This is a genomic window from Ramlibacter paludis (assembly GCF_022012305.1).
Taxonomy (GTDB): domain Bacteria; phylum Pseudomonadota; class Gammaproteobacteria; order Burkholderiales; family Burkholderiaceae_C; genus Ramlibacter; species Ramlibacter paludis.
On sequence record NZ_JAKLTM010000003.1, the window covers coordinates 111,699 to 227,041 of the forward strand.

Annotated in this window: 87 protein-coding genes and 1 tRNA gene (2 of these 88 cut by a window edge); 32 read left to right on the forward strand and 56 right to left on the reverse strand. The window is 68.9% G+C overall.

What is annotated here, in order from left to right:
* The 10 genes from LZ009_RS11185 to LZ009_RS11230 all read left to right on the forward strand — a co-directional run.
* Positions 1-24,824, forward strand: partial view of an LEPR-XLL domain-containing protein gene (locus tag LZ009_RS11185; protein ID WP_275698006.1) — the 3' portion only. It extends 16,918 nt beyond the left edge of the window; only the last 24,824 of its 41,742 coding nucleotides appear in the window; its start codon lies beyond the left edge, outside the window; its stop codon occupies positions 24,822-24,824.
* A gap of 2 nt (positions 24,825-24,826) precedes the next feature.
* Positions 24,827-25,606, forward strand: coding sequence for a SapC family protein (locus tag LZ009_RS11190; protein ID WP_275698467.1), 780 nt, complete (start codon positions 24,827-24,829; stop codon positions 25,604-25,606).
* An 88-nt stretch (positions 25,607-25,694) separates the two neighbouring features.
* Positions 25,695-26,486: a SapC family protein gene (locus LZ009_RS11195; protein WP_275698007.1), complete on the forward strand. Its 792-nt coding sequence runs from the start codon at positions 25,695-25,697 to the stop codon at positions 26,484-26,486.
* 66 nt (positions 26,487-26,552) lie between these two features.
* The gene (locus LZ009_RS11200; RefSeq protein WP_275698008.1) at positions 26,553-28,409 is read left to right on the forward strand and encodes a GAF domain-containing protein; all 1,857 of its coding nucleotides are present in this window, start codon (positions 26,553-26,555) and stop codon (positions 28,407-28,409) included.
* A gap of 13 nt (positions 28,410-28,422) precedes the next feature.
* Positions 28,423-30,576 (forward strand): efflux RND transporter periplasmic adaptor subunit, encoded by a 2,154-nt coding sequence (locus tag LZ009_RS11205; RefSeq protein ID WP_275698009.1) that lies wholly within the window; start codon positions 28,423-28,425, stop codon positions 30,574-30,576.
* Positions 30,569-32,584, forward strand: coding sequence for a preprotein translocase subunit SecA (locus tag LZ009_RS11210; protein WP_275698010.1), 2,016 nt, complete (start codon positions 30,569-30,571; stop codon positions 32,582-32,584). The genes LZ009_RS11205 and LZ009_RS11210 overlap by 8 nt, the downstream gene beginning before the upstream one ends.
* A complete protein-coding gene (locus LZ009_RS11215) occupies positions 32,581-33,441 on the forward strand; it encodes an efflux RND transporter periplasmic adaptor subunit (protein WP_275698011.1) in 861 nt (286 codons plus the stop codon). Before LZ009_RS11210 ends, LZ009_RS11215 begins: the two co-directional genes overlap by 4 nt.
* A gap of 58 nt (positions 33,442-33,499) precedes the next feature.
* Positions 33,500-33,576 (forward strand) — tRNA-Arg (locus tag LZ009_RS11220).
* 106 nt (positions 33,577-33,682) lie between these two features.
* On the forward strand, positions 33,683-34,408 hold the full coding sequence (locus LZ009_RS11225; protein WP_275698012.1) for a hypothetical protein: 726 nt from the start codon (positions 33,683-33,685) through the stop codon (positions 34,406-34,408).
* Between the two features lie 35 nt (positions 34,409-34,443).
* Positions 34,444-34,857, forward strand: coding sequence for a hypothetical protein (locus LZ009_RS11230; protein WP_275698013.1), 414 nt, complete (start codon positions 34,444-34,446; stop codon positions 34,855-34,857).
* Between the two features lie 76 nt (positions 34,858-34,933).
* On the opposite strand, the gene LZ009_RS11235 is transcribed toward LZ009_RS11230, so the two are convergent.
* From LZ009_RS11235 to LZ009_RS11285, 11 genes are all read right to left on the reverse strand, one after another.
* Positions 34,934-35,308: a hypothetical protein gene (locus tag LZ009_RS11235; protein WP_275698014.1), complete on the reverse strand. Its 375-nt coding sequence runs from the start codon at positions 35,306-35,308 to the stop codon at positions 34,934-34,936.
* Complete coding sequence (gene arcC / locus LZ009_RS11240; protein WP_275698015.1) at positions 35,301-36,236, reverse strand: carbamate kinase; 936 nt, start codon at positions 36,234-36,236, stop codon at positions 35,301-35,303. Before arcC ends, LZ009_RS11235 begins: the two co-directional genes overlap by 8 nt.
* 1 nt (position 36,237) lies before the next feature.
* Entirely contained in the window at positions 36,238-37,242 is a 1,005-nt protein-coding gene (locus LZ009_RS11245; protein ID WP_275698016.1) for an ornithine carbamoyltransferase, read from the reverse strand.
* Between the two features lie 18 nt (positions 37,243-37,260).
* Positions 37,261-38,496: an arginine deiminase gene (locus LZ009_RS11250; RefSeq protein WP_275698468.1), complete on the reverse strand. Its 1,236-nt coding sequence runs from the start codon at positions 38,494-38,496 to the stop codon at positions 37,261-37,263.
* A gap of 9 nt (positions 38,497-38,505) precedes the next feature.
* Positions 38,506-39,390, reverse strand: a complete 885-nt coding sequence (locus LZ009_RS11255) for an amino acid ABC transporter substrate-binding protein (protein WP_275698017.1) — start codon at positions 39,388-39,390, stop codon at positions 38,506-38,508.
* Between the two features lie 18 nt (positions 39,391-39,408).
* Positions 39,409-40,779, reverse strand: a complete 1,371-nt coding sequence (potE, locus tag LZ009_RS11260) for a putrescine-ornithine antiporter (RefSeq protein ID WP_275698018.1) — start codon at positions 40,777-40,779, stop codon at positions 39,409-39,411.
* 13 nt (positions 40,780-40,792) lie between these two features.
* The gene (speC, locus tag LZ009_RS11265) at positions 40,793-43,153 is read right to left on the reverse strand and encodes an ornithine decarboxylase (protein WP_275698019.1); all 2,361 of its coding nucleotides are present in this window, start codon (positions 43,151-43,153) and stop codon (positions 40,793-40,795) included.
* 4 nt (positions 43,154-43,157) lie between these two features.
* Complete coding sequence (locus LZ009_RS11270; RefSeq protein WP_275698020.1) at positions 43,158-45,413, reverse strand: arginine/lysine/ornithine decarboxylase; 2,256 nt, start codon at positions 45,411-45,413, stop codon at positions 43,158-43,160.
* A 22-nt stretch (positions 45,414-45,435) separates the two neighbouring features.
* Positions 45,436-46,773 (reverse strand): DcaP family trimeric outer membrane transporter, encoded by a 1,338-nt coding sequence (locus LZ009_RS11275; RefSeq protein ID WP_275698021.1) that lies wholly within the window; start codon positions 46,771-46,773, stop codon positions 45,436-45,438.
* Positions 46,774-46,870: 97 nt separating this feature from the next.
* Positions 46,871-47,533, reverse strand: a complete 663-nt coding sequence (locus LZ009_RS11280) for a DUF3313 family protein (RefSeq protein ID WP_275698022.1) — start codon at positions 47,531-47,533, stop codon at positions 46,871-46,873.
* A 60-nt stretch (positions 47,534-47,593) separates the two neighbouring features.
* Positions 47,594-48,538 (reverse strand): recombination-associated protein RdgC, encoded by a 945-nt coding sequence (locus tag LZ009_RS11285; RefSeq protein WP_275698023.1) that lies wholly within the window; start codon positions 48,536-48,538, stop codon positions 47,594-47,596.
* Positions 48,539-48,681: 143 nt separating this feature from the next.
* Between LZ009_RS11285 and LZ009_RS11290 the strand changes: the two genes are divergently transcribed.
* Positions 48,682-50,013 carry an MFS transporter gene (locus LZ009_RS11290; RefSeq protein WP_275698469.1) on the forward strand — a complete coding sequence of 444 codons (1,332 nt, stop codon included), beginning with the start codon at positions 48,682-48,684 and terminating at the stop codon, positions 50,011-50,013.
* Here LZ009_RS11290 and LZ009_RS11295 read toward each other — a convergent pair whose 3' ends face one another.
* Positions 50,014-50,733, reverse strand: coding sequence for a glutathione binding-like protein (locus tag LZ009_RS11295; protein ID WP_430300276.1), 720 nt, complete (start codon positions 50,731-50,733; stop codon positions 50,014-50,016).
* A gap of 35 nt (positions 50,734-50,768) precedes the next feature.
* On the opposite strand from LZ009_RS11295, the gene LZ009_RS11300 reads away from it, so the two are divergent.
* Positions 50,769-51,452: a hypothetical protein gene (locus LZ009_RS11300; protein ID WP_275698025.1), complete on the forward strand. Its 684-nt coding sequence runs from the start codon at positions 50,769-50,771 to the stop codon at positions 51,450-51,452.
* Between the two features lie 47 nt (positions 51,453-51,499).
* Here LZ009_RS11300 and LZ009_RS11305 read toward each other — a convergent pair whose 3' ends face one another.
* The 5 genes from LZ009_RS11305 to LZ009_RS11325 form a co-directional block, all read right to left on the reverse strand.
* Positions 51,500-52,774, reverse strand: coding sequence for an acyl-CoA dehydrogenase family protein (locus LZ009_RS11305; RefSeq protein WP_275698026.1), 1,275 nt, complete (start codon positions 52,772-52,774; stop codon positions 51,500-51,502).
* Positions 52,775-52,792: 18 nt separating this feature from the next.
* A complete protein-coding gene (locus LZ009_RS11310; RefSeq protein ID WP_275698027.1) occupies positions 52,793-53,902 on the reverse strand; it encodes a phosphotransferase in 1,110 nt (369 codons plus the stop codon).
* Positions 53,899-54,636: a Crp/Fnr family transcriptional regulator gene (locus tag LZ009_RS11315; RefSeq protein WP_275698028.1), complete on the reverse strand. Its 738-nt coding sequence runs from the start codon at positions 54,634-54,636 to the stop codon at positions 53,899-53,901. Before LZ009_RS11315 ends, LZ009_RS11310 begins: the two co-directional genes overlap by 4 nt.
* A 72-nt stretch (positions 54,637-54,708) precedes the next feature.
* Positions 54,709-55,488, reverse strand: a complete 780-nt coding sequence (locus LZ009_RS11320) for an oxepin-CoA hydrolase, alternative type (protein WP_275698029.1) — start codon at positions 55,486-55,488, stop codon at positions 54,709-54,711.
* Between the two features lie 4 nt (positions 55,489-55,492).
* Positions 55,493-57,013: a 3-hydroxyacyl-CoA dehydrogenase gene (locus tag LZ009_RS11325; protein ID WP_275698030.1), complete on the reverse strand. Its 1,521-nt coding sequence runs from the start codon at positions 57,011-57,013 to the stop codon at positions 55,493-55,495.
* Positions 57,014-57,195: 182 nt separating this feature from the next.
* Here LZ009_RS11325 and LZ009_RS11330 point away from each other — a divergent pair, with 182 nt between their 5' ends.
* Positions 57,196-59,157: a type IV pilus assembly protein FimV gene (locus LZ009_RS11330; protein ID WP_275698031.1), complete on the forward strand. Its 1,962-nt coding sequence runs from the start codon at positions 57,196-57,198 to the stop codon at positions 59,155-59,157.
* A gap of 17 nt (positions 59,158-59,174) precedes the next feature.
* On the opposite strand, the gene LZ009_RS11335 is transcribed toward LZ009_RS11330, so the two are convergent.
* Together LZ009_RS11335 and LZ009_RS11340 are read right to left on the reverse strand one after the other, a co-directional pair.
* The gene (locus LZ009_RS11335) at positions 59,175-60,368 is read right to left on the reverse strand and encodes an MFS transporter (protein ID WP_275698032.1); all 1,194 of its coding nucleotides are present in this window, start codon (positions 60,366-60,368) and stop codon (positions 59,175-59,177) included.
* A gap of 3 nt (positions 60,369-60,371) precedes the next feature.
* Positions 60,372-61,379, reverse strand: a complete 1,008-nt coding sequence (locus tag LZ009_RS11340; protein ID WP_275698033.1) for a D-2-hydroxyacid dehydrogenase family protein — start codon at positions 61,377-61,379, stop codon at positions 60,372-60,374.
* A gap of 94 nt (positions 61,380-61,473) precedes the next feature.
* On the opposite strand from LZ009_RS11340, the gene LZ009_RS11345 reads away from it, so the two are divergent.
* Positions 61,474-61,989, forward strand: a complete 516-nt coding sequence (locus LZ009_RS11345; RefSeq protein ID WP_275698034.1) for a DUF1993 domain-containing protein — start codon at positions 61,474-61,476, stop codon at positions 61,987-61,989.
* Between the two features lie 100 nt (positions 61,990-62,089).
* On the opposite strand, the gene LZ009_RS11350 is transcribed toward LZ009_RS11345, so the two are convergent.
* Together LZ009_RS11350 and lexA are read right to left on the reverse strand one after the other, a co-directional pair.
* Positions 62,090-62,377, reverse strand: a complete 288-nt coding sequence (locus tag LZ009_RS11350) for a hypothetical protein (RefSeq protein WP_275698035.1) — start codon at positions 62,375-62,377, stop codon at positions 62,090-62,092.
* Between the two features lie 111 nt (positions 62,378-62,488).
* Positions 62,489-63,166: a transcriptional repressor LexA gene (gene lexA, locus LZ009_RS11355; protein ID WP_275698036.1), complete on the reverse strand. Its 678-nt coding sequence runs from the start codon at positions 63,164-63,166 to the stop codon at positions 62,489-62,491.
* 89 nt (positions 63,167-63,255) lie between these two features.
* Between lexA and LZ009_RS11360 the strand changes: the two genes are divergently transcribed.
* Positions 63,256-64,176, forward strand: coding sequence for an asparaginase (locus LZ009_RS11360; protein WP_275698037.1), 921 nt, complete (start codon positions 63,256-63,258; stop codon positions 64,174-64,176).
* Between the two features lie 9 nt (positions 64,177-64,185).
* On the opposite strand, the gene adk is transcribed toward LZ009_RS11360, so the two are convergent.
* The 6 genes from adk to LZ009_RS11390 form a co-directional block, all read right to left on the reverse strand.
* Positions 64,186-64,848, reverse strand: coding sequence for an adenylate kinase (adk, locus tag LZ009_RS11365; protein ID WP_275698038.1), 663 nt, complete (start codon positions 64,846-64,848; stop codon positions 64,186-64,188).
* Between the two features lie 109 nt (positions 64,849-64,957).
* Entirely contained in the window at positions 64,958-65,728 is a 771-nt protein-coding gene (gene kdsB, locus LZ009_RS11370) for a 3-deoxy-manno-octulosonate cytidylyltransferase (RefSeq protein ID WP_275698039.1), read from the reverse strand.
* A gap of 7 nt (positions 65,729-65,735) precedes the next feature.
* Entirely contained in the window at positions 65,736-65,942 is a 207-nt protein-coding gene (locus LZ009_RS11375) for a Trm112 family protein (protein ID WP_275698040.1), read from the reverse strand.
* On the reverse strand, positions 65,923-66,915 hold the full coding sequence (lpxK, locus tag LZ009_RS11380; RefSeq protein WP_275698041.1) for a tetraacyldisaccharide 4'-kinase: 993 nt from the start codon (positions 66,913-66,915) through the stop codon (positions 65,923-65,925). Before lpxK ends, LZ009_RS11375 begins: the two co-directional genes overlap by 20 nt.
* A 4-nt stretch (positions 66,916-66,919) precedes the next feature.
* Positions 66,920-67,348, reverse strand: a complete 429-nt coding sequence (locus tag LZ009_RS11385) for an ExbD/TolR family protein (protein WP_275698042.1) — start codon at positions 67,346-67,348, stop codon at positions 66,920-66,922.
* 7 nt (positions 67,349-67,355) lie between these two features.
* Positions 67,356-67,985, reverse strand: coding sequence for a MotA/TolQ/ExbB proton channel family protein (locus LZ009_RS11390; RefSeq protein WP_275698043.1), 630 nt, complete (start codon positions 67,983-67,985; stop codon positions 67,356-67,358).
* A gap of 376 nt (positions 67,986-68,361) precedes the next feature.
* Here LZ009_RS11390 and xseA point away from each other — a divergent pair, with 376 nt between their 5' ends.
* A complete protein-coding gene (gene xseA / locus LZ009_RS11395; RefSeq protein WP_275698044.1) occupies positions 68,362-69,639 on the forward strand; it encodes an exodeoxyribonuclease VII large subunit in 1,278 nt (425 codons plus the stop codon).
* 44 nt (positions 69,640-69,683) lie between these two features.
* Entirely contained in the window at positions 69,684-70,265 is a 582-nt protein-coding gene (locus tag LZ009_RS11400; RefSeq protein WP_275698045.1) for a superoxide dismutase, read from the forward strand.
* Positions 70,266-70,341: 76 nt separating this feature from the next.
* On the opposite strand, the gene LZ009_RS11405 is transcribed toward LZ009_RS11400, so the two are convergent.
* The 3 genes from LZ009_RS11405 to LZ009_RS11415 all read right to left on the reverse strand — a co-directional run bounded on the left by LZ009_RS11405 (position 70,342) and on the right by LZ009_RS11415 (position 71,564).
* Complete coding sequence (locus tag LZ009_RS11405; RefSeq protein WP_275698046.1) at positions 70,342-70,779, reverse strand: DUF192 domain-containing protein; 438 nt, start codon at positions 70,777-70,779, stop codon at positions 70,342-70,344.
* 73 nt (positions 70,780-70,852) lie between these two features.
* On the reverse strand, positions 70,853-71,059 hold the full coding sequence (locus tag LZ009_RS11410; RefSeq protein WP_275698047.1) for a hypothetical protein: 207 nt from the start codon (positions 71,057-71,059) through the stop codon (positions 70,853-70,855).
* Positions 71,060-71,213: 154 nt separating this feature from the next.
* Positions 71,214-71,564, reverse strand: a complete 351-nt coding sequence (locus LZ009_RS11415) for a hypothetical protein (protein ID WP_275698048.1) — start codon at positions 71,562-71,564, stop codon at positions 71,214-71,216.
* 123 nt (positions 71,565-71,687) lie between these two features.
* On the opposite strand from LZ009_RS11415, the gene icd reads away from it, so the two are divergent.
* From icd to LZ009_RS11430, 3 genes are all read left to right on the forward strand, one after another.
* A complete protein-coding gene (gene icd, locus LZ009_RS11420) occupies positions 71,688-72,947 on the forward strand; it encodes an NADP-dependent isocitrate dehydrogenase (protein ID WP_275698049.1) in 1,260 nt (419 codons plus the stop codon).
* Between the two features lie 126 nt (positions 72,948-73,073).
* Complete coding sequence (locus LZ009_RS11425; protein ID WP_275698050.1) at positions 73,074-75,305, forward strand: NADP-dependent isocitrate dehydrogenase; 2,232 nt, start codon at positions 73,074-73,076, stop codon at positions 75,303-75,305.
* Between the two features lie 135 nt (positions 75,306-75,440).
* Positions 75,441-76,157 carry an RT0821/Lpp0805 family surface protein gene (locus tag LZ009_RS11430; RefSeq protein WP_275698051.1) on the forward strand — a complete coding sequence of 239 codons (717 nt, stop codon included), beginning with the start codon at positions 75,441-75,443 and terminating at the stop codon, positions 76,155-76,157.
* A 37-nt stretch (positions 76,158-76,194) separates the two neighbouring features.
* Here LZ009_RS11430 and LZ009_RS11435 read toward each other — a convergent pair whose 3' ends face one another.
* Positions 76,195-76,515 (reverse strand): cold-shock protein, encoded by a 321-nt coding sequence (locus tag LZ009_RS11435; RefSeq protein WP_275698052.1) that lies wholly within the window; start codon positions 76,513-76,515, stop codon positions 76,195-76,197.
* A gap of 239 nt (positions 76,516-76,754) precedes the next feature.
* On the opposite strand from LZ009_RS11435, the gene clpS reads away from it, so the two are divergent.
* Complete coding sequence (gene clpS, locus LZ009_RS11440) at positions 76,755-77,114, forward strand: ATP-dependent Clp protease adapter ClpS (protein ID WP_275698053.1); 360 nt, start codon at positions 76,755-76,757, stop codon at positions 77,112-77,114.
* A 54-nt stretch (positions 77,115-77,168) separates the two neighbouring features.
* Positions 77,169-79,514, forward strand: coding sequence for an ATP-dependent Clp protease ATP-binding subunit ClpA (clpA, locus tag LZ009_RS11445; protein WP_275698054.1), 2,346 nt, complete (start codon positions 77,169-77,171; stop codon positions 79,512-79,514).
* 226 nt (positions 79,515-79,740) lie between these two features.
* On the opposite strand, the gene LZ009_RS11450 is transcribed toward clpA, so the two are convergent.
* The 6 genes from LZ009_RS11450 to LZ009_RS11475 all read right to left on the reverse strand — a co-directional run bounded on the left by LZ009_RS11450 (position 79,741) and on the right by LZ009_RS11475 (position 86,154).
* Positions 79,741-81,447, reverse strand: coding sequence for an MFS transporter (locus LZ009_RS11450; protein WP_275698055.1), 1,707 nt, complete (start codon positions 81,445-81,447; stop codon positions 79,741-79,743).
* A 9-nt stretch (positions 81,448-81,456) separates the two neighbouring features.
* A complete protein-coding gene (locus LZ009_RS11455) occupies positions 81,457-82,221 on the reverse strand; it encodes a TSUP family transporter (protein WP_275698056.1) in 765 nt (254 codons plus the stop codon).
* On the reverse strand, positions 82,218-82,709 hold the full coding sequence (locus tag LZ009_RS11460) for an EVE domain-containing protein (protein ID WP_275698057.1): 492 nt from the start codon (positions 82,707-82,709) through the stop codon (positions 82,218-82,220). The genes LZ009_RS11455 and LZ009_RS11460 overlap by 4 nt, the downstream gene beginning before the upstream one ends.
* Entirely contained in the window at positions 82,706-84,748 is a 2,043-nt protein-coding gene (locus LZ009_RS11465; protein WP_275698058.1) for a M3 family metallopeptidase, read from the reverse strand. Before LZ009_RS11465 ends, LZ009_RS11460 begins: the two co-directional genes overlap by 4 nt.
* 48 nt (positions 84,749-84,796) lie before the next feature.
* Positions 84,797-85,531: a LytR/AlgR family response regulator transcription factor gene (locus tag LZ009_RS11470; protein ID WP_275698059.1), complete on the reverse strand. Its 735-nt coding sequence runs from the start codon at positions 85,529-85,531 to the stop codon at positions 84,797-84,799.
* A 122-nt stretch (positions 85,532-85,653) separates the two neighbouring features.
* The gene (locus tag LZ009_RS11475; RefSeq protein WP_275698060.1) at positions 85,654-86,154 is read right to left on the reverse strand and encodes a hypothetical protein; all 501 of its coding nucleotides are present in this window, start codon (positions 86,152-86,154) and stop codon (positions 85,654-85,656) included.
* Between the two features lie 151 nt (positions 86,155-86,305).
* On the opposite strand from LZ009_RS11475, the gene LZ009_RS11480 reads away from it, so the two are divergent.
* The gene (locus LZ009_RS11480) at positions 86,306-87,211 is read left to right on the forward strand and encodes a ketopantoate reductase family protein (RefSeq protein WP_275698061.1); all 906 of its coding nucleotides are present in this window, start codon (positions 86,306-86,308) and stop codon (positions 87,209-87,211) included.
* Positions 87,212-87,218: 7 nt separating this feature from the next.
* On the opposite strand, the gene LZ009_RS11485 is transcribed toward LZ009_RS11480, so the two are convergent.
* Complete coding sequence (locus LZ009_RS11485) at positions 87,219-87,932, reverse strand: YebC/PmpR family DNA-binding transcriptional regulator (RefSeq protein WP_275698062.1); 714 nt, start codon at positions 87,930-87,932, stop codon at positions 87,219-87,221.
* 63 nt (positions 87,933-87,995) lie between these two features.
* On the opposite strand from LZ009_RS11485, the gene LZ009_RS11490 reads away from it, so the two are divergent.
* Positions 87,996-88,466 carry a hypothetical protein gene (locus tag LZ009_RS11490; RefSeq protein ID WP_275698063.1) on the forward strand — a complete coding sequence of 157 codons (471 nt, stop codon included), beginning with the start codon at positions 87,996-87,998 and terminating at the stop codon, positions 88,464-88,466.
* Here LZ009_RS11490 and LZ009_RS11495 read toward each other — a convergent pair.
* The 17 genes from LZ009_RS11495 to LZ009_RS11575 all read right to left on the reverse strand — a co-directional run bounded on the left by LZ009_RS11495 (position 88,463) and on the right by LZ009_RS11575 (position 107,139).
* Positions 88,463-89,233 (reverse strand): HAD family hydrolase, encoded by a 771-nt coding sequence (locus LZ009_RS11495; protein ID WP_275698064.1) that lies wholly within the window; start codon positions 89,231-89,233, stop codon positions 88,463-88,465. The two genes, LZ009_RS11490 and LZ009_RS11495, sit on opposite strands and share 4 nt — an antisense overlap.
* 51 nt (positions 89,234-89,284) lie before the next feature.
* A complete protein-coding gene (locus LZ009_RS11500; protein ID WP_275698065.1) occupies positions 89,285-90,457 on the reverse strand; it encodes a serine hydrolase domain-containing protein in 1,173 nt (390 codons plus the stop codon).
* Positions 90,458-90,500: 43 nt separating this feature from the next.
* Positions 90,501-90,953, reverse strand: a complete 453-nt coding sequence (locus LZ009_RS11505; protein WP_275698066.1) for a tetratricopeptide repeat protein — start codon at positions 90,951-90,953, stop codon at positions 90,501-90,503.
* Positions 90,954-90,955: 2 nt separating this feature from the next.
* On the reverse strand, positions 90,956-92,551 hold the full coding sequence (locus LZ009_RS11510) for a tetratricopeptide repeat protein (RefSeq protein ID WP_275698067.1): 1,596 nt from the start codon (positions 92,549-92,551) through the stop codon (positions 90,956-90,958).
* A 111-nt stretch (positions 92,552-92,662) separates the two neighbouring features.
* Positions 92,663-93,949, reverse strand: coding sequence for an amidohydrolase family protein (locus tag LZ009_RS11515; protein ID WP_275698068.1), 1,287 nt, complete (start codon positions 93,947-93,949; stop codon positions 92,663-92,665).
* The gene (locus tag LZ009_RS11520) at positions 93,949-94,872 is read right to left on the reverse strand and encodes an ABC transporter permease (protein ID WP_275698069.1); all 924 of its coding nucleotides are present in this window, start codon (positions 94,870-94,872) and stop codon (positions 93,949-93,951) included. The genes LZ009_RS11515 and LZ009_RS11520 overlap by 1 nt, the downstream gene beginning before the upstream one ends.
* Positions 94,869-95,930, reverse strand: coding sequence for an ABC transporter permease (locus tag LZ009_RS11525; protein ID WP_275698070.1), 1,062 nt, complete (start codon positions 95,928-95,930; stop codon positions 94,869-94,871). The genes LZ009_RS11520 and LZ009_RS11525 overlap by 4 nt, the downstream gene beginning before the upstream one ends.
* Entirely contained in the window at positions 95,927-97,414 is a 1,488-nt protein-coding gene (locus LZ009_RS11530; RefSeq protein ID WP_275698071.1) for an ABC transporter ATP-binding protein, read from the reverse strand. The genes LZ009_RS11525 and LZ009_RS11530 overlap by 4 nt, the downstream gene beginning before the upstream one ends.
* Positions 97,405-98,328 carry a 5'-methylthioadenosine/S-adenosylhomocysteine nucleosidase gene (locus tag LZ009_RS11535; RefSeq protein WP_275698072.1) on the reverse strand — a complete coding sequence of 308 codons (924 nt, stop codon included), beginning with the start codon at positions 98,326-98,328 and terminating at the stop codon, positions 97,405-97,407. The genes LZ009_RS11530 and LZ009_RS11535 overlap by 10 nt, the downstream gene beginning before the upstream one ends.
* 3 nt (positions 98,329-98,331) lie before the next feature.
* On the reverse strand, positions 98,332-99,324 hold the full coding sequence (locus tag LZ009_RS11540; RefSeq protein WP_275698073.1) for a BMP family protein: 993 nt from the start codon (positions 99,322-99,324) through the stop codon (positions 98,332-98,334).
* A 97-nt stretch (positions 99,325-99,421) separates the two neighbouring features.
* Complete coding sequence (locus LZ009_RS11545) at positions 99,422-100,546, reverse strand: HupE/UreJ family protein (RefSeq protein WP_275698074.1); 1,125 nt, start codon at positions 100,544-100,546, stop codon at positions 99,422-99,424.
* Complete coding sequence (locus tag LZ009_RS11550) at positions 100,543-101,706, reverse strand: tetratricopeptide repeat protein (protein ID WP_275698075.1); 1,164 nt, start codon at positions 101,704-101,706, stop codon at positions 100,543-100,545. The genes LZ009_RS11545 and LZ009_RS11550 overlap by 4 nt, the downstream gene beginning before the upstream one ends.
* A gap of 11 nt (positions 101,707-101,717) precedes the next feature.
* The gene (gene upp / locus LZ009_RS11555; protein ID WP_430300338.1) at positions 101,718-102,329 is read right to left on the reverse strand and encodes a uracil phosphoribosyltransferase; all 612 of its coding nucleotides are present in this window, start codon (positions 102,327-102,329) and stop codon (positions 101,718-101,720) included.
* A gap of 38 nt (positions 102,330-102,367) precedes the next feature.
* Positions 102,368-103,627, reverse strand: a complete 1,260-nt coding sequence (locus LZ009_RS11560) for a URC4/urg3 family protein (RefSeq protein WP_275698077.1) — start codon at positions 103,625-103,627, stop codon at positions 102,368-102,370.
* Positions 103,624-104,871, reverse strand: coding sequence for a GTP cyclohydrolase II (locus LZ009_RS11565; RefSeq protein WP_275698078.1), 1,248 nt, complete (start codon positions 104,869-104,871; stop codon positions 103,624-103,626). Before LZ009_RS11565 ends, LZ009_RS11560 begins: the two co-directional genes overlap by 4 nt.
* Before the next feature lie 139 nt (positions 104,872-105,010).
* Entirely contained in the window at positions 105,011-105,538 is a 528-nt protein-coding gene (locus LZ009_RS11570; protein ID WP_275698079.1) for an REP-associated tyrosine transposase, read from the reverse strand.
* A gap of 83 nt (positions 105,539-105,621) precedes the next feature.
* Positions 105,622-107,139 carry a helicase HerA-like C-terminal domain-containing protein gene (locus tag LZ009_RS11575; protein WP_275698080.1) on the reverse strand — a complete coding sequence of 506 codons (1,518 nt, stop codon included), beginning with the start codon at positions 107,137-107,139 and terminating at the stop codon, positions 105,622-105,624.
* 65 nt (positions 107,140-107,204) lie between these two features.
* Between LZ009_RS11575 and LZ009_RS11580 the strand changes: the two genes are divergently transcribed.
* Genes LZ009_RS11580 through LZ009_RS11610 form a run of 7 tightly spaced genes read left to right on the forward strand, consistent with a single transcriptional unit; the run spans position 107,205 to position 112,495 of the window.
* Positions 107,205-107,930, forward strand: a complete 726-nt coding sequence (locus LZ009_RS11580) for a YebC/PmpR family DNA-binding transcriptional regulator (protein WP_275698081.1) — start codon at positions 107,205-107,207, stop codon at positions 107,928-107,930.
* A complete protein-coding gene (purD, locus tag LZ009_RS11585) occupies positions 107,927-109,207 on the forward strand; it encodes a phosphoribosylamine--glycine ligase (RefSeq protein WP_275698082.1) in 1,281 nt (426 codons plus the stop codon). Before LZ009_RS11580 ends, purD begins: the two co-directional genes overlap by 4 nt.
* Positions 109,208-109,211: 4 nt before the next feature.
* Complete coding sequence (gene hemF, locus LZ009_RS11590; protein WP_275698083.1) at positions 109,212-110,126, forward strand: oxygen-dependent coproporphyrinogen oxidase; 915 nt, start codon at positions 109,212-109,214, stop codon at positions 110,124-110,126.
* Positions 110,123-110,722 (forward strand): nicotinate (nicotinamide) nucleotide adenylyltransferase, encoded by a 600-nt coding sequence (gene nadD, locus LZ009_RS11595; protein WP_346730740.1) that lies wholly within the window; start codon positions 110,123-110,125, stop codon positions 110,720-110,722. Before hemF ends, nadD begins: the two co-directional genes overlap by 4 nt.
* Positions 110,722-111,396: a ribosome silencing factor gene (gene rsfS / locus LZ009_RS11600; protein WP_275698084.1), complete on the forward strand. Its 675-nt coding sequence runs from the start codon at positions 110,722-110,724 to the stop codon at positions 111,394-111,396. The genes nadD and rsfS overlap by 1 nt, the downstream gene beginning before the upstream one ends.
* Before the next feature lie 3 nt (positions 111,397-111,399).
* Complete coding sequence (rlmH, locus tag LZ009_RS11605; protein WP_275698085.1) at positions 111,400-111,867, forward strand: 23S rRNA (pseudouridine(1915)-N(3))-methyltransferase RlmH; 468 nt, start codon at positions 111,400-111,402, stop codon at positions 111,865-111,867.
* Positions 111,868-111,892: 25 nt separating this feature from the next.
* Complete coding sequence (locus tag LZ009_RS11610; protein WP_275698086.1) at positions 111,893-112,495, forward strand: Maf family protein; 603 nt, start codon at positions 111,893-111,895, stop codon at positions 112,493-112,495.
* A 1-nt stretch (position 112,496) separates the two neighbouring features.
* Here LZ009_RS11610 and LZ009_RS11615 read toward each other — a convergent pair whose 3' ends face one another.
* Positions 112,497-113,921, reverse strand: coding sequence for a PAS domain-containing protein (locus tag LZ009_RS11615; RefSeq protein WP_275698087.1), 1,425 nt, complete (start codon positions 113,919-113,921; stop codon positions 112,497-112,499).
* A gap of 99 nt (positions 113,922-114,020) precedes the next feature.
* Between LZ009_RS11615 and rng the strand changes: the two genes are divergently transcribed.
* Positions 114,021-115,343, forward strand: partial view of a ribonuclease G gene (rng, locus tag LZ009_RS11620; protein WP_275698088.1) — the 5' portion only. Its footprint extends 153 nt past the window's final position; only the first 1,323 of its 1,476 coding nucleotides appear in the window; its start codon is at positions 114,021-114,023; the stop codon falls past the right edge of the window.

Genomic DNA, 115,343 nt, shown 5'->3' on the forward strand with positions numbered 1-115,343 from the left:
TGAAGCCGAAGGTCGGGTCGAACTTCGACATCAACGGCGATGGCAGCATCGACCATCGTGACTTGCTGCTGACTGCCACCACAGCGGACGACGCAGGCGTGGGCAGCTCGGTGCTGGCGACCATAGACGCGGCTACGGTCCACACCGCCGGCGCGGTGACCGTCGCGGCTTCGAACTACGACGCCGCCACGGACGACAGCTCGAGCATCACGGCCATCGGCATTGCACTGGGCATCGCGGCCGGCGGTGCCGGCGGGGTCTCGGTCAACGTGTCGGGCGCCGGCGTCATCGCGTTCAACGAAGTGAACGGGGACATCGAAGCCAGCATCGTCGACAGCGGTGTCATCGCCGGCGACGACGTGGGCGTCCTGGCCGAGGACAGGGCGGAGATCGATGCCATCCTGCTGGCGATCTCGCTGTCCGCCGGCGGTGCCGGCGCGGTGTCGGTCAACGTGGCTGCCTCGCTCACCTATGCCGAGAACACGATGGGCGGCAATGTGCTGGCGACCATCGACCATTCCACGGTCGCCTCGGGCGGCGAAGTCACCGTGGATGCGGCGGCGGACAACCAGATCAAGGCCATCGGCGTCGCCGTGGGCATCGCTGCCGGCGGCGCCGGCGGGGCGTCCATCAATGTCGCGATGGCGGGTGTGGTCGCGACCAACACGACGACCAACTCGGTCGAGGCCAGCATCCGCAACGGCAGCGATGTCGACGCCATGGATGCGTCGGACGGTGCGGTCACCGTCGAAGCGACGGACGTGTCGGACATCCTCGCGATCCTCGTCTCGGCCGCCGTGTCGGCAGGCGGGGCCGGCGCGGCGTCGGTGAACGTCTCCATCGCCGGCGTCTATGCCAGCAACGGCATCGGTGGCTCGCTGGAGGCAACCATTGACGGCTCGACCGTCGACACAGCCGGCGAAGTGACCGTGACCGCCGCGACCGTCGACGGCAGCGACCGGATGGAGATCGAATCCTTCGGCATCGCCGTCGGCGTGTCCGCCGGTGGCGCGGGCGGGGTCTCGGTCAACGTGACGGGCGCGGGCGTGCTCGCCTTCAACCAGATCGAGAACTCGATCGAGGCGAGCATCGTCGGCAGCGCGGCCAACGCCGGTGATGACGTCACCGTGCGCGCCGAGGACGGCGCCCACATCCTGTCCGAGCTCGGTGCGATCACCGTGGCGGCGGGCGGCGCCGGCGCGGTGTCGGTGAACGTGGCGGTCTCGGCCACCTATGCCGAGAACACGATGGCCGGCAGCCTCACATCGACCATCGACGATTCGACGGTGACGAGCACCGGCGGTGCCGTGACGGTCGAGGCTTATGCCGACAACTCCATCCTGGCCCTGGGCCAGGCGGTGGGCGTGGCCGCCGGCGGCGCCGGTGGCGTGTCGATCAACGTGGCGCTGAGCGCCGTGGCCGCGACCAACATCAGCGGCAACACGGTCGAGGCCAGCATCCGCAACGGCAGCAACGTGCACGCCATGAGCGCAGCCGATACGGACGGCGATCCTGGGGCCGACGGCGAAGTGACCGTCCGGGCGACCGACGTCTCCGGCATCGAGGCCGTGCTGATTTCGGTGTCGGCGGCGGCCGGCGGCGCCGGTGCCGTGTCGGTCAACGTGGCCGGCGCGCTGGTGTACGCCAGCAACGCCATGGGGGCCAGCCTCGACTTCGACTGGAACGGCGACGGCACCATCGACTTCCAGGACCTGCATGCCGGCGTGGCCGTGCTGACGGAACTGAACGAGCTGATGGCGGGCGCCGACCGTATCTTCGACGACATGGCGGAAGCCGGCGCCGACGGCACCATGGACACGGTCGACGACACCTCGACGGCCGACGACAACCTGTCGACGAGCGCGGCCATCGATGCCTACATCGCACGGCACCCGGGCGCCACCCATCTCCTGGCGCTGAAGCCGCTGGTGAGCGGCAGCTTCGACATCAACGGCGACGGCAACATCGACTACCGCGACCTGCTGCTCACGTCCAGCACGTCCAACGACGTGCAAGTGGGCAACGCCCTGAAGGCGACCATCGCCGACTCGCAGGTGCACGTGGCGGGAACGGTCGACGTGGCGGCGTCCACGGTGGACGGCCCTGATCGCATGGAGATCGAGTCCTTCGGCATCGCGGTCGGCATTGCCGCCGGCGGCGCGGGCGGCGTCTCGATCAACGTCGCCGGGGCGGGCGTCATTGCCTTCAACGAGATCCACAACGCCATCGAGGCGAGCATCGTCGGCAGCCGCGACGTGGTTGCCGGCGGCGACGTCACGGTCCAGGCCGACAACGGCGCCCACATCCTGTCCGAACTGGGCGCGGTCAGCGTGTCCGCGGGCGGTGCCGGGGCGGCCTCGGTCAACGTCTCGGTGTCGGTCACCTACGCCGAGAACACGCTGGGCGGCAGCCTGCTGGCCGTGATCGACGACTCGCGGGTCGACAGCACCGGCGGCGACGTGACCGTCGACGCGACGGCCGCTGCCTCGATCGAATCCTTCGGCCAGGCCGTGGGCGTGGCGGTCGGCGGCGCGGGCGGGGTGGCGATCAACGTGGCCGTCGCCGCGGTGCTGGCCGGCAACACGCTGACCAACGACGTGGAGGCCGGCATCGTCAATGGCTCCGATGTCGACGCCGGCGGCGGCGTCTCGGTCTTGGCGACCGACAGTTCCACCATCGACTCGCAACTGACCGCCGTGTCGGTCAGCGTGGGCGGTGCGGGCGCCGGGGCCTTGAACCTGACGCTGGCCCTGTCCGTGGCCGAAGTGAACTTCGGCACCAGCACGCGTGCAGTGATCTCCGGCTCCGACGTGACGGCCGATACTGGGGACGTCACGCTCACTGCCCTGTCCAATGGAACGGTCGACTCGAGCGCCGTCGCGGTCGGCGTTTCGTTCGGCGGCGCGGGCGGGTTCGCCGGTTCGGTGGCGGCCGCCGGCGCGCTGGCGTCGCTCACGTCCACCAACCTGGTCGAGGCGCTGATCGCCGACGACTCGGACGTGGACGCGACGCTGGGCTCGGTGCTGCTCACCGCCACCGACCAGACGGCGTTCACCAACGACGTGGAAAGCGTTTCCGTCAGCGCTTCCGTCGCGTTCGGCGCGGCGATGTCGATGTCGGTGGCTTACGCCCAGGCCAGCGTGCTGCTCGACGGCACGGTGCGCACGCGCATCAGCGACAGCGACGTCGACGCCGCCGTGGACGTCCGCGAGACGGCCCGGGCCGACAGCACGGTCTCGTCGAACGGCACCGGTGTTGCGGTGTCGATGTCGGCCGCCGTGGGCTTCTCGCTCTCGGGTGCAGGCGCCGGCGCGATCGTCAACAACACCATTACCCAGACGGTGCAGGCGGACATCCTCGCGTCCAATGCGGACGAGGCCCAGGGCGTGACGGCCGGTGGCACCGTGCAGCTGGCCGCGACGGACTCGATCTCGAGCACCGCCGATGCGACTGCGGCGTCCATCTCCATCTCCGGTGGCTTCGTCACCGGGTCGATCGCGATTTCCGCTGCGCAGGCCTCCAACTCCCTGGCCGGCACGACCAGTGCGGTGATCGACAACAGCCGGGTGCGCGCGAACACCGGGGTGCTCACCGTATCGGCCAACTCGGAGAGCGAGCTGTTCGCGACGCCCGATGCCTACGCCGTGGCCGCGGCGATCGGGATCGGCGCCGCCGGCGCCGGTGCAGGCGCGAGTGGTACGAACATCGTCACGCGCAGCACGCAGGCGCGCGTGCGCAACAGCTCCGATGCCCGCGCCCTGGCCGGGGCGATGACCGTCGAGGCCCACGACCGCCTCCATGCCACGGCGGATGTCAACGCCGCAAGCCTGAGCGTCGGGCTGACGGGCGTGTCCGCGAGCGTCGCCCTTGCCAAGAACAAGATTGCTTCGGTGACCCTTGCGGCCGTCGAGGACAGCACGGCGCAGTCGGGCGCCGGCGACCTGCAGATCATCGCCGACAGCAAGCTGAACTCTCTCGACGCCGGTTCGGGCGTGACCAAGACCACGGCCGACGCGTCGGCCATCAACGCCGCCATCGATGGTGCCGCCGCAGGAGCGCGTGCGGAGGAAATCATCGACTCGGTCGTCGAGGCGTTTGCGAGCAACGCGCAGTTGCGCGCCAGCGGTGGCGTGAAGGTGGACGCGGACAGCGACCACACTGCGACGCCCAAGGTGGTCGGCTTCTCGGCTTCCATCGTCGGCCTCGCCGTCTCGGCGATCGAATCGATCGGCAGGATCGACGGCGCCACGCGCGCTTACATCGATGGCAGCACCACGGTGACCGCCAACGGCGACACGGCCATCACGGCCGACAGCCTCGCGCACGCCAAGCCCACGGGTGAATCGATCGCCGTCGGCGGTGTGGGCATCGGTGGTGCGCTCGCGATCATGGACGCGCAGGTCAACCGCGTGACGGAAGCGTATGTCGGGCGGCACGCCGATACGTCGCAACTGGCGGACACCCGGCTCAACGAGCTGCACCTGCCCGCCCAGGCCGCGCCCTTCGTGACCGGCGAGATCGTCACCTACTCGTCGGGCGGTGGTGCGTCGATCGGCGGCCTGACCAGCGGCCAGCAGTACTACGTCATCGCGGGCGAGGACGGAAGCATCCAGCTCGCCAAGATCAAGCGTGGTCTTTTCGATGTCATCCTGGCGCTTGCGGAGCAGGACGACCTGAACGGCCGCGTCGCCATCGACCTGACGTCCTCGGGCACCGGCAGCAACCACCAGCTGACTCGCACGGGCCACCCGAACGTGGTGTTCTACCCGTCGGCACTGGTGAATCCGGCGCCGCTGACCACGACGACCGTCAATATCGGCAACCACAAGCTCAGCGTCGATGCCGAGTCCACCTACGAGGCCCGCGTCGACAGCTTTGCCGGCGGCTTCGGCCTGCTGGCCGGGGCGACCGTCACGAAGTCGAAGGCGAGCGTCGTCGGCGACACGCTGGCCTACGTGGGCGAGGGTACGACCGTCAGCGCCGGCGGGCTGGATGTCCTGTCCACCTCGCACGACCAGGCGTACTCGGTCAACGAGTTTGCCGCCATCGGCGGCGCGGCGGCGTTGAACGTCACCATCGCCGACGCCACGATCGACAGCCGCACCGAAGCCTTCACCGGAACCCGGGCCGGCATGGCGCCGACCGGCGGTTCGCGCGCTTCGATCACCCTGACCGACGGGGCCGGCACGGACGGTCGCCTGAAGATCGAGACCCACGGCAACCAGACGGCGCACGCCTCGGCGAAGGGCCTGGGAGCCTCGTTCGGCATCACGGTCAACGCGCTCAAGCCAACCGCCGACGTGTCGGGCGCGGTGCTCGCCTACGCCGGCGAAAACTCCACCGTCGTGGCCGACCGGCTCGACGTCAAGGCCTACGGCGACACCATGAACGCCACGACGACGGTGACCTCGGGCGCCGTCTCCGGCTTCCTCGCGGGGAACCTCCTGACGTCCCTGGCCAAGGTGACGGGCGAGGTCGAGGCCTTCATCGGCGCGCAGAACGACCGTGGCGCCACCGCGTCCGCGAAGCCCATCCTGACCATCGGCGGCAGCGATGCCGGCGACGGTGCCGTCGTCGTCGATGCCGACGCGACCATGAACGCAACCGCGGAAGCGCGCCTGCTCACCGCGAGCTTCGGCCTGTCCGTCAGCGCCGCCGAACCGAAGTCGGAGGTGAGCGGCAAGACCCGCGCCTACGTGCGCGATGGTGTCGCCCTCACGGCGGATTCGCTCACGGTCGAAGCGGGGAATTCCGGCGACCGCGTGCAGTACAACGCGACCACCACCACCGTCATGATGACCCTGGGCGGCCTGGCCTCGGTCTCCGTCCTGCGGGCCAATGCGCTGGTCGACGGAACCGTCGAAGCGTATGTGGGCGCCCCGTTCAGCGGGCCGGCCACCGGCGGCTCCGGCGTGACCGACATCACCGGCGCGGTGACCATCAACGCCTGGTCGGACATGAACGCCACCGCCGGCTTCGGCGAGGACGGCTTCGCCCTGACCGCGGGTGGTTTCGTGGCGGTCAACGTCTTCGACACGCTGACCGACGTCGCCGGCAAGACCCGCGCCTTCGTGGGGCAGGGGGGCACGCTGGATGCAGCGACGCTCGATGTCTACGCCGACGGCGACTACGACTCGAAGTCGGACACGCGCGGCTTTGCCGTCTCGGGCTTCGCCAGCATCTCGGACATCACGGCCCATGCGAACGTGAGCGGCAGCGTCGACGCGCATGTGGGTTCCGCCTCGGGCGTAACGCCGTCGTCCAACATCGGCACGGTCGACATCGACGGCCAGGTGAACATCACGGCCATCGGCCACATGCTGGCGACGCCGACCGTCGTGAATGCCGGCCTGTCCCTCATCACGCTGTCGAAGATCGACCAGTTCGCGAAGGTCGAGGGCACCGTGCGCGCCTACGTAGGGCAGGGGGTGGACCTCGATGCGAGCGGACTGGCCATCCTGGCCGATGCACCCGTGATGAAGGCCAACGTGCAGGGCGCGAGCATCTCCATCGGCGGCCTCGTCGGCGGCAGCGACGTCACCTCGCAGGCCTACGTCAGCGGCAAGGTCGAGGCCTTCATCGGCGCCGGCAGCAGCCAAGTCGCATCGAACGTGACCACCGACGTGAACGTCGGCGCAGGCGCGATCACGGTCGTGGCCGACAGCAACATGCACGCCGTCGCCAACCTGCTCGGCGTGGATGCCGGCGGGGTGATCGCGGTGGGCATCTACAAGCCGACGGCGACCGTTTCGGGCGCCACCTCCGCCTTCGTGCGCGATGGCGTGAACCTGCTGGCCGGCACCCTCGACGTGAGCGCGGGCAAGCTCGCGGGGAGCGACCGGGTGGTCAACAAGGCCGAGGCCGAAGCCAAGACGATCGCGGTTTCCTTCTTCGGCGCCGCCGCGGATCTCGTGGCGGAAGCGAAGACCACGGGGGTGGTCGAGGCCTTCATCGGCGCGCCCGAGGGCGTCAATGCCGGGGGCAAGGCGGGCTCCGTGGTCAAGGTGACCGGCGGAACGGACGCGGTGGACGTGTCCGCACGCGGCGACATCGATGCCGTGGCGCGTACCCAGGGTGGCGCGGGAGCCGGGTTCTTCGGGATCAGCCTCTACAAGCCGACCGCGATCGCCGGCGGCACGACGCGGGCGTATGCCGGCAACGGCGCGGATCTTCGCGTGACCGACCTGAACCTGACGGCCGACGGCGATGCACTTGCCGACGCCAAGCTGTTCAACGTGACCGTCGCCGGTGGCGTGTCGGTCGCAGGTCTGCAGCCCACGGCTCTCACCAGCAACAACGTCGAGGCGTATGTCGGGCGCAACGCCGAGGCGGCGGGACCGTCGCTGGCCCAGATCGACATCCTGAGCCAGGACGGCAGCACCCGGGGCACTGTCGACGCCGTGGCCACGGGCCGTACCGAAGCCCGCGCGGCGAGCGAAGGCTTCAACATCGCAGGGCTGGTGGGTGTGTCGATCACCACCGCGGTGGCGGACATGCAGGGCAAGACGCGCGCGTACGTCGGCAGCTACACCGACCTGACGGCGGGCGCCGTGAACCTCACGGCTTCGGAGGCGACTGCGGAGGCGAACTCCACGGTGAAGAGCACCGGCCTCAGTGGCCTGGTCGGCGTCGACAACCTGGAGTCGCGGGCGACCGCGAGCCGCATCACGGAAGCCTTCGTCGGCGACCACTCGACGGTCAACCTCGGAGGCGCGGACCTCACGGCCAACGCGACGACGAACACCGGCGCCTCGATGGCCAACGCCACGATCGATTCCGCATCGGCGGCGGGCCTGGTGAAGGTCGACAAGATGAAGATCGTCGCCACGATCGGCGATGGTGCGGGCCAGTCGTCGCGTACGCGTGCGTACATCGGAGCGGGCACCACGCTGTCCGCGACCGACGACGTCACGCTGAACGCCACGGCGAATACCACGGTTACGGCGGACGTCAACAGCACGACGGTGGGGGGCCTGGCAGCGCTCTCCTTCACGGACATCACGGCGAAGGCGGCGCACGACACGGAGGCCTTCATCGGCGATGGCAGCACCGTGACCCTCGGCGGCGCGCTGAGCATGACCGCCAATGGCACGACGACGGCCGCACCGCAGTCCAAGAACACCGGCGTTTCCGGCGGCGTGAGCCTCGCCAGCGCGACCGTCAAGACCGAGCTGGATAGCGATACGCGCGCCTACATCGGCAAGAGCGGAACGACATCCGCGGACAGCATCACGTTGCTGGCCAATGGCACCCACACCGCCTCGGCGGCGGCGCTGAGCACGGGCGCCGCAGGCCTGGCCTCGGTGAGCCTGCTCGACGTCCAGGTCGTGGACAACGGCGACGCCGAAGTCCGCATCGGTGCCAGCGAGGACGACCTCGACCAGGGTACGACGACGACGATCACCACCTCGGTCGGCGCGATCGACCTCGACGCGGCGCTGACGTCCAACGTCACCGCGCTGACGAAGGCGACCGCCATTGCGGGCCTCGCCGCCGCCACCAGCACCAGCACCAGCGCGAAGAACAATGCGACGGTGACGGGGCGCATCGGCGCCGGTGTGCAGGCCGATGCGGCGACCGAATTCAACCTCCAGGCCAAGCTGCTCGGCAAGTCGGAGTCCTCGGCAACGTCGATCACCTTGTCGCCCGGCGTCGCCCTGAGCAACTCCAACACGGTGTCCGAGTTCAATCCGACGGTGAAGGTCACGACGGGTACCGGCGGCTCGATCCATGCCGCCCAGGACGTGACGATCCTCGGCCTGCTGAACCACGACGGGACGAACTTCCTTCGCACCTCCAGCGGCTACGGCGCGCTGGGGTCGGCCGAGGGCACGACGGCGGCGCTGCTGGCCGCCGTCACCAACACCGTCATCACCGTCAACAACAACTCGGATGTCAACGTGACGGTCGGCGAGGACATGTCGCTGACGGCCGGGCAGGACGTGAACGTCGCGGCCCGGCACTCCGCGGAGGCTTTCGGCGCCGGTTCGACCGGCGGCTTCGGCGGCCTGGCCAGCGTGTCCAACATCACCGCGAACATCAACACCAGCAGCACGACCAACCTGTCGTTCCTCGGCAACGTGGGCGATGGCGTGACCTCGGGCGCGAAGAACCTCCGGGTCGACGCGGTGGCGCTGGCGGCAACCACTTCCAGCATGGCCTCGGGCACCGGGTCGCTGTTTGGCGACTTCGCCGGCGGGAATGCCAACTCGGTGACGAATCACACCGTCAACCTGACGTTCGGCGGCGCCGGCAGCACGATCAAGGTGGACGACGACATCGGCGGCAAGGCGTACCTGCTGGCCGACGCGGATTCGACGGGCTACGCCTCGGGCTTCGGTGGCTTCGCATCCTCCAAGTCCGTCGGCACCAGCGCGTCCGCCACCGGAACCGTCAATTTCACGGTGGGCGACACCCAGCATGTCGAGGCGGGCAAGCAGATCGAGCTCATCGCGGAACAGGGTGGCGAAGGCAGCGACATTTCCGACGGCACCGTCCTGAATTCGAACGCAGGCGCCAACACCATCAACTTCGGCAAGCTGCACAAGCTCACCGACGGCGCGACGATCACCTTCACCGGCACCACCCAGGGCGGGGTGTCGCAGGCCAAGGACTATACGGTCGTCGTGGTGGACGACGACCAGATCCAGCTGGGCACGCGTTTCGCGGCGGGCCAGGTCAACGTCAACTACGACACGATCACCGTCGCGAACCACGCCTTTGCGAATGGCGACCAGGTGATCTACAACTCGAACAACGCCGGCTCCTGGATCGACGGCCTGAACAACGGGCAGACCTACCAGGTGAAGGTGATCGACGAGAACACCATCAAGCTGCAGACCGTCGGCTTCACCGAGGTGTCGGATACCTTCAACCGCGGGACGATCGACGCGGTGGCCGACAAGATCCTCGACGCATCCACGCCCTTCGGCAATGGGGACGTGGTCACCTACCGTCCGGCCGGGGCGCGCACTTTCGTCTCGACCTTCGTCGACGCCAACATCACGCTCGACGACCCGAACACCGCCGCCAACGAGTTCGATACGAGTGCGGACGGTTCGAACGTCGGCCGCATCTACGTGCCCAACCACGGCTTCTTCAACGGGCAGGCGGTGGTCTACACCGCGCTCGACGGCTACACGATCCCGGGGTTGAGCAGCGGCGGCACCTATTACGTGATCAACGGCGGCAGCTACCTGGGGGATGGAACGCTCGGAGCAGCGTATGCCTTCAACTCCAACTTCATCCGCCTCGCCACGTCCCCCGACAACGCCATCGGGCGGGACACCGATCCGGATCCGGATGTCTTCACCTACCAGGCACCGGTGGTCATCAACCTGCCGTACCTGGACGACGGCAACGCGAATGCCCTGAGAGGCCACTCGCTGATCGGCAAGGGCGAGCTCCCGATCGGTGACCTCAATCCGGGGCAGGCCTACTATGTGGTCGGCAAGGACGCGGCAGGCTACAAGCTGGCCACCGATGCGGCGGGGCTGAACATCGTCAACCTCTACCTCAGCGGCAACAGCTTCTCCGGCACGCACACGCTCGTCAAGGAAAGCGTCGACCTCAAGTCCCAGGGCCCGGGCAGCGGGCAGACGCTGGTGTTCGACATCACGGCGAACAACATCAGCGGCGTCTTCGGCGGGGTGGGCGGGGCGGCCGGCTTTGCCATTCCGCAGTCCGCCGACGGCGTCGTGAATTCGTCGGCCGGCGGCACCGGTGGCAGCCTCGGGTTCAGCAACCAGTCGGGCGCCACGTATGCGTCGCAGTCGCTCAGCACCAACTTCACGGTGGCCGCGAACGCCCACCTGCTGGGGCAGAACGTCGTCATCCGGACGGACGGCGACGCGGCCGCCGTGGCGAACGCCGACGGTGGTGGCGGCGGTGCCGTGTCCATCGGCAACGCGGCGGCCCATTCCAGCGTGGTCAACACGAGCCTGATCAACATCGGCCAGAACGCCGTGATCAGCGCGCTCCATGACGTCCTGATCGACGGCATCCTGAAGTCCTACAGCTCTTCGGAGGGCCAGACGACCAGCGGCAGCTTCCTGGGCGCGGGCGCCGACGGCAGTGCCGACTCCCGGATCTACTACGGCGTCGACCAGAAGATCAACGGCGACATTACTGCCGGCAACGCCCTGACGATCCGCAACAACGTGGACAACAACGCCGTGGCGAAGGCGGAGGCTTACGGTGGCGGCGTGTTCGGGGTCAGCACCGACGTCAACGCCACCGCCGAAGTGCGCAAGGCGTCGCAGCTCGATGCTGCCCACGCCGAGTTCGCAGGCGCCGAGATCACGATCCAGAGCAGCGCCGACCTGCTGGCCAAGACGGTCACCGTGAATTCGGAGGTGACGCGCAACCGCGCCAACACCGACACCAACACGACGGCGGGAGCCGCGGGCGGCTCCGCGGTGTCGCGGGCCAACTCCCGGGTCGTCTCCGAGAACCGCGTGATCCTGGACGGCGGCTCGGAGATCACGGGCAACGAGTCCATCGTGATCCAGGCCAGGAACTCGTCGACCGACGACTTCGCGAAGTCGAAGGCGCGCCTGTACGCGATCGGCGGATCCACCACCTCGGACAGCACGGACGAAGTCACCAACGACGTCAAGGTCGAAGGCCACTGGGAATCCATCCTGCGCACGGCCGACCTGGACGTGAACGCCATCGACACCAGTGTCGGGAACAGCCGCAGCCGCGATGCCGGCGGCGCCTATATCGGTCCCGAGCACGAAGGCGGCAACGTAGCAACCAACCTGACGCGCGACATCTTCTGGGAAGCGCACGTCATCCTGCTGGGCGAGCCGAACCCGTACCTGCACATCGACAAGAACGGCGTCATCCAGTCGATGTCGAACATCGGCTTCCTCGGCGTCAACGCCGGCAAGGGCATCGGCGATACGCTCGCGTACGTCAACGTCAATGACAAGCAGGTCGTGCTGGACAACATCGTCTTCGACCATGCCGGCGACGTGACGTTCTACGCCAGCCACGACTCCACCTACGGCTCGAGCGGCCGCATCTGGGGCAACGAGGGGCTGATCGAGAGCCAGCGCAGCTGGGACTACGTCACCCTCATCAACGAGTCCGAGTGGGATCTCGTGGTCAACCACATCGATGCCATCGACGGCGGCGCGGTGGTCAAGGTGCAGGTGGACACCATCCCCTACGACGGCGACAACTCCAGCAACAACACTTCGAACACGGCCGGCAGCTTCGGCAACACGTTCGAGTTCGCGCTGAACCTGTTCTATCCGCAGACCGAGGTCCGGATCCTGAACATGGATCACGCGCTCGTGCTGCCTAACGATCCCTACGGAGCGCCGGCCTTCGGCGCAACCCCGCTGAACAAGGCCGACAGCGACATCATCCTGCTGGGCGGGATCGAGAACACCTTCGGCCACACCACCATCGTCAACGAGCGCGGCAACGTCCGGGCCGACCAGCCCGAGCTGCGGGTGACGGACCCGAACAGCCCGTCGGTCGTGAAGAGCCCGATCTTCGACGAAGCATTGATCCGCACCAACACGATCGTGGTGAAGGCCAGCGGCGACATCGGCAACCAGAACGCGGGCGGCTCGCGCAAGGCTCTGGAAGTCGAACTGCTGCGCATCCAGCATGCCGTCCTGGCGACCGACACGGTCTCCCTGAAGGAGGTGTCGTTCCAGGCCGAGGCGGGCGGCGACGCGGTGCTCGACATCACGCTGCACGACCGCACGACGGCCAGCGGCCCGCTGACGGTGGTGATCGACAAGATCACCGCCGGCGACGACGTCGACGTGGTGATCAACGACAGCAAGGCGGGCAACACGCCGTCGACGCTCACGGGCGTGTCGGTGCAGACCTTCGACCCGCCGGATCTCTCGACCACCAAGGCCCGCACGGGCAGCTTCTTCCGCTACTGGAGCCCGGACGAGGACGGCGGAGCGGCCTACTACGACTTCATCGCCCGCTCGCTGAACACCACGGCAACGGAGGTGGACTCGACCTACGTCTTCAACCAAGTCCGCGCGGGTGACGACATCGACATCGGCCACGTCACCACGACGGCGCCGTTCGGCGAAGCGCGCACCTACCGCACCACGGACCTCAGCTATGGCGCGATCAATCCCGACAAGACCACGCCGATCACGGTGACGCCGGCGGCGTCCTCGACGACGGTCAACTTCGTCATCTCCCTCGATGTCGACTGGGCCGGCAAGCAGCCCGACAGCGAGACCGAGCAGATCTGGCTGACCACCAACGGCAACATCACCGCCACCGAACTGGTCGGCGACATGCTGGTCGGCCACATCCATTCCACGGGCGGAGACGTGACGCTGACTTCGCCGCAGCGGATCCTGGACGCCGACGGCCAGCCGGGCATCGACGTCACCGGCGACGACATCACCATGACGGCCGGCTCCCCCGGCAACGCCGGTGGCGTCGGCCTGGCCACGGACTTCCTGGAGATCAACGTCGACCGCAACAATGCGACCGGCGTGCTGACGGTGACGGACACCGCGGGAATGTCCACGGCCGGCGTGTTCCTGAGCGACCTGCTCGGGAACATGCGGGTGGACATCGTGCACACCAAGGCGGATGTCTCGCTGCGCACCGTCAACGGCTCCATCCTGGAGGGCCGCCCGGGCGGCATCGCCTCCGACAAGGACGCCGCCGCCGACGTGATCGGCAACACCATCGCGATCGATGCGAACGGCTCCAACGCGGACATCGGCACGAGCGGCAACGACCTCGAGATCGATTCCTCCGTTTACCAGACCGGCACGGTGAGCCTGGAAGCCGCGCGCAGCCTGTACGTGGCCGAGACCGACGACACCTTGCGCCTGGTGCTGGCCCACACCTACACGGGCGACATCCGCCTCACGGTGCGGGATTCCGCCAACGGCCTGCTGGACGAGAACGACGACCTGGTGCTGCTCGGCTCCGGAACGGCTCGCTTTGCCGAAAGCAATGCGACCGCCGGCGGCAGCAACCCGGACGCGTCGCGCACCATCGCGCACGGCCAGGTGTTTGCGGAAGCCGGTGCAGTGACCTTGCTCGTCGGCGACGACATCGACTTGCACGCGAACAGCCAGGTGGTGGCGGACCGCGGCATCGCCATCTACGGCGACGCCAACTTCCGTGACGGGGTCAACCAGCTTGCCGACCTCGACGCGGGCTTCGGGACCGACATGGTCCTGCGCGGACGCCTGATCGCCAACGCACACTTGGTCACCGCCGGCAGCCAGACGCTGTCCGGCGACCCGATCGGCGTGGCCCAGGCCGAAGTGCAGACCGGCCCGGTGTACCAGACCTCCATCTGGGGCAACGGCGATGCCGACCTGTTCCAGTTCGGCGACGCCAGCGGCGCCACCGGCACGACAACCTGGGGCATCGACGGCTACATCTACCTCGGCGCGAAGACGCGCGTCCACGGCGGCCAGACGGCTGCCACGATCGGCACGCCCGCGGCGCCCGGCAACGACGGCGAGGACCGGTTCGCGGTGTACTTCCTGCAGGACACGGCCAGCATCACTTCGCCGGCGACGCAGTACCTCGACCCGGTGACGAACACGCTCGTGACGGTGTCCCTGGTGGCCGGCGTCCCGACGCTGGATCCGCAGCACACCCTGACGCTGGACGGGCAGGCCGACAGCGACACCTACGAGATCCACTCGCTCGGCAGCCGTGGCAACGCGCGCAACTACGTCATCAACATCCTCGACAGCGGCCAGTCCAACGACGGCGGCGACGAAGCGTTCATCGACAGCTACTCCAACGGCATCGACCCGGGAACGGGCCAGCCCTACGGATCGGACGACATCTTCCTGCTGCGGGCCGCTTCCTACCTGCCGAACGAAGCCGCCGATTCGCCGGGCTTCGTCGCCATCCTGCACGGCAATCTCGCCGAGTACCAGGACGTCGTCGCGAACAACGAGAGCAGCCGCGAAGTCCAGCGCATCAACTACGACACGGGCCTGAACGGACGGCTCAACGTGCAGGGCCGCTCCGGGAACGACGCCTTCTTCGCCGACGACACCACCGTCATCACCACGCTGGATGGCGGCGCCGGCAACGACCAGTTCCAGGTCGGCCAGATCTTCGGGCAGCAGCGCAACGTCGCGGACGGCCACCTGCTCGCGCAGGACGTCTTCCCGGACCTCGTGGCCACCACGCGCGGCTGGCTCAGCGCCGGCTCCAACGCGCCCATGCTGGTCCAGGGCGGCACCGGCAACGACGAATTCCGCGTGTACTCCAACCAGGCCGAACTCCGGCTGGAAGGCGACGACGACAACGATTTGTTCATCGTGCGCGCCTTCGCGCTCGCCGCGACGGTCGATTTCGACTGGAATAACGACGGCGTGCAGAACAAGGCCGACCTCGACGCCGGCGTGGCCGTGCTCAAGAAGCTGGACGAGATCCGCCTGGCCAACCCGGGCTTCACGCTCGCGCAGGTGGTCAACGCGCTGCCGGCAAGCATGATCGGCACGGCGTCGCCGACCTACCGCACGCAGCTCGCCGCCAAGCTGGCGGCGCTGCCGCCGGCCGGCACGCACAGCGCCTTCGATGTCAACCGCGACGGCGGCATCAACTTCCTGGACCTCATGCTGACGGCCTCCACGTCCGACGACACGATCGTGCTGGACGCCGAAGGAGTCGCCACGCCGCAGATCGGCCTGGGCTTCTCCGTGGCACAGGCGCCGGACATCCGCGCCGGCGGCGGCCAGGACGAGGTGCGCTACAACGTGAATGCGCCGGTCTCCGTCGACGGCGGTGCCGGCTTCGACAAGCTGGTGATCCTGGGCACCGAGTTCGCCGACGACATCGCCATCACCGAAAAGGGCATCTTCGGTGCGGGCCTCAACGTCCGCTACGACCAGGTCGAGGTCGTGGAAGTCGATGGCCTGGAAGGCGACGATGAGTTCTTCGTGCAGTCCACGGCCTTCGGCGTCGCCTACCGCGTGATCGGCGGGCTCGGTTCCGACACGATCAACGTGGCCGGCGACGTGGTCGAGGACATCATCACCCGCGAGCTGGAAGGCGCCTCGGGTGCGGTGAACCACCTGGTGCGCTCCGGCGACGCGCTGTACGACGGCCTGGTGGTGGACGGCTTCGACTACAACGTGGCCAACCCGAGCGAGGGCATCGTCGTCATCAACGAGGGGGCCGACGGCTTCACGGCGGTGCGCGAAGGCGGCCCGCGCCAGGCCGACAGCTACACGGTGCGGCTCGCCCGCGAGCTGCAGGTCGGCGAGGTGGTGTACGTCACCGTCTCCGCGGCGCGCAGCCCGCAGGAAGAGGAAGAGAACACCTTCGCCAATCCCGCGCCGCTGCCCGGCGGCAAGGGCGACTCCATCTGGCTGTCCACGGTGGCGCCGGCGAACCTCAATGCGCCGACGGACGCCGAGTTCCAGCGCACGATCACGGTCAACGGCGTGGCGAAGCAGGTCAATAACCGCTCCGTCGTCCTGACCTTCACCCACCTGAACTGGGACGACGAGCAGACGGTCTACCTCTACGCGCCGGACGACACGCGCGCCGAGGGCGACCGCGTGGTGGTCATCCAGCACTCGGTGATTTCGCCGACCTCGGCCGATTACGACGGCGCCGACGTGCGCAACGTCGAAGTCGAGGTGCGCGACAACGACACCCCCGGCGTCTACATCACCGAGGTGGATGCGGGCGGCGTCGAGGACGGCCGCACGCTGGTGATCGAAGGCGAGGGCACGACCGGCCTCACCGACGAGATCCGGCTGCAGCTGGCCAAGGATCCGGCGGCGGGCAGCAAGGTCGTCGTCGACCTCGTGGTGAACGAGCTCGCCGACCAGGCCGTGAGCCTGTTCCGCAAGGTGCCGGGCGACACGCGCCTGAACCTGTTCGCCACCCCGGTGTGGAACGCCGGCTACAAGGGCTGGGTGCTCGGCACGGCGACCTTCGACACCACGCAGGCGGGCTGGAACGACCCGCTGCGCGTGGGCATCGAGGCGCGCGACGATTTCGTCCGCGAAGACATGCAGACGGCGGTGCTCCGCTTCGAGCGCAATGCCGCCACGACCGATGCGAACTACGTCTTCCCGAACCTGCGTTCCGGCCTGCAGCTGCTGGACGTGGAAGTGGTCGACAACGAGACGGCCGGTGCCGTGGTGCTGGAAAGCGGTGGCAGCACGGTGCTGGTGCCCGACCTGCCGGCCGGCTCCGGCGTCAATGACGACTACGACATCCGCCTCACGCGCCAGCCGACGGCGGCGGTGCAGGTCGCGGTGCTCACCGACGGCCTGGCGGACGTGGTGTCCGTCGACGGCGTCACCGTGACGCCGAACGACTACGTCGAGGTCGGCGGCTTCCGGCCGACCCAGGTGTTCGCCGGCTTCGTCGTGTTCGGCACCGACGGCACGCATGCCACGGTGACGCGCGGCGCGGGCTCCGACCTGGGCAGCTTCATCGACGAAGGCTTCCATGCCGGCCAGCTGATCCGCATCGGCGGCGCCGCCGCCGGCAACAACGGCGACGTGACGGTGCTGTCGGTCACGGACAAGACGATCACGCTCACCACCGCTCTGGGCGGCCCGCTGGGCGCGTCCGCCGGTGCGGTCGCCCTCAGCGACCTGGCCAGCGAGGAGGTGTTCCGCGGCGTCGTCAGCTACGGCGTGTCGCCGGTGACCGACCAGTTCCCGGGCGAGTACCTGATGCGCAGCCTCGCCTTCAACCAGCAGGGCTGGCTCGGCGAGGGCTTCCTCGAGGGCATGTGGGTCCGCGTGATCAACCAGGCGAACCCGGCGCAGGAGATCGAGCTGAAGATCCAGCTGATCCGCGGCGACAACAAGACCAAGGACACCAAGCTGCAGTTCACCAGCGAGACGGCGCTGCCGGCCTGGCTGAAGGCCGGTCCGGTGGACGTCCGGGTGGTCCGCATCGCGGCAGCCGCGGGCTTCACCACGGCCAACTGGTACCAGCTGCAGAACGTGGAGCTGGAGGCGGACACCTCCTACTTCGTGCCGCCGATGCGCGAGGGCGTGAAGATCTTCCCGGTCTCCACGCACACGCTGTCCAAGCTGCGCGGCCCGCTGGCGGTGGAAGGCGGCCCCACGGGCGCCGACCGCTCGCTCACCAACGGCGTCAAGCTGCCCGGCGAGACCGACACCTACCTGATCGCGATCGGCGCCCAGCCGCCCGAGAGCCAGCAGATCGACGTCCTGAACATCTTCAACGACAGCAGCCAGGCCGACACCATCGGCACGATGGACGACACCACCCTGCGCGGCTTCGGCATGGCGGAGGACCTGGACTTCGGCGCCCTCACGGGCCCGACCTTCGGGGAAGGCAGCGTCTTCCCGGGCGGCATCAGCTTCGGCAAGGTCAACTTCGGCGCCGGCGGCTTCGGTACCGACGGCAACGAGAGCACCGTCGAGGTCCTGAACCTGATGCTGGGCGAAGGCAACGACCGGCTGAACATCACCGACACGCTGCATCCCGCGCCCTTCGTGTCCGCGGAGAACGTGTTCCAGTTCAAGTCCACCGCCACGGGCGGCGAGATCTCGCGCGACAAGTTCGACTGGAAGGCGCAGGGCTTCCTGCCTGGCCAGAACGTCACGATTGCCGGCCTGTCCGGAAGCTGGACGGTCGTGGAGGTGCGCGACGCGATCAAGCAGGTGCCAAATGGCTCCGGCGGCTTCGTCAATGTGCAGGATCCCAACGACAACTCCATCCTGGTGTTGTCGGGCGCGCCGCTGCCGCTCACCGGCACGGCGAACCGCAAGATCCTCGCGGTCGACAAGCTGGTGAACACCACGGTGGCCATGGCCATCACCCACACCGACACCGGCGGGACGCTGAAGCGCCTCGATGGCGGGCTGTGGACGAACGACGGCTTCCTGAAGGGTCACCTCGTGTCCCTGGGTGCCCCCGGCAGCGCCGTGCAGTACCGCGTGCTCGGCATCAACGGCGACACGATGGAACTGCAGGGCGTGCCGCTTTCCACCCAGGCGAACGTCACCCGGCAGGTCTGGGTGCAGGGCCCGCACGGCTCGCTCACCGTGGCGCATGGCGGCGGCAACATGTACGTAGAGACCGAAGGTTCGTTCGACAAGCGCACGACCTCGGGCAACAACGTCTTCACCCGCCTGGACGGCCGCAGCTGGACGGCGGACGGCTACGAAGTCGGCCAGTACGTGCAGCTCGCCGGCGAAGCGCAGACGCGCCAGATCCTCGGCTTCGTCAACGCCGATGCATCGCTCAAGCCGGCTGGCTCCTTCGCGAGCTGGGGCACGGGCTCCGCGATGCGGCTGTCCGGGCCGGTCTTCACGACGGCGACCGTGAACAACTTCAACGTGCACGTGGCCGAGCCGCGCGAAGTCGCGGTCGACGTGCCGCTCACCGTCACGGTGGACAAGCTGTCCTGGACCGGCGGCAACTGGACCGCGGCCGGCTTCTACGTGGGCCAGGTCGTGTACGTCGAGGGCGTGGCCGGCGGCTTCACCGTCGCCCAGCTCACGGGCGGCGACATGGTGCTGCAGGGCGCGGCGCTCCCGGCGTCGGTCGGCTCCAGCGCGGCCAATCCCACCATCCGCGTGTACGGCTACGACGTGCGTGTCGACGGCGGGCGGCGCATGGGCGGCGACACCATCACCGTCAGCGGCGGTGCCGGTCCCGACAGCCCGCTGGTCGTCTATGGCGATACCAGCCAGGACGGCGTCTGGTACTCGGGCCACAGCTACGACCGTCTCGGCCTCGAGTTCGGCGAAAAGCCCTTTGACCCGTTCCCCAACCTGCCGGACGACGAGAACGAGGACAACGAGTGGGTGTTCCCGGTCGCCAACCCGTACAGCTACGCGGGCAACGACGTGATAGACGCGCGAGCGCTGTTCGCGGGCACCAGCGCGGCCAGCCTGCCGTCCGTGGGCTTCACCGCCTACGGCGGCGCCGGCAACGACGTCATCTACGGCAGCCAGGCGGGTGACCACCTCGCCGGCGGTTCCGGTAACGACACGATCTTCGGCCAGCGCGGCGTGGACCACATCTACGGCGACTCCGGCGTCAACGTGGACATCCTCACGCGCGCGCTGACGATTCCGACGGTGGACGCCAGCCCCGCGCCGAGCGTCAATCCCGCCCTGGAGGCGACCGACTCGACCTTCAAGCCGGTCAAGTCGCCGGTGCGCGACGGTCTCGTGGCGGGCCGCGACACGCTGTACGGCGACGGTCCCGGCACGGTGGCGGGCGGTCCCGAATCCGCGTACGACGACATCATCTTCGGCGACCACGGCTCCATCGTGCAGAGCGTGGTGGATCCCAACCTGCCGGACGGGCGGCCGCAGAAGATCCAGACGACGGCGATCACCACGCTGGTCAGCATCCATTCGAAGGAACTGCAGAACGGCACCGACGACGTGATCTTCGGCGGCCTGGGCCGCGACATCGTGATCGGCGGCGCGGGCAACGACATGGCCGATGGCGACGAAGCCGACGACCTGGTGTTCGGCGACAGCGTCACCGCGCTCACGCGGCGCCCCGGCGACATCACCAGCACGCGCTTCGAGACGCTGGCGGGCACGCTCCTGTACAGCCGCAGCGATATCGGCACCGGCACCAATGCCTACAACAGCGGCGAGCTGCTGGTGGATGGCGTGGCGCGCAACTACCGCGACCCGGACGGCGCGCCGTGGTGGGCCGAGTACACGATCGACTACAAGGCACTGCACACGGTCGACATGGACCGCGGAATCGTCGGCGCCGGCAGCTTCGGCAACGACTACCTGGCCGGCGGCCAGAAGCACGACCTCGTCTTCGGACAGCTGGGCAACGACGTGGTGCAGGGCGACGGCGGCATCGACGATGCGTTCGCGGCGACGAAGCACGTGGGTGCCACCCGCACCCCGGGCGGCATCAACGACCCGATCGGGCCGCTGAGCGTGGTCGCCTCGTACGAGGCGGCGACCGACGGCGAGGACTACATCGAGGGCGGCGGCGGCAACGACGTGGTCTTCGGCGGTCTCGGCCAGGACGACATCGTGGGCGGCAGCTCCAGCCACTTCGGCCTCGCGATCAACGCCAACCCGCTGAAGAACGAGCGTCCGGACGGCAGCGACATCCTGTTCGGCGGCGCGGCGACCAACATCGCGCGCAACGACCTGGGCGATGCCACGCTCACCGACGCCGCGGGGACCAACGCCAACAAGGACGTGGTCACGAACGTGGTGAACGGCCACTCGCTGGATGCGGACACCATCGTCGGCGACAACGGCGACATCATCCGCATCGTGGGCCTGAACCACGTCGACGGGCAGGGCGTGCTGGCGGGGCAGCTGTACGTCTCGTTCAAGTACGACGACCCGGTCACCTTCGCCGGCAACGGCTACGGCGACCAGAAGATCATCGTGCGCGGCGTGCGCCAGCTCGACTACACCGCGGGCGGCCCGGACTTCCGTCCCGACCTGTTCGGCTCGTACACCAACCCGAACGACCACGACGCCGACGGCTACTTCACCGTGGACGGCCTGAAGTCGCGCATCGACATCGGCGGCGCCGACGAGGTGCACGGCGAGGGCGGCGACGACACGATCTACCTGGGCGCGGGCGCGGACATCGCGTTCGGCGACGGCCAGGACGACGACATCATCGGCGGCTGGGGCAACGACTGGATCTCGGGCGGCACGGGCCAGGACGGCGTGATCGGCGACGACGGCCGCATCTTCACGAGCCGCAACACGGCGGACGCCACCAAGGCCGAGAGCATCTTCGGGATCGCCGCGCTGCTCGCGAGCGACCCCGACACGCGCACGAGCCAGGGCAACGTCCTCAACGAGTTCATCTACACCCCCGGCCAGATGCAGACGGAGACGATCAACGTCGCCGGCGAACTCAAGAAGACGGTGGACCTCACGCCTTACGGCCTGACGCCGCTGGCGCTGGCGCTCGGCGAGAACCCGCTGTTCCGGCCGGTGTTCGCCGACGACGTGGTCTTCGGCGGCCTGGGCGACGACTTCCTGCACGGCGGCGCCGGCGACGACGCGATGCTGGGCGGCGAGGCCCTGCCCGAGTCCTACGACGTGCGCTTCGACCTGTCGGGCCAGGTCGCCGGCCTGGTCCGCACCGACTTCTCGCGGCCGTACAACCCGGGCAACCTGCTGTACTTCGGCCCGGACACCGACCCGTGGAACGCGCCGAAGCCGGTGCAGCCGCGCCTGGGTGAGTTCTTCCTGTACGACGAGTACGACCCGCGCCGCACCATCCTGTTCGTGGACAACACCGGGGCCGTGTGGGACGACGACACGCCGATCCCGGCGGGCAAGACGCTGCTGGACCTGAAGCAGTACTTCCTGAACTTCGCCGACACCGAAGGCATGAAGATCGGCGGCTACACGCAGTTCAACAACAACGGGACGCCGATCACCACGTCCTTCCAGTACCGCCAGAGCGACGGCGAGGACGCCATCTTCGGCGGCCTGGGCAACGACTGGATCGTGGGCGGCACCGGGCGCGACCACATGTACGGCGGCTGGGGCAACGACCTGCTGAACGCCGACGACACGCTGGGTGCGATGGCGGGGACCTACGACGGCACCGGCGCGCTGAACAACGCGCCGGACACGCACGCGTCCTACGAGGACCGCGTGTTCGGCGGGGCAGGGCTCGACATCCTGATCGGCAACACCGGTGGCGACCGGCTGATCGACTGGGCGGGCGAGTTCAACAGCTATCTCGTGCCGTTCGCGCCTTTCGGCATGGCGACGGTTAGCCGGCAGGTCAACCCGCAGCTGTTCGACTTCCTGTACGCGCAGGCCTGGAGCGACGGTTCCGACCCGACGCGCACCGCCGACACCGGCGACCAGAACGCCAAGGTGAAGTACAGCAACGTCAACCAGCTGATGGGCGGCATCCACAGCGAGATCGGCCTCATCACGCAGCAGGACCACGGCTACTGGCAGGACCAGACCGGCGGCCCGACCGATCCGCAGCCGGGCAACATCCCCGGTGGGCCGCGCGACGTGAAGCGCACGGCGGACTTCAACGCCGGCACCCTCGCGGGCATGGCGCCGGACAGCGGCACGTTCGCCGTCAGCAACGGCGCACTGTCCGTCACTTCGTCCGCCAGCACGGGCGATGCGGTCGCGGTCTGGTACACCGAGGAATACCTGCCGACCTACTACGAGATCGTCGCGTCCATCCAGACGGACAAGCCCACGGGCGGCGCCAAGGCCAACGCCTACATCATCTTCGACTACCAGTCGCCGACCGATTTCAAGTTCGCGGGCATCAACGTCTCGAACAACAAGATCGAAATGGGCCACCGCACCGCGGCGGGCTGGATCGTCGACGCGCAGTCCACGGCCCCCGTGCAGATCAAGCCGAACCAGGCCTACGAGGTGCTGGTCGCGGTGAACGGGACGAACGTGACGGTGACGGTCGATGCGAAGTCGTATTTCACATTCACCTTTGCGGCGCGCGTGATCGACGGCGTGGGCTACGGCCTCAACAAGGGCTTCCTGGGCGTGGGCTCGCAGCAGGCCAAGGGCACTTTCGACAACGTCTCGCTGCGCATGCTGCCGGCGACCGTGACCTTCCAGGCCACCGAAGCCTTCGCCGCCGGCACCGGCCCGCTGTTCGGCGCCGACGCCACGGGCAGCTGGTCGGCCACGGGTGGCCGCTATGCCGGTGCACCGGCGGGCGGGGTGGACCCGGCGATCAGCCTCGCGCGGCTCGCCGTCAACCAGCTGCAGCCCGGCTCGACGCTGGACCTGTCCGCGGTGGTGAACACGCAGGGCCGCGCCGGCTTGGTGTTCGACTACTACGGCCCGCAGGACTTCAAGTTCGTGGCGATCGACGCCGTGACCGACCAGGTGCTGGTCGGCCACCGCACCGCGCGTGACGGCTGGGCGATCGATGCCGCGTTCGCGCGCGACATCGTGGCCGGCACGAACTACACGCTGGCGATGTCCATCCGCTACAGCGTGGCGACGATCAGCGTCAACGGCTCGGTGGTGGGCAGCTACTCGTTCAACGGCGTGCCGGTGGACGGCTGCTTCGGCGTCTTCTCCCGCGCTGCGAGCACTTTCGACGACGTCTCGATCCGCACCAACGATCCGGCCTTCGCCACCGGTGCGGCCTTGCTGGCCGCCGGCACGCCGGATGCGAGCGGTGCCGACGTCACGGCGTCGGTGGCGGCGATCGAGCCGCTGTTCGAGGAGGCCCTGCGCCGCTGGTCGGCCACCGCGGACGCGGGCGCCCTGGCGGCGATGCGCTCCGTCGACCTGCGCGTGGCAGACCTCGCCGGCGATGCGCTGGGCCTGTACGAGGACGGCGTCGTGTACATCGACATCGACGCCGCCGGCCACGGCTGGTTCATCGACAGCACGCCGCAGGACGACCGCGAGTTCCTGGTGCCCGGCACCGGCCCCGCGACCGGCCAGATGGACCTGCTGAGCGTGATCGCGCACGAACTGGGGCACGCCGCCGGCTTCGGGCACGCGGATGCGGGCGTCATGGACGATGCGCTGGCCGCCGGCACGCGCACCCTCCTGGCACCGACCACGGCACCCTCGCTCGCACCGGAAAAGGGCACGCGGCTCGCCGGGGAGACGGGGTCGGCTGCGCCGATGGGGGTTGCGCCCATCTTCGTGTGGGAAAACCCGATGGCTGCAACGGCGCCAGTGGTGCACGCTGTGCCTTCGACCTCGCCTGCGTGGATGGATGATTTCCTCAACCACCTGGGCAAGACGGAGGAACAACGCAACCCCAACGCATCGCTGCGCATCAGCATCCCGCCCGTCGCCATGAAGCCCGCCGCCAACCTCAAGCCGCAACTGGGTGCCTTCCCCGGGAAGGGAGGCGCGTCTTGACCGTGCAGATGCTGTTCTACGAGCAAGCCGTTCCGCTCAGCGCGGGCCGCCATGCCGACTGCGCGGTGGAGGTGCGGGACTACACGTTCTGCCGTCGGGTGAATTCCGTGCCGCTCACCGCGGTGGAGTTCCGCTCGGCGGCCGGCGAATACCCGATCGTGTTCGTGGCCGATGCGCAGAGCTTCCAGCCCGCCGTGGTCCTGGGGCTGCGCGCGCAGGAGAACCTGTACGTGTCCGACGACGGCGACTGGCAGGGACGCTACGTCCCGGCCTTCGTGCGCCGCTACCCCTTCGTCTTCTCGCAGGGCACGGAGGACCGCCACTTCGTGCTGTGCGTGGACGAGGCCTTCCACGGCTTCAACCGGGCAGGGCGGGGCAAGGCGCTGTTCACGCCCGAGGGTCAGCCGTCCCCGTACGTCGAGCGCGTGCTGCGTTTCCTGCAGGACTACCGTGCCCAGTTCGTGCGCACGCGCGCCTTGTGCGCGCGCCTGGCGCAACTGGAGCTGTTCGTTCCCATGCGGGCGCGCGTCGGCGCCGCGGGCGCGGAGGTCTCGCTCGGCGGCTTCTCCGTCGTCGACCGCAACCGGCTCAAGGCGCTCTCCGGCGAGCGGCTCACGGAACTGATGGCGGGGGACGAACTCGAGCTGGTCTACCTGCACCTGCAGTCCCTGCGCAACTTCGAGGCCATGCGCCACCGGCTGCCGGTCGCGCGGGTCGCAGAGTCCGAGCCCGAGCCCGAGCTTCCCGGCGCCGTGCCGGGGGCGTCGTTCCGGATCCACTAGGCACACCGACCATGGCGCGCGTGCCTTCCCCTTTTCCCCACCGGGCCGCCCTTGAATGGCCCATTCAACTGAGAGGAGTCCATCCGTCATGACCACCCAGCTGCTCATCTACGAAACCGCCGTTCCAGTCTCGAGTGGGCGCCACGGCAAGGCCTCGATCGAAGCCGGCAAGGGCTACGGTTTCGCGCGCAAGATCAATTCCGTCCCGCTCACGGCCGTGGAGTTCCCGCTGGCCGCCGCCGAATACGCCATCGTGTTCGCGCAGAGCGGCGAAGAAGTGGTGCCGGTCGTCATCCTCGGCGCCCGCGCCGGCGAGAACCTGTACGTGAAGGACGACGACACCTGGAACGCGAAGTACATCCCGGCCTTCGTGCGGCGTTATCCGTTCGTCTTTGCCGCCAAGGAAGACGGCCAGAGCTTCACGCTCTGCGTGGACGAGGCCTTCCAGGGCCTGAACTTCATGGGCCGCGGCGTGCCGCTGTTCGACGCCGAAGGCAAGCAGACCGCCTACGTCGACAACGTGCTGCGCTTCCTGAAGGAATACACCGCGCAGTTCGCCCGCACCCAGGCCTTCTGCAAGAAGCTGGCGGAACTGAAGCTGCTGGAGCCGATGCAGGCCCAGTTCACGCTCGCGAGCGGCCAGAAGATGTCGCTGACCGGCTTCCACGCGGTGGACCGCAAGCGCCTGAAGGCGCTGCCGGCGGAGACGCTGGCGCAGCTCGCCGGCACCGACGAACTGGAACTGGTGTACCTGCACCTGCAGTCGCTGCGCAATTTCGTCTCCGTGAAGGACAAGCTGGTGGTGACGTTGCCGGAGCAGGCCCCCGCCGACACGGCACCGGCGGCCGAGGAGCGCGACGCGGCAGCCGCGACGCACTGATGCAGGACGAGCCCCTGCAGGACGGGCTCTAGCGAGGAACGGGCGCCGCGGCGCCCGTAAAGCAGGATGAGCGGAGCATCGATCTATTCGCTGGCGGACGTGCATGCGAAGCAGGAGTCCGCCGCCTGGGCCCGGTTCTCCGCGCCGGACACCATGGCGGAGTTCTGCTCGGCATGGCTGGCGATCCTGTGCGGGCAGGTGGAGCGGGTGTCGGGCGCGCTGGTGCTGCTCGGCTCGGGCGAGGACAACCAGTTCGCGCCGGTCGCCACCTGGCCGGACGCCTCGCACGACCTGCGGCACCTCGGCCCGGTGGCGGAGAAGACCCTGCAGCAGCGGCGGGGCGTCGTCGACGCCCCCCAGGCGGTGACGGGTGCCGCCGCCGTCACCTTCATCGGCTATCCGGTGGAGGTCGACGGCCTGCTGCGCGGCGCCGTCGTGATGGAAATCCGTGCGCGGCCCGACCCCGAGGTCCAGCGCGTCCTGCGCCTGGTGCACTGGGGTATCGCGTGGCTGGTCGCCGAGTTCCGGCAGCAGGCGCTCGCGGGTCACCAGAAGCGTGCGGACCGGCTGGAGGTGGCGCAGCAACTCGTGGCCACCGCGCTGCAGGAGTCCGCGCTGCGGGCCGCGGCGCTGGCGGTCGCGAACGACCTGGCCGGGCGGCTGGCCTGCGAACGCGTGGCGCTCGGCTTCGTGCGCCACGACCGCGTCGAGGTCGAGGCGATCTCGCACACCGCCACCTTCGACCGCCGCTCCGACTTTGTCCGCCTGCTGGCGGAGGCGATGGACGAGGTGCCGGACCTCGCGCAATCCTTCGTGCATCCCCCGCTCGGACCCGACGCGGTCGGCGGGCTGGCCCACGCCGCGCTCTCCGCGGCGCGCGACGATGGCGCCGTGCTCTCGGTGCCGCTGGCCAACGACAACGACACCCTTGGCGTGCTCACCCTCGAACGCCGGCGCGACCAGCCGTTCAGCGCCGAAGAGCTGGAACTCTGCGAGACGCTGGGCCAGCTGCTCGGGCCCATCTTCGCGATGAAGCAGCAGGAGGCGCTGGGCCTGGTGCAGCGCACCGGACTGGCCATGCGGCGCGGCGGCACGATGCTGTTCGGGCCGCAGCACCCCGGGCTCAAGCTCGCCACGCTGGTGGTCGTGGTCGCGGCGGCCGTGCTCGCGGTCGCCACGGTTTCCTACCGGGTCTCCGCCAAGGTGCTCATCGAAGGCGCCGTCCAGCGCGCCGTGGTGGCGCCTTACCAGGGCTACGTCGCCGAAAGCCACGTGCGCGCCGGCGAGGCCGTGCGGCGCGGCCAGATGCTGGCGCGGCTGGAAGACCGCGACCTGCTGCTCGAACGCGCGCGCTGGAGCTCCGAGGCGGAACAGATGGCGCGTCGCTACCGCCAGTCCGCCGCGGCGCAGGAGCGCGCCGGGATGAGCATCGCCGCAGCGCAGGAGGACCAGGCGCGGGCGCAGCTGGCGCTGGTGGAAGAGCGGCTTTCGCGCGCCACCCTGGTCGCGCCCTTCGACGGCCTCGTGGTCACCGGCGACCTGAGCCAGATGCTCGGCTCGCCCGTGGAGCAGGGCAAGGTGCTGTTCGAGGTGGCGCCGCTGGACGCCTTCCGGGTCATCCTGAACGTCGACGAGCGCGACATCGCGGACGTGGCGCGCGGCCAGCGCGGCGAACTCACCCTGTCCGGCATGCCTTACGAGCGCCTGCCCTTCACGGTGCGCAACATCACGCCCGTGTCCACCGCGCAGGAAGGCCGCAACTTCTTCCGGGTGGAGGCGCAGCTGGATTCCGCCGACGCCCGCCTGCGCCCCGGCATGGAAGGGGTGGGCAAGGTCGAGGCCGGCGAGCGCAAGCTGCTGTGGATCTGGACCCACACCTTCACCGAGTGGGTGCAGCTCGCGCTCTGGCGCTGGCTGTCCTGACCGGAGCACCGCGATGCCCGAGCAGATGCTGTCCACCACGTGGTACCGCGTGGCCGCGCTGCAGCCCCGGCTGCGCGCGCACGCGCGCCTGCACCGCATGCGCTATCGCGGCGAGTTGTGGTACCTGCTGCAGGATCCGGTCAATGCGCGGGTGCACCGCTTCGCCCCGTCTGCCCGTTTCCTGCTGGCGGCCATGGACGGCGAGCGCACGGTGCAGCAGCTGTGGGAGCTCGCCAACCGGCAGCTCGGCGAGGACGCGCCGACGCAGGACGAGGTGATCCAGCTCCTGGGCCAGCTGCACGGCGCCGACCTGCTGCAAAGCGACGTGGCGCCCGATGTCACCGAAGTTTTCGAGCGCGGGCAGCGCCAGGAGAAGGCGACCCGCCGGCGCAGCTGGATGAACCCCATGGCCTGGCGCATCCACCTGTTCGACCCCGACCGCCTCCTGAACGCCATGCGAGGGGTCATCGACGTGCTGTGGGGCCGTTGGGGCGCGCTGCTGTGGCTGCTGGTGGTGCTGCCGGCCGCCACGCTGGTGCCGCTGCACTGGAGCGAGCTCACCGGCGGCTTCTCCGACCGCGTGCTCGCCACGCAGAACCTCGTGCTGCTGTGGCTGGTCTTTCCGGTGATCAAGGCGCTGCACGAGTTCGGCCACGCCGCGGCGTGCAAGCGCTGGGGCGCCGAGGTCCACGACGTCGGCGTGGTGTTCCTGGTGCTGGTGCCGGTGCCCTACGTCGAAGCCTCGGCGTCCACCGTGTTCCGCTCGAAGTGGCACCGCGCCGTGGTCGGTGCCTCCGGCATGGGCGTGGAGCTGTTCCTGGCCGCCATCGCCTTCTACTTCTGGCTGCTGGTGGAGCCGGGCGTGCTGCGCGCCGTGCTGTTCAACGTGATGGTCGTCGCGGGCGTGTCGACGCTGCTGTTCAACGGCAACCCGCTGCTGCGCTACGACGCGTACTACATCCTGTCGGACCTGATCGAGATGCCCAACCTCGCGACGCGGGCGACTCGGTACTGGGGCTACCTGCTGGACCGCTACGGTTTCGGCCTCGATGACGCGGAATCGCGGGAAACCGGAGGCCGGCGTGAAATTGCGTGGCTGGTGGGCTACGGCCTCCTGTCCACCATCTACCGCATCTTCGTGACGATCGCGATCGCGATGTTCATCGCGCAGCAGTTCTTCTTCATCGGCGTGGTCCTGGCCCTGTGGGCCGTCGTCATGATGGCGGTGGTGCCGCTGTACAAGGCGGCGCAGCACCTGGCCAGCCCGCGCCTGCGCCTGCGGCGGCGGCGCGTGTGGGCGGTGACCGGGGGATTCGTCGCGGCGGTCGTGCTGCTGCTGTTCGTGGTGCCGGCGCCGTTCCGCACGGTGCTGGAGGGCGTGGCGTGGCTCCCGTCGTCGGCCCTGGTGCGCGCGGGGCAGGACGGATTCGTGGAGCGCGTCGTCGCCGCCCCCGGCAGCGCCGTGCTGCAGGGCGACCTGCTGGTGCAGGTGCGCAATCCGGCCCTGGAGGCGCAGGCGCGGCTCGCCGCGGCGAAGGTCGTGGAATTGCAGGCGGTGCACCTCGCCAACATGAACATCGACCGCGCGCGGGCGGCGATCGCGCTGGAACAGCTGCAGGCGGAGCGCTCCGCGCTGCGGGCGGCGGAGGAAAAGCTGGCGCTGCTGAACGTGCGGGCCGGGGCCGCCGGTGTCTTCATGCTGGCGCGCGGCGAGGACCTGCCGGGCCGCTTCCACCGCCAGGGTGAGGTGATCGGCTACGTGCTCGACCGGCCGCGGCCCGTCGCCCGCGTCGTGGCGCCGCAGGACGCCGCCGACGTGGTGCGGTCCGCCGCCACGCGCGTGGAGGTGCGCATGGCCCATGCGCCTTCCAGCGTGCTGCCGGGACGCGTCGAGCGGGAAGTGCCCGCCGGCGAGGAATACCTGCCCAGCCGGGCGCTCGCGGCCGAGGGCGGCGGCCAGATGGCCACCGACCAGCGCGACACGCGCGGTGCGCGCACGCTGGAGCGCACCTTCCAGTTCGACATCGCGGTCGACCCGTCGGCGGGCCCGGTACCCCTCTACTTCGGCGAGCGCGTGCACGTGCGCTTCGAGCACCCGGCCGAGCCGATCGGGCAGCAATGGCTGCGCAACGTCCGGCGCGCCTTCCTGTCGCACTTCCATGTCTAGCCGCGCCCTCCCGTTCCAGCAGGCGCTCCTGGCGGGCGGGCGGCCCTATGCCGAACGCGCGGAGGACCGGGAGTTCTGGCTCGACCGGCTGGCACAGGCGATCAATGCGGCGGCCATCGCTCCCGTGCGCCGCGCCTTGCATGGGCTGGCGGGCGGCGGCGAGCGCTTCGTCGCCGCCGTGGACGGCTGGGCCCCGGCCATGAAGAAGCTGGACGACGACGCGCTGCGCGCGCGCGCCGCGGCCCTGCGGCCCCGGTTGCGCCGCGCCGGGTTCACGCCCGCCCTCGCCGCGGAAACCTTCGCGCTGGTGCGCGAGGCGGCGGAACGCACCGTGGGCCAGCGCCACTTCGCGACCCAGCTGCGCGGCGGCTACGAGCTGCTGCGCGGCCGCCTCGTGGAGATGGCGACGGGGGAGGGCAAGACCTTCTGCGCGACGCTCCCGGCCTGCGCGGTGGCGCTCTCCGGCTATCCGGTGCACGTCATCACCGTCAACGATTACCTGGCGAGCCGCGACGCCGGGAAGATGAAGCCGCTGTACGAATTCCTCGGCCTCGGCGTGGGTCTCGTCGTGCAGGGCATGAAGCGCTCCGAGCGGCGCGAGGCGTACGCGCAGTCCGTCACCTACGTCACCAACAAGGAGCTCGCCTTCGACTACCTGCGCGACCGCGTGGCGCTGCAGGGCAAGGGCACGCGCCTGCACCAGTCGGTGCGCCGGCTGGCCGGCCATGCCGCGGCCGACGAGGACACCGTGCTGCGCGGCCTGTACTACGCGATCGTCGACGAGGCCGACAGCGTCTTCGTGGACGAAGCCCGCACGCCGCTGATCCTGTCCGCGACCGGCGATGCGAGCGCCGAGGTGGAGATGGGCCGGGAGGCCCTGGCGTTCGCAGGCGCGCTGGTGGAGCCGGGCGATTTCGTCCTCGACGTGTTCGAGCATTCCGTGGCGCTGACGGACGAAGGGCGCGACAAGCTCGACGCCTTCGCCGAACAGCGCGATGGCCCCTGGACCTCGGTGCGCGGCCGCGAGGAGCTTGTGCGCCAGGCCCTCAGCGCCCTGTACCTGTTCCGCCGCGACCAGAAGTACGTGGTGGTGGACGGCAAGGTGCAGATCGTCGACGAGTCCACCGGGCGCGTGATGCCGGACCGTTCGTGGGAACGCGGGCTGCACCAGCTGATCGAGCTGAAGGAGGGCGTCGAGCCGACGGCGCGGCGCGACACGCTCGCGCGGCTCACGTACCAGCGGCTGTTCCGCCGCTACGTGCACCTCTCCGGCATGACGGGCACGGCGGCCGAGGTCGCCCGCGAGATCCAGCTGGTGTACGGGCTGGCCACCGCGCGCGTTCCCCTGCGCAAGCCGTCGCAGCGCGCCGACCGGGGCTTCACCTGCTGCGCCACGCTGCGCGAGAAGTGGGAGCGCGTTGCGGATTCCGCCGAGCAGCTGGCCTGCCGCCAGGGCCGGCCGGTGCTGATCGGCACCCGCTCCGTCGAAGCGTCCGAGCAGGTCAGCGCGGTGCTGCGCGCGCGCGGCCTGCCGCATGCGCTGCTCAACGCCAAGCAGGACAAGGACGAGGCCGACGTGGTCGCCCAGGCGGGACATGCCGGCCGCATCACCGTGGCGACCAACATGGCCGGCCGCGGCACCGACATCGAGCTGGGCCCGGGCGTGCCGGAGTGCGGCGGGCTGCACGTGATCCTCACCGAGTACCACGATTCGCGCCGCGTGGACCGCCAGCTGGTGGGCCGGTGCGCGCGCCAGGGCGACCCGGGCAGCTGCGAAGCCATCGTCTCGCTGGAAGACGAGATCTTCGAGGTCTGCGCGCCGGCGCTGGCCGGCGCCCTGCACCGCAGCGCGGCAGCCGGCATGCCCGTGCCCGAGCGCATGTACGCCGCGCTGCGCAAGGTGGCGCAGCAGGCCGCGGAGCGGCAACAGTACGCCATCCGCATGAACAACCTGAAGCAGGACCGCCGGCTGCAGCGCACGCTGGCCTTCACCGGGAGAAGCGAATGACCTCCGTGCGATCCATCGCCCCTGCCGCCCTCGCGGCCCTCTGGGCCGCCGGCGCGGCTGCCAACCCCTACGAGTGCCTCATCGAGCCGAACCAGACGGTGGAAGTGCGCAGCTCGGTCGAAGGCATCATCGAGAAGGTCCTCGTGCAGCGCGGCGACCGCGTGCGCGCCGGCCAGGTGCTGGTGCAGCTGGAGTCCGCGGCGGAGGCATCGGCCGTGCAGCTCGCGCGCACGCGTGCCGAAGCGCAGGGCCGGCTGCAGTCCGCGGAGAACCGGCTGGAGTACGCGCACAAGAAGCTGGAGCGGCAGTCGCAGCTCGAACAGCAGAAGTTCGTCTCGGTGCAGGCGCGCGACGAGGCCGAGGCGGAGAAGCGCATCCTGGAGTCGGAGCTGCGCGCCGCGCGCGAGGACAAGGAGCAGGCCCTCCTGGACGCGCGCCACGCGCAGGACGTCCTGAACCGCCGCGTGCTGCGCAGCCCCTTCGACGGCATCGTGCTCGATCGCATGCTGAACCCCGGCGACCTCGCGGAGTCGGGCACGGGCCGCAAGCCCATCCTGAAGCTCGTGCAAGTGGAGCCGCTGCGCGTGGAGGTGGTGTTGCCGCTGGCGGCCTGGGGCAAGCTGAAGCCGGGACAGGCGGCGACGGTCCTGCCGGAGGCCCTGGGCGGCAGCCACGCGGCGACCGTGAAGGTGATCGACAGCGTGTTCGACACGGCCAGCGGGACCTTCGGCGTCCGCCTGGAAATGCCCAATGGCGGCGCCAGGGTGCCGGCGGGCATCCGCTGCCGCGTGGACTTTCCGGGCCTGCGTGGAACCGCCGCCAGCGTGACGCCGGTGCGGGGCACGCCGATCAAGTGAGCGCGGCAGGCCCCGGGACGGCCCTCCCGGGCCGGTCCAAGGTACCATGGCGGCCTGCCTGCCCGTAGCTCAGTTGGATAGAGCACCTGCCTTCTAAGCAGGTTGTCGGGGGTTCGATTCCCTCCGGGCAGGCCAAATCACCTTCCAGGAAGCCGGAACCCTCTCACGCGTGTCTCCAGATTTGCGAAGCCAGCTACCTGCCTCGGCACGAGATCGCTTGCGTCCGCCAAGGTGGCTTGCATTGGTTGCGATCGTGGTCGTGCTGGGGCTACCTGCATGCTTCGAAACGCGAATGTTCCGGATCGACTTTCCCGATACGGCATTTGTGGTGGAGGAGGATTGGGTAGCGCCGAACGAGCGCGCGCAGAATTTGACAAGCTTTGTAGTTCGGATCCCGCGGTCTCGCGTGCCAAGACAGAGCTTGCAACTGGAATCCGAGTTGCCGGGGTATCAGTTGGATGCCCACCTGAAGCCAGCTACGTACAACGTCCATCTCGACTATCAAGGCACGCCGAAGCCCGGAGCGCCTTTGCGGAAGCTTTTGCAGGCTGGCGGATGGGTGCTGCTGCCTGACACCGATCCGGAGTTCCGGATCGCCGTGCGTCATGACGCGGGTCAGTCTTCTTTGCCTCGTCGGGAGGCCTATGAACCCAAGGCGGACACCCGGTACCTTATTACCTGCAGCACGTACCGCATGGGTAGCGACCCAGCTCGCCGTTTCAGGCAATGCGCCATGACTGCGCCCTATCGCGAACCCTTCAGCGGCGAGATGAGCGTCCAGATTGCAGTGGGCGTCCCGCAAGAGCACCTACGGCGGTGGGCCGAATTTGCGGAGGCCGAACGCACCGCGATCCGGCAGTTCCAGGTCGAATCCGATCCGCGGATCTGGCAGCGACGCGAACAGATGCGACGCGACGCCCTGCGTGCAACCGAGCCCAAGCCAACTTCTGTTAAGGGCGGAGCTTGAAGGTCCGACCTTGATTCGCTTGAAGGATTGGAAACGTGGCATTCGTGAACGAACGCATCTCCGGGGACGACAGGAAGAATTTCGACTTCGACGTCATCAAACGTCCCCCTTTGTATAGGGAACCGATCGATCCCAGCCATTGGACGATCGATAGAAGCCGCAATGCCTTCCTGATCTGGACGCTCGGAGGGCGGGAGGACGAGCAGAACGCAGAGCACTTCGCCCTCTGGCTGGACGGAAACGTCGTATACGCCAAGCTGCTGCGAGATTCCGTGGGCCACTTTTCGTCGCACGTTCAGACGACCTGGCGACTCCAGAAGCTGATGATTCCTGCGCATCGCGAGAGCACGCGCGGCGAGATCATCGAAGTCTTGCGGGATGCGCTGGCTGCGTACAAGGTCGGGAGCGGGGTAAGGGTTGCGTCGCACGAAGCGAAGTTCGATTTTTGAGATCCATGACGCCTATCTTGGGTCGCGCGGCGACCCCAGCGCTGGGGTGCCTTCGGCAGCCCAGCCTGCATGGAAATCACCGTCCCATCCGTCTCTGATATGCGGCCAGCCAGCGCTGGTTCAGCGTCGGATTGTTCTCCGTCGAATCCGGCGCGTTGAAGATCACCTGTAGCGTGTTGTCGGCCTGCGGCTTCAGGTCGATGGTGACGGCCGCGCCGCCCTTGTTCCCGGTGATGCGGCCGTTGCCGCGGTCGGCATTGGTCACCTGGACGCCGGCATCGGCCGCGGCGCCGATGGCCGCGTCCCAGGACTTGTCGAAGCTGGGTGGCGAGATCGTCTTGGTCTGGCCCCCTGGCACCGTCACCGGGTAGGTGCCGTAAGGGTAGGGCGCGTAGTAGCAGCCGGCCAGCAGCGCGGACGCGGCGATGAGGGTTGCCAGGTGCTTAGCCATACACGATGTCGCCCGAACCGGCCACGATGGTCGTGCCTGCGGTGCCTTCGATCACTTTCGCCAGGTCGGCCAGCGCGCCGATCGCGGCGGCCTTGCCGGTGGCGGCGGCGAAGCGGCAGGCGGCCTGCACCTTGGGGCCCATGGACCCCGCGGCGAAAGGCATGCCCTTGAGGGAGTCGACCGAGGCGCGGCGGATCGCCCGCTGCGTCGGCTTGCCCCAGTCGACGTAGACCGCATCGGCATCGGTCAGCATGACGTACAGGTCCGCGCCGAGCTCGCGCGCCAGCAGCTCGGTGGCCAGGTCCTTGTCGATCACGCACTCGATGCCTTCGAGCTTGCGCTCGGCGTGCGGCGAATAGGCGGCGGGGATGCCACCCCCGCCGGCGGCGATCACGATGGTGTGCTTCTCCAGCAGCCACTTGATCGGCCGCAGCTCGAAGATGCGCTTGGGCTCCGGCGAGGCGACCACGCGCCGCCACTTGTCGCCGTCGGCCTTCACCACCCAGCCCTTGGCCTCGGCCAGGCGGTCGGCCTCGGCCTTGTCGTAGACGGGGCCGATGAACTTGGTGGGGTTGTGGAAGGCGGGGTCGTTGGCATCGACCTCCACCATGGTGAGCAGCGTGGCGAAGGGCCGCTCGAAGGGCAGCAGGTTGCCGAGCTCCTGCTCGATCATGTAGCCGATCATGCCCTCGGTCTGCGCGCCGAGCACGTCGAGCGGATAGGTTTCCACTTCGCGGTAGGCCGCGCCCTGCAGGGCCAGCAGCCCCACCTGCGGCCCGTTGCCGTGGCCCACGACCAGGTCGTGCACGCGGGCCACGGGCGCCAGCGCGGCCGCCGCGATGCGTACGTTCTCGCGCTGGTTGTCGGCGGTCATCGGCTGCCCGCGGCGCAGCAGCGCGTTGCCGCCCAGGGCGGTGACGATCAGCATGTCAGGCCCCCAGGGTGGCAACCATGATCGCCTTGATGGTGTGCAGGCGGTTCTCGGCCTGCTCGAAGGCGATGTTGTATTCGGACTCGAAGACCTCGTTGCTCACTTCCAGCCCGTCGCTGATGCCGTAGGTCTCGGCGATCTGCTTGCCGAGCGTGGTCTCGGTGTCGTGGAAGGCCGGCAGGCAGTGCATGAACTTCACCTTCGGGTTGCCGCTGGCCTTCATCAGGACGGCGTTCACCTGGTACTTCATCAGCAGGCCGATGCGCTCCTTCCACACCTCCTTGGGCTCGCCCATGGAGACCCAGACGTCGGTGTGGATGAAGTCGGCGCCGTCCACCGCCTGCTGCGGATCCTCGGTGATGGTCAGCGTGGCCCCGTGCTTCGCTTCGAGCTCGCGCGCGATCGCCACGAACTCCTCGGCCGGCCAGAGCTTGCGCGGGCCGCAGATGCGCACGTCCATGCCCATCAGGCAGCCGACGATCATCAGCGAGTGGCCCATGTTGTTGCGGGTGTCGCCGAGGAAGGCGTACTTGATCTGGCTGACCGGCTTGTCGCTGTGCTCGCGCATGGTCATCACGTCGGCCAGCATCTGGGTCGGGTGGTATTCGTCGGTCAGGCCGTTGAAGACCGGCACGCCGGCGTACTTGGCGAGCGTTTCCACGCCGCTCTGGCTGGCGCCGCGGTATTCGAGTGCGTCGAACATGCGGCCCAGCACCCGGGCCGTGTCCTTGAACGACTCCTTGTGCCCGATCTGCGAGCCGGCCGGATCGAGGTAGGTGACGTTGGCGCCCTGGTCGTGGCAGGCGACCTCGAAGGCGCAGCGCGTGCGGGTCGAGGTCTTCTCGAAGATCAGGCAGATTTCCTTGCCCTTCAGCTGGTGCTGCTCGGTGCCGGCGTACTTGGCGCGCTTGAGGTCGCGGGCGAGGTCCAGCAGGTACTGGAACTCGCGCTGGGTGAAGTCCTGCACGGACAGCAGCGAACGGTTGCGAAGGTTGAAGCTCACGGCAAACTCCTTGGGAATTCAGAACACGGGGTCGCGGACGATGGGGCAGGTCATGCAGTGGCCGCCGCCGCGCCCGCGGCCCAGCTCGGAGCCGCGCACGGTGATGACCTCGACACCCGCCTTCCGCAGCAGGGTGTTGGTGTAGGTGTTGCGGTCGTAGGCGACCACCACGCCGGGCTCCAGCGCGACGACGTTGTTGCCGTCGTCCCACTGTTCGCGCTGCGCCTGCCAGGCGTTGCCGCCTGTCTCGACCACGCGCAGCTCCTTCAATCCCAGGGCCTCGGCTACCACCTCGAACAGGTGGCCTTTGTCGGCATGCACCTCCAGCCCGCCCCTGCCGTCGGGGCGGCAGCTGTAGCAGCGCACCTGGTCGGCCACCTCGCGGAAGGAGGTGACGAGGTCGACGTTGCAGAAGCTGAAGACCGTGTCCAGGTGCATGGCGGCGCGGCTCTTGGGCATGAGGCAGGCAATCACGCGCTGCGCCGCGTTGGCCTCGAACAGCTTGAGCGCCACCTGGTAGACGGCCTGGCGCGTGGTGCGCTCGCCCATCCCGATCAGCACCACGCCCTTGCCGACCGGCATGACGTCGCCGCCTTCCAGCGAAGACGCGCCGAAGTTCTCGTCGGAGTCGCCCCACCAGAAGCGCACGCCCGCCGTCTTGAAGCGGGGGTGGAACTTGTAGATCGCGCGCTGCAGCAGGGTCTCGGGCTTGCGGGCTTCCCAGTACATCGGGTTGGCCGTGACGCCGCCATAGATCCAGCAGGACGGATCGCGCTGGAACAGCGTGTTCGGCACCGGGGGAATCAGGAAGTCGGTGCCGCCGTAGGCTTCCTCCAGCTGGCTCGACCACTCGCTTTTGGGAACGTCCATCACCGCGATGCCGCCGATCAGGTGTTCGGCCAGGAAGCGCGTCGGCATCTCCTCCATCCACGCGCGCATCTCGCCGACGCCGAAGCCGAGGTCGTTGACCGTCAGCCGGCGGTCCAGCACCCAGGAGCGTGCCGCCGCGTCCTCCAGCGTTTCGGTCAGCAGCTCGTGCAGCTCCAGCACCTCGGTGCCGCGCTCGCGCATCTTCAGCACGAAATCGTGGTGGTCGCGCTGGGCCTCCGGCACCCAGAGCATGTCGTCGAACAGCAGGTCTTCCGCGTTCGCCGGCGTGAGCCGCTGGTGGGCCAGGCCGGGGCGGCAGACCATCACGGTCCGCAGCTTGCCGACTTCGCTATGGACTCCTAGCTTTTCCATGCTTGTCTCCAGGTGGATTCGTCAGTCGGGAAGGGCCACGAGCTTGAAGAAGTCGGCGGCCTCCTGCGTGGGCGAACCGAAGTGGCGCGTGTAGAGGCCGGCCTGGTCGCCCGAGCGGTACTGGCGGCTGAGCGCGCGGTCGACGAACAGGCGGAAGTCGTCGTCGTCGCGCCGCACGGCCATGGACACCACGTCGCGGCGGAACATGCGGCCGGCGACCACGAGGTCGGTGCCGCCGCGCCGCGTCACCGCGTCCAGCAGCAGCGCGCGGTCCTGGAAGAAGGCGTCGGCCTTGCGCGTGGCCAGCAGTTCCAGGCCGCCCGCCGTGTCCGACACCTGCACCAGGTCCACGACCAGGTGACGTTGCTTCATCGCACTGAGCGCAGCCTTCTCGATCGGCGTTCCGCCGACGACGGCCACCAGCGCGCGTTGCGGCGCCTGGTCGAGCGAAGCGCGCCACGCCGGCCCGGTGCCGGGCGCGCCGGAGATGGCCTGCAACACCCGCGTGGGGGCGTCGGCCCGCAAGGCCACGCCGGTGCCGCTGAGCATGATCGGAATCGAGAAGTCCACCAGTGCCCGCCGCTCCAGCGTGGGAACGGCGGCGCACAGCAGGTCGATGCGGCCCTGCTGCACGGCGTTGAAGGCCTCTTCGCGCGTCACCGCCACGTAGTCGACCGTCAGGGCGGGCAGCTTGAGTTCGCTCTTGAGCGCCTCGGCCACCCGGCCGCACAGGTCGATCGCGTAGCCGGCCGGCTTGCTGCCGGCGTCGAAGGCGTAGGGCCGGTTGTCGCTGGCATAGCCCAGCGTGATCTTGCCGGCTTCCTTGGCTTTGTCGAGGGTGCCGGCAGCCGCGAACGATGCGCCCAGGGCAAGCGCGGCGGCCAGGAGGGACAGGCGGATGGCCATGATCTTTCCTTTCGGGACTCAGGCAGCCCGCGGCTCGACCACCGGCGCGACGAAGCGCGGGGCGATCAGGCCGTAGACGATGTAGCCGATGCCCATGACGAGCATGCCGCCCATCACGGCGTCCTTGCCGGAGGCGAACAGCGCGTACACGGAGTAGAGGAGGGCGACCACCGCGACGAAGGCGTTGCGCTTGAAGATGCCCGGGTCGACCTTCGCGTTGCGCATCATCACGAACAGCGCCGACAGCGAGATGATGTAGGGCACCACGTTGGTCACCACGGCCAGGTTCACCAGCGCGGCGAACTGCTTGCTCAGGTCGGGCGACACGGTCGACAGCGCCAGCACCGACTGCACGATGCCCATGATCACCATGCCCGCGATCGGCGCGCCGGCGGCGCTGGCCTTGCCGAAGATGGGGGGGAACATGCGCGTGTCGGCGGCGTCCTTGGCGGTGGAGGCCAGGGTGAACTGCCAGCCGAGCAGCGAACCGACGCAGGCCATGGCGGCCAGCGCCATCACGATCTGCCCGACCATCGGGCTGAACATCTTGGCGTAGGCCAGGCCGAACGGGCCGGTGGATTCGGCGAGTTCGGCATTGGGCACGATGCCCTGGATGGCCGTGGTCGACAGGATGTAGACGACCGCCGCTCCGAGCGTGCCGAACAGGCAGGCCAAGGGGACGTCGCGCTTCGGGTTCTCGACCGCCGACGCGTTCTGGGAAGCCGACTCCATGCCCAGGAAGGCCCACAGCGTCAGCGAGATGCTGGAGCCCATGCCCTCGGCGATGCTGATGCCCTTGGGGTTCCAGGCCGCGGCGAAGGTGTCGGCGCTGAACCAGAACCAGCCGATGGTGGCGATGAAGCCCACCGGCAGGATCACGCCCCACACCGTCACCGAGCCGATCTTGCCGGTCAGGCTCGGTCCGCCGAAGTTGGCGGCCGTGGTGATCCACAGCAGCGCGATCACGCCGATGCAGGTGGCGACCGGCGTGGCCGTCAGGCCGGGGAAGAAGGCCGCCAGGTAGCCGAGCGCGGAGCTCGCGACCGCCACGTTGGCGATGGCCAGCGAGATGAAGTAGAGGAAGAAGACCTGGAAGTAGCCGTCCTTGCCGTAGGCGTCCTCCGCGTAGGCGGCGAGGCCGCCGGTGCGCTGGTTGAAGATGCCGGCCTGGGCAAAGCCGTAGGCGATGGCGAGCGAGCCGATCGCGGTGACCAGCCAGGACAGGAGCGAGATCGCGCCCACCTGCGCCATGTTGGCGGGCAGCATGATGATGCCGGAGCCCATCATGTTGACGGTGACGATGAACGTCAGCTGCATGACGTTCATCTTCTTCTGCGGCGTGGCGACGACGGCGGCGCCCTCTCCGGTTTCGAGGATGGCAGTACTCATGTCGGTTCTCCTGTCATTCACGCACGACGTAGGTGTGGAAGCGGATGCGCCCATCCACCTGTTCCTGGTACACGCCCTGTACTTCGTAGTTGAAGCCGGGGAAGCGGTTGAACGATTCCTCGAAGGCGAGGAAGTAATCCAGCATCGGCCGCGCGCGCTCGTCCCAGCGCTCGCCGGGAACCACCACGCCGATGCCCGGCGGATAGATCAGGGCCAGCGTCGCCGAAACCCGGCCTTTCGCCTGGTCCAGCGGCACGTAGTCGACGTCGTTGCCGACCAGGGCGCGGTACGCGTCCTGCGGCGTCATGGCCGGCTGCGGGAAGCTGGAGGCGCGGAAGGACAGGCGCTGCAGTTCCTTGACGTTGGCCTTGCGGTAGAAGTCGTGCATCTCGCCGCAGACCTGGCGCAGCGTGTAGCCCGCGTAGCGGCCCGGGTTGTTGGCGCAGACCGTGGGCAGCACTTCGGCGAGCGGCGCGTCGCGGTCCCACAGCGCCTTGAACTTCACCAGCTTGGCCAGCAGCGTGTTCATCTTGCCCTCGTCCTCGGCCGGGGTCATGAGGAACAGGATGCTGTTCAGGTCGCACTTCTCCGGCACGATGCGCTGCTCGCGCAGGAAGTTCGCCACGACGGTGGCCGGCACGCCGAAGTCGAGGTATTCGCCGGTCTGGCGGTTGATGCCGGGCGTGAGCAGGGCGAGCTTGTTCGGGTCGACCATCGCCTGGCCCTGCGCGTAGCCGGCGTAGCCGTGCCACTTGCTTTCCGGGTGGAAGTTCCAGCACTGCTGCTCGCGCTTGATCACCTCGGTGGGCAGGTCTTCCCACGGCACCTCGTAGGCATCGGCGGTGAAGCGCGAGCCGCGGATGTTCACCACGTCCGGCACGAAGGGATCGAAGAACCACTTCTCGCGCTCGGTCGCGCCGGCCTGCTGGAAGTGCCTGCCGAACTCGCGCAGCTTCTTGCGCGTCTCGATGCCGATCTCGATGCAGCGGTCCCACAGCATCTCGCCGGCCTTGCCCTCGTGCACCTTGGCATTGACGTCGAGCGAGGCGAACAGCGGATAGAAGGGCGAGGTCGACGCGTTGATCAGGAAGGATTCGTTGAAGCGCTTGTGCTCGATGTAGCGCTTCTGGCCGCGGATGTGCTCGTCGCGCTTGTGCACCTGCGAGGCCTGCGAGAAGCCCGCGCCCTGCTTGTGCACCGACTGCGTGGAGAACAGGCCGGGCATGTCGGGCTGCAGGTCCGTCAGCCGCATCGGGCTGTGGTCCTCGAACAGCGGATGGAAGGCGTTGTAGCCGATCCAGGCCTCGTCCCACAGGAAGTACTCGCACAGGTGGCCGATGCGGTCCAGCACCTTGCGCACGTTGTAGACGGTGCCGTCGTAGGTGGCCAGCTGCACGCAGGCGAGCCGGAAGGGACGGTCCGCCTTGTACAGCTGCTTGTCCTTCACCAGCGGGTTCTGACGGATCTGCTCGCGCAGGTAGTCCTCGTCCAGCGCCGCCCAGTCGACGGCGCCGATCATGCCGAAGGAGTTGCGCGCGGTCGGCAGGTAGATCGGGATGGCGCCCGCCTGCACCAGCGCGCCCTGGTGGATCGACTTGTGGTTGTTGCGGTCGAACAGCACCAGGTCGCCCTGGCGCAGCACCGCGCCGGTCACCACCTTGTTGGAGGTGCTGGTGCCGTTCAGCACGAAGTAGGTGCGATCCGCGCCGAACACCTGCGCCGCATGCTTCTGCGCTTCGACGGCCGGACCCTCGTGGATCAGCAGGTCGCCCAGCGCGACGTCGGCGTTGCACAGGTCGCTGCGGAAGACGTTCTCGCCGAAGTACTTGAAGAACATCTGCCCGGCGGGCGACTTCTTGTAGAACTGGCCGCCCTGGTGCCCGGGGCAGTCAAAGGCGACCATGGCCTCGCCGTCGTAGGCCATCAGGCCCGCGAAGAAGGGCGGCAGCAGGCCCATGCCGTACTTGATGAGGCTCGCGACCACCTGCTTGGCATAGTAGGCGGGGCTCTGCTGGCCGAGGTAGATGTAGCCGTCGACCTCGTTCACGCCCTCGACCGCGAGGTCGGCGATGCGGTGCGCGTTCGCCAGGCCCCACATCGGCGTGCGAAAGCCGATGGCGCGCACGGTTTCGCCCAGCTTGCGCGCGGGGGCGAGGCGGTCGCCGTCGATCAGCGCGATGTACGCCCCGACGTCGGAATCCTCGGAGACGTCGCGCTCGAAGCTGTCGGTGACCTCGACCTCGTAGTTGTCGGCGCGGATCTGGTCCAGGATTTCCCGGATCTGCGGATTCGCCGCATCGACGATTGCGACGACCTTCAGCTTGCCCTGGAAAGAGATCGGGACCGTGGGCGGCTTGACGACGCTGACTGACATGGCGCTACTCCTTCACGCAATCGACCAGCCACTTCTTGCGGCCCGCCTGGTCGTACTCGAAACGCAGGCCGTGGATGTCGGCCTCGAAGCCCGGGAAGTGGTCGTCGGTGTCGCGCGCGAACTTGAGGTATTCGACGATCGAGTCGGTGGTGAAGCGCTCGCCCGGCATGATCAGCGGGATTCCCGGCGGGTAAGGCACCAGCATCACGGCGGTGACGCGTGACTTGAGCTCGTTGATGGGCACCGGTTCGACCGCGCCGTGCACCAGTCGGTCGTAGGCATCCGCGGGCTTCATCGCAGGAGGCGGCAGTTCGGTGTACATGGCGTTCATCGCGGCCGCCGTGTTGTTCTCGCGGTAGCAGGTGTGCAGCGCCTCGCACAGGTCGCGCAGGCCCCAGCCCGCATAGGCGGCGTGGCCGGCCACGCTGGGCAGGGTGCGGGCAAGCGGCGCGTTGCGGTCGTAGTCGGTCTTGAAGTCGGCCAGCGCGTCGACCATGGTGGACCACTTGCCGCGCGTGATGCCCAGCGAGAACAGGATCAGGAAGCTGTAGAGCCCGGTCTTCTCGACGACGAGTCCGCGCTCCCACAGGTACTTGGTGACCACGGCGGCGGGGATGCCGGTCGGCGCGAGCTTCGCGCCCTTCTCCAGGCCCGGGGTCAGCAGCGTGACCTTGATCGGGTCCAGCATGATGTAGTCGCTGGCCAGGGCGCCGAAGCCGTGCCACTGCGCCTTCGGGTCCAGCACCCAGTCTTCCGTCTTCGGCGCCTTGTCCAGCGCCAGGCCCTCGGGCTGCCAGACCTTGAACCACCAGTCGGCGCCCTTGAAGCCCTTGCCGATCGAAGCCAGCGCCTGGCGGAAGTTCATGGCCTCGTCGTGCGTTTCCTGCACGATGGAACGGCCGGCGGTGCCTTCCATCATCGCCGTGCTGACGTCGAGCGAGGCGATGATGCCGTAGTGTGGCGACGTCGAGCCGTGCATCATGAAGGCGTCGTTGAAGCGCGTGGTGTCGATCTTGCGCTGCTCGGACTCCTGGATGTGGATCATCGAGGCCTGCGAGAACGCGGCCAGCAGCTTGTGGGTGGAGTGGGTGGCGAACACCAGCGTGTGGTCGGCGCGCGGATGCCCGCGCGGCACGCCCATGGCGTGGCGGCCCTGGTAGAACTCGTGGAAGGCCGCGTAGGCGTACCAAGCTTCGTCGAAGTGCAGGGCGTCGACCTGGTCGGCCACCTCCGCCTTGATCTTCTCGGCGTTGTAGCAAAGGCCGTCGTAGGTGGAGTTGGTCACCACCGCGATGCGCGCGTTGCCCTTGCAGTTGCGCGCGATCGGGCTGGCCGCCACCTTGTCGCGGATGGCCGCCGGCGAGAACTGGTCCAGGCCGATCGGCCCGATGATCCCGTAGTCGTTGCGCGCCGGCGTGAAGTAGATCGGCGTGGCGCCGGTCATGATCAGCGAGTGCAGCAGCGACTTGTGGCAGTTGCGGTCCACGATCACCAGGTCGTCGCGTCCCGCCATCGCGTGCCAGATGACCTTGTTGGCGGTGGACGTGCCGTTGGTGACGAAGTAGGTGTGGTCGGCGCCGAACACCTGGGCCGCGTAGCTCTCCGCGGCCTTGATCGGCCCGGTGTGGTCCAGCAGCGAGCCCAGTTCCGGCACCGAGATCGACAGGTCCGAGCGCAGCGTGTTCTCGCCGAAGAAGGCGTGCAACGCATGGCCGGCGGGCGACTTGAGGAAGCCCACGCCGCCCGCGTGGCCGGGCGTGTGCCAGGAGTAGGCCGAACGCTCGGCGTGGCGCACCAGGGCCTTGAAGAAGGGTGGCAGCAGGTTGGCCAGGTAATCGTCCGCGGCGCGCATGATCTGGCGCGCGAGGAACTCCGCGGTGTCCTCGTACAGGTACAGGACGGCGGTGATGTTGCGCAGGGCTTCGGTCACCCCGAGCTGCGGGTCGCGCACCGTGCCGCTTTCGCCCAGCGCCAGGATCGGCAGTGCCGGCGCGCGCTCGTGCACCTTCTTCAGCTGCGCGACGGCCTTCTCGAAGGCGGCCGCGTCGCCGCGTGCGGCCTCGCTGCCGAACACGATGGCCGCCAGGCCCTTGTGCGCGCCGCCGATGATGCCGGCATCCTCGCGGGTGTCCACCACGATGGTGCTCCAGCCGTTGCGCTCCAGCTCCTGCTGGATCTGCCGCAGCCGCACGCCCGCCACCGATTGGGCGGCGACGTCGCGGTGCGCGATGAGGATGGGAAACTTGCCTTTGAACTGCATGACTGTCCCCTGGTGGCGGGTGCTAGAACGAGACCCGCGTCGACCACTGCAGGCGCGAGTCGTTGGCGCTCGAACCGTCCTTGGTTTCGTGCTTGCCCCAGATGTATTCGACGCCGGTGGTCACGTTCTTGGCGAACGTGTAGAGCACGTTGGCCGACGCGTAGCTGCCGCGCTTGAAGGCGCTGGCCGACTGGCCGGCCGTGTTGTCCTGCTTGTGCTGGCTGTAGCCGAACGCGCTGGTCCACTTGTCGTTCCAGGCGTGGTTGTAGTAAAGCAGGTAGGCCAGCGTGCGCACCGTCTCGGCGCGCAGGCTCGCATCGGGGGCGAGGTCGATGCCGCCGTCGTTCATGTAGCTGGCGATGGCCTTGCCGCCGACCAGCTGCCAGTTGACCTGGCCCTGCTTCGTCACCTTCACGGTGCCGCTCAGGTTCAGGCCGTAGCCGGTGAGGTTGTTGGAAGGTTCGCCGTCGGCGCTGTTGATGTTGTGGAAGCCCACCTGGCGCAGCAGTGCCGCCGCCTTCACGTGGCCCCAGTCGCCGCCGTAGCGGAAGGAGCCGACCAGGTCGGGCAGGCGATTGCGGCTGGTGATGCCCGAGCCGAGCGACGGGTCGATGTCGGTGATTTTGCCGGTGTCGATGATGGAGTTGGGCGCTTCCAGGCTCACCACCACCTTCATGTTGTTCTGGTCCAGCGCCGTGAAGCGCAGCTGCGGGTTGCGCACGAACACCATCCCGGGCGGGCCCCAGTAGTCGATGGTGTTGGGGAACACGCCCATGTCCATGAAGTTGGAATCGGTCTGGCCGACGCCGAAGCGGCCGAGTTCCGCCCAGGCGCGCAGCCAGTGGATGTTGGTGCCGCCGTCGCTGCCGAACAGGTCGAACGCGAGGTCGGTCTTCAGCATCCCGAGGCTGGTGGGGATGAAGCCGCGCACGCCCAGGCTGGACTGGCGGACGCTGAAGGTGAAGGCGCCGTCGTTGCCGCAGCCGGGGCTGCCGGGACAGAACACCGGGATCTGCGAGGGCCGCAAGGTGGCGGCCCAGGTCGGGTCCATCCGCTTGAAGTCGAAGATGGCATCCAGCATCGCCTGGCCGTAGACCTCGACGCGCGCCTGTCCCGCGTCCTTGGCGCCTTCTTCGGCGGCGACACCTGGGGCGACGACCACGGGTCCGGCAGCGGGAGTTGCGGCAGCGGCGGCGGGTTGCGCGGCCTTCTGCTCCTCCAGCGCCTTCACGCGTGCCTGCAGATCCTGGATCGTGCGCATTGCCTGCTGCAATGCGTTGGCGAGTTCCTGGTTGGTCTGGGCGTGGACGCTGCCGCATGCAAGCAGCACCGCGGCCGCGACCATCGTGAGTCGTCGCATATCCCGTCTCCTTGTGGTAGACGGATAGTGGCGAGATCAGGAGAGCGGCAAAATGGGCCTTTGGTCCAATGCTCGGGGAGGAACCCGCCGCTTTACATCAAGGCGCGATGCCATGCGCCTCATCCAGCGCCTTGCGGATCACGCGCGCCCAGGCGCCCGCCACGGTGCGGATCTCGACGTCGTTGACCATGCCGTTGGCGCGTTCCACCCGGACGTTGTCGGCCTCGCGGCGATCGGCCAGGCGCATCACCGTCTGCCTGCTGGTCGAGTCCTGCAGTTCCGCCAGCAGCGTCATTTCGCCCGCCGACGAGTAGTAGGTGCGCGTGCGCGGCACGGTGCCGGCGTCCGCGGCGTTGAGGTAGAGGTTGTAGATGCGTGGCGTCACGCGCAGGACGTCGGGACCCGCTTCGGTGACCAACTCGTAATGCCCGGTGGCCTGCAGCTCGCGCGCGAACTCCTCGCGCACCGAACGCGCCACGGCGGCGCGCAGGGCCTCGCGCTCCTCGGTGCTGATCTTCAGGCGGCTGCCGGTGCGTTCCGGGTCCCAGCGCTTGCTGAATTCGACGAGCACCGGATCGAGCTGGATGCGGCGGTAAGTGGCCAGCGAGGCGCCCGGGCGCGCGTAGGCGAGGTCGATGTTCTTCAGCTGGATCGGCTGCAATCCCTCGCGGCCCATGAGGGCTTCCAGGTCGGGCCGCGTGGCCGCCGCAAGCGGGGCGGCCAGGGTGAGTGCGAGCAGGAAGGCGGTGAAGTGGCGCATGGGCTGTCCTTTCGCGAGGACAGCTGGTTTACGCCTGTTGCGCCCCGGGCGCAAGTGCCCCTAGGCCGTAGCCGATTCGCCCGCGACCATTTCGCCGCCCAGCGCCTCGAGCAGGTCCGGGATCAGCGCCGACAGCTCACCGGTGAGGATGGCCGCGTCCGCATCGAAGCCGTCTTCGCCCTTGCCCGGCTTGTCGACGCCTTCCATGACGACGTCGAGGAGCTTGAGCTTGCGCACCTGGCCGGCTTCGGTCAGCACGAAGGACACGCGATCGTTCCAGGTCAGCGCCAGCTGCGTCGGCACCTTGCCCGCCGTGATGTGCTGGGCGACCTCGTCGATCTCGAGGGTGTGGCGCGAATAGCGGACGGTGGCCTTCTGTTCGTCGGGAGCCTTGAGTTCACAGTCGCGGTCGACCGTGAAGCGCCAGGGTGCTTCGCGCGTGGACAGCCAGTGCGCCATGGCCGCCGAGGGCGACTCCTGCGTCTGCACGAGCTCCAGGTCGAGCGCCGGTCCGCCGCCCGGGATCTCCAGCAGCGCGGCGAGCAGCGACGACACCACGCGGTCGGCCGCGGCCAGGCTGCCGGCATCGACGACGAGCATGCGGTTGGCCGGATCGAGCCAGATCAGCGTGGTGCTGCGCTTGCTGAAGGCGCGCGGCAGCAGGTCCAGCAGCACTTCCTCCTTGAATTCCTTCTTCACCTTCGCCGGCACGCGCTCGTTGCCGGTCTCCTGCTTGTACTTCTCGATGCGCTCGTCGACGGCCGACTTCACCGCGGAGGAGGGCACGGCGCGCTTCTCGGTGCACAGCTTCATCATGAGGTGGCCGCCGACCATTTCGGCCAGCGCCTTGCTCTTGTTGCCGCGCGGCGGCACCCAGCCGGTGGACTCGGGCTGCGTGGGACCGGCGGGCACGAAGCGGGCCTTGTGCAGGACGGGCTGGAGCGCTTCGAGGGGCGGAAGAACGAAATCGGGGGAGATGCGGAAGAAACAGGCGCTCTTGAACATGCAGGCTCGGACAGGGGGACTACTTGCGGAAGCAGCCCATTCTAGTGGCCGCCCAAGGTTAGACTTTCCCAGTGCAGAAGAACGACACCGCAGCCCCGTCCCCCTTGCCGGACGGGCTGCCGGCGCCGCAGCGCACCTGGGCGATGGCAGCCATCATCCTGGGCATCTCGCTGTCGGTGCTCGACGCCACCATCGTCAACCTGGCGCTGCCGGACATCACGCGCGACTTCGGCGCGTCCGCCTCAGCCGCGGTCTGGGTCGTCAACGCCTACCAGCTCGCGACGCTGGGCCTGCTGCTGCCCTGCGCGCACCTGGGCGACCGTTTCGGCTACAAGCGTGTGTATCTCACGGGACTGCTCGTTTTCACGTGCGCCTCGCTGCTGTGCGCCGTTGCGAGCTCGCTGCCCATGCTGGCCGCTGCGCGTGCGCTGCAAGGCCTGGGCGCGGCGGGAATGATGTCGGTCAATTCCGCGCTGGTGCGCCTGACCTTCCCCAGCCGCATGCTGGGCCGCGCCATCGCGCTGAACTCGGTCGTGGTGGCGGCGGCCTCGGTGGCCGGACCCACCTTCGCGGCGCTGGTGCTGTCGGTCGCGTCGTGGCCCTGGCTGTTCGTGGTGCAGCTGCCCTTCGGGCTGCTGGTGTGGCTGCTCGGTCGGCGATCGCTCCCGGCGAGCGTGTCGACCGGCGGCGCGCCGCTGTCGCCGCTGGACGTGGCACTGAACATGGCGATGTTCGTGCTGCTGTTCCTGGGGGCCGACACGCTGGGTGCGCGCAGCGGCGGCGCCGCGGATGCCGGCAAGCTCCTGCTGGCGGCCGGCTTGCTGGTGGGCGCAGTGGCGGTGGGCTGGTTCTACCTGCGCCGGCAGAAGCGCGAGGCGACGCCCTTGTTTCCCGTGGACCTGCTGCGCATCCCCGTGTTCGCGCTGTCGATGTGCACATCCATCACCGCCTTTGCCGCGCAGACGCTGGCCTTCGTCTGCCTGCCTTTCCTGCTGCTCGAAGGGCAGGGGCGCGGCCACCTGGAGGCCGGCTTGCTGATCACGGCCTGGCCGGCGGCGATCGTGCTCACAGCGCCGGTCGCGGGGCGCTTGATCGCGCGCGTGCCCGGCGGCCTGCTCGGGGGCATCGGCCTGGCCACCATGGCCACGGGGCTCGCCTTGCTGGCCCTGTTGCCGCAGCACCCGACGGCGCTGGACCTGGCCTGGCGGCTCGCGCTTTGCGGCATCGGCTTCGGCCTGTTCCAGTCGCCCAACAACCACACCATCGTCACCAGCGCGCCGCTTGCACGTGCCGGCGCCGCCAGCGGCATGCTGGGCACCGCGCGGCTCACGGGGCAGTCCCTGGGCGCGGTGATCCTGGGCGTGATCTTCAGCGTGGCCGGCGTGCATGGCGGCGGGCTGGAGATCGCGTTCGGGCTGGCGGCGGCGCTGGCCGCCGGGTCGGCGGTGTTCAGCCTGCTGCGCGTGCGCGCGTGATCAGCGCCGCTGGTACTGCGTGCTGCCGAACAGGATTTCGCGCGCCTTGTCGTCCGTGATCGGCTTGCGCCGGTCCGCCAGCACCTCCACCCCGCGTTGCACCGCCGGTCGCGCCGCGATCCTGTCGAACCACTTCTTCAGGTGCGGATACTCCTCGAGCACGATCCCTTGCCGCTCCCAGCTGCGCAGCCAGGGGAACGTGGCGATGTCGGCAATGGAGTACTCCTTGCCCCCCAGCCAAGGGTTTTGCGCGAGGCGCCGGTCGATCACGCCGTACAGGCGCTTCGCTTCGTTGGTGTAACGCGCGATGGCGTACTCGATCTTCTCGGGCGCGTAGCCGCGGAAGTGGTGCGCCTGTCCCAGCATGGGGCCGACGCCGCCCATCTGGAACATCAGCCACTGCAGCACCTCGAACTTCTCGCGGTCGCCCTTTGGCAGGAAGCGGCCCGTCTTGGCGGCGAGATACACCAGGATGGCGCCGGACTCGAAGACGGAAATCGGCTTGCCGTCCGGGCCATGCGGATCGACCAGCGCCGGGATCTTGTTGTTCGGGCTGATCGCCAGGAAGTCCGGCTTGAACTGGTCGCCGGCGCCTATGTCCACCGGAATGGCACGGTACGGAAGTTCGCATTCTTCCAACAGGATGTGCACCTTGTGGCCATTCGGCGTCGGCCATGAGTAAACCTCGATCTGCTGCACTGGTGAAACCTCCTGTTTCATTTGATAATGCCCACTTTAGGCTATTGCCTGGACGCATGTTCGAACGCATCAAGAAGGCATTTTCACGCGATGCGAAGGAGCGCACCGACCCCCCGGTCTCGCAACTGGGACACGGGCCGGTCTCCGAGTGGGCGGCGTCCCGCGGCATGAGCTTCTCCAGCGGGCCGCTCAGCCGCGACGTCGCCATGCAGGGCAAGGTCGGCGGCCGGCCCTGGCGCATGGAACTGGGCAAGCCCTCGCGCGACTACATCACCGGCGAGGAACTGCGCGCGCGCGCCGACCTGGGCGCCTCCGACGAAGTCGCCGCGATGATCATCAACCGCCCGCTGAAGGACGCGCTGGAGCGCCGGGCCTACAGCATGATCACCGACACGCTGCAGACCACCGCCTCGCCCAACCTGCCGGAGGAGATGCGCTGGCTGGCCATGTACGACGAGATCGGCTGGGAAGGCGTGTCCGACCAGTTCTGGCAGCGCTTCGCCGTGCTGGCCGATTCGCGCGAGCACGCCATGGCGTGGGTGGACGGCCCGCTGGTCGACATGCTGCTGAATTGGCCGCAGCCCGCGCCGGGGCCGCAGGTGCCCTTCCTGATCGTGCTGCTGCGCGGCAAGTGCTACCTGCGCATGCAGTTCATGCCGCCGGAGACGCATACGCTGGAGCATGCGGCCACCGTGTTCACGAGTGCCTGCGAGAGCGCGCTGGGCGCTTTCAAGAAATAACCCACGCCGTCATCCCCGCGCAGGCGGGGACCCAGCGCGTTGAGACGTCAGGAGCCGCGCGTCACCGGCACCGCCGCATCGCGGCCATAACTCCCGTACTTCCCCAGCTCCCACTTGGCGATCGCATTGCGGTGCACCTCGTCGGGCCCGTCCGCGAAGCGCAGCGTGCGCGCGCCGGCATAGGCATAGGCCAGCGGGAAATCGTCGGACACGCCGCCGCCGCCGTGCACCTGCATCGCCCAGTCGATCACCTGGCAGGCCATGTTCGGCGCCACCACCTTGATCATCGCGATCTCGGTGCGGGCCACCTTGTTGCCGGCCACGTCCATCATCCACGCCGCTTTCAGCGTCAGCAGGCGCGCCATGTCGATCTTGCAGCGGGCCTCGGCGATGCGCTCCTGCGTCACGGTCTGCTGCGCCACGCTCTTGCCGAAGGCGGTGCGTGACAGCGCGCGGCGGCACATCAGCTCCAGCGCGCGCTCGGCCAGGCCGATCAGCCGCATGCAATGGTGGATGCGGCCCGGGCCGAGGCGGCCCTGGGCGATCTCGAAGCCGCGGCCTTCGCCCAGCAGGATGTTGCCCGCCGGCACCTTCACGTTCTCGAAGAACATCTCGACGTGCCCGTGCGGCGCGTCGTCGTAGCCGAACACGTTGAGCGGCCGCACGATCCGGATGCCGGGCGTGTCGGCCGGCACCACGATCATGCTTTGCTGCGAATGGCGCGGCGCCTCCGGATCGGTCTTGCCCATGGTGATGAACACCTTGCAGCGCGGATCGGCCGCGCCGGAGATCCACCACTTGCGGCCGTTGACCACGTAGTTGTCGCCCTGGCGCTCGATGCGGGTGGCGATGTTGGTCGCGTCCGACGAGGCCACTTCCGGCTCCGTCATCGCGAAGGCGGAGCGGATCTCGCCTTCGAGCAGCGGCTTGAGCCAGCGCGCCTTGATGTCGTCGGAGCCGTAGCGGGCGATGGTCTCCATGTTGCCGGTGTCGGGCGCCGAGCAGTTGAAGACTTCGCTGGCCCAGGGCACCGCGCCCATGATCTCGGCGAGCGGCGCGTATTCCTGGTTGGTGAGGCCCGCGCCTTCGTAGCCCGAGGCCTGGGCCGTGTCGACCGGCAGGAACAGGTTCCACAGGCCGGCCGCGCGGGCCTTCTTCTTCAACTCCTCGATGACGGGCAGCGGCGTCCAGCGCTTGCCGGCCTCCGTGTTGGCCTGCAGTTGCTGCGCGTAGGTCTTCTCGTTCGGATAGACGTGGTCGTCCATGAACTTGCGCACGCGCGCCTGCAGGCCCTTGGTCTTGTCGGAAAAGTCGAAGTCCATGCTGTCCCCTTGAAGCGATCAGGCGCGCTGCGCGAAAGTCCAGGCCAGTTCCGCCATCGGCCGCGCACCCGCGCCGGAGGCGACGGCCTGCGCGCTGGAAGCGGTGCCGGCCTCGACCCGCTTGGCGATGCCTTGCAGGATGGCGGCGATGCGGAACATGTTGTAGGCGAGGTAGAAGTTCCAGTCCGCCTTCAGCTCGGCGACGGTGGCCAGGCCGGTGCGGTCGCAGTAGCGGCGCATGTACGCGTCCTCGGTGGGGATGCCGAGCGAGGCCAGGTCGATGCCGCCGATGCCGCGCGACATCTGGTGCGGGATGTGCCAGGCCATGCAGTGGTAGCTGAAGTCCGCGAGCGGATGCCCCAGCGTCGACAGTTCCCAATCGAGCACCGCGATCACGCGCGGCTCGGTGGGATGGAACATCAGGTTGTCCAGCCGGTAGTCACCGTGCACGATGGAAACCTTGCCCTCGTCGCGCGCCGCCGCGGGAATGTGGGCGGGCAGCCACTCGACCAGCTTCTCCATCTGCGGGATCGGCTGGCTCATGGGCCCGGCGCCATCCGTCGAGGCCTTGTACTGCTTGGTCCAGCGGCCGATCTGCCGTTCGAAGTAGTTGCCCGGCTTGCCGTAGCCGGCCAGGCCGCGGTCGGCGAACTTCACCGTGTGCAGCGCCGCGATCACGCGGTTCATCTCGTCGTAGATCTCGCCGCGCTGCGCGTTGCTCATGCCGGGCAGGGCCTGGTCCCACAGCACGCGGCCCTGCATGAACTCCATCACGTAGAAGGCGCGCCCGATCACGGACTCGTCCTCGCACAGGCAGTACATCTTCGGCACCGGCACGTCGGTGCCGGCGAGCCCGCGCATCACGGCAAACTCGCGCTCCACGGCATGGGCCGAGGGCAGCAGCTTCGCCACCGGTCCCGGCTTGGAACGCATCACGTAGCTGCGGCCCGGCGTGGATAGCTTGTAGGTTGGGTTGGACTGGCCGCCCTTGAACATCTCCACCGTCAGCGGGCCGCGGAAGCCTTCGAGGTTCTTTTCCAGCCACGCCGAGAGGGCGGCGGTGTCGAAGGCATGCTTGTCGGACACCGGCTTGGTGCCGACGAAGTGATCGTAGTTCGCGTCGCTCATGGCTTTCCGTGTCCTTCGTGATCGGCTTCGACGATGCGCATCAGCGCCTCGCGGTTGCGCACCACCAGTCCGCCGGGCTCGATGCGGATCACTTCCTCGCGCTCCATCGATTTCAGCTCCTGGTTGACGCGCTGGCGGGAGGCGCCCAGCAGCTGCGCCAGTTCTTCCTGCGCCAGGTGCAGGCCGATGCGCACCTCGCGGCCGTCGGCCAGCGATGGCACGCCGTAGCTGCGCACCAGGTGGGCCAGCTGCTTGGCCAGGCGCGCGCGCAAGGGCAGGGTGTTGAGGTCTTCCACCAGGCCGAACAGCTGGCGGATGCGCCGGGCATGCAGGCGCAGCAGGGCCTCGTACAGCTCGACGTGCTGGGTCAGGATCTTCTGCAGGTCGGCGCGCGAAACCGAGAGCATCGTCGTGTCGCCGTGGGCGTAGGCATCGTGCGTCCGGCGCTCGCCGTCGAAGATGGCGACGTCCCCGAACCAGATCCCGGGCTCGACATATTGCAGCGTGACCTGCTTGCCGGTGATCGAGGTCGAGCTGACGCGCACCGAGCCCTTGGCGACCGCGCTCCAGGCTTCGGCCGGATCGCCGCGCGCGCAGATGAGGTCGCCGTCCTTGTAGCGCTTGGCAAAGGCGCAGCGCAGGATGTCGTGCCGCAGGGACGGGGACAGGGTGGAGAACCAGCGGCCGTTGTTGATGGCCGCGCGCTCTTCGATGGTGAGGATGGGGTCGTCCATGGGAGACCCATTGTCGCGCCGGGGACCGTGGACGCTGCTCAGGGTTGTCACCTGCGCGGCAGCGGGCGCGGCTCAGGAGTAGTCGGGCTTCTTCTTGTCCAGGAAGGCCGAGATGCCAATCCCGCCATTGACATGGTGCAGGTTCCGGACGAAATGGTCCCGCTCGTTGGCCAGCTGCGCCTGCAGCGTCGCCCCGTCGGCGTCGTTCATCAGCTCCTTGATGCTGGCCAGCGCGTTCGGTGCGCGCTCGTTCAGGCGCTCGGCCAGCGCCAGCGCGGCGTCGAGGGCCGCGCCGGGTGCGGTCACCTGGTTCACCAGGCCCAGCGCCTGCAGGCGCGGAGCGCCCAGGCGTTCGCCGCACATCAGCAGTTCGTTCGCCAGTTGGCGCGGCAGCGCGCGCGCCAGGCTCCAGGTGCCGCCCCCGTCGGGCGACAGCGCGACGCTGCTGTAGGCCATGACGAAGAGGGCGTTGTTGGCGGCGACGATGAAGTCGCAGGCGAGTGCGAGCGAGAAGCCGGCACCCGCGGCCGCGCCTTCCACCGCCGCGATCACCGGCTTGGGAAAGCTGCGGATCGCTTCGATCCAGCCGTGCAGTCCGTCGATGGATTGCGCCTGCACCTCGCGCGGCTTGCCGCGGTTGTCCAGCAGCCGCTGCAGGTTGCCGCCGGCGCAGAAGGTGCTGCCGGCGCCGGTGATCACGACGCTGCGCACGTCGTTGTTGCTGTCGGCCGCATTGAGGGCCTCGACGCCGGCCGCGTAGATCTCCGGCCCCAGCGCATTGCGGTGGTCCGGGTTGCTGATGGTCAGCACCAGCGTCCGGCCCTGGCTGGCGCTCTTGAGTTGGGCGGGCATGGGTTCAGCTTTCCTCGTGGAGCAGCGACAGGCCGATGGCGCCGCGCCGGCGCAGCCACGGGCTGGGGCGATAGCGCTGGTCGCCGTACACGGTCTGCATGTTGAACAGCACCTCGAGGATGTTGGTGGGGCCCCAGCGGTTGCCCATGGCCAGCGGCCCCAGCGGATAACCCAGGCCCAGCGTGACCGCGGTCTCCAGGTCCTGCGGCGAGCAGATGCGCTGCTGGCAGATGTCGGACGCGATGTTCACGATGGTGGCCACCACGCGCTGCGTGACGAAGCCGCCGGAGTCGCGGATCACGCTGACGGCCTTGCCGTCGCGCGCGAACAGGGCATGGGCCGCATCGCGCATGTCGCTGCGCGTGGCCGGATTGGTGGCCAGCACGCGGCGCTTGGTGGCCGCGTCCTCGACCAGCATGTCGATGCCGATCGTGCGCGCCGGGTCCAGCCGCTCCACCACCGCCACGGTGGTCACGTCGAAGCCGAGCGGCGCGACGAGCGTCAGCGCATTCGCCGAAGGCGACTGGCCGGTCTCGACCTGGGCGCCGAGGTCCTTCAGCAGCTGGTACAGCTCCGCGCGGCGGGCCGCGCGCGTCGAGACCCACACGGGCGGCATGGCCGCGACCTGGGGCACGGGCGGCTCGGGCGGCACCTGTGCCTTGCCTTCCACGTAGCGGTAGAAGCCTTCGCTGGTCTTGCGTCCCAGCACCTTGCCGGCCTGGCGCTGCGCGGTGATGACGCTGGGGCGGTAGCGCGCCTCGTCGTAATACTGCCGGTATACCGACTCCATCACCGGATGCGACACGTCCAGGCCGGTCAGGTCCATCAGCTCGAAGGGGCCGAGCTTGAAGCCGACCTGGTCGCGCAGGATGCGGTCGATGGTGGCGAAGTCCGCCACGCCCTCGCTGACGATGCGCAGTGCCTCCGTGTTGTAGCCGCGGCCCGCGTGGTTGACGATGAAGCCGGGCGTGTCCTGCGCCTGCACGGGCGTGTGCCCCATCCGGCGCGCGTACGCGGCCAGCCGGGTGCAGACGGCGGGCTCGGTCTTCAGGCCGGCGATCACCTCCACCACCTTCATCAGCGCGACGGGGTTGAAGAAGTGGTAGCCCGCGAAATCCTGCGGCCGCTGCAGCGCGCTGCCGATGGCCGTCACGGAGAGCGAAGAGGTATTGGTCGCGAGCGTCGTGCCGGGCGCGACGATGCCTTCGAGCTCGGAGAACAGGGCCTGCTTGACGTCCAGGCGCTCGACGACCGCCTCGATCACGAGGTTGCAGCCGGCCAGGTCGCGCAGGGTGGTGGCCGGCCGCAGCCGACCCTTGCAGCCTTGCACGGCCGCAGCGTCCATGCGGCCCTTTTCCTGCAGCTTGTCCCACTGCGCACCGAGGTCCTGCAGTGCGCGCTGGACCGCCTCGGGCTGGGTGTCGTACAGGACCACGGTGCTGCCCGCCTGGGCAGCGATCTGCGCGATGCCGCGCCCCATGGCGCCGGCGCCGGCGACGCCTACGGTTTGGTATTCGATTTCCATCGCGGTGAATTATCGGCTGCGCAGAACCAACACAGTTCCTCTCGCCAGACAACGCAGGTATGCCTAGAATGGCCCCCTTGATGTTGCACCCAGTTACTTTCCGTGCCCTGGTTTTCGCAGCGTGCGGATGGCTGCTAGCCTGCGACGCCTCTGCGCTGGCCCTGGGCCGCATCCGGGGGCCGGTGCTGGTAGGCCGCCCCCTCGATCTCTCGGTCCCGGTCAGCCTGGACACCGACGGCGAACTCACCTGCGCCGACGCCGACGTTTTCGTGGGCGAGCAGAAGCTGGCCCGTCCGCCCACCGTGCGTTTCGAGCAGGGCCCGAACCGGCAGGGCACCTTGCGCATCCTGTCGTCGCAGCCCGTCGACGAGCCCATGGTGACGGTCTATCTGCGCATCGGCTGCGGCCAGAGCGTCACCCGCCGCTACGTGATGCTGTCGGAACTGCCGCCGGACAACGAGACCATCGCTTCTCCGGCCGCCCCCGCCACGCGCCAGGTTCCGGTCGCGCCTGCCATGCAGTCGGCTCCCGGCGCGCGCGCGCCAGTCGTGGCGCAGGCCGCGCCCCGCGGTAGCGCCGCTGCCCCGTCCGAGGCCACGGCCCCGCCGCCCTCGGTCGTCCGCCGGCCGCGCGCCGCTGCGCCGTCCTCACCCCGCATTGCCGGTGCCGCCGCGGCGGTGGGCCCCCTGGCGTCAAGGCCGGCTTCTGACGCGCGTTCCCAGTTGCGGGTCGACTTGCTGGACTTGGCGGCCGAACGCGATCCCACCCTGCGCCTGAGCTCCGAGCTGAACCTGCAGCCGACCACCGATCCGCAGGCGCGCTTGAACGCGGCCGCCCTGTGGGCGGCGCTGCAGCGCACGCCCGACGACATCCTGCGCGACGCCCAGCGCATGCAGTCGCTGGAGCGCGACGTCGGCAGCCTGCGGGCGCAGACGCAGCAGAACGCCGCGGCGGTCGCCCAGATGCGCGCCCAGGTCACGGAGGCACGCAACAACCGCAACCAGGCTTCCGTGCTGGCCGCCGTGCTGGTGGCGGCACTGGCTGCATTGGCCGGCTGGCTGCTGTGGCAATGGCAACGCGCCCGCCGGCTGGAGCGAGTCAACCGCTGGTTCGAGGAGCCGCGCGAGCCGGCCCTGGCGAAGTTCGTGCCGGAAGCGCCCGTGGCGCCGGCGGCGGCCGTCCATGCCGACGATGCCGTCACGCAGCCCGGCGGGCTGGGCCATGCGGCGGCCTCGGCCATCGCGCAAGCCTCGCCTTCGGGCTGGGGCACCTTGCCGCAGGCCGAATTCCAGCCCAGCTCGGGCGGCACCAGCCGCATGGTCGGCGTGCAGGAGCTGATCGACGTCCACGACAAGGCCGATTTCTTCCTCGCCCTTGGCCAGCACGACCAGGCCATCGCCGTCCTGGAGGCGCACGTCCACGACCAGGTGGAGACCAGCGCGCTGGCCTGGATGGACCTGCTGGAGATGTACCACCGGCTCGGCAAGCGCAACGACTACGACCGGCTGCGCGCGGAATTCCGCCAGCGGTTCTCGGTGCAGGTCCCCGACTTCGACCACTTTGACCAGCCGACCAGCTCGCTGGAGAACTACGGCCGGGCGCTGAGCCGCATCGTGGCGCTCTGGCCGTCGCAACGCGTGCTGACCGTGATCGAGGAATCGATCTTCCGCAAGCCGGGCCTGCCCGGTGCCGAACCCTTCAGCCTCGAGGCCTATCGCGAGCTGGTGCTGCTGTACCACATCGCCAAGGACGTCGCCCCGGCGGAGGACAGCCTGTCGGCGCCGCTGGAATACAAGCCGACCGACTTCCCGTCGACGTCGCTGCAGCCCTTGAACGTGCTGGACCTGCCTTCGCGGCGCGGTCCGGTCACCGTGGCGCCTGCGCTTTCCCCGACGCCGACGCCCGCCCCCAGCCACGAGGCAACGGTGGTGATGGGCCGCGACGAATCCGAGGGCGAACACGTGTCCACCCTGTCGCCGGAGGATCTCAGCCCGCTGATGATTCCGCCGTCGTCGCCGCGCATCGGCCTGGACATCGACCTCGATGCGCCCAAGTCCGAATCGGGGTCGCTGGAACTGGAACCGCTGGACTTCGACACCAGCGCCTTCGACGGCGACACCGAAGACCCGGCGAACAAGCGCTAGCCAGCGGGCTGGCGTTCCTAACGCCCCTGGCGCGCGAACCGCGTCGCCAGCGCGCTGGCCACCGCCGCCGCCAGCAAGCCGGCGAGCCCGGCCCAATGCAGCCAGTCCATGCCGCCGTGCGAGATCAGCCAGCCGCCGCTGGCCGCGCCTATCGCCTGGCCGGCATACAGTGCCGATGAATTGAGCGCCACCGAGGCCGAGGCGAGGGCGGGCGCGATGCCCACCAGCCGCGCCTGTTGCGCCGAGTTCGACGAGAAGCAGCCGAGCGCCCACGGGATGACGACCACCGCGGCCAGGGCAAAGCCGCTCGCGCCGAGACCGAAGCACGCCAGCCCCAGCGCCATCAGCGCGATGCCGATCATCACCGAGCGCCCGGCGCCGAGACGGTCGATGTAGCGCGTCATCAGCACGTTGCCCAGCAAGCCCCAGGCGCCGAACCACATGAAGTACAGGCTCAGCTGGCCGGGCGTCGCGCCCAGCGCCTGCTTGAACCAGGGCGCGAAGTACGAGAACTGCACGAACTGGCCGGCGGCATAGAGCACGGTGACCAGCACCGCCGTCATCAAGGCCTTGGAGCGGAAGGTTTCGCGCCAGGCCTGCATCGACAGGGCCGGCGGCTGGATGCCGTCGGGCATGGCGCGCCACACCCAAGCGGCGCTGACGAGGCTCATGGCAGCCACCGCGCCGAAGGCGGAGCGCCAGCCGAAGGTGCCGCCCAGCCAGGCGCCGAGCGGCATGCCCAGCACCGAAGCGACCGACCAGCCGAGGAAAATGAAGGTGATGGCGCGTCCGCGCTGCGCCGGCGGCACCAGCAGGCCGACACAGGCCGCGGCCTGCGGCGTGAAGACGGCCGGCGACACCAGTGCAAGGACGCGCAAGGCAATCAGCCAGCCGAAGCTGGGAGCGAAGGCGCAGGCGAGGTGCAGCAGTGCGAACCAGACCATCGCCACCGCAAGCAGCCGGCGGCGGTCCCAGCCGGCCACGACCGCAGCGAAGGCGGGGGCGCCGATGCACATCAGGAGCGCGCCGGCGGAGATCAGCTGGCCGGCGGTGGCGACCGAGACCTCGAGGCCGCTGCTGATCTCGTTCAGCGTGCCGGGCACCACCATCACGCCGCTGCCGATCACGAAGTTGCCGAACAGCAGCGGCCACAGCACGGCCGGCAGGCGGTCGGGTGCGGCGGCTGGGTCGGCGGTGGCGGTGGAGGACAACGCTCAGCGGCGCACTTGCAATGCGCCCGGGTTCACGATGTTGGTCGGGGTGCCCTTGATGAAGTTGACCACGTTGTCGAAGGCCGCGCCGAAGTAGAGCTCGTAGGCCTCCTGCTCCACGTAGCCGATGTGCGGCGTGCAGATGCAGTTCTCCAGCCGCAGCAGCGCATGGCCTTGCAGGATGGGTTCGCTCTCGAAGACGTCGATGGCGGCAAAGCCGGGGCGGCCGCGGTTCAGGCCGGCGATCAGCGCCTCGGGCTCCAGCAGTTCGGCGCGCGAGGTGTTCACCAGCATGGCGGTGGTCTTCATGCGGCTCAGGTCGTCCAGGCGGACGATGCCGAAGGTCTCCTCGTTCAGGCGCAGGTGCAGCGAGAGCACGTCGCTCTCGGCGAACAGCTCCTCGCGCGTGGCGGCCGTCTGGTAGCCGTCGGCTTCCGCCTTGGCGCGCGACTCCGGGCTGGCCCAGATCAGCACGCGCATGCCGAAGGCCTTGCCGTAGCCGGCCACCAGCTGGCCGATCTTGCCGTAGCCCCAGATGCCCAGCGTCTTGCCGCGCAGGACCATGCCGACGCCGAAGTTGGGCGGCATCGAGGCCGACTTCATGCCGGACTGCTGCCAGGCGCCGTGCTTCAGGCTGGCGATGTACTGCGGCAGCCGGCGCATGGCCGTCATGATCAAGGCCCAGGTCAGTTCGGCCGGTGCAATCGGCGACCCCACGCCTTCGGCGACGCCGATGCCGCGTTCGGTGCAGGCCTCGATGTCGATGTGCGAGCCGACGCGGCCGGTCTGCGAGATCAGCTTCAGGCGCGGCAGCTTTTCCACCAGCTGGCGGGTGATCTGGGTGCGCTCGCGGATCAGGACGATGACGTCGGCGTCGCGCAGCCGCACCGACAGCTGGCCGATGCCCTTGACCGTGTTGGTGAAGACCTTGGCCGGATAGGGTTCCAGCTTGGCGGCGCATTGCAGCTTGCGCACGGCGTCCTGGTAATCGTCGAGGATCACGATGTTCATGCGCCGATTGTGCCTTGGGCGATTCACCCTTCGCAGCAAGGACGCAACAGCTGGACTAGGATGCGCGCTTCCATACAACAGCAGGAGACTCTCCATGGCAACGACTTCCATGTACACGGCCAGCGTTCCGGTGTTCCAGCACATGCTGAAGAACCTGGTGCACATCCTCGACAAGGGGGCGGCGCACGCCGAGGCGAAGAAGGTCGATCCGGCCGCGCTGACGACTTTCCGCCTCTTCCCGGACATGCTGCCCTTGACGCGCCAGGTGCTGATCGCCTGCGACGCCGCCAAGAACGGCATCGCGCGCATCTCCGGCGTGGAAGCGCCCAAGTTCGAGGACAAGGAAGCGACCTTCGACGAGCTCAAGGCCCGCATCCAGAAGACCCTGGACTACCTGGCCACCGTGCCGGCCGCGTCGCTCGACGGCGCCGAGGACAAGGAGATCACCTTCCCGGTGGGGCCCAACAGCCGCACGATGAAGGGGCAGGCTTACCTGTTCACCTGGGTCATGCCCAACTTCTACTTCCACACCGTGACCGCCTACGACATCCTGCGCCACAACGGAGTGGAACTGGGCAAGCGGGACTACCTGGTGGGCAGCCAGCAGTGATGTGACCGGTGGGGCCGCCGGGACGACCCCGCCCTACGAGGCAACTGCGAATTGGGATTCGTAGGGTGGGTTCGCACGGCGACCCCACCATCAACATCTTTCAGCGGGCTTCCAGCGCGGCCAGCCGGTCGAGCTCGGCGCATACATCCGCCAGCCGGCCCGAGATGACCATGCGGCCGGCGACGGTGCGCGAGGCGCTCGGTTCCAGCACGCGCACCACGCGCAGCGGCTTGGCCGGCGCCGCCTGCACGGCGGCCTGCACGGGATACGCCACCCGCACGGGGGCCGCGGCGGCGGCCTGGGCCGGCGCGCCGCCCGCGAGCCAGTGAACGAAAGCCTGCAGCGGGGCCAAGATTTGCGGCAGGGAGAAGAAGGTTGCGATTGCCATGTGGAAGCTCCTGGTGAGGTTGACACACAGGCAGGATTCGATGCGGGGCTGTCGCCGCAGGGTGATGGCGCCCTCGCGCCATACGCCTGCCACCTGCGGCGCCAGCCGGTGTCACATGAGCATGGTGTTGCGGATCAGGCCGACCGCGATGCCTTCCACCTCGAAGGGCTCGCCCGGCTCGACGATGATGGTCGGGTAGTCCGGGTTTTCGGCATGCAGCTCGATCAGGTGCTTGTTGCGGCGGAAGCGCTTGACGGTGACCTCGTCGCCCAGGCGCGCCACCACGATCTGGCCGTTCTTGGCGTCGCGGGTGGACTGCACGGCCAGCAGGTCGCCGTCCATGATGCCGGCGTCGCGCATGGACATGCCGCGCACCTTCAGCAGGTAGTCGGGCCGGCGCTGGAAGAGGGCGCTCTCCACGTAGTAGGTCTGGTCGACGTGTTCCTGCGCCAGGATGGGCGAGCCGGCGGCCACGCGGCCCACCAGCGGCAGCGCGAGCTGCGCCAGCGTCTGCAGCGGCAGCGAGAACTGCTTGGCGCGCGACTCGTGGATGGAGCGCAGCGTGTCGCTGCGCAGGCGGATGCCGCGCGAGGTGCCGCTCACGAGCTCGATGACGCCCTTGCGTGCCAGGGCCTGCAGGTGCTCCTCCGCCGCGTTGGCGGACTTGAAGCCCAGTTCGGCGGCGATCTCCGCGCGGGTGGGCGGAGCGCCGGTGCGAGCGACGGCGCTCTGGATCAGGTCCAGAATCTGTTGCTGGCGGGCAGTGAGCTTCGGCGCTTCGTCGGTCATGGCGGCTCCTGGAGCGGATGGTGCGGGATGACTGTTTCGATATCCAGTACCTGTATTTTTCAACAGTTCGAACGGATTGGCAAGTGGCAATGCGAAAAATCTTGGTCCTGGGCACCGGCGGCACGATCGCGGGCACCGCGGCTTCGGCTTCCGACAACGTCGGCTACCAGGCGGCGCAGGTCGGCGTGCAGCACCTGCTGCAAGGCGTGCCGGCCCTCGCGGGCTGGCAGCTGCAGGCGGAACAGGTCGCGCAGATCGACAGCAAGGACATGGACTTCGCCGTGTGGGTGGCGCTGGCGCAGCGCTGCGCGCACTGGCTCGCGCAGGAGGACGTGGGCGGCATCGTCATCACGCACGGCACCGACACCATGGAGGAAACGGCCTTCTTCCTGCAATCGGTGCTGGCGCCTTCCAAGCCGGTGGTGCTGACGGGGGCGATGCGCCCATCGACCTCCGCCGCGCCCGATGGACCGCAGAACCTGGCCGATGCCCTGGCCGTGGCCGCGGCCCCCGGCGCCCGGGGCGTCTGCGTCGTGTTCGCCGGCACCGTCCACGGGCCGCGGGACGTTGCCAAGGCGCACAACTACCGCCTCGATGCGTTCACCTCAGGCGACGCGGGGCCGCTGGCGCACGTCGAGGAGGGGCGGCTGCGCCAGCTGCGCGAGTGGTCCGCGGGCGAGGCGCTGCGCACGGTGGACAGCCTGCGCCCGCCGGCCGATTGGCCGCGCGTCGAGATCGTGCTGAACCATGCCGGCGCCGGCGGCAGCATGGTCCGGGCATCGGTGGCCGACGGCGTGCGCGGCCTGGTGGTCGCCGGCACGGGCAACGGGACGCTGCACCATGCGCTGGAGGACGCGCTGCTGCGGGCGCAGGAGGCGGGGGTGGCGGTACGGCGGACGACGCGCTGCGCGCAGGGCGTGGTCATCGAGACCGCGCAGGACAAGCTGCAGGCGGTGCCGCTGTCGCCGGTGAAGGCGAGGATCGCGTTGATCCTCGCGTTGATGCATTGAGGGGGCGGGTTACTTCCCGCAGTCGGCCAGCGCCGCCAGCGCCCGCGCCGTGATCTCGTCCACCGTGCCCATGCCGTCGATGCGGCGGTACTTGGGCGCGGCGGGATCGGCCTTGGACCAGTTGGCGTAGTACTCCACCAGCGGCCGCGTCTGCGCGGCATAGACGTCGAGCCGCTTCTGCACGGTCTCTTCCTTGTCGTCGTCGCGCTGCACCAGCGGCTCGCCGGTGACGTCGTCCTTGCCTTCCGCCTTGGGCGGGTTGAACTTGACGTGGTAGGTGCGGCCCGAGGCCGGGTGCGAGCGGCGGCCGCTCATGCGCTCGACGATCGCGGCGAAGGGCACGTCGATCTCCAGCACGCAATCGAGCTTCACGCCGGCGTTCTTCATCGCGTCGGCCTGCGGAATGGTGCGCGGGAAGCCGTCGAACAGGAAGCCCTTGGCGCAGTCCGGCTGCGCGATGCGTTCCTTCACCAGGCCGATGATGATGTCGTCGCTGACCAGGGCGCCCGAGTCCATCACCTTCTTGGCGGCCAGGCCCAGCGGGGTGCCGGCCTTCACGGCGGCGCGGAGCATGTCGCCGGTAGAGATCTGCGGAATGCCGTACTTCTGGCAGAGAAATGCGGCCTGCGTGCCTTTGCCGGCGCCAGGCGCGCCCAACAAGATCAGTCTCATGGAATCCTCGGATGGTTTGGAAGCTGCCGGCACTGCGGGCCGCGGCCTGCCGCCGGCCGTCACGCCTGTTGGCGGAAGGATAGCACGCGACCCCCACGTGTAACTGACGTTACGGCGCCGGTTTCCCAGTGGAAAACAGCCGCCGCACCCGCTCCAGGTCCTGCGGCGTGTCGACGCCGGCGCCGGGGTCGGCCGGGGTCACGTGCACCGCGATCCGGTGCCCGTGCCAGAGCGCGCGCAGCTGCTCCAGCGCTTCGCAGCTTTCCACCGGCGCCTGCGGCAAGGCGGGGAACTGGCGCAGGAAGCCGGCGCGGTAGCCGTAGATGCCGATGTGGCGCAGCGGCGCGGGATCGGGCAGGGCGGTGATGCCCTGCGCATTGCCGTCGCGCCACCAGGGCAGCGGCGCGCGGCTGAAATACAGCGCGACGCCGTCGGCCTGCAGCACCACCTTGACGACGTTCGGGTTGGTGAATTCCTCGACGCTGGCGATCGGGTGCGCCGCGGTGCTCATGCTCGCCTGCGGGCGCTCGCGCAGCAGCGTCGCCACCGCGTCGATCAGGGCCGGGTCGATCAGGGGCTCGTCGCCCTGGACGTTGACCACCACGTCGTCGCCCTGCAGGCCCAGCAGCGTGCAGGCCTCGGCGAGGCGGTCGCTGCCGGAAGGGTGGTCGGCGCGCGTGGCCACGACCTCGACGCCATGGGTCTTGCAGGCCGCCACGATGCGCTCGCTGTCCGCGGCCACGACCACGCGGCTTGCGCCGCTCAGGCGCGCGCGCTGCGCGACGCGCACCACCATGGGCAGGCCGGCGATGTCGGCCAGCGGCTTGTCGGGCAGGCGGGTGGAGGCCAGCCGCGCCGGGATCAGCACCGTGAAGCTCATGGCGCGCTCAGACCAGCGGGGTGCGCGGAGGCAGGCGCTCCAGTTCCTCGTCGCTGAGGGTGCGGGCTTCCTCTTCCAGCATCACCGGGATGCCGTCGCGGATCGGATAGGCGAGGCGCGCGCTGCGCGACAGCAGTTCCTGCCGCTCGCGGTCGTAGTCCAGCGGCCCCTTGGTGACGGGGCACACCAGCAGCTCAAGGAGTCGGTGATCCATGCGCGGATGATAGCTTTCGATCGAGCCTGCGATCGAGTTCCTCCCAGAAGGCGGGCTCGATTTCCAGCTGCAGCGGCACGGCCCAGGCGTCGGGCCGCAGCCGCCACAGCTTGACCGCGTCCTTCTCGGTGCACAGCAGCGTCGCGCCGGGGTCGAGCTTGCTGCCGTCCTCGAAGGCATGGTGGTCCGGCAGGGCGAAGGTGCGCTCCAGGTGCAGGCCGGCGCCACGCAGCATGTCGAAGAAGGGCTGCGGATTGGCGATGCCGGCCAGCGCATGGAGCTTGTGGCCGCCGAGGCTGCCCAGGGGCGCGCGGGTGCCGTCCGCCCGCACGGCGTGGCTGGCCAGCGTGCGCCACACCGTGTGGCCGGCGATGCCATGTGCGTCTTCCGGACGCAGCACGAGGTCGACCTTGCGCGGCCAGGGCTCGCGCAGCGGCCCCGCGGGGAGCAGCCATCCGTTGCCGGTGCCGCGCGCGTCGAAAACGCAGATCTCGATGTCGCGCGCCAGCGCATGGTGCTGCAGGCCATCGTCGCTGACGATGACCTGCGTCCCCGGATACGCAAGCAGCAGCGCCTGCGCCGCCTCGACGCGGCGCGCCGCCACGAACACCGGCACGCCGGTCTCGCGCTGCACGAGCAGCGGCTCGTCGCCGACGCGGCGCGCCTCGTCGTGCGGGCCGACCTCGAAGCAGCCGGCCTGCCGCCGGCCGTAGCCGCGCGACACGATGCCGACCTGCAGTCCCTGGCGGGTGAGGTGGCGCACGAGAGCGATCACCACCGGCGTCTTGCCGGCGCCGCCGGCGATCACGTTGCCCACCACGACCACCGGGACCGGCAGCCGCGTGACATGGCGCAGTCCGCTGGCGAAGGCCAGGCGGTTGGCGCCGGCGACGAGGCGATACAGCAGCGACAAGGGCCACAGCACGCAGGCCATGGGCCCACGGCGCAGCCAGGCGCGTTGCAGCGCCCGCATCGGTTTACTTCGCTCCGGCCTGCGCCGAAGACTGCGTGGCGAAGGTGATCTGGGTCAGCCCGATGCGGCGCGCCGCTTCCATCACCGTGATCACGGACTGGTGGGTGGCGGTGGCGTCGGCGCTGATGATGATGACCGAGTCCTTGCCGGCCTTGGCGGCCTCGCCCAGGGCGGCGGACACGGCATCGATGCTGCGGCCGCTGACCGGCTGCTTGTTCACCATGTAGCGGCCGTCGGCCGAGACGGCCACCACGACTTCCTTCGGGTAGTCGCGCTGGGCCTCGGTGTCCGCCACCGGCAGCTTCAGCTGCATCTCGGTGAACTTGCTGTAGGTGGTGGTCAGCATCAGGAAGATGAGGATCACCAGCAGCACGTCGATGAACGGGATCAGGTTGATCTCCGGTTCATCCTTGGGATGCGGGCGGAAGTTCATCGCGTGATCAGCCGCGGCGCAGGGCGACGAGGTGGCGGGCGAAGCGTTCGGCGGCGAGCTCCAGCGTCAGCAGGTAGTCGTCGACGCGGCCGCGGAAGTAGCGCCAGAAGATCAGCGCCGGGATCGCGATGATCAGGCCGAAGGCGGTGTTGTACAGGGCGACCGAGATGCCGTGCGCCAGCTGCGCCGGGTTGCCGCCGGTGGCGCCGCCGGGCGCCTGCGAGCCGAAGATCTCGATCATGCCGATCACGGTGCCCATGAGGCCGAGCAGCGGCGCGACGGAGGCGATGGTGGCCAGCGCGTTCAGGTAGCGTTCGAGGCGGTGCGCGACGGCGCGGCCGGTGTGCTCCATGCTCGAGCGCAAGTCGGCCTCGGTGCAGCGCGGATCCGAATTCAGGGCGCGGAAGCCGCTGGCCAGCACCTCGCCCAGGGCCGAGTTCTGCTCCAGCTGGGTGACGACGTCGGGCGACGGGACGGAAACGCGCGACACGGCCAGTGCCTCGTCCAGCAGGCGCGGCGGGGCGATCTTGGCCTTCTTGAGGCTCAGGAAGCGTTCGAAGATGAGCGCGAGCGCAAGGATGGAACAGGCGACCAGGGGCCAGATGGGCCAGCCCGCGGCTTGTATGATCGAAAGCAAAAGGGGATCCTCCGCACCGTTTGTACTGACTGGAAGCGCCCTTGCGGCACTTCGATGCAGCGGATTATCGCGGACTTGCCCACTGTAGGACGCAAGCCCGTGGTCGTAGGACGACACTCACAAAAGTTGTGGATAACTTTGTTGAGAACAACCCCTCCCCCCCGCCCGGAACCGCGCCAATGCTTGCCCGTGACAGAACGATGACGATTTGAGCAGGAAAAATCCCTTTTGAATCAATGACTTGCTCCGAAAAATCAGCGTTTGGCGCAGCCCCCGCCCACCGCCTGCCTCTCACCTGCACGCTGTGGATGAAATACCATCGGGTAAACCCTGAGAGGTGTGGCTCTTGGTAACCGGCACAGCGTCATTTCCCGCAGTGGCGCCGCGCGTCTGGGCGGTCGGGGCGCTCTGCCGCGCCGTGGCCGACGCCCTCGAGGCCCGCTTCAATCCGGTGACCGTGCGGGGCGAGATCACCGGCTTCTCGCGTGCGGCCAGCGGCCACTGTTACTTCAGCCTGAAGGACGCGCAGGGACAGGTGCGCTGCGCCATGTTCCGCCGCGCGGCCAGCCTGATGGAGTTCATGCCGCGCGACGGCGAGCTGGTCGAGGTGCAAGGCCGCCTGGGCGTCTACGAACCGCGCGGCGACCTGCAGCTGATCGTCGAAACCCTGCGCCGGGCCGGGCAGGGCGCGCTGTTCGAGCAGTTCCTGCGCCTCAAGGCGAAGCTGGAAGGCGAGGGCCTCTTCGACAGCGCCCGCAAGCGGCCGCTGCCCCTGCTGCCGCGCGGCATCGGCATCGTCACTTCGCTGCAGGCCGCGGCGCTCCATGACGTGGTGACCTGCCTGCGGCGGCGCGCCCCGCACGTGCCGGTGGTGCTGGCGCCGGCCGCGGTGCAAGGCGCCCAGGCGCCGGGCGACCTGGTGGCGGCGCTGCAGGCCCTCTACCGGATGGCCGAAGCCGGCCAGCTGGACCTGATCCTGCTGGTGCGCGGCGGCGGTTCGATGGAGGACCTCTGGGCCTTCAACGACGAGCAGCTGGCCCGCACCATCGTCGCCAGCCCCGTGCCGCTGGTGAGCGGCGTCGGCCACGAAACCGACTTCACCATCGCCGACTTCTGCGCCGACCTGCGCGCCCCCACGCCCACGGCCGCGGCCGAACTGGCGGCCCAGCCGCAGGAGACCTGGCTCGGCGCGCTCGACCTGATGGCCTCGCGCCTGCAGGATGCGGCCTGGCGCCGCCTCGATCGCGCCAGCCAGCGCCTCGACCAGGCGGCGGCCCACCTCGGGCGGCCGTCGGCGCGCACCGCGCAGCAGCACTTGCGCATCGAGCGCGGCGCGCAGCGCCTGCGCTATGCGCTGGCGACGCGGCTGCAGCGCGGGCGCGACCTGCTGGCGAACGCGGGGAACCGCTTCGTCGGCAGCGCGGGCGAACGCCTCCAGCGCGCGGAGCAGCGCCACGAGCGGCTGGCACTGCGGCTGCAGCTGCTGGATCCGCGCCTCGTGCTGCAGCGCGGCTATGCGCTGCTCACCGACGCAAGCGACGGCCGGCCCGTCACCTCGGCCACGCAGGTGCGCGCCGGCCAGGCGCTGCGCGCCGCCCTTGCGGACGGCGAGGTTGATCTCACCGTTTCGCCCAGCGGTCCGCAAGCTACATAGAATCAGCCGGTTCGCACAGCAACCCCAAGAGAAAGAGAAGAGCCATGGAACACGTCCTGCCCCCGCTGCCCTACCCGAAGACCGCCCTTGCGCCGGCCTACTCCGAAGAGACCCTCGAGTACCACCACGGCAAGCACCACAAGGCCTATGTCGACAACCTGAACAAGCTGCAGGTCGGCACCGAGTTCGAGAACATGCCGCTGGAGGACATCATCCGCAAGTCCTCGGGCGCCATCTACAACAACTCCGCCCAGATCTGGAACCACACCTTCTTCTGGAACTGCATGAAGCCGCAAGGCGGCGGCGAGCCCACCGGCGCGCTGGCCCAGGCGATCACCAGCAAGTGGGGCAGCTACGCGGCCTTCAAGGAAGCCTTCGTCAAGTCCGCCGTCGGCAACTTCGGCTCCGGCTGGACCTGGCTGGTGAAGAAGCCGGACGGCAGCGTCGACATCGTGAACACCGGCGCCGCCGGCACGCCGCTCACCACCGCCGACCGCGCGCTGCTGACGGTGGACGTGTGGGAACACGCGTACTACATCGACTACCGCAACGCCCGTCCCAAGTTCGTCGAGACCTTCCTCGACAAGCTGGTGAACTGGGACTTCGCGGCGAAGAACTTCGGCTGATGCGTCATCCCCGCGCAGGCGGGGACCCAGGCCAACGGAAAAAAAGCCCCGCGCTGCGGGGCTTTTTCCATGGGGGCTAGCGCTGGAAGGGCGTGCCGGTCAGCTTCGCGCCGGCCTTGATGCCCTTCCTGGCAAACCACCCCTTGTTCATCTCCAGCACGTAGCGCACCGGCTTCGCGGAGCAGTGCGACTCCAGCGTCTGCGGCGCCATGTCCTCGATGTTGACGATGGTGCCGTCGTCGGCGATGAAGGCCGCCGACAGGGGCAGCAGCGTGTTCTTCATCCAGAAGCACTGCTGGCTCGGGTATTCGAAGACGAACAGCATGCCCTCCTGCTGGGGCATTTCCTTGCGGTACATGAGGCCCGTCATGCGCTGGTCGTTGCTGGCGGCAACCTGCGCGTCGATCTGGTGCATGCCGGCGCCCAGCTTCACGCGGGGCAGGTCGGTCTGGGGATCCTGGGCCAGGGCCGCGGCGGCGGCCAGGGCGGCTACGAGGGCGAACAGCTTTTTCATCGGTCGTATTGTGGCAAGGGACCACGAAAAATGCCCGCGCGCGGCGGGCATCTTCAGCTCCAGAAGGCCTGGATCAGGACTTCTTCTCGGAGGCGGCGGCCTTCTTGGTGGAAGCCTTCTTGGTCGACTTCTTCTTGGCGGCCTTCTTTTCAGCCTTGGCTTCCGCCTTGGCTTCGGCCTTGGCGCCGGAAGCGGCGGGCATGGCGGCGCCGGCGTGCGAGGCGGCGAAGGAGGACACGGCGAACAGGGAGGCGATCAGGGCGGCGAGCAGCTTGTTCATGAAAAACACCTTTCAGTTGTCCGGATTGTGGATTTGCTCCTCCGGTCAACCGGAAGGCCCATCCGTAACGGGATGTCGAGCATGCCGGTTGACATGGACGCCCCAAAAGAAAAAGCCCGCACGGGGCGGGCTCTTCCGGTTCGAGGAAATCGAATTACGACTTCTTCTCTTCCTTCTTGGCTTCTTCCTTCTTCGCTTCGGCCTTCTTGGCGGCCTTCTTGGGGGCCTTCTTGTCGGCCTTGGCGACCTTGGCGTCGGCCTTGGCTTCGGCCTTCTCGGCGGTCTTCTCGGCCTTCTCGGCCTTCGCTTCGGCCTTGGCGGCGGTCTTCTCGGCCTTCACGGCGGTCTTTTCGGCCTTTTCAGCCTTGGCTTCGGCCTTGGCGGCGGTGGCGGAGGCGGCAGCCTTCGCCGGGACAGCCGGGGTGGCGGGCGTGGCCGGGGTGGCTTGGGCGAAGACGGCGGCGGAGAACAGGCCGGCAACCAGGGCGGCGAGGAGCTTGGTCATTTGGAATCTACTTTCAGATGCATCTGTTTTGAAAAACGCCCGCCGCGGTTTCGGCAGACCTCCCGGAAACGCTGCATGCTCGACAATGGTTGACATGGTTGAGCGAGCTTAGAATTTCCCCCTATGCCCTCCTACCAGCACATCAAGGTCCCCGCCCAGGGCGAGAAGATCACCGTCAACGGCGACATGTCCTTGAACGTGCCCGACCAGCCGATCATCCCGTACATCGAGGGCGACGGCACCGGCCTGGACATCACCCCGGTCATGCTGAAGGTGGTCGACGCGGCGGTCGCCACCGCCTACAAGGGCAAGAAGAAGATCCAGTGGATGGAGATGTACGCGGGCGAGAAGGCCACCAAGGTCTACGGCCCGGACGTCTGGCTGCCCGACGAAACCCTGGCCGCCGCCCGCGAGTACGTGGTGTCCATCAAGGGCCCGCTGACCACCCCGGTCGGCGGCGGGATCCGTTCCCTGAACGTGGCCCTGCGCCAGGAACTGGATCTTTACGTCTGCCTGCGTCCGATCCAGTACTTCAAGGGCGTGCCGTCGCCGCTGAAGGAGCCGGAGAAGACCAACATGGTGATCTTCCGGGAGAACTCGGAGGACATCTACGCCGGCATCGAATACGAAGCCGGCTCGGACAAGGCGAAGAAGGTCATCGACTTCCTGACCCGGGAAATGGGCGTGCGCAAGATCCGCTTCCCGGAGACCTCGGCGATCGGCATCAAGCCGGTGTCGATCGAGGGCACCGAGCGCCTGGTGCGCAAGGCGCTGCAGTACGCCATCGACAACGACAAGCCCTCGGTGACGCTGGTCCACAAGGGCAACATCATGAAGTTCACGGAAGGCGGCTTCCGCGACTGGGGCTACGACCTGGCGAAGAAGGAATTCGGGGCGCAGGAGATCGACGGCGGCCCCTGGATGAAGTTCAGGAATCCGCGCACCGGCCGCGACATCACGGTCAAGGACGCCATCGCCGACGCCTTCCTGCAGCAGATCCTGCTGCGGCCGGCCGAATACAGCGTGGTGGCCACCCTGAACCTGAACGGCGACTACATCTCCGACGCGCTGGCGGCGCAGGTCGGCGGCATCGGCATCGCGCCGGGCGCCAACATGAGCGACTCGGTGGCCATGTTCGAGGCCACGCACGGCACGGCGCCGAAGTACGCGGGCAAGGACTACGTCAATCCCGGCTCCGAGATCCTGTCGGCCGAGATGATGCTGCGCCACATGGGCTGGACGCAGGCGGCCGACCTGATCATCAGCTCGCTGGAGAAATCGATCCTGTCCAAGAAGGTCACCTACGACTTCGCGCGCCTGATGGACGGCGCGACGCAGGTGTCGTGCTCCGGCTTCGGGCAGGTGATGATCGACAACATGTGAGGCCCCGAACACCGCAACGAAGCCGCCCGCGAGGCGGCTTTTTCTTGCCCGCTTCTCACAGCGTAAAATAGCCGCTCGCATCGTGGCGCCCGCCGTCCCCAATCAACTTTCCCGAGAGAGACCACCTTGGCTGCCGACCGTTCCAAGATCATCTACACGCTGACCGACGAAGCGCCGTACCTGGCGACCCATTCGTTCCTGCCCATCGTCCGCACCTTCGCTGCGGCGGCCGGCATCGACGTGGTGGAGAGCGACATCTCCGTGGCCAACCGCATCCTCGGCGAGTTCCCGGAGTTCCTGGGCGACCAGCAGAAGGTGGACAACACCCTGGCCGAACTGGGCAAGAAGACGCTGCAGCCCGATGCCAACATCATCAAGCTGCCGAACATCAGCGCCTCGCAGAACCAGCTGGTGGGCGCGATCCGCGAACTGCGCGCCCGCGGCTACATGGTTCCCGAGTACCCGGAGAACCCGAAGACCGACGAGGAAAAGGCGATCCGCCAGCGCTACTCCAAGGTGCTCGGCTCCGCCGTGAACCCGGTGCTGCGCGAAGGCAATTCCGACCGCCGCGCCCCCAAGGCGGTCAAGGAATTCGCCCGCAAGAACCCGCACAGCATGGCCGAATGGAGCCCCGCCTCGCGCACGCACGTGTCGCACATGGTCGGCGGCGACTTCTACGCGAGCGAGAAGTCGATGACGCTGGACAAGGCGCGCGACGTCAAGATGGAGCTGATCACCAAGAGCGGCAAGACCGTGGTGCTGAAGCCGAAGGTGGCGCTGCTGCAAGGCGAGATCATCGACTCGATGTTCATGAGCAAGAAGGCGCTGCTGGCCTTCTACCAGAAGCAGATCGACGACGCCAAGGAAACCGGCATCATGTTCTCGCTGCACGTGAAGGCGACCATGATGAAGGTCTCGCACCCCATCGTGTTCGGCCACTGCGTGCGCACCTTCTACAAGGAAGCCTTCGCCAAGCACGGCAAGCTGTTCGACGAGCTGGGCGTGAACGTGAACAACGGCATGGCCAACCTGTACGACAAGATCTCCGCGCTGCCGCAGTCGCAGCAGGACGAGATCAAGCGCGACCTGCATGCCTGCCTGGAAAACCGTCCGGCCCTGGCCATGGTCGATTCGGCCAAGGGCATCACCAACTTCCACTCGCCCAACGACGTGATCGTCGACGCCTCGATGCCGGCCATGATCCGCGCGGGCGGCAAGATGTACGGCGCCGACGGCCGCCTGAAGGAAGTGAAGGCGGTCATCCCCGAGTCGACCTTTGCCCGCATCTACCAGGAGATCATCAACTTCTGCAAGTGGCACGGCAACTTCGACCCGAAGACGATGGGCACGGTGCCCAACGTGGGCCTGATGGCGCAGCAGGCCGAGGAGTACGGCTCGCACGACAAGACCTTCGAGATCCCGGAGGACGGCGTCGCCAACATCACCGACATCGCCACCGGCGAAGTGCTGCTGACGCAAAACGTGGAGCAGGGCGACATCTGGCGCATGTGCCAGACCAAGGACGCCGCGATCCGCGACTGGGTCAAGCTGGCCGTCACGCGCGCCCGCAACTCCGGCATGCCGGCGGTGTTCTGGCTGGACAACTACCGCCCGCACGAGGCGGAGATCCGCAAGAAGGTCGCCCTGTACCTGAAGGACCACGACACCAGCGGGCTGGACATCCAGGTCATGAGCCAGACGCGCGCCATGCGCTTCACGCTGGAGCGCGTGAGCCGCGGCCTCGACACGATCAGCGTCACCGGCAACATCCTGCGCGACTACCTGACCGACCTGTTCCCGATCATGGAGCTGGGTACCAGCGCCAAGATGCTGTCGATCGTGCCGCTGATGGCCGGCGGCGGCATGTACGAGACGGGCGCGGGCGGCTCGGCCCCCAAGCACGTGCAGCAGCTGGTGGAAGAGAACCACCTGCGCTGGGATTCGCTGGGCGAGTTCCTGGCGCTGGCGGTCAGCCTCGAGGACGAAGGCATCAAGACCGGCAACACCAAGGCCAAGGTGCTGGCCGACGCGCTGGATGCCGCGACGGGCAAGCTCCTGGACAACAACAAGAGCCCCTCGCCCAAGACCGGCCAGCTGGACAACCGCGGCAGCCAGTTCTACCTGACGCTGTACTGGGCCCAGGCGCTCGCCGAGCAGAAGCAGGACGCCGACCTGGCCAAGCGCTTCGCGCCGCTGGCGAAGGCGCTGGCCGAGAACGAGAAGAAGATCGTCGACGAGCTCAATGCGGTGCAGGGCCAGCCGGCCGACATCGGCGGCTACTACTTCCCGGACCGCAAGAAGGTCAGCGCCGTGATGCGCCCGAGCGCCACGTTCAACAAGGCGCTGGAGCAGGCCTGAGCGGTTTGTAACCGGTGGCGATCTCCAACAGGATCGCCGCCGCCAATCCGCCAAAAGCCGCCTTCGGGCGGCTTTTTGCTTGGCGTTCACAAGCGCCGGGTACACAGGAGGGGTCAACTGCAAGAGGTGGTCCGAATGATCCGCAATCCCGTCTACCTGGCCGCGCTGGCGGCCACCCTGGTGCTGCCGCTCGCTGCGCGCGCCGACGACGACGACCACGGCCATGGCCATGGCCATGGCCACCACAAACACAAGGAAAAGTACTGGGACGGCAACTGCGAGGTGGAGCGCAAGTGGAAGCATGGCGAGTGGGAGGAGAAGCGCAAGTGCAAGGCGCCGGAGCGCGTCGTCGTCGTGCAGCAGCCCCCGCAGCCGCAGGTGGTCTACGTGTACCCGCCCTGGATGCACCGCGAGCGCAACGAGGTGGTCTACGTGCCGCAGTACCAGCCGCCGCAGCGCGTGGTGAGCGGCGTGAACTACTGCAACAACCAGACCGTCGGACAGGTGTTGGGCGGGGTGGTCGGCGGCACGCTGGGCAACCAGATCGGCAAGGGCAACGGCCGCACCGTGGCCACGATCGGTGGCGCGGTCGCCGGCGTGCTGGTCGGTGGCGAGATCGGCAAGCGCATGGACCAGGGCTGCGTGGGCCAGGTGCTCGAAGTCGCGCCGGTGAACCACCGCGTGCAGTGGGTCGAAGGACCGACGAACTACGTGGTGGTGCCCGGCAAGGTGGTCACCAAGCAGGGTGGCTACTGCAGGCCGTACACGATGGAAATGCGCATGGGCGGCCGCGTGGAACGCAGCAACGGCACCGCGTGCCGGCGTCCCGACGGGGTGTGGGTGGCGGCCTGAGTTTCGTCATCCCCGCGCAGGCGGGGATCCAGGGCGCTTATTTGGTCGCGTGATCGCCGCCGTGCCCGCCGGTGGCGTGGAACTGCGGCGCGCGCACCTTGGGCTGGCGCGGGGGCCGGTCACCAGGCGCGCTGGGCTGCGTCTGGATCGGTCCGGGCTGCGCCTGGATGTTCTGCGCGAGCTGGCCCTTCGGACCCTGCTGGATCTCGAAGCTCACGCGCGACCCCTGTTTCAGGGTCTTGAAGCCCTCCATCGTGATCGCGGAGAAGTGCGCGAAGACGTCGGATCCGCCGCCGTCCGGCTCGATGAAGCCGAAGCCCTTGGCGTCGTTGAACCATTTCACTGTACCGGTCGCCATGCTGCACGCCCCGTTCTCATCCCTCAATGCGGTCTGACAGTTTCCTTCACATGGACTCAGCTGTCAATATTTTCACTTAGTCGCTCCTAAGTACGCGTCGCGCAACGATTTCGGGCATGCGCGCGCACGCGCGAGTGAAAATCTGGGGGCACGACCGTCGTGTCGCTTGAATGTGACGCAACCGCCACCAATTCACCTAGGGTCGGCGGGTGCGATTGCGCGTCGATAGAATGAATTTCATGGCCAGTCAGACACCCACTCCGCCCCCGACCGGTCCCGTCATCCGGCCGTCGGACGACGGTGGCGATTCGGTGGTCGCAGAGCGGAAGACCCAGAAGACCAAGCCCCCGCAGATGTACCAGGTCGTCATGCTGAACGACGACTACACGCCCATGGAGTTCGTGGTCGTGGTCATCCAGGAATTTTTCAACAAGGACCGAGAGACGGCTACCCAGATCATGCTGAAGATCCACCTGGACGGAAAAGGCATTTGCGGCGTCTATTCCCGCGACGTCGCGAACACCAAGGTCCAGCAGGTGCAGGAGGCGGCCCGCCAGGCGGGGCACCCCCTGCAGTGTCTGAGCGAACCGGTGGAATGACCGGGACTCGAACGAACGGATAGTTTTGAACGTAGCAAGGCAGAAGGAAAAGTCATGATTGCCCAGGAATTGGAAGTCAGCCTCCACATGGCCTTCGTGGAAGCGCGTCAGCAGCGCCACGAGTTCATCACCGTGGAGCACCTCTTGCTGGCCCTGCTGGACAATCCCAGCGCGGCCGAAGTGCTGCGCGCATGCAGCGCCAACATCGACGACCTGCGCAAGTCGCTGGCCAACTTCATCAAGGACAACACGCCCCAGGTGGCGGGGACCGACGACGTCGACACGCAGCCGACGCTCGGTTTCCAGCGCGTGATCCAGCGCGCCATCATGCACGTGCAGTCCACCGGCAACGGCAAGAAGGAAGTCACCGGCGCCAACGTGCTGGTCGCCATCTTCGGCGAGAAGGACTCGCACGCCGTGTACTACCTGCACCAGCAGGGCGTGACGCGCCTGGACGTGGTGAACTACATCGCCCACGGCATCAAGAAGAGCGACCCGCCGGAGCCCGCCAAGAGCGGCGAGAACGCCAACTCGGAAGAGGGCGAGGGCGGCGAGAAGAACGAGAAGGCTTCGCCCCTCGAGCAGTTCACGCTCAACCTGAACCAGTCGGCCAAGGACGGCAAGATCGATCCGCTGATCGGCCGCGAGTACGAGGTCGAGCGCGTGATCCAGATCCTGTGCCGCCGCCGCAAGAACAACCCGCTGCTGGTGGGTGAGGCCGGCGTGGGCAAGACCGCGATCGCCGAAGGCCTGGCCTGGCGCATCACGCAGAAGGAAGTGCCGGAGATCCTCGCGGAATCCACCGTGTACTCCCTCGACATGGGCGCGCTGCTGGCGGGCACCAAGTACCGCGGCGATTTCGAGCAGCGCCTCAAGGGCGTGCTGCGCTCGCTGAAGGACAAGCCCAACGCGATCCTCTTCATCGACGAGATCCACACCCTGATCGGCGCCGGCGCGGCCTCGGGCGGGACGCTGGACGCATCGAACCTGCTGAAGCCGGCGCTCTCCAGCGGCCAGCTGAAGTGCATCGGCGCGACCACCTTCACCGAATACCGCGGCATCTTCGAGAAGGACGCGGCCCTGTCGCGGCGCTTCCAGAAGGTCGACGTGGTCGAGCCGACGGTGGAACAGACCATCGAGATCCTCAAGGGCCTGAAGTCGCGCTTCGAGGAGCACCACAGCGTCAAGTACGCGGCCACCGCGCTGCAGGCGGCGGCGGAGCTGTCGGCGAAGTACATCAACGACCGCCACCTGCCGGACAAGGCCATCGACGTGATCGACGAGGCGGGCGCGGCCCAGCGCATCCTGCCGGTGGGCAAGCGCAAGAAGACCATCTCCAAGGCGGAAGTCGAGGAGATCGTGGCGAAGATCGCGCGCATCCCGCCCGCGTCGGTGTCCAACGACGACCGCAGCAAGCTGCAGACGCTGGAACGCGACCTGAAGAGCGTGGTGTTCGGCCAGGACAAGGCGCTCGACGTGCTGGCGGCGGCCGTGAAGATGGCGCGCAGCGGCCTCGGCCGCGGCGACAAGCCGATCGGCTCCTTCCTGTTCTCCGGCCCCACGGGCGTCGGCAAGACGGAAGCGGCCAAGCAGCTTGCCTACATCATGGGCATCGACCTGATCCGCTTCGACATGTCCGAGTACATGGAGCGGCACGCGGTGTCGCGCCTGATCGGCGCGCCTCCCGGCTACGTCGGCTTCGACCAGGGCGGCCTGCTCACCGAAGCCATCACGAAGAAGCCGCACGCGGTGCTGCTGCTCGACGAGATCGAGAAGGCGCACCCGGACATCTTCAACGTGCTGCTGCAGGTGATGGACCATGGCACGCTGACCGACAACAACGGGCGCAAGGCCGACTTCCGCAACGTGATCATCATCATGACCACCAACGCGGGCGCCGAGACCATGAACAAGGCGGTGATCGGTTTCACCACCGAGCGCAGCCCGGGCGACGAGATGGCCGACATCAAGCGGCTGTTCACCCCCGAGTTCCGCAACCGCCTGGACGCCGTGGTCAGCTTCAAGCCGCTGGACGAGCAGATCATCCTGCGGGTGGTCGACAAGTTCCTGCTGCAACTGGAGCAGCAGCTCGCCGAGAAGAAGGTGGAAGTCACCTTCACCGACGCGCTGCGCAAGCACCTGGCGAAGAAGGGCTTCGATCCGCTGATGGGCGCGCGGCCGATGCAGCGCCTGATCCAGGACACGATCCGGCGTGCGCTGGCCGACGAACTGCTGTTCGGCCGCCTGACCGAAGGTGGCCGCCTGACGGTGGACATCGAGACCAAGACGGACGAAAAGGGTGTCGAGACCCACGACGTGCAGCTGGACATCCAGCCGCTGCCGAAGAAGGAAGGCAAGGCGAAGCCGGAGCCGGAAGAGATTTCGACCGACAATCCCTGAGCCGCACCGCTCCTCGAAAAAGCCGCCCTCGGGCGGCTTTTTCTTTGGGGCAGTGAGAGCCGGGGTTCGCTGCGCTCACCGCGCCGGCGCGCGCGCCGGCCCGGCCTACGGGGAGCCGCGGTTCCTGCGTCACCACGGCCTACAGGGGGCGCGGAATCGGGTGGCAACCCCGGCGGGCCCCTCGGGTCCCGTAGGCCGTGGTGACGCAGGAACCGCGGCTTGGCAGTCAGCTCGCCACGGCCACGACCTCCGCCTCCTCCGGCACCCGCCAATCCCGCCGCGAAACCGCCAGCAGCACCACGCCCGCGAACAACGGCACCAGATACAGCGCCACCTCGGCGACACTGCGCAGGCCGCCCGGCGCCATCTTGTCCACCGGGTAGCGCAGGTGCATCGCCAGCAGCAGCGGCGCCGCCCACAGGATCAAGCCGCGCCAATGCCCGGCGGCTTCCCCTAGCGCCTCGCGCCCGGCCAGCAGGAACAGCGCCGAGCCGATGAAGACCAGCGTGTAGAAGGTGCCCATCATCGACTGCCCGCTGCCGAACAGCGCCGCGTTCGGCCGGTACAGCACGTATGACAGGCAGCAGACGCCGAGCACCACGGCGAACTTGCGCGCCCGCGCCGCTGCATGCCCGTCGTCGAAGTGCAGCTCGCGCTTCATCGCCGGCAGCAGGAAGATGCACAGGACGCCCGTGATCGCGTCGACCAGCAAGGTGACCGGATAGCCCCAGGCTTCCACCGCCACCCCTTGCCAGTTGGCCGCGATCGAGATCGCCAGGTTCATCATCGCCATGTAGGCCGTGAACTGCGTGGCCGCCACGGCGGGGTTGGTCACGTCCATCATGATGGCCGAACGCGTGCCGTACATCAGGCCCTGGAACACCGCGTACGCCATGGTCGCGATCCAGAGGATGCGAATCAGCTCCGGCATGGGCGCGCCGCCGGGCGGGCGCGGCATCACGTAGCCGTGCCGGTTCAATTCCCACATCAGGTACAGCACCGGCAGGCTCATCAGCGCCAGGTAGACGGCCAGGGTGCTTCGCCGGCCCCAGCGGTCCGACAGCCAGCCGCCCAGCACCATGGCCAGCGCGGAGACGATCGACGACCACAGGTTCAGCATGGCGACCTGGTCGTCGTTCATGCCGAACTCCACGCCCAGGTTCGACTGCAGCGCGAGACCCAGCGACATCGCGCCGGCCGGCAGCAGCGCGAAGAACACGCCGCGGAAGGCGCCGCGCGTGCCCAGGAAGGAGCGGAAGGACTCCAGCGCGAAGCCGCGCATCTCCGCGATCGCCTTGCGCAGGCGGCCCTCGACCGGCGGCTCCACGTGCGGGGCGGGCGGCTCGCGCATCGGCAGCACGACGAAGGCGGTCACCATCGCGAGCGAAGCCGCGACCACCACGAAGCTCAGGTCGAAGCCGATGTAGCCCATGGCAAACAGCACGCCGCTGCCGCCGATGGCCTGCCCGATGGACGCGCCCGCGAACATCAGGCCGTTGGCGAGGCCGCGTTCCTGCTCCGACAGCGTGTTGACCGCCAGCGAGTCGATCGCCACGTCCTGGATCGCGCCGAAGGTGTTGTGCACCAGCAGGATCGCGGTGAAGAGGCCCAGGCCGGAAGGCAGCGGCACGGGGATCAGCGCCAGGATGGTCAGCACCATCACGATCTGCGTGAACAGGATCCAGCCGCGCCGGTGGCCCCAGCGCCGCGAGCGGTAGACGTCGACGAAGGGGCCGACCGCCCACTTGAAGGCCCACGGCAGGTAGAACGAGGCGACGAAGGCACCGATCTCCGCCGGACCGACACCATGCCGCCGCAGCTGCGTGGCGATGGCGGTGGCGGCGAAGCCGAGCGGGATGCCTTCCGTGATGTACAGGCAGAAGAAGGCAGCGAGGCGCCCGTTGCGGCTGGCCAGGGGGTTCGGGATGAACATCGGGGACTCCTAGGAATTCAACAATGCATGCGCGGCCGGCAGCACCAGCCCGAGGCCGGTCACCACCAGCAGGGCGCAGACCAGCTTGAGAACGGCGGCGCGCGGCCACGCGGGCGGATGGCTGCGCATCCACCAGGTGATGGCCATCGACAGCGGCACCGCCAGCGCGCCGAGCAGCAGCGAGCGCGCCGTGAATCTTCCGCTGGCCACCACCATCGCCAGGCGCAGCAGCGCGCCCGCGGCAAGCGTGGCGACCAGCGTGTCGCGCACGGCGTCGAGCGCGATCGGCTGGCGGTAGAACTGCCACACGAGCGGCGGGCCGGAGGCGGAAAAGAGGCCGCCCAGCAGCCCCGCCAGCACGCCGATGCCCGCGAAGGAAGCCTTGGACGAACGCTGCACGAGCGGTGCCGCGCGGCGCAGCACGACGAGGGCGCAGGCGATGACCACGATGCCGAGCAGGAGGCGCAGCGCCATCACGACGTTCGCATCCAGCCAGGCCAGCAGCGCAACGCCGGCGGGCACGCCGACGACCGTCCCCAGCGCCGTGGACCGCAGCGCTGCCCAGTCGACGGCCTTGCGCGGTCCGCGCAGCGCCACCGCGGCGCTCGCCAGCGACAGCACGGTGGCGACATTGGCCACGTCCGGCAGCGGCGCGAGCTCGAACAGGCCCGCCAGCCCGAGCAGGATCAGCGCCAGCGCGAAGCCGGTCAGTCCCTGCGCCGCGCTGGCCACCGCCACGCAGGCGAGGAAGCCGGCGATCTGCCAGGCCGTCATGCGGCCGGCTGGTCCAGCCGCTTCAGGATGTGGCGCCAGTGCTTCGGGTCCACCGGCGTGATGGACAGCCGGTTGCCCCGGCGCAGCACGGCGAGGTCGGCCAGCTCGGGATCGGCCCGCAGTTCCGGCAGCGTGAGGTTGCGCGTCTTGCGCAGCACCTTCACGTCCACCAGCGTCCAGCGTGGCTCCTCCTGCTTCGAGGCCGCGTCGTAGTAGGGCGACTTCCTGTCGAACTGCGTCGGGTCCGGGTACGGCGCCGAAGCGACTTCGGCAATGCCGACGATGCCCGGCTCGGCGCAGCTCGAGTGGTAGAACAGGACGCCGTCGCCGACGCGCATCTGGTCGCGCATGAAGTTGCGCGCCTGGTAGCCGCGCACGCCCGTCCACGGCACCGTGGACTTCGGCGCGGCCAGCGCGTCGTCGACCGAGACTTCGTCCGGCTCGGACTTCATCAGCCAGAACTGCTGCGCCGGCTTCGCCGCGGTCATGCCGCCACCAGCCCCTTCTTCTGCAGCAGCGGCGCGATCACCGGGTCGCGGCCGCGGAAGGCGCGGAAGGCCTCGGCCGGCTCGACGCTGTTGCCGGCGGAATAGATGCACTTCAGCAGCCGCGCCGCAACTTCGGGCGCGAACGGGCTGCCGGCTTCGCGGAAGGCGTCGTAGGCGTCGGCGTCCAGCACTTCGGCCCACAGGTAGACGTAATAGCCGGCCGCGTAGCCGTCGCCGTTGAACAGGTGCTGGAAATGGACCAGGCGGTGCATCTGGCCGGTAGCCGCCGGCAGGCCGCGCGCGCGCAGGAAGTCCGCTTCGAAGGCGGACCAGTCCTGGACCGAGGCCGGGTCCGGATGGCGGTGCACCGCCATGTCGGCCAGCGCGCTGGCCGTGTAGCGCACCGTGTCGTAGCCCTGGCCGAACTTGCGGGCGGCCTGCAGCTTGGCGATCAGCGCATCCGGGATGGGCTGGCCGGTCTCGACGTGGCGAGCGTGCTTGCGCAGCACCTCGGGCTCGGACATCCAGTGCTCGAACAGCTGCGAGGGCAGTTCCACGTAGTCGCGCAGCACGTTGGTGCCCGACAGCTCCTGGTAGGTGACGTTCGACAGCAGGCCGTGCAGGCCGTGGCCGAACTCGTGGAACAGCGTGCGCACGTCGTCGAAGGACAGCAGGGTGGGGCTGCCCTTGGCGTTGTTGTTGTTGTTCAGGATCACCGGCAGCACGGTGCGGCCATTGCGGTGCTGCACGGCCAGGCTGCTCATCCAGGCGCCACTGCGCTTGCTGGGCCGCGCGAAGTTGTCCTGGATGAACAGGCCCACCGGGCGCTGCTGCGCGTCGTGCACCTCGTAGGCGCGCGCATCCGGGTGGTACAGCGCGATGTCGGGCCGCGGCGTGAACTTCAGGCCGAACAGGCGGCTCGCGCAATCGAAGGCGGCAGGCACCATCGCGTCGAGCGAGAAGTAGGGCTTGACCTCGGCGTCGTCCACCGCGTAGTCGCGCTGGCGCACCTTCTCGGCCCAGTAGCGCCAGTCCCAGGATTCGATGGTGTCGGTGTTGCCCTCGGCGCGCTGCGCCTGCTGCAGGGCCGCGCGTTCGCGTTCCACCACCGGCTTGGCGCGCTCCCACACGTCGTCGAGCAGCTTGTCGACGGCTTGCGGCGTGCGTGCCATGCGATCCACCAGCGCGTAATCGGCATAGGTCGCGTAGCCGTGCAGGCGCGCCTGTTCCTGGCGCAACACCAGGATCTGGCCGATCAGGGGACGGTTGTCGTGCTCGCCCGCGTGCTCTCCGCGCGAGGTCCAGGCGCGCCAGGCCTGCTCGCGCAGGTCGCGCCGCTCGGAGAAGGTGAGGAAAGGCAGGATCGAGGCGCGGCCCAGCGTGATCGCATGGCTGTCGCCCAGGCCGCGCTGCGCCGCTGCCATCTTCGCGACGGTGCGCACCGACTCGGGCAGGCCGGCCAGGTCGGCCTCGCCCTTGAGCTCCAGGGCCCACGAGGATTCGTCATGCAGCACGTTCTGCGCAAAGGCGGTGTTCAGCGCCGCCAGCTGCTGCATGATTTCGGCGTAGCGCTTCTGCGCGGCGGGCGCGAGCAGGGCACCGGCCCGCACGAAGTTCAGGTGCACGCGTTCCAGCAGCCGCAGCTGCTCGGTCGCCAGGCCCAGGGCCGCGCGCTTTTCATGCAGCGCGGCGACGCGCCGGAACAGGCCCGCGTGCATGTAGATGGCGCTTTCGTGCGCGGCCAGCGCCGGCGCCATCTGGCGTTGCACTTCCTGCAGCGCCGGCGAGGTTTCCGAAGCGCACAGGTTCTGGAACAGCATCTGGATGCTGCCGAAGCTGCGGCCGCTGCGGTCGAAGGCGGCGATCGTGTTGTCGAAGCTCGGCGCTTCGGGGTTGGCCGCGATGGCGTCGAGTTCCTCGCGCTGCTGCCGCATGGCCTGGGTCAGCGCCGGCTCGAAGTGGGCGGGCTGCACCTCGGCAAAAGGCGGCAGACCGTACGGGGCCGTCCAGGGACGGAGCAGGGGATTGGTGGCTTGCATCGGGCGCATTTTAGGAGGCGCGCCCTGCGGGAATCCCCTAGGGTCCTGCTAATGGGCCCGGGCCCGCATCCGGGCGGCCGCCTCGGGGTCGGCCACCAGCCATTCCCCGCTGCGCATCCGCACCGCGATCCGGTCGGGATCGGTGCCGTCGATGTGGGCAATGTGCTCGCGATTGACGAGGCAGCGCCGGTGCAGCCGGAAGAACTGCTGCTGGTCCAGCACCCGCTCGAAACCCGCCAGCGACAGTTTCACCAGGTAGCGGCTGCCGGCGCTGGCGACCAGCGTCGAGCCGTGCTCGGACTGCAGCGACTCGATGGCGTCGACCGCCAGTTGCAGGATGGCGCCGCGGTCCTGCACCAGGATTTCGCGCGGGGCACGCGCGCGGGCCAGCTGCCGCAGGGCACGCGTGCACAAGCTGGGGTCGCGCAGGCGCAGCGCCTCTTCCACGCAGTCCTGGAAGCGCGGCCGCGTCACCGGCAGCGGCAGCGGGTCGACCGCGTGCAGCTCCAGCATCGACCAGGCCGGATCCTGTTCGGAGGCGGTCAGCAGCACCGCCGTGTGGGGATGGTCGCGGCACAGGGAGTCGAGCAGGCCCTGCAGTCCCGGCAGCCGCACGTCCAGGCACACCAGCTCCGGCGCGTCCTCCTCGATGTGCCGCAGCGCGCTGGGACCATCGCTGCAGCAGGCCGCGAGCCGCAGGCGCGCGGAGCCGGAAACACAGGCTTCCAATGCGGCAGCGGCACGGGGTTCGTGCTGGGCGATGAGGGTGGGGGCAGGGTGCATGACAGGCATGCTAGGAATGCTGCCTACCGCATGCGACGGCATTGCGACAGGCTGCGGCTGGCTGCGACGAACTGCGGCCGGCCGAAAGGAAAGGCCCCGGGTGCGGGGCCCTTCCTGGGCGCTTAGCGGCCGTCCTTGTCGGCGTCGCCGGGAATGGCGCGCTCGACACGGTGCCAGGCGTCACGGGCCGACGACTTGGCTTCTTCCCAGTTCAGGCGCGAGGAGCCGCGCGAACGCTCGTATTCGCTGCGCAGCTTGGGCTCGTACGTGTCCCAGGATTCGCCGGAAGCGCGGGCGCGTTCCCAGCCGGTGTAGCCGGTGCGGTAGGCCGGCGCGTAGTCGTCGTAGGTGTAGCCGGGCTTGTAGCTGGGCGACTTGTTGTAGTTGTCGCGCCAGTAGCTGTCCTCGGTGGTGGGGTTCACGGCTTCGGCCGCGGCCTTGCCGCCCAGGCCGCCGGCGACCGCGCCGATGGCGCCGCCGATCACGGTGCCGACCGGACCGGCCACGGAGCCGACGGTAGCGCCGGCGACGGCGCCGGCCGCAGCGCCCGCACCGGTTCCGGCCGGATGGGCACCGGGTGCGCCGGTGATGGGGTCGGCATTGGTGGGGTTCTTGTTGGTCATGGTCGTTGGCTCCTTGTGGTTGCGAGCGGTCATCGCTCGGGAAGTCCACTTTGAAGTTCAGCCGCGAGGCTCGAGGTAGTCGCGCACCGACCGGCGTTGTCGGTGCGCGACTGACAGCGCGTTTCCTCGGCCGCAGCGATGATGGCGGCCTATGTCCAATCCCCTGAAGATCACCGTGATGGGCGCCGGCGCGGTCGGCTGCTACTTCGGCGGCATGCTGGCGCGCGCCGGCCATGCCGTCACCCTGGTGGCGCGGCCGCAGCACGTCAACGCGATCGAGCGCGACGGCCTGCGGATGGAAACCGTGTCCTTCGACGAGCGCGTGCGGCTGGCGGCAAGCAGCGATCCGGCCGCGGTGGCCGGCGCCGACGTGGTGCTGTTCAGCGTCAAGTCCACCGACACCGAGGCCGCGGGTGCGCAGATCGCGCCGCACCTGAAGCCCGGTGCGCTGGTGCTGACCCTGCAGAACGGCGTCGACAACGCCGAGCGCCTGCGCACCGTGCTGCCGGGCGCCCAGGTCGCGGCTGCCGTCGTCTACGTCGCCACCGAGATGGCGGGGCCCGGGCACCTGCTGCACAAGGGACGCGGCGACCTCGTCATCGAGCCTGCACCGGGCAGCGCGGCCTTCGCGCAGGCCTTGATGGCGGCCGGCGTGCCCACGGAGATCTCCGACAACGTGCGCGGCGCGCTCTGGTCCAAGCTGGTCCTCAACTGCGCCTTCAACGCCATCTCGGCGATCGTGCAGCTGCCTTACGGCAAGTTCGTGCAAGGGCCGGGCGTGCCGAAGCTGATGGCGGACCTGGTCGCCGAGTGCCTGGCCGTCGCGCAGGCCGAAGGGGTGCCCGTGCCCGGCGACATGGGCGCGGCCTGCCGCAAGCTGATCGAGGCGATGCCGGGCCAGTACTCATCGACGGCGCAGGACCTGGCGCGCCACAAGCTGACGGAGATCGACTACCTCAACGGCCTGATCGTGCGGCGCGGCGAAGCGCTGGGCATCGCCACGCCGGCGAACAATGCGGTGTGGGCCCTGGTGAAGTTGCTCGAGGGCAAATCGTGACCGGGGCCTACCCGGCCAATCCCACGAACACGTTCTGCACGTCGTCGTGCGCATCGATGGCGGCCAGGAAGGCCTCCACCTCCGCCAGTGCCTCGGCCGACAGGCTGGCCGGATCGACCGGGTTCTTCGCCTTGTAGCCCAGCTTCGCGGACAGCACGGTGAAGCCTTGCGCCGGCAGCGCGCGGCTCACGAGATCCAGGTCGGCGGCGTCGGTCAGGAACAGCGTCTGGCCTTCCTCCTCGCCCGGCTCGAAATCCTGCGCGCCCGCTTCGATCGCGGCCAGTTCCGGATCGGCGCCGGCTTGCGCCGGCTCCGCCTCGATCATGCCGACGTGGTCGAAGTCCCAGGACACCGAGCCCGAGGTGCCCAGCTGGCCCTTGCGGAACAGCACGCGCATCTCCGGCGCGGTGCGGTTCACGTTGTCGGTGAGGCACTCCACCATCAGCGGCACGCGGTGCGGCGCGAAGCCTTCGTAGATCACATGCTCGAAGTTGACGCTCTCGCCGGTGAGGCCCGCGCCCTTCTTGATGGCACGTTCCAGCGTGTCCTTGGGCATCGACACCTTGCGGGCCTGCTCCACCACCAGCCGCAGCCGCGAGTTGGTGGCGGGATCGGCCCCGCTGCGCGCGGCCACCATGATGTCCTTGGCCAGGCGGCCGAACAACTTGCCCCTGGCGTCGGCGGCCTGCGCCTTGCCCTTTGCTTTCCACTGCGCGCCCATGTCTGGATTCCTTGATGCAACAGCGCAATCGTAAACTCCCGGGCCCGCAACGCCTTTCCGACCATGACCGAGCCCGAAAAAATCCATGAACCCCGCCTGTGGCGCGACAACGGCTGGACCGCGCGCGTCATCAAGAACGAAGACGACGATGGCTGGGCCGTGGCGATGACGCCCGACGGCCAGTCCGAGCCGGCGCTGGTCGGCCCCTGGACCATGGGCCGCGACAAGAAGAATCCCAAGCCGCTGGACACGCCGGCCTTCCACACCCTGGTGAAGACGGCCTCCGAGTTCGTGCGGCGCCACGAGCAGCAGTTGCATGCGCAGCTGCACCAGGAGATCTCCATTGCCCACGGTGGCGACCGGATCAGTGTCACGCTCGACATCCAGCCGGACGAGGACAACCCGTCGGCGCTGCTGCGCGCACTCGATGCGGCGGGCGAGGTGATGGCCGAAGCCAGGGTGGCGCCGTCTTTCAGGCTCACCCGGGCCAGCGCCAGCGCCTGGGCCGAGGGCGGCTTCGGCCGGGTGCGCTAGGAGACCGGCTGGTCCTTGGGTTCGGGGCTGGCGGTCTTGCCCAGCGCATCTTCGTGCGGCACCAGCACGGCCAGCAGGTCGGAGGTGGTGCGCAGGATCAGCCCCGCGCCCGTGCGCCGCAATTCCGCTTCGGTTCCGAACCCGCACAGCACGCCCACCGTCTGGGCGCCCGCACTGACGCCGGTGCGGATGTCGATGGTGGTGTCGCCGATCATCAGGCACTCGGCGGGGTCGACCTGCATGGCCTTGGCCGCGAACAGCAGCGGCTCGGGATGCGGCTTCATGCGGCGCGTGGTCTGCGCGCCTATCACTTCGGTGAACAGCTCGCGCACGCCGTACTCCCGCAGGAAGCGGTCCACGCGTTCCGCGGTGCCGGTCGAGATGGTGCACATCGGGAAGTGGCCCGCCAGCTTCTCCAGCATCTCCTTCACGCCCGCCACCATTTCGTTGGGCACTTCGTCGATCGCTTCGGGATTGCGCGTGTGCGCCGGGTCGGCCTGGCGCTTCTTCATCGCCTTCAGCCTCGTGCGCAGGCGCGCGACCGGCACGTCGAGGCCGATGCGATCCAGCAGCGCATAGGCGCCATGGACCGGCGTTTCCAGGGCCATGACGGTTTGCCGCGCCAGCCGTTCACTGCGGCGTCCGCCCAGGCCGGGCACGGCGTCGATCAGCGCGGCCAGCTGCGCGACCAGGTGGTCGTCGGTGTCGGCCAGCGTGCCGTCGACGTCGAAGCAGAGGGCGCGGATGCGCGAAAGGTCCAGGGCCATGGCTGCCCAGCATACGGCGCCGCGTGGCCCAGCCGTGTCGGCCGAGTTCGACTAAAGACCGGCGGAGCGCAGGTCCTGCCGCAAGGCACGCAGGAAATCCGGCCAGTAAGGCAGGTCGCTGCCCATGTAGCGCTGCGTCATCAGCACCGCGGCCAGGTCTTCCTGGGGCGAGAAGAACCACTTGGTGCCGGCCAGGCCGCCCCAGTACACCTGGCCTTCGGCGAGGGCCACGCCGGGCGTGTCCTGCACCACGACGGCGGCGGCCAGGCTGTGGCCGCGGCCAACCTGCACCGGCTGGCCGGGAAATTCGATCCACATGCCGGCGGGCAGCTGGTTGCGGGTCACGCGTTCCATCGTCCCGGGCCGCAGCAAGGGGGCGCCGCCCCGCAGCAGGGCGCGCACCAGGGCGGCGTAGTCGGCCAGCGAGGTGACGAGACCGCCCCCGCCGCCGAGGAAGGGCACCGGCGCGCGGTACGCGTTCTCGTAAGGCAGGTTGTCCGCGCGGCGCAGTCCCGGCCGCAGGGGCTCCTTGATGCTGCCGATGTACATGGTGGCCAGCCGATCCTGCTTCTCCGCAGGCACCGAGAAGAAAGTGTCCTGCATGCCCAGCGGCGCAAAGATGTGCTCGCGGAAACAGGCGTCCAGCTTCTTGCCCGACACGACCTCCACCAGCCGCGCCACGACATCCGTCGCCACCGAGTAGTTCCAGGCGCTGCCCGGCTGGAACAGCAGCGGCAGGCGGCCCAGCGCCTCCACCATCTGCGCCAGGTCGCGCTGCGGATCGAGGATGCGCGCCTCGCGGTAGGCCTTGGCGATGGGCGCTTCGGGCTGCGTGAAGCCGTAGGTGAAGCCGGCCGTGTGCGTCAGCAAGTGGCGGATGCGGACCGGCTCCCGCGCCGGCTCGGTGTCGTCGATGCTTGTCGCCCCGGCGCGCAGCACCCGCAGGTCCCGCAGGGCCGGGATGTATTCGCCGACCGGGTCGTCGAGGCCGAACCGGCCTTGCTCGAACAGCTGCAGCGCCGCGATGCTGGTGACGAGCTTGGTGTTGGAGAAGGCGCGGAACAGGTGGTCATCGCGCAGCGGGACGCGGGCTTCGACGTCCGCCCACCCGAGGCACTGGGTGGCGAGGACTTCGTCGCGCCTGAACACGGTGTAGGAAACGCCGGGCAGTTGCTGGCCGTCGATGGCCGCTTGGATCGCGGCTTGAATTGCGGGGAAGTCCATGCGGCCTATTTTGAACCCGCGGTCTGCCGGCCCACGGGCGCCGTTACCGCTTCTTGGCCCGGTAGTCTGCAATCGCCTTGTCGAGGTCCTGCATCTCTTCGCAAGGCAGCATGCAGATGCCGCGCAGCGCCGCCAGGTGGCGCTCCGCCGAGGCGAGGTCGTCGACCTGCAGGTAGGCCTCGCCGATGTATTCGTGCGCGCCCCGGTGGCGCGGGTCGATCTGGAGTGCCTTGCCGTAGTGGCGGAACGCGCCATCGAAGTCCCTGGTCTGCCGCAAGGCATGGCCCAGCGAGTTCTGGACGTCGGCATCGCCGGGATAGCGGCGCTCGGCGCGCTGCAGCCGCAGCACCGCTTCCTTCCAATCGCCGCGTTCGCGCGCCGCGCGCGCCGCGATGACGTCCGGATCGGCGGCGACCCGCTCCGACGGGTCGGTGTCCACGGCCTGGGCCCAGGGCCCCGCCGCGGCGAGCAGCACCACGAGGACGATGCGGCGCAACCTCACTTCAGCGCCGTGAATTGCCGCGCCTCGGCCAGTTCGGGCCGGTTGGTGGCAGCGCCGGCCAGCGCGACCAGCTTCGCGTAGTAGCCGGCTGCCTTCTGGCGGTCACCGGCCGCGGCGGCGGCGCGCGCTGCGCCGCTGTAGCCACGGAAGCGGTTCGGCTCGCGCTGCTGCGAGGCCTCGTAGGCCTGCAGCGCCTCGGCGGGCATCTTCATTTCCATCAGCATGTCGCCCAGCAGCTCGCGCGCCGGCAGCACCCGCCCGGGCGTGACGATGTGCTTCTCGTTGCCGTCTTCCAGGTCGGCCGCGGCCCGCATGAGCTTCAGCGCCTCGTCGCCGTTGCCCCGGGCGTGCGCGATCCACGCCGAGGCCGCGAGGCGCTGCACCTCGACCTCGCGCGCCCAGTAGGCGTTCTTCGCATCGAGCAGGGCCTTGTGCAGGGCGCCCAGCTGCTCCGCTTCCTGTTCGGCCAGGGCCGGCTCGCCGGAACGCGCGGCGCCGAGGGCGCGCGAGAAATGCGTCATGGCGTCGACGTAGGGGAAGCGCGTCTTCTCCGGCTTCAGTGCAGCGGCCGACTTCCAGTCGCCGCGCTCCAGCGACATGCGGGCGGGCATGGCCGCGGCGGCATAGAACGCCGTCTGGCGCGCCGCGGTCGCGGTGGACCGCACCTGCATGGCGGCGTCGATGGCCGCCTGCGCCTGCGCATCCCGGCCCTCCTGCAGGTAGGCGTAGACCATGTAGTCGGCGGCATGGAAGGCGCTGTCGCCGTCCTTGTCGGCCACCGCCGCGTTGAAGGACCGCTGGTTGGTCGCCACGGAGTCCGACCACAGGCCCACCCGCGTGAAGATGTGCGAGGGCATGTGCAGCGCGTGCGGCGCGGCGGGCGCGATGCCCGCATAGCGCTTCGCCGCATCGAGGCCCTGCGCCGCGATCGGCGGCGCGTCGTAGCTGTGGATCAGGTAGTGCGCCACCCCCGGATGCTCCGGGTGCCGCTTGAACTGCGTCTCCAGCATCGCCGCCGCCTTGAGGTAGGCGGCGTAGCTCTGGTCGCCCTGCGACTGCGTGCCGGCGAGGTAGAGGGCGCTGAAGATCTGCGCTTCGTCATCGCGGGGATAGCGCTGGGCGAGCGCCGCATAGGCATCCGAGCGGCTGCGTTGCCGCGCCGCTTCGGAGCGCTCGCCGAAGTCCTGGTAGTAGGCCGCCACGGCCTCCAGGTAGTCGAGTTCGCGCTGCGTCGTGCGCGTGGCGAGCCGGCCCTGCGCGATGGCCGCCTGTGCCTCCTCGGCGCCCTTGGGCGAGGCGCCGACGCCGGCCAGCGGGTTGTCCATCTGCAGCGAGGCGATGCCCCAGGCGGCCGGAACGCACTGCGGGTCGCGTTGCTGAATGGACCGGAAGGTCTGCATGCCCTCGCTGTACCAGAACGAGTGCAGCATGGCGACGCCGCGCTGCAGGTCGGCCTGCACCGCCTTGCTGCACGAGTTGGCGAAGGTGACCTTGCCCAGGACCCCCTTGCCGTCGTCGTCGTGGGCGAACAGGGGGCCGGCAGCCGTGGCGGCTGCGAGCAGCAGGAGGCCGGGCAAAGCGCGTTGCAGCATGGCGTCGCTCCTCAAGAAAGCCAAAAACGATGTTTAGGCTCTTGTCGGCGCCGTGTCAACTCGCATGAGGGATGGTCGGTGCCGGCACTGCCGGGCCGCCAGGCGCTTCGTTCAGCCGGGGGCCGCGCGGCGCGTGAAGTCGACGCTCGTAGCTCGGCCGGGCAGCGAGAGCGCGGACTCGGCGCGCGGCGCCTGGGCCAGCAGCCGTCCCTGGCGCCAGACCTTCAGGCGATGGGCCCGCAGGCGGATCGCTTCGATGGCATCAGTCGCCTGCAGCAGCACGAAGCTCGCATCCTTGCCGGCTTCGAGTCCGTAGCCGGGCAGGTGCATGACCTTCGAAGCATGGGTCGTCACCGCTTCGAAGCAGGCGCGTATGCCTTTCTGGCTCGTCATCTGGCCCACGTGCAAGCCCATGTGCGCCACTTCCAGCATGTCGCCGGAGCCCATGCCGTACCAGGGATCCATCACGCAGTCGTGCCCGAAGGCCACGTTGACGCCCGCGGCCATCAGCTCCGGCACGCGCGTCATGCCGCGGCGCTTGGGATAGGTGTCGTGCCGTCCCTGCAGCGTGATGTTGATCAGGGGGTTGGCCACCACGCTGACGCCGCTTTCGGCGATCAGCGGGATCAGCTTGCTCACGTAGTAGTTGTCCATGCTGTGCATGGAGGTGCAGTGGCTGCCGTTCACGCGTCCCTGCAGGCCCAGGCGCTGCGCCTCGAAGGCGAGCGTCTCGATGTGGCGCGACAGCGGGTCGTCGGTTTCGTCGCAGTGCATGTCGACCAGCTTGCCGCGCTCGGCGGCGAGCTCGCACAGCAGCTTCACGCTTTCCGCGCCTTGCGCCATGGTGCGCTCGAAGTGCGGGATGCCGCCGACGACGTCCACGCCCAGGTCCAGCGCCCGCTTCAGGTTGTCCAAGCCGCCCTGGGTGCGCAGCACGCCGTCCTGCGGAAAGGCGACCAGCTGCAGGTCGAGGTAGCCGGCGACGCGCTTCTTCACTTCCAGCATCGCCTCCACCGGCAGCATGCTCGGGTCGCTGGTGTCGACGTGGCTGCGGATCGCCAGCAGCCCGCGCGCGACCGCCCAGTCGCAGTACGCCAGCGCGCGGGAGATCATGTCTTCCGCCTTCAGCATCGGCTTGAGCTCGCCCCACAGCGCGATGCCTTCCAGCAGGGTGCCGCTCTCGTTGACGCGCGGCAGGCCGTAGCTGAGCGTGGCGTCCATGTGGAAGTGCGGATCGCAGAAGTGCGGCGCGAGCAGGCAGCCGCCGGCATCGACCGTCTCGTGCGCCTGCGCCTGCAGGCCGGGCTTGATCTCGGTGATCTTGCCGCCTTGCACGGCGATGGACATGGCGCTGCGGCCGTCCGGCAGCGTGGCGTTGGTGATCAGGAGGTCGAGCATCAGCGTTCGCCTTTGCGGTAGGGCTTCATCAGGGCTTGCGGATAGGTCGCGCGCCGGGCCACGAGGACCAGCGCCAGGATCGACAAGGCATAGGGCAGCATCAGGTAGACCTGGTAGGGCAGCAGCGCCGTGCCCGATTGTTGCAGCCGCAGCTGCAGCGCATCGAAGAACGCAAACAGCAGTGCGCCCAGCAGCGCCTTGCCGGGCCGCCAGGACGCGAAGACCACCAGCGCCACGCAGATCCAGCCGCGGCCGTTGACCATGTTGAAGTAGAACGAATCGAAGGCCGACAAGGTCAGGTAGGCGCCCCCCACGCCCATCAGCGCCGAGCCCGCGATCACGGCGCTGCTGCGCGCGGCCAGCACCGAAACGCCCTGGCTCTCGGCCGCTTGCGGGTTTTCGCCCACCATGCGCAGGGCCAGCCCCGCCGGCGTTCGGTACAAGAGCCACGCGATGGCAGGCACCAGCAGCAGCGCCAGCAAGGTGAGCGGCGTCTGCGCCGAGAGGATGGGAATGCCGAGTCCTTCCATGGGCGCGAAGGGCCTCACCGTGGGCGGCGTGCTCACCTTCGGGAAGCTCACGCGGTAGGCATAGGAGCTGAGCGCCGTGGCCAGCAGCGTGATGCCGAGCCCCGAGACGTGCTGCGACAGCGCGAGCACCACGGTGAGGAAGGCGTGCAGCGCGCCGAGCACGGCGCCGGTGGCGGCCGCGACGGCGACGCCGGCCCACAGCGGCAGGCCCGAATACACGGCCAGCCAGCCGGTGAAGGCGCCGGCCACCATGATCCCTTCGATGCCCAGGTTCAGCACGCCGGCGCGCTCGCACAGCAGCACGCCCAGCGTGCCGAAGACGAGCGGGGTGGCGATGCGCAGGACCGCGATCCAGAACGCCTGGTTGGCCAGCAGGTCCAGCAGTTCGCTCATCGCCAGCGCACCCGGTACTGCGCCAGCAGCGTCGCCACCAGCACGGAGATCAGGGACGCCGCGACGATCACGTCGGCGATGTAGGTCGGCACGCCGACGACGCGGCTCATGCTGTCCGCGCCGACCAGCACGCCGGCCACGAACACGGCCGCGGCCAGCAGCGCCAGGGGATGCAAACCGGCCAGCATGGCGATCACGATGCCGCTGTAGCCGTAGCCCGGCGACATGTCGAGCGTGACGTAGCCGGTGCGGCCCGCCACCTCGATCGCCCCGGCCAGCCCGGCCAGGGCGCCGGAAAGCAGGGCCACGCAGACGATGGTGCGCAGCGGCGGCACGCCGGCGAAGGCGGCGGCGCGCGGATTGGCGCCGATGGCACGTACGTCGAAGCCGAACACGGTGTACTTGAACACGGCCCAGAGCAGCAGCGCCAGCGCCGCGGCGCCCAGCAGGCCGCTGTGCACGCGCGTGCCCGGCACCAGCTTGCCCAGCTCCAGGCCGTCCTGCAGCGCCACGCTCTGCGGCCAGCCCATGGCGGTCGGATCCTTCATCGGCCCATCGAGCAGGGCCGACACGGCCAGCAGCACGATGAAGTTGAGCAGCAGCGTGGTGACCACCTCGTCGACGCCCAGCCGGGCCTTGAGCAACGCGGGACCGAGCAGCAGCAAGGCGCCGGCAACTGCGGCCGCGAGGAACATCAGCGGCACCAGCAGTGCGGGCGACGCCGCGAAGCCGGTGCCGCCATGCAATCCGCCGACGGCGACCGCCGCCAGCGCGCCGGCATAGAGCTGGCCCTCGGCGCCGATGTTGAAGAGGCGCGCGCGGAAGGCGACCGTGGCGGACAGGCCCGTGAGGATCAAGGGCGTGGCGCGGGTCAGCGTCTCGGTCCAGGCGAACACCGAACCGAAGCCGCCTTGCACCAGCGCCCCCCAGGTGCGGGCCACCGGCGCCCCGGCCCAGAGCACGAGCAGGGTGCTGACGAGGAGGGTGAAGGCAATCGCGCCGACCGGCGCGGCAACCAGCGCAATCGGCGACACCGCCTGCCGCTTTTCCAGCCTCATGCCGGCGCCCCCGCCATGGCCAGGCCGATCCGTTCGCGCGTCCACTCCGGCGCCGGCCGCGCGTCGGTCAGGTGTCCGCCATGCATCACGGCGATGCGGTCGCCCAGCGCCAGCACTTCGTCGAGGTCGTCCGAGATCAGCAGGACGGCCGCGCCGGCATCGCGTGCCGCCAGCAGTTGCTGCTGCACGTAAGCGACCGCGCCGACGTCGAGGCCCCAGGTGGGCTGGTGCGCGACGATCAGGCGCGGCGTCCCGCCATCGGGTGCGAGCAGGGCCCGCCCCAGGATCAGCTTCTGCATGTTGCCGCCCGAGAGCGAACGCGCCGGCACGTCGAGGCCGGCGCCGCGCACGTCGAAGGCCTGCACGATGGCGCGTGCGTGGGCCCGGGCGGCCTGCCGCCGCACCAGCGGCCCGCGCCGGAACGCCGGGCTGCGCAGGCGCTCGGAGACGGCGTTCTCCCAGACCGGCAGGTCGCCCACCACGCCGGTGCCGTGCCGGTCTTCGGGAACGCGCGCGATGCCGCTGGCGGGCAGCTTCATTTGCCCGGAGCGAGCGCGCCGCATGCCGCACAGCAGTTCCGCCAGCGCCAGTTGCCCGTTGCCCGACACGCCGGCGATGGCGGTGATCTCGCCGGCCCGCAATTCGAGCGACACGCCCGCCAGCCGTTCGCGGCCGTCGCCGCTGCTCACGTCCTGCAGCGAGCAGACGATGGGGCGGTCGGCTACCGCCGAAGGCCGCGCCTGCGGCAGGGCCACGTCCTGCCCCACCATCCAGTTCGCCAGCTGCGCCGCTGTCGTGGTGGACGTCGCCGCCTCGGCCACCACGCGGCCGCCGCGCAGCACCACGACGCGCTGCGCAACCCGCTGCACCTCGGCCAGCTTGTGGCTGATGAAGATGATGGCCAGCCCCTGCCGCACCATGTCGCCCAGCGTGGCGAAGAGCGCCTCGCTTTCCTGCGGCGTCAGCACCGCGGTCGGTTCGTCCAGGATCAGGATGCGCGCGCCGCGGTAGAGCGCCTTCAGGATCTCCACGCGCTGGCGCTCGCCGACCGAGAGTGTTCCCACCAGCGCGTCCGGCGCCACCGCCAGCCCGAAGCGTTGCGCCACTTCCAGCAAGCGCGCCCGCGCCGCCTTGCGTTGGGTGAACGGCCGCCAGAACGGCTCCGTGCCGAGCACCACGTTCTCCAGCACCGACAGGTTGTCCGCCAGCGTGAAGTGCTGGTGCACCATGCCGATGCCCGCCGCCAGCGCGGCGCGCGGCTGGCCCGGCGGCAGGGTGTGGCCTGCCACTTCGATGCGGCCCTCGTCCGGCACGTAATGCCCGAACAGGATGGAGACCAGCGTCGACTTGCCGGCGCCGTTCTCGCCCAGCAAGCCCAGCACCTCGCCGGCCGCGAGCTGCAGCGAGACCGCGTCGTTCGCCAGCAGCGCGCCGAAGCGCTTGGTGATGCGCTCCATGCGCAGCACCGGGGCGGCTACTTCCATGCGTCCAGGAAGGCCAGCAGCACCTTGGCCGAGTTGTCGGCGGCGATCTTGAAGAAGGTGCCCATTTCGTTCTCGCCTTCGCCGCCGCCGGCCAGGTCGCTGAGCGAACGGAAGGCGATGAAGGGCACGCGGTTGGCATAGGCCACGTGCGCCATGGCGGCCGTCTCCATGTCGAGCACGTTGGCCTCGAAGGTGGTGTAGGTGTACTGGCGAAAGCCGGCGTTGTCCACGAAGGCCGCGCCGGAGACGCCGTTGCCGCCGATCACCACCCGCGGCGGCTTGCTCAGGCAATTGCGCTGGGCGTCGCAGCTCTCCAGGGGCAGGGCGCGCACCTTCTCGGCCAGCGCCAGCAGGGCAGGATCGGACTCGAACCAGAACTTCTGCTCCGTCCCGGTGCGGCCGTCCGAGCGGACCCCCACCGGGCGCGGGAAGAAGATGCCGAAGTTGGGCAGCGTGGCGTCCTTCATCCAGGCAGGCGCCTGGTAGCGGCCGGGCGCCACTTCGCGCGCCACGAGCAGCTCGAGGTACTGGCCCCAGCGCTGCGCGACCGTCACGTCGCCGACGTGCAGCGCGGGGTTGACGCCGCCGGCGATGCCGCTCACCACGACGTGCGAGACGGCAAAGCGGTCCAGCGCCAGCTGCGTCGTCATGGCCGCATTGGTCATGCTGACGCCGCTCAGGAACAGCACCACCGGCTTGCCGCGCAGCGTGCCGGTGGTGAAGTCCACGCCGTTCACCGTGAACTTGCGCGGCTGCTCCACTTTCGAGAGCAGCAGCGTGAGCTCCGGCTGGAAGGCCGAGATCACGGCGATGCGCGGGGTGGCGTCGAGCCGCACCGCGTCGGCGGCGGGCGGCGTGGCGGCGCAGCCGGCCAGCAGCAGCGCCGCGGCCAGCAGGAGGAAGCGGCGCAGCATCGCTTACTTCGCGCTCGACTTGGGCTGGCTGTCGTCCACCTTGACGGTGAACTTGCCGGCCAGGATGTCCTTCTCCTTGGCCTTGACCTTGGCGACCACGTCGGCCGGCACCTTCTTCTCGAAGGTGCCCAGCGGCGCGAGCTCGGAGCCCTTGTGCTTCATCATCGAGTAGGAGCCGTAGTCCTCGGCGGTGAACTTGCCTTCCTTGACCCGCTTGATGGCGAGGTCGATGGTCGGCTCCATGTTCCACAGGGCCGAGGCGAACACCGTGTCGGGGTACTTGTCCTGGGTGTTGATCACGTTGCCCACGGCCAGCTTGCCGCGCTCCTTGGCGGCGTCGGACACGCCGAAGCGCTCGGCGTAAAGCACGTCGGCGCCCTTGTCGATCATGGCGAAGGCGGCTTCCTTGGCCTTGGGCGGGTCGAACCAGCTGTTGATGAAGGAGACGGTGAACTCCACCTTCGGGTTGGTTTCCTTGGCGCCCGCCATGAAGGCGTGCATCAGGCGATTCACTTCGGGGATCGGGAAGCCGCCGACCATGCCGATCTTGTTGGTCTTGGTCATGCCGCCGGCGATCATGCCGGTGAGGTAGGCCGGCTCCTGGATGTAGTTGTCGAACACGCCGAAGTTGGGCGCCTGCGGCTTGCCGGAACTGCCCATCAGGAAGCTGACCTTCGGGAAGTCCTTGGCCACCTTGCGCGCCGCCGCTTCGACGGCGAAGGACTCGCCAACGATCAGCTGGTTGCCGCCGGTGGCGTACTCGCGCATCACGCGCTCGTAGTCGGCGTTGGCGACGTTCTCGCTGGCCTTGTATTCGATCTCGCCACGGGCTTCGGCGGCCTTCAGCGCCTTGTGGATGCGGCTCACCCACTGCTGCTCGAAGGGGACGGTGTAGATGGCGGCGACCTTCAGCTTGGCCTGGGCCAGCGCCAGGCCGGGGCTGGCGGCGGCAAGCGCGGCGGCGAGGGCCAGGACGTGGCGGCGGGTGGAACGCATGACTCTTCTCCTTGGGTTTTTGGTTTGGCGGGAGCTGCAAGCGTCGTGCCAGCCGGCCCGCTCGTCAAGGTTGTCATCCCGGGCTTGACCCGCCGTTTCAGGACGGCGCCAGGTTGAACATCCGCTCGATCAGCCACCAGCTCGCCAGCACCGCCACCGCCAGCGAACCGACCCGCAGCACCCCGATCCGGTAGAAAGCCGTGCCGCGCAGCAGGTAGGCGGCCGGCAGGAAGGCGGCCACGATGGCCAGCTGGCCGATTTCCACGCCCAGGTTGAAGCCCACCAGCGCCAGCGCGAGCGCGCCCTGCGGCAGGCCGAGGTCGGCCAGCACCGAGGCGAAGCCGAAGCCGTGCACCAGCCCGAAGACGAAAGCCATCACCCAGCGGCGCCGGTCCACCGTGCCGCGCAGGTTGTTCAAGGCGGCGACGATCACCGAAGCGGCGATCACCGACTCGACGAAACGCGAGGGCAGGGTGACCACGCCCAGCACCGCCAGGCTCAGGGTGATCGAATGGGCCAGGGTGAAGGCCGTCACCACCTTCAGGACCTCGAGCACCGAGCGTTTCAGGCTGGGGCTGGGCGTCCAGCCGCCCGGCTGCCGCACCAGCACCGCCGGCAGCAGCAGGGCCACCAGGAACAGGATGTGGTCGAAGCCGATCCAGATGTGCCAGATGCCTTCCACCACGTACTGGCGCAAGGTTTCCCAGGCGCTCGTCGCCTGCAGGGGCAGCTGCTGGCGGGCGGAGTCGGTGGAGAAGACGAAGGCGCTCGCCGGCGCCCCGGCGACGGGCATCCACTGCACCAGGCCGCGGTGGGTGGGGTCGACGTCGAAGAGCAGCGAGTACTCGACCTGCAGCGCCTGCTGCAGCCTGGGACACGTTGCCTTCAAGGAGAGCACCGCATAGGTGCCGTCGCTGTGGTGCTCCAGCTGCAAGGGACCGGCGTTGGCGAGCGGGCAGCTTTCGCCTTGCGAGGACAGCACCAGCCGCGACGTCGCCAGCTTCTCGATGTCGGCTGCACGCTGCCGCACCTCGCCCCAGCTCAGCTCGCCGTTGCCGTCGCGGTCCAGTTGCAGCACGTAGTCGAGGTCGCGCAGGGCGATGTCCCAGCGCACCGAGACGGCATTCTCGTCGCCGCGCAGGGTGAGATAGCTGTCGGAAGGCTTGTGCGCCCACGCCGGCAGGGCGAGGAGCAGCAGGAAGGCGGCGAGGACGCGGATCACTTCAAGGCCCCGGCCAGCTTCTGCAATTCCGGATCCTCATAGCCGCTCGCCCGCAGCCACGCCAGTGCCGGCTGTGCCGCCTGCGGCTGCTTCGCCGCCACCGCCGCGCGCAGCAGCACCTCGGCATCGCGCGCTTCGCGCTGGCGCACGTAGTTGCTCTTCGCATAGGCGAGCGCCTTGGCCGGATCGTGTTCGATTTCGAGTTCCCAGCGCGCGGCCTCCTGTTCGTGCAGGCGATCGCCGCGCTGCGCCGCCGCGGCAAAGCGTTCGCGCAATTGCCGGATCCAGTCGGCGGCACGCGGGTCCTTCGTGGCCTGGCCGGCCAGCGCGAGACGCAGCAGCAGGATGTCGGAGCGTTCCCAGCCCGCCAGCAGCTTCAGCGCCTCCGCAGGCCGGCCACGGGCGAGGAGGAAGTCGGCATACGCGCCGAGCAGGAACTGGTCGGTGATGCGCTGGTCCAGCGCCGCGCGGAAATGCCGCTCGGCTTCTTCCGGCCGCTGCAGCCGCAGCGCCATTTCGGCCAGCCGTGTGTGCAGCCACAAGGCGATGCCGGGATCGGGCGCCGCTTCCCGCGCCAGTGCCTGCGCCAGGCCGTCGTACGCTTCGCGCAGCCTGCCGGTACTGGCTTGAACGTAGGCCCGGCAGCCTTGCGCCTGCAAGGGCTGCGCGATGGCCGCCAGCCGCTGGCACTCGGCGGCCGCCTCCGGGTAGTTCGTCTGCACCATCCGGATCGCTGCGCGCCAGGCTACGGGGGCAACGGCCTGCGGGTCGACCTCGCTCGCCCGCCGCAGGCTTTGCAGTGCGTTGTCGAAGTCGTGGCTGTATTGCTGCAGCAGCCCGCGCAGCAGCCAGTAGCGCGACTCGCCGCCGGCGGCTTTCTCGAGCGGTGCGATGGTGGCACTGGCGTAACCGACGAAGCGCGGGTCGCCCTGCGCCATCGCGAGGTCGAAGTAGCGCTGCGCGATCTCCAGCCGCAGCGCCGCGTCGTCCGGGCGCGAGGCCAGCTGGCGGCGCATCGATTCGACGGTGCGCAGCGTCGGGTCGGCGCTGGCCGGCAGCTTTTCCACCACCTCGGCGTCGCTGGCCGGCGTGAAGGGCGCCGCCTGCGCCGCGCACGCGAGCAGTCCCAGCAGCAGCGCCGCCGCTTGCATCTTCCCCATGGAGAGCGCGCTTACTTGGTGCCGAACATGCGGTCGCCCGCATCGCCCAGGCCCGGCAGGATGTAGCCGTGGTCGTTCAGCTGGCGGTCGATGGCCGCGGTGTAGATCGGCACGTCCGGGTGCGCCTTCTGCAGCGCCGCCACGCCCTCGGGGCAGGTGAGCAGGCAGACGAACTTGATCGAGCGCGGACGCAGCTCCTTCAGGCGCTCGACCGCGGCGATCGCGGAGTTGCCGGTGGCCAGCATCGGGTCGACCACGATCAGGTCGCGCTCCTCCACGTTCTGCGGCAGCTTGAAGTAGTACTCCACCGCCGTCAGCGTCTTCGGGTCGCGGTACAGGCCGATGTGGCCGACGCGCGCGCCGGGCACCACGCTGAGCATGCCGTCCAGGATGCCGTTGCCGGCGCGCAGGATGGAGACGAACACCAGCTTCTTGCCGTCGATGACCTTGACCTTGGTCTTCTCCAGGGGCGTCTCGATCTCGACTTCCTGCATCGGCATGTCGCGCGTGACCTCGTAGGCCAGCAGCATCGACAGCTCGTTGAGCAGGCGCCGGAAGCTGTTGGTGCTGGCCTCCTTGTTGCGCATCAGCGAGAGCTTGTGCTGCACCAGCGGGTGGTCGATGACGTGGACGTTGCTGTTGGCCATGATGGTTTTCTTTCTCAGAAGACGGTTCCGTCGCTCGCCACCTGCAGGGGCGGCAAGCCGTTGCGATGACGCTGCGCCAGCGCGCGGCCGGCGGCCCAGGTGCCGCCTTCAAGCACGCAGGCGAGCGGCAGGCGCTGCTCGTCCAGGTGCAGCAGCTTGCGCACCGAGCGCGCCACGTCGTCCATCAGGGCGACGGTGAGGGCGCGCCATTCGACGATGAGGGCGTCGCCGGGCTGCCAGAGCTCGCGCGCCACGGCGGGGTCGCGCAGGCGCAGCAGGCCGCTGTCCAGGAGCAGGCCGCCGTTGCGGTACTCGGGCAGGCCGGTCAGCGCTTCGAGGCCGTGCGTCCTGACGCCGGCCCATTCGAAGGGCTCCAGCAGCGAATAGGTGAGCCACTGCGAGAGCTTGTGGAAAGGCACCCAGCCGTCGCTCAGGCCCGGGCCCCGCACGGCTTCGTGCCGCCAGCAGTCGCCCAGCGGCATGCCGTGGATGGCGTTGCCGGCCGGCCAGATGCCCGACAGGCTGATCAGCAGCTGCGAGAGGATGTCGTGCGCCGCGACTTCGGCGGTGGGCGGCACCGCGGTGCCTTGCGGGGTGACCAGGACGTCGAAGATGCCGGCCGGGCGCCCGTCGTCGCCGAACACCTCGGGCTGCTCCAGCATGACCTCGCCCAGGCGGCGCAGCAACGCGGCGCGGCTTTCGATGCCCACCAGCGGGTTGCTCTCGCGCACCTGGAAGGCGGAGGCGAGGTGCTCGGTGGCCAGGCCGCGCAGGCCGTTGGCGTCGACCTGCAGCGGATGGTCCTTGTCGCTGGAGAAGAGCCCGCTGGTGAAGGCGTGGAAGCTGGCCACGCCCAGGCCTTCGGAGCGCGTGAAGCTCCGGCCGCTGGCCGGTTCGACGTAGCTCCAGCCGGCGCCGGCGCCCGCATCCAGCAGCACGCTGATCACCGTGAGGTCGATCATCGCGTGCGCCTTGGCCTGGCGCGAGCTGCCGGCAAGCAGCCGCTCCAGTTCGCCCTTGCGATCCACGCCGCCCGCCTCGAAGTGGCGCCAGCGGCTGTGGTACGGGATGTGGAGCTTGGGGTAGCGCTCGCGCGTGACGGTGGCCACCTCGTGCGCCGCGGTTTCCAGGAAGCCGTCGTCGACGACGAACCAGGGCGATTCGCCGGCGCGTGCACGCTGCAGCAGCTGCGCGCAGCGCTCACGCACCGTGGCGGTGCTGCGCAGCAGGCTGGCTGCGGCGTGGACCGCCGGATCTTCCGCCAATGGGTTCACAGCTTGCGGCCCTTGGACTTCTTCAGTTCGTCGGCGTCGGGCACCACGCCCGGCGTAAAGTAGCCGGCGGCCTTCTTCGCGTCCATTTCCACCTGCGCGTCGGCGGGGATCAGTTCGTCGGGGATGTTGACGCGCACGCCCACCTCGATGCCGCTCTTGGTGATGGCGTCGTATTTCATGTTGCTCATGGAGACCAGGCGGTGGATCTTCTTCACGCCCAGCCAGTGCAGCACGTCGGGCATCAGTTCCTGGAAGCGCATGTCCTGCACGCCGGCCACGCATTCGGTGCGGGCGAAGTACTGGTCGGCGGTGTCGCCGCCCACCTGGCGCTTGCGGGCGTTGTAGACCAGGAACTTGGTCACCTCGCCGAGCGCGCGGCCTTCCTTGCGCGAATAGGCCACCAGGCCGACGCCGCCGCGCTGCGCCCCCTGGATGCATTCCTCGATGGCGTGCGTGAGGTAAGGGCGGCAGGTGCAGATGTCGGAGCCGAACACGTCGGAGCCGTTGCACTCGTCGTGCACGCGGGCGGTGAGCTCCACTTCGGGATTGGCCAGGTCGCGCGGCTCGCCGAAGATGTAGATGGTCTGTCCGCCGATGGGGGGCAGGAAGATTTCGAGGTCGCTGCGGGTGACGAGCTCGGGGTACATGCCGCCGGTTTCCTCGAACAGCACGCGGCGCAGGTCGGCTTCGGTGCAGCCGAAGCGCTGCGCCACGCCGGGCAAGTACCACACCGGTTCGATGGCGGCCTTGGTCACCATGGCGGCGCCGCCTTCGGTGAGGAACTTGCCGTCCGGCTTGAGGCGGCCCTTCTGCAGCGCCTCGATCACTTCCGGCAGGATCACGTGCGCCTTGGTGACGGCGATGGTCGGGCGGATGTCGTAGCCGGCCGCGAGTTCGGTCGCGAACACCTCGGCGACCGTCGCGCCCCAGGGGTCGAGGCTGACGATCTTGCCGGGGTCGGTCCATTGCGGATAAGGGCCGATCCGGTCGGTGGGCGCCGTGTTGGTGAGGTCGGCCTTGTGCTCGCGCTTGAGCGCCCCGGCGGCCACGGCCAGCGCGCGGTAGACGCTGTAGGAGCCGCTGTGCGTGCCGATCACGTTGCGGTGGCTGCGGTTGGTGGTGGTGCCGACGATGGGCCCGCGCTCCACGGGCGTCGCCGCGCCCCAGTGCACCGGCAGCGAGCCGTGCAGGCTGGCGTGCGAGGTCAGGCGGATGTGGCGCGGTGCCGAGACTTCGGTTGGCATGGCGGGGCCCTCAAAAAAGACACTCTATCAAAGAGCGTGCCAAGTTCGAAATGGGGATGGGTTGTGAAAGCCGGGGTTGCCACCCCGGCCTACGAATGCAGGTCCCCGTAGGCCGGGGTGGCAACCCCGGCTGCTGCGCTCACTCTCCGAACTGTCCTTCGATCGCCGCGCTGATGCCCCAATCCTTCATCACCTTTCCCTCCCGCACGAACCGATGCAAGCTGGAGTAGGGCCAGTCTCCTGCACGCAACACCCAGCCGTGTTTTACCGGATTGAAATGGATGTACTCGACGTGCCGCGCGTAATCGTCGTCATCCCGGATCTGGTGCTCCCAGAAACGTTGTTGCCAAAGCAAGCGTTCGCCGCGACGCTCGCGGCGGCCGAATTCCACCCCGGCGTCACTGAGCCGATGCGTGAAGGAACGCTTGACCAGCATCCAGCGATTGCTGAAATCCGAATCGTCGGCGGGCAGCGTCCAGATGGTGTGCAGGTGTTCCGGCAGAACGACGATCGCATCGATTTGGAAGGGGTGGCGTTGCTTCACCTTTGCGAACGCCGCCCGCAGGTCCGCGACGTGATCAACGAGTGTGCGCGAGCCGCGGTCCTGCAAGGTCAGGGTGAAGAAGTAGGTGGCCCCGGCAGTGTTGGCGCGGATGTAGCGTCGCATTCAGATGCAACGCGCGTGCGGCCGGAGCGGCGTCGTTCAATTTGTGGAGGTAGGCCGGGGTGGAAACCCCGGCTTCGCGACACTTACCGTTTCTTCCCGCCCAAAATGCTCCCCAACACCCCCCGCGCAATCTCCCGCCCCACCGAGCTCCCGATCGTCCGGATCGCCGACTTGGCGAAACTCTCCGCCAGGCCTTCATGCCGCCCACCGCGCGGCCCCGTTGAGCCGAACAGGATGTCCGACAAGCCGCCCAGCGCGCCGCCACCGGCATCCTTCGCCCCGGCCGTCCCCCCTGTGCTGCCCGCTGCGCCCGCATCGGCCGCTTCGACCGCGCGGCCCTTGAGCTTCTCGTAGGCGGACTCGCGGTCCACCGTCTTCTCGTAGACGCCCGCGACCATCGAATTCGCCAGCAGGGCCTTGCGCTGCTCCGGCGTGATGGGGCCGATCTGGCTGCCCGGCGGGATGACGTAGAGCCGTTCGGTGATGCTGGGCCGCCCCTTGGCGTCGAGGAAGCTCACCAGCGCCTCGCCCACGGCCAGCTCGGTGATCGCCGCGGCAATGTCCAGGCCGGGCTTGGGGCGCATCGTCTCGGCGGTGGCCTTCACCGCCTTCTGGTCGCGCGGCGTGAAGGCGCGAAGCGCGTGCTGCACCCGGTTGCCCAGCTGCGCGAGCACGCTGTCCGGAATGTCCAGCGGGTTCTGTGTCACGAAATAGACGCCGACGCCCTTGGACCGGACCAGCCGCACCACCAGCTCGATGCGCTCCACCAGCACCTTGGGCGCCTCGTCGAACAGCAGGTGCGCCTCGTCGAAGAAGAACACCAGCTTGGGCTGTTCCAGGTCGCCCACCTCGGGCAGAGTCTCGAACAGTTCCGACAGCAGCCACAGCAGGAAGGTCGCGTACAGGCGCGGCGAGTTCAGCAGCTTGTCGGCGGCCAGGATGTTGACCACGCCCTTGCCGCCGTCGGTCTGCAGGAAGTCGGCGATGTTGAGCATCGGCTCGCCGAAGAACTTGTCGCCGCCCTGCGCCTCGATCTGCAGCAGGCCGCGCTGGATGGCGCCGACGCTGGCGGCGCTGATGTTGCCGTACTCGGTGGTGAACTTGCCCGCGTTCTCGCCCACGTGCTGCAGCATCGCGCGCAGGTCCTTCATGTCCAGCAGCAGCAGGCCGTTGGCGTCGGCGATCTTGAAGACGATCTGCAGCACGCCCGCCTGCGTCTCGTTCAGGTTCAGCATGCGGGCCAGCAGCAGCGGCCCCATGTCCGAGACGGTGGCGCGCACGGGATGCCCCTGCTCGCCGAAGACGTCCCACAGGGTGGTCGGGCAGGCCAGCGGCTCGGGCATGGGCAGGCCGCGCTCCTTGATGGCGTCGGCCAATTTGCCCTCGAGGCGGCCCGGCTGGCTGATGCCGGTCAGGTCGCCCTTGATGTCGGCCAGGAACACCGGCACCCCGATGGCGCTGAAGCTTTCGGCCAGTTTCTGCAGGGTGACGGTCTTGCCGGTGCCGGTGGCGCCGGTGACGAGCCCGTGGCGGTTGGCCATTCCCGGGAGCAGGAAAGCCTCGGTCTTGCCACTCTGGGCGATCAACAGCGGTTCGGCCATGGTGCGAAAAGTAGAATCGGGGCAACCAATATAGCAATGCGCAAGCGCGCTCGAGGAAACATTCCGTGGCCGGACACAGCAAATGGGCGAACATCCAGCACCGCAAGGGCCGCCAGGACGAGAAGCGGGGCAAGATCTGGACCCGCGTCATCCGTGAAATCATGGTGGCGGCGCGGCAGGGCGGCGGCGACCTGTCGGCCAACCCGCGCCTGCGGCTGGCGGTGGACAAGGCCAAGGCGGCCAACATGCCCGCCGACACCATCAAGCGCAACATCGACAAGGCCACCGGCAACCTCGAAGGCGTGAACTACGAGGAAATCCGTTACGAAGGCTACGGCATCGGCGGCGCCGCGATCATCATCGACACCATGACCGACAACAAGGTGCGCACGGTGGCCGAGGTGCGGCACGCCTTCAGCAAGTACGGCGGCAGCATGGGCACCGCCGGCTCGGTGGCCTTCCAGTTCAAGCACGTCGGCCAGTTGATCCTGGCTCCCGGCACCAGCGAGGACAAGGTGATGGAAGTGGCGCTGGAAGCCGGCGCCGAAGACGTGCTCACCGGCGAAGACGGTGCCATCGAGGTGCTGACCGCGCCGCCCGACTTCGAGGCGGTGAAGAACGCGCTGGAGGCCGCCGGCCTGAAGCCGGAAATCGCGGAAGTCACCTTCCGTCCCGAAAACACCATTTCCCTCACGGGCGAGGACGCCGCCCGGATGCAGAAGCTGCTCGACGTGCTCGAAGACCTGGACGACACGCAAGGCGTGTTCCACAACGCCGAGATCGCTGCATGAAAGTACTTGTCATTGGCGGAGGCGGCCGCGAGCACGCCCTGGCCTGGAAACTGGCGCAGTCGCCCAAGGTGCAGGCCGTCTACGTGGCGCCCGGCAACGGCGGCACCGCGCTCGACCCGCGGCTGGAGAACGTGCCCATCACCGACCTGCGCCAGCTGCGCGACTGGGCGCTGGAGCAGAAGATCGCCTTGACGGTGGTGGGCCCCGAGGGCCCGCTGGCCGCCGGCGTGGTCGACGACTTCCGGGCGCACGGCCTGCGCATCTTCGGCCCCACGCAGGCCGCCGCGCAGCTGGAAAGCTCCAAGGCCTTCTCCAAGGCCTTCATGGTCCGCCACCAGATCCCGACGGCGGAATACGAGAGCTTCACCGACGCCAAGCTGGCCCACGCCTATGTGGACAAGAAGGGCGCCCCCATCGTGGTCAAGGCCGACGGCCTGGCCGCCGGCAAGGGCGTGGTGGTCGCCAGCACCGTGGCCGAGGCGCACGAGGCCATCGACTTCATGCTGCTGGACGACAAGCTGGGCGTGGCGCACAACGAAGGCGGCGCCCGCGTGGTGATCGAGGAATTCCTGCAGGGCGAGGAAGCCAGCTTCATCGTGATGTGCGACGGCAAGAACGTCACCGCGCTGGCCACCAGCCAGGACCACAAGCGCCTGGGCGACGGCGACACCGGTCCCAACACCGGCGGCATGGGCGCGTACTCCCCGGCGCCGGTGGTGACGCCGGAAGTGCACGCCCGCGCGATGCGCGAGATCATCCTGCCGACCATCCGCGGCATGGAAAAGGACGGCATCCCGTTCACCGGCTTCCTCTATGCGGGCCTGATGATAGCCAAGCAGGGCCAGGTGAAGACGCTGGAGTTCAACTGCCGCATGGGCGACCCCGAGACCCAGCCGATCATGATGCGGCTGAAGTCGGACCTGTTCGACGTGATGATCGCCGCCACCTCGGGCGGCCTCGACCAGGTGGAGCTCGAATGGGACCGCCGCACCGCGCTGGGCGTGGTGATGGCCGCGGCCGGCTACCCGATGGACCCGCGCAAGGGCGACCTGATCACGGGCCTGCCCAAGGAGACGCCGGAAGCGATGGTGTTCCACGCCGGCACCACACCGCGCAATGGCCAGACCTTTACCAACGGCGGCCGCGTGCTGTGCGTCACCACGCTGGCCTCCACCGTGAAGGCGGCGCAGATGCATGCCTACGAGGTGCTGGACCAGATCAAGTTCGACGGCGCCCAGTACCGCCGCGACATCGGCCACCGCGCCGTCAAGGGCTGAGGCGGTGCAATCGCGCGTCCCCGAGGTGCGGGCCTGGCTGCAGGGGCTGCAGCAGTCGATCACCCGGGCCATGTCCGAGGTCGACGGCCAGGCCTTCGCGGCCGACACGTGGCGCAAGGAGCCCGGCGAGCCGCTGCAAGGCGACGGCGTCACCATGATCCTCGAAGGAGGCCAGGTGTTCGAGCGCGCCGGCTGCGGCTTCTCGCACGTCACCGGCCCCAAGCTGCCGCCCTCGGCCACGCAGCACCGGCCCGAGCTGGTCGGCGCGGCCTTCGAGGCGATGGGCGTGTCGCTGGTGTTCCATCCGCGCAACCCGTATGCGCCGACGGTGCACATGAACGTGCGCATGCTGGCCGCCTTGCCGAAGGACGCCGAGCCGGTCTACTGGTTCGGCGGCGGCATGGACCTCACGCCTTACTACGGTTTCGAAGAGGACGCAAAGCACTTCCATGCGACCTGCCGCGATGCGCTCGCGCCCTTCGGTGCGGACAAATACCCGCGCTTCAAGGCCTGGTGCGACGACTACTTCTTCCTGAAGCACCGCAACGAGCCGCGCGGCGTCGGCGGCGTCTTCTTCGACGACCACTTCGAAGGCGGCTTCGCGCAGAGCTTCGGCATGCTGCGCTCCGTCGGCGAAGCCTTCGTGCCGGCCTACCTGCCCATCCTGCGCAGGCGCAAGGACACCCCTTACGGCGAGCGCGAGCGCAACTGGCAACTGCTGCGCCGCGGCCGCTACGTCGAGTTCAACCTGGTCTGGGACCGCGGCACGCACTTCGGCCTGCAATCCGGTGGCCGCACCGAATCGATCCTGATGTCGATGCCGCCTTTGGCCTCCTGGGCCTACCAGGCCGCTCCGGCGCCGGGCACGCCCGAAGCCGAACTGCTGCGCAGCTTCGTCGTGCGCAAGGACTGGGTTTGAGCGCATTCCCGCAGCGCGTCGGCATGTTCGGCGGCGCCTTCGACCCGCCGCACCGTGCCCACGTGGCCCTGGCCCAGGCGGCAGTGCGCCAGCTGGGCCTGGACAGCCTCTACGTGCTACCGACCGGTGACGCCTGGCACAAGGCCCGCACGCTGACGCCCGCCGAGCATCGCCTGGCCATGGCGCGGCTGGCCTTCGACGCCGTGCCGGGCGCCTTGGTGGACGACCGTGAGCTGAAGCGCGCCGGCCCCACCTACAGCATCGACACCTTGCGGGAACTGCAGGCCGAACACCCGGGCGCCGCGCTCTTCCTCCTGATGGGCGAGGACCAGGCGGCCGGATTCACGGGCTGGCGCGCCTGGAGCGACATAGCCCAGCTGGCCACCCTGGCCGTGGCCCAACGCGGCTCCGGCACCGGCGTGGCGAGCCTGCAGGCCCTGCCGGGCGTGCGCGTGCAGCCCCTGGCGCTGCCGCCCATGCCCGAGAGCGCCACCGATATCCGCGCCCGGCTGACAGCCGGGCAGGAGATTAACCAGCTGGTTGACCCGCGGGTTGCCAGTTATATTGCCCGACACAAACTCTACTCACCGACCTGATGACCGAAGAAGCCTCCGCGAAGAAAGACACCCAGAAACTCCAGAGGGCCGTCATCGATGGCCTCGAGGACGTCAAGGCGCAGGACATCCAGGTCTTCAACACCGAGCACCTCTCGCCGCTGTTCGAGCGCGTGATCGTGGCCTCGGGTACCTCCAACCGCCAGACCAAGGCGCTGGCCGCCAGCGTGGTCGACGCCGTGCGCGAAGCCGGCTTTCCCAAGCCGCGCATCGAGGGCGAGGAAAACGGCGAATGGATCATCGTGGACTGCGGCGCCGCCGTCGCCCACATCATGCAGCCCGCGATCCGCCAGTACTACCACCTGGAGGAGATCTGGGGCGAGAAGCCGATCCGCATGCGCCTGGGCGCGCCCAAGCCGGCGCAGCCGGCCGTGAAGGCCACGCCGGCGAAGAAGCTGCCGGCGGGTGCCAACGTGTCGCTCAGGCGCTCCACGACCATGAAGACCATGGAACGCGAGGCGTCGGCCGCGAAGAAGGCGGCCAAGAAGGCAGCGGCCGCCCCGGCGAAAAAGGCTGCGGGCAAGTCGGCGGCGGGCAAGGCGGCGCCTTCCCGCTCGGCACCGGCCAAGTCGGCACCGGCCAAGTCGGCGGCCGCCAAGAAGTCGGCGCCGGCCAAGAAGGCGCCGGCGAAGAAGGCTCCCGCCAAGAAGGGCTGATCCATGCGGCTGCTGGTGGTCGCGGTCGGCCAGCGCGTGCCCGACTGGGCGCAGGCCGCCTGGGACGACTACGCCAAGCGCTTCCCGCCCGAAGCGAAGCTGGAGATCAAGGCGGTCAAGACCGAGGCGCGGGGCTCCAAGACGCTCGCCACCTTGCTGGCCGCCGAGCGCGAGCGCATCGAGGCGGCCATGCCCAAGGGCGCGCGCGTCGTGGCCCTGGACGAACGCGGCACGCCGCTCACCACCGTGGCCCTGGCGCAGAAGCTCAAGGCCTGGCCGCTGGAGAACGACGTGGTGGCGCTGGTGATCGGCGGGCCGGACGGCCTGGACCCCGCCTTCCGCCAGGCGGCGCACGAACGCATCCGCTTGTCGGACCTGACCTTGCCGCATGCGATGGTGCGGGTGCTGCTGGCGGAGCAGCTGTATCGCGCGTGGACCATCAACACAGGCCACCCTTACCACCGTGAGTGACTCTGCGCGGGAATGACAAGAACGAATGAGTGACTTCATCTACCTCGCCTCCCAAAGCCCGCGCCGCCGCCAGTTGCTGGAACAACTGGGTGTGCGGCACGAGCTGCTGCTGCCCGATGCCGGCGAGGACAGCGAAGCGCTGGAGGAGGTGCTGCCCGGTGAAGCGCCGGCCGCCTACGTCCACCGCGTCACCGGCCTGAAGCTCGACGCCGCGGTGGCGCGCCTCGCGCGCCGCGGCCTGCCGCCGGCGCCGGTGCTGTGTTCGGACACCACCGTGGCGCGCGGCCGCGTCCTCTACGGCAAGCCAGCCGACGCGGCCGATGCGGCCCGCATGCTGCGCGAACTCGCGGGCCACACCCACCGCGTGTTGACCGCAGTGGCCCTGCAATCAGGGCGCAAGCGGCGCGAAGTGGTGAGCGAATCGCGCGTCACCTTCGATGCGATGAGCGCGCAGGACATCCGCGCCTACGTCGCCAGCGGCGAGCCCATGGGCAAGGCCGGGGCGTACGCAGTGCAGGGCCGCGCGGCGGCGTACATCGCGCGCATCAGCGGGTCGTACACCGGGATCATGGGACTGCCGCTGCACGAGACGGCGCTGCTGCTGAAGGAAGCCGGCGTCCGCTGGTGAATCACGCAGCGCGCCGCTGCGGCGCGCCGGGAATCTCCACGCCTTCGGGCACCAGGCCCACCACTTCGTCCTTCGCGTTGAACACCGGCCGCAGCGAAAAATGGAAGCTGCGCGGGCCGCCGGGCAGGTTGATGGTGATCGGGTGCGTGACGGTTTGTCCGCCGCGGGCGGTCTCCACGGCAGACCGCATCAGGTTCGCCGCGCCGGGCGTCGCCGTGAACCACGGCGTCTCCCAGAACGGCTTGCCGACCACCGCTTCCAGCGGACTGCGGATCGCCGCCAGCGAAACCGGGTTGGCGTCCAGCAAGGTGCCCGCGGTGTCCAGGAAGCCCTGGAACATCAACTCGGTGGCGAAAGTGGCGCGCAGGCGGTCGGCCGCCGCCACCTGCGCCTGCAGCGCGCGCGTGAGCTCGGTCGTGCGCGCCTTCACGTGCGCTTCCAGCGTTTCGTTGAAGCGGCGCAAGGCGCCCTGCGCGCGCTGCTCCGCCTCGATCATTGCCGCGAGCCGCGCGCGCTCCTCGCCCAGCTGCCAGTTCGTGATGCGCAGCTGCGACTCGGCGCGCGCGCGCTGGGTCACGTCGGTCACCAGCACGAAGATGCCGTCGACCTCGCCCGACGCGTTGCGCACCGGCTGGTAGATGAAGTCCAGCACGCAGTCCTCCGCCGGCTCGCCGGGGCGGCGCTGCAGCTTCACGGCTACGCCGGCTCCCAGGTAGGGCTCGCCGCGATGGAAGACGCCATCCAGCAGTTCCATGAACCCCTGCTGCACGATCTCCGGCAGCGCCTCCTGCACGGTCTTGCCGGCGACATCGCGCCCGCCCACCAGCTGCTGGTAGGCCTCGTTCGCGAATTCGAACACGTGCTGCGGCCCGCGCAGCATGGCCACGGGCGCCGGAGCCTGGTGGAACATTTCGCGCCAGCGCTGCAGCTCCGCCTGGCGTTCCCGCCGCGCGAGCACCATCTCGGTGACCTCGTTGCCCTGGTTGAAGATGCCGCCGACGCTGTGGTCGGCATGGCGGATCGCCGTGAGGCTGTAGTTCCACCAGGTTTCGCGCGGCGCCCCGCCGCGCACCATGGGCAGCATCTGGTCGTAGAAGGCCTGGCCCTCGCCCGTGGCCAGCACCTGCTCGAACTGCGGGCCGACGATGTGCCAGATGTCGGACCAGCCTTCGCGCGCCGGCTTGCCGAGGATCCAGGGATGCTTGTCGGCGGGGATCTCCGACCACGCATCGTTGTACAGGCAGAACATGTCCGGCCCCCAGTAGATGGCGGTGGGGAAGCTGGAATTGAGGCACAGGCTCATGGCCATGCGCAGCGCCGCGGGCCAGCCTTCGGGCGCGCCGAGCGGGTGGTTCGCCCAGTCGAAGCGGCGGATGCGTTCGCCCATGGCGCCGCCGCCTTCGAGGAAGCTGGGAGTGGAGGACAAGGTTTGGGAGAGGTCGGGGGAGGGGGAGTGCAGGGCAAAGTGTAATGATTCCTGGGTTATCCTGTGCCGGACGTCCCGTCGCGAGGGAAACACAAGAACATGCAGCAGGACATCCTGGTCAACTGGTCGCCGCAGGAAACGCGCGTGGCCATCGTGGAGAGCGGGGCCGTGCAGGAGCTGCACGTGGAGCGCACGCTGGAGCGGGGCCTGGTCGGCAACGTCTACCTGGGCAAGGTGGCGCGCGTGCTGCCCGGCATGCAGTCCGCCTTCATCGACATGGGGCTGGAGCGCGCGGCGTTCCTGCACGTGGCCGACGTCTGGCAGCGCCAGCCCGATGGCGAGCCGCCTCAGGTGGCGCGCGGCAGCCAGCCGCAGGTGCCCATCGAGAAGCAGGTGTTCGAGGGCCAGGCCCTGATGGTGCAGGTGATCAAGGACCCGATCGGCACCAAGGGCGCGCGCCTGTCCACCCAGATCAGCATCGCCGGACGCCTGCTGGTGTTCCTGCCGCAGGACGACCATGTCGGCGTATCGCAGAAGATCCCCTCCGACCAGCGGGACAGCCTGCGGCGCCGCCTGGGCAAGCTGGTGGGCGACGCCGGCGGCGGCTTCATCCTGCGCACCAACGGCGAAGACGCCAGCGATGCGGAACTGGCGGAAGACATCGCCTACCTGCGCAAGACCTGGGCGCGCATCAAGGAGTCGGCCACGCGGCTGCCGCCGCCTTCGCTGCTGCACCAGGACCTGAACCTGCTGCAGCGCGTGCTGCGCGACCTGGTGAGCGAGGAGACGCAGACGATCCGCATCGACTCGAAGGAGCAGTTCGGCCTGCTGCATGCCTTCGGCCAGGAGTTCATGCCGGCGGCCGTGTCCAAGCTGCAGCTTTACAAGGGCGAGCGGCCGATCTTCGACCTGTACAACGTCGACGAGGAAATCGCCAAGGCGCTGGGCCGGCGGGTGGACCTGAAGTCGGGCGGCTACCTGATCGTCGACCAGACCGAGGCGCTCACCACCATCGACGTCAACACGGGTGGCTATGTCGGCTCGCGCAACTTCGACGACACGATCTTCAAGACCAACCTCGAAGCGGCCCATGCCATCGCGCGGCAGCTGCGGCTGCGCAACCTGGGCGGCATCATCATCGTCGACTTCATCGACATGCAGCGCGAGGACCATCGCGAGGCGGTGCTGGCGGAATTCCGCAAGCAGCTCGCGCGGGATCGCGTGAAGACCATGTCCGGCGGCTTCTCGCAGCTGGGGCTGGTGGAAATGACGCGCAAGCGCACCCGTGAGTCGCTGGCGCACATGCTCTGCGAGCCGTGTCCCTCGTGCATGGGCAAGGGCACGGTCCGCACGCCGCGGACGGTGGCCTACGACATCCTGCGCGAGATCCTGCGCGAGGCGCGCCAGTTCAACCCGCGCGAG

Bases quoted from the DNA above. Each gene is read 5' to 3' on its own strand.
- LZ009_RS11610 (WP_275698086.1), top strand. From the start codon at position 111,893: ATGAGTGACTTCATCTACCTCGCCTCCCAAAGCCCGCGCCGCCGCCAG.
- LZ009_RS11305 (WP_275698026.1), bottom strand. From the start codon at position 52,774: ATGGACTTCGACTTTTCCGACAAGACCAAGGGCCTGCAGGCGCGCGTG.
- lexA (WP_275698036.1), bottom strand. From the start codon at position 63,166: ATGACCGACGAAGCGCCGAAGCTCACTGCCCGCCAGCAACAGATTCTG.
- icd (WP_275698049.1), top strand. From the start codon at position 71,688: ATGCCCTCCTACCAGCACATCAAGGTCCCCGCCCAGGGCGAGAAGATC.
- LZ009_RS11500 (WP_275698065.1), bottom strand. From the start codon at position 90,457: ATGGACTTCCCCGCAATTCAAGCCGCGATCCAAGCGGCCATCGACGGC.
- speC (WP_275698019.1), bottom strand. From the start codon at position 43,153: ATGTCAGTCAGCGTCGTCAAGCCGCCCACGGTCCCGATCTCTTTCCAG.
- LZ009_RS11350 (WP_275698035.1), bottom strand. From the start codon at position 62,377: ATGGCAATCGCAACCTTCTTCTCCCTGCCGCAAATCTTGGCCCCGCTG.
- LZ009_RS11535 (WP_275698072.1), bottom strand. From the start codon at position 98,328: ATGCTGCGCCGCTTCCTCCTGCTGGCCGCGGCGCTGCTGCTGGCCGGC.
- LZ009_RS11450 (WP_275698055.1), bottom strand. From the start codon at position 81,447: ATGTTCATCCCGAACCCCCTGGCCAGCCGCAACGGGCGCCTCGCTGCC.
- adk (WP_275698038.1), bottom strand. From the start codon at position 64,848: ATGAGACTGATCTTGTTGGGCGCGCCTGGCGCCGGCAAAGGCACGCAG.
- LZ009_RS11485 (WP_275698062.1), bottom strand. From the start codon at position 87,932: ATGGGCGCGCAGTGGAAAGCAAAGGGCAAGGCGCAGGCCGCCGACGCC.
- LZ009_RS11385 (WP_275698042.1), bottom strand. From the start codon at position 67,348: ATGAACTTCCGCCCGCATCCCAAGGATGAACCGGAGATCAACCTGATC.
- LZ009_RS11430 (WP_275698051.1), top strand. From the start codon at position 75,441: ATGATCCGCAATCCCGTCTACCTGGCCGCGCTGGCGGCCACCCTGGTG.
- LZ009_RS11470 (WP_275698059.1), bottom strand. From the start codon at position 85,531: ATGCACCCTGCCCCCACCCTCATCGCCCAGCACGAACCCCGTGCCGCT.
- lpxK (WP_275698041.1), bottom strand. From the start codon at position 66,915: ATGCGGGCGCTGCAACGCGCCTGGCTGCGCCGTGGGCCCATGGCCTGC.
- LZ009_RS11415 (WP_275698048.1), bottom strand. From the start codon at position 71,564: ATGACCAAGCTCCTCGCCGCCCTGGTTGCCGGCCTGTTCTCCGCCGCC.
- LZ009_RS11345 (WP_275698034.1), top strand. From the start codon at position 61,474: ATGGCAACGACTTCCATGTACACGGCCAGCGTTCCGGTGTTCCAGCAC.
- LZ009_RS11455 (WP_275698056.1), bottom strand. From the start codon at position 82,221: ATGACGGCCTGGCAGATCGCCGGCTTCCTCGCCTGCGTGGCGGTGGCC.
- LZ009_RS11540 (WP_275698073.1), bottom strand. From the start codon at position 99,324: ATGCGTTCCACCCGCCGCCACGTCCTGGCCCTCGCCGCCGCGCTTGCC.
- LZ009_RS11275 (WP_275698021.1), bottom strand. From the start codon at position 46,773: ATGCGACGACTCACGATGGTCGCGGCCGCGGTGCTGCTTGCATGCGGC.
- LZ009_RS11300 (WP_275698025.1), top strand. From the start codon at position 50,769: ATGTTCGAACGCATCAAGAAGGCATTTTCACGCGATGCGAAGGAGCGC.
- clpA (WP_275698054.1), top strand. From the start codon at position 77,169: ATGATTGCCCAGGAATTGGAAGTCAGCCTCCACATGGCCTTCGTGGAA.
- LZ009_RS11475 (WP_275698060.1), bottom strand. From the start codon at position 86,154: ATGACCAACAAGAACCCCACCAATGCCGACCCCATCACCGGCGCACCC.
- LZ009_RS11285 (WP_275698023.1), bottom strand. From the start codon at position 48,538: ATGTTCAAGAGCGCCTGTTTCTTCCGCATCTCCCCCGATTTCGTTCTT.
- LZ009_RS11295 (WP_430300276.1), bottom strand. From the start codon at position 50,733: ATGAAACAGGAGGTTTCACCAGTGCAGCAGATCGAGGTTTACTCATGG.
- LZ009_RS11360 (WP_275698037.1), top strand. From the start codon at position 63,256: ATGCGAAAAATCTTGGTCCTGGGCACCGGCGGCACGATCGCGGGCACC.
- rlmH (WP_275698085.1), top strand. From the start codon at position 111,400: ATGCGGCTGCTGGTGGTCGCGGTCGGCCAGCGCGTGCCCGACTGGGCG.
- LZ009_RS11280 (WP_275698022.1), bottom strand. From the start codon at position 47,533: ATGCGCCACTTCACCGCCTTCCTGCTCGCACTCACCCTGGCCGCCCCG.
- LZ009_RS11570 (WP_275698079.1), bottom strand. From the start codon at position 105,538: ATGCGACGCTACATCCGCGCCAACACTGCCGGGGCCACCTACTTCTTC.
- LZ009_RS11520 (WP_275698069.1), bottom strand. From the start codon at position 94,872: ATGAGCGAACTGCTGGACCTGCTGGCCAACCAGGCGTTCTGGATCGCG.
- LZ009_RS11490 (WP_275698063.1), top strand. From the start codon at position 87,996: ATGACCGAGCCCGAAAAAATCCATGAACCCCGCCTGTGGCGCGACAAC.
- LZ009_RS11215 (WP_275698011.1), top strand. From the start codon at position 32,581: ATGACCTCCGTGCGATCCATCGCCCCTGCCGCCCTCGCGGCCCTCTGG.
- kdsB (WP_275698039.1), bottom strand. From the start codon at position 65,728: ATGAGCTTCACGGTGCTGATCCCGGCGCGGCTGGCCTCCACCCGCCTG.
- LZ009_RS11550 (WP_275698075.1), bottom strand. From the start codon at position 101,706: ATGGGGAAGATGCAAGCGGCGGCGCTGCTGCTGGGACTGCTCGCGTGC.
- LZ009_RS11510 (WP_275698067.1), bottom strand. From the start codon at position 92,551: ATGCTGCAACGCGCTTTGCCCGGCCTCCTGCTGCTCGCAGCCGCCACG.
- LZ009_RS11480 (WP_275698061.1), top strand. From the start codon at position 86,306: ATGTCCAATCCCCTGAAGATCACCGTGATGGGCGCCGGCGCGGTCGGC.
- LZ009_RS11235 (WP_275698014.1), bottom strand. From the start codon at position 35,308: ATGGCTAAGCACCTGGCAACCCTCATCGCCGCGTCCGCGCTGCTGGCC.
- LZ009_RS11375 (WP_275698040.1), bottom strand. From the start codon at position 65,942: ATGGATCACCGACTCCTTGAGCTGCTGGTGTGCCCCGTCACCAAGGGG.
- LZ009_RS11530 (WP_275698071.1), bottom strand. From the start codon at position 97,414: ATGGAAGTAGCCGCCCCGGTGCTGCGCATGGAGCGCATCACCAAGCGC.
- LZ009_RS11325 (WP_275698030.1), bottom strand. From the start codon at position 57,013: ATGGAAATCGAATACCAAACCGTAGGCGTCGCCGGCGCCGGCGCCATG.
- purD (WP_275698082.1), top strand. From the start codon at position 107,927: ATGAAAGTACTTGTCATTGGCGGAGGCGGCCGCGAGCACGCCCTGGCC.
- LZ009_RS11290 (WP_275698469.1), top strand. From the start codon at position 48,682: ATGGCAGCCATCATCCTGGGCATCTCGCTGTCGGTGCTCGACGCCACC.
- LZ009_RS11270 (WP_275698020.1), bottom strand. From the start codon at position 45,413: ATGCAGTTCAAAGGCAAGTTTCCCATCCTCATCGCGCACCGCGACGTC.
- LZ009_RS11495 (WP_275698064.1), bottom strand. From the start codon at position 89,233: ATGGCCCTGGACCTTTCGCGCATCCGCGCCCTCTGCTTCGACGTCGAC.
- potE (WP_275698018.1), bottom strand. From the start codon at position 40,779: ATGAGTACTGCCATCCTCGAAACCGGAGAGGGCGCCGCCGTCGTCGCC.
- LZ009_RS11315 (WP_275698028.1), bottom strand. From the start codon at position 54,636: ATGGACGACCCCATCCTCACCATCGAAGAGCGCGCGGCCATCAACAAC.
- LZ009_RS11340 (WP_275698033.1), bottom strand. From the start codon at position 61,379: ATGAACATCGTGATCCTCGACGATTACCAGGACGCCGTGCGCAAGCTG.
- LZ009_RS11525 (WP_275698070.1), bottom strand. From the start codon at position 95,930: ATGAGGCTGGAAAAGCGGCAGGCGGTGTCGCCGATTGCGCTGGTTGCC.
- LZ009_RS11515 (WP_275698068.1), bottom strand. From the start codon at position 93,949: ATGCTCGACCTCCTGATCACCAACGCCACGCTGCCGGACGGCCGCAGC.
- LZ009_RS11435 (WP_275698052.1), bottom strand. From the start codon at position 76,515: ATGGCGACCGGTACAGTGAAATGGTTCAACGACGCCAAGGGCTTCGGC.
- LZ009_RS11575 (WP_275698080.1), bottom strand. From the start codon at position 107,139: ATGGCCGAACCGCTGTTGATCGCCCAGAGTGGCAAGACCGAGGCTTTC.
- LZ009_RS11410 (WP_275698047.1), bottom strand. From the start codon at position 71,059: ATGAACAAGCTGCTCGCCGCCCTGATCGCCTCCCTGTTCGCCGTGTCC.
- arcC (WP_275698015.1), bottom strand. From the start codon at position 36,236: ATGCTGATCGTCACCGCCCTGGGCGGCAACGCGCTGCTGCGCCGCGGG.
- LZ009_RS11400 (WP_275698045.1), top strand. From the start codon at position 69,684: ATGGAACACGTCCTGCCCCCGCTGCCCTACCCGAAGACCGCCCTTGCG.
- LZ009_RS11195 (WP_275698007.1), top strand. From the start codon at position 25,695: ATGACCACCCAGCTGCTCATCTACGAAACCGCCGTTCCAGTCTCGAGT.
- rsfS (WP_275698084.1), top strand. From the start codon at position 110,722: ATGACCGAAGAAGCCTCCGCGAAGAAAGACACCCAGAAACTCCAGAGG.
- clpS (WP_275698053.1), top strand. From the start codon at position 76,755: ATGGCCAGTCAGACACCCACTCCGCCCCCGACCGGTCCCGTCATCCGG.
- LZ009_RS11205 (WP_275698009.1), top strand. From the start codon at position 28,423: ATGCCCGAGCAGATGCTGTCCACCACGTGGTACCGCGTGGCCGCGCTG.
- LZ009_RS11460 (WP_275698057.1), bottom strand. From the start codon at position 82,709: ATGACCGCGGCGAAGCCGGCGCAGCAGTTCTGGCTGATGAAGTCCGAG.
- LZ009_RS11405 (WP_275698046.1), bottom strand. From the start codon at position 70,779: ATGAAAAAGCTGTTCGCCCTCGTAGCCGCCCTGGCCGCCGCCGCGGCC.
- LZ009_RS11565 (WP_275698078.1), bottom strand. From the start codon at position 104,871: ATGCCAACCGAAGTCTCGGCACCGCGCCACATCCGCCTGACCTCGCAC.
- LZ009_RS11320 (WP_275698029.1), bottom strand. From the start codon at position 55,488: ATGCCCGCCCAACTCAAGAGCGCCAGCCAGGGCCGGACGCTGGTGCTG.
- LZ009_RS11310 (WP_275698027.1), bottom strand. From the start codon at position 53,902: ATGAGCGACGCGAACTACGATCACTTCGTCGGCACCAAGCCGGTGTCC.
- LZ009_RS11200 (WP_275698008.1), top strand. From the start codon at position 26,553: ATGAGCGGAGCATCGATCTATTCGCTGGCGGACGTGCATGCGAAGCAG.
- LZ009_RS11210 (WP_275698010.1), top strand. From the start codon at position 30,569: ATGTCTAGCCGCGCCCTCCCGTTCCAGCAGGCGCTCCTGGCGGGCGGG.
- LZ009_RS11465 (WP_275698058.1), bottom strand. From the start codon at position 84,748: ATGCAAGCCACCAATCCCCTGCTCCGTCCCTGGACGGCCCCGTACGGT.
- LZ009_RS11255 (WP_275698017.1), bottom strand. From the start codon at position 39,390: ATGGCCATCCGCCTGTCCCTCCTGGCCGCCGCGCTTGCCCTGGGCGCA.